Raw genomic sequence first — 115,343 nt, 5'->3', positions numbered from 1 at the left:
AGGTCGGTGCGCAGCCGGCCGCCCCGCCCCAGCCGGTAGGAGTCGGTGACGTCCGTGTAGAAGGCCGGCCACATCAGGTACAGACCCGTGCCCATGGCGCCGGGGGTGGCACCGCCGCGACGGGCGGCGGCGGCGTGGCCGAACTCATGGAAACCGGCCGAGAGCACCGTGACCACCAGGATCAGGAGGACCAATCCGGGGTTGGCGAAGGCTTCATGGGTGGCCGATGCCAGCCCCTTGACCATCAGCACCCACCAGCACGTGGCCAGGAAGGCAGCGGTAACGGCCACCACGATCAAGGGGTTGAACAGTGTGGCGAACGGCGCCGTGATCTTCCGGGTGCGGTCCGGATCGGTCACCGAATACCGGAAGCGCATGCCCAGCAGCGGGTCCGATTTCTTCACTTCGGGCTCGGACCCGTCCGCCAGCCGGAGGAGTCCGAGGGGGAGGAGCTGGGAGGTGATCAGGGTGCGGACGTTCTCGGCACTGACGAGCCGTCCGAAACTGCGGCTGGCGTGCCCGGCGATTTCTTCCGGGCCCCGCTGGCCGTCGATCGCCTCGAGCACCAGGTACAGCAGACGCGTGAGCTGTATGGTCTGGCCGTCGGAGCGGCGCACCAAGGACGGGGCTTCCTTGTAGCCGGACCCCTTCGCCTCGCCGATCAGCTGGACGCCGGCGGCCCGCACCGGCACCGGCTGCAGGCTGACGGCCACGGACGACGCCGGGCCGGCAGTACCGGCGCCGGAGGCACCGGCGCCGGCAGCACCGACGCCGGATCCGGCGTCGGACGCGGCGCTGCCGGTCGCGGCAGAGCCGACGCTGCCGGTGGCAGGCAGGACCGGAGGGCCGTCCTGCCCGGACGGCCCTCCGTGCACATTGCTCATCTAGGTGCTACTGCTTCAGGTCGGACTGCTGGTCAGCCGACGCCGTGGCGTCGCCATGGATGTCCTGGTTGATGATGGCGTCCTGCTGGGCGACGGCGAACGCGTTGCTGTCGATTGAGCCGATGTTGGCGCCGACGGCCGCGTCGATCGGCGCGGCGACGTTGGCGTTGGCGGCCACTGCCCCATTGATGGGTGCTGCGATGCCCGCGTTGGCGTCCAGGTTCACGTCGACGTTGAGCAGGTTGCCGCTGAGGGCACCCGCGGCGCCGGCGGCTCCGGCCACATCCGTCGGCAGCGCGCCGCCCAGGTCCGGGGTCGTGCCATCCGGCAGGACGCCCGTGCCGTCGGCAGGTACAGCACCGGCAGGTACGGCACCGGCGAGATCGGCTGTGGCCGGATCCGTGCCGGCAGGCGCTGCGGCAGAACCTGCTGTGGTCCCGGCATCCGTGCCGGCGCCCTGATCGATGACGCTGTCCTGGGTGGAGTCTGCCGTGGCGTCGCCCGTGACTCCCTGGTTGATGATGGTGCCCTGGTCGGCGAGGGCCTGGGACTCAGACCCGAAGGAGAGCACGTTTGCCGAGGCAGCCGCATCAATCGGCGCGGCAACGTTGGCGTTGGCCGCGATGCCGAGGTCGATCGGCGCCGCCGCGCTGATCCCCAGGTTCAGGTCGGCGTTCAGGTCCAGGACGGAGGCGACCTCCTTGTCCGGAAGGGCCGTGCCGCCCTGCGCCATCAGCTCATCATCAGTCAACGGGGTCATTCCCTGCTCAACGCTCATAACAAACTCCATCTCCGGCACGTCTCTGCCTGCCCCCAGTGAGCAGTTTCTCCATCGATGTGCCTAACAAGCGTCAATAGTAAGCATGATGATCATTAATTGTGTACCGGACATCCCGCCGATTCGACGAAAATGGCCGCTATGAGAGCTCTCATAGCGGCCATCTTTGGCGAATGGGCGCGTTAGTGCGGAACCCGCCAGCGAAACCGCGCCCGGATGTCCCGCCCCGGGGCTACTTCACTCCGGCTCCCGGCAGCAGTTCGGTGGCGCCAAGGGAATCGGCCACGAACGCGTAGTCCCAGGCCCGTTCGCGCCACTGCACGTACCGGCCCGAGGCGCCGCCATGGCCGCCTTCCATCTCGATCTTCAGGACGATCGGCTCGCTGCCGGTGTTCACTTCGCGCAGCCGCTGCACCCATTTGGCCGGCTCCACGTAAAGCACGCGGGTGTCGTTGAAGCTGGTGACCGCGGCGATCTTCGGGTACGCCAAGGCCTGGACGTTCTCGTAGGGAGTGTACGACTTCATGTACGCGTACACGTCCGGGTCGGTGATCGGGTTGCCCCATTCCTCCCATTCCAGGGCCGAGAGCGGCAGTTCGGGGTCCAGGATAGTGGTCAGCGCGTCCACGAACGGGACGGCGGCAACAATCGCCGCATACTTTTCCGGCGCCAGGTTGGCGACGGCGCCCATCAGCAGGCCGCCGGCGGAGCCGCCCATCGCGGCGATCCGGCCCGGGTCCACCCAGCCGGACCCGGCGAGCCAGTCCGTGGCCGCGATGAAGTCGGTGAACGTGTTCTTCTTGCGCAGCTTCTTGCCGTCGTCGTACCAGTGCCGGCCCAGCTCGCCGCCGCCGCGGATGTGGGCGATCACGAACACGACGCCCCGGTCCAGCAGGGACAGCCGGGGGATCCCGAAGCCCGGATCCATGCTCATTTCGTAGGAGCCGTAGCCGTACACCAGGCCGGCCGCGGTCGAATCCTGCCGGACGGAGGTGTGGCGGAGCACCGAGAGCGGAATCTTCGTCCCGTCCGCGGCGGTGGCCCACTCCCGGGTGGCGACGTAGTCCGACCTCGAGTAGCCGCCCAGCACCGGGCTCTCCTTGCGCAGCAGGAGTTCACCGGCCGGATGCTCCGGAGTGGGCAGCACGAAGTCGTAGACCCGCGACGGGGTGAAGTACGAGGTGTAGCCCATCCGGATCACGGGGGCCTCGTAGTCGGAGCCCGCGACGCCGGCCGTGTACAGCTCCTCGTCGAACGCGGGTTCCACCGCGGCGCCCTGCTCCGGGGTGCCCAGGCCGGCCAGGGGCAGGACCTGGACCCGTTCGATGGTGTCCTTTCGGACGGAGACCACCGCGTGAGTCGAGGTGACCCCGGCGCCGTTGACGCGGACGTGGTCGGAATGGGCGACGACGGTGTCCCAGTGCTGCTCGGCGAGCGGCTTTGCGAGCTCGGCCGGGTCCACGAGGGAGACCATGGAATTGATGGCGTCCTTGTTGTGGGTGAGCAGGATCCGCTCCTGGCTCCGGCCTGAGGCATCCGCCAGCAGGAACGGCTCGGCCTCGTAGAGGATTCGCTCGTCGCGGGAGATCACGGTGCGCAGTCCGGCGTCGAGGTCATCAAAGCGCAGCAGGCGGGTCTCGCTGAACTCGGAGCAGCCGATGCTGAGCACCAGGTGGCGCCGGTCGGCCGAAAGCTCGAAGCCGAGCCACATGGCGACGTCGTCCTCCTGGTAAATGACCGCATCCTCGCTGACGGGTGTGCCGAGCACATGGGACTTCACCTGGTACGGCCGCCAGGAATCGTCCACCACGGTGTAGAAGATCCGGCTGCCGTCGGGGGAGAAGGAGATGCCGTAGAAGACGTTCTCGATCACGTCCGGCAGCAGCGCACCGGTGCGCAGGTCCTTGATGCGCAGCGTGAAGCGCTCGTCGCCCGCGTTGTCCACGGCGTAGGCATAGAGGGTGCCATCGATGGTCGTGGCGGCCCCGCCCACGGCGAAGAACGGCTTGCCCTCGGCCTCGAGGTTGCCATCGAGCAGGACTTCCTCGCCGGGGATGACGACGCCGGCCTCCACGGCCGGGGGAGTCCAGTCCGCGACGCGGTCCCCGGTTTCCTGGCCGCGCACGCGGCAGTGGATGCCGTACTCCTTGCCCTCGACCGAGCGGGTGTAGTACCACCAGCCGTCCTTGCGGTTCGGGACGGAGAGGTCTGTTTCCTGGGTGCGGCCCTTGATCTCCTGGAAGATGGCCTCGCGCAGCGGCTCCTGGTGCGCGGTCACGGCCTCCTGGTAGGCGTTTTCGGCCTTGAGCAGGTCCACCACCTCGGCGGATTCCTTGTCCCGCAGCCACTCGTAGTTGTCCTCGAACGCGTCGCCGTGGTGGGTGCGCACCGCGGGAACTTTCCGGGCGACGGGAGGCTGCGGGGACGGCTGGGCGGGAGTCTGGGTCATGGACCCAATCTACCGAAGAGCGGCGCCTCAATTGCCGTTCTGCAAATTGTTGGCCGCCACGTAGCGGGCGAGCGTTCCCGAGCCCAGCGCGGCGGAGACCGCGGCGGTCGCGGCAGGGTTCTGCAGGACAATCGACTGGCCGTCGCGGCTGAACCCTGTGCCGGCGGTCGGCAGCGTGAAGAACACGCCACGGCCCGGCGCTGTGCTGCGGAGGCTGAAGGCGAGGTTTTCCAGCGACTTCAGGGTGAAGCTTGCATCCAAGGTCACGTGCGGCAGCACAGTGGCGATGAGTTTGCGGACGGTGGCGCGGTCCGCCAGCCTGCCTTCGGATGCCATCTTGGCCATCACGGCTTTCAAGAAAGTCTGCTGGTTCCGGACCCGCTGGTAGTCGCCGTCGGCGAAGGCATGGCGCTCGCGGACGAAGGCCAGGGCCTGCAGCCCGTTGAGTCGGTTCACGCCCGCCGGAAAATACACCTTGTCATCTGCAGTGCTGGTGAATGCCCGCTTGACGTTGACGTCAACCCCGCCGAGCGCGTCTGTCATGGCCGCGAACCCCTGAAAATCCAGCATTACCGTGTGGTCGATGTGCTGGCCCAGCAGCGCTTCCACGGTCTTCGTCATCAGCGGCAGCCCGCCCAGTTCAAGTCCGGCGTTCACTTTCGCGAATCCGTAGCCGGGGATGTTCACCCACAGGTCACGCATGATCGAGATGCCGTAGACGCCCTGCCGGTCCGCCGGGAGGTGGATCAGCACGAGGGCGTCCCCGCGCTGGTCGGAGGCGGTGCCGCCGGCCGCCGCCGCCCGCTCATTGACCCGGCTGTCGCTCCCGATCAGCAAGATGTTGAGGGCGACGGCGGGCGGTTCCGGCGTGGGCGTGGGGCTGGGCGGCGGCGTGGGAACGGGGCTGGGAGTGGGTGCGGGGCCGGGTGCCGTCGCGGGCGCGGCTGCCGGTGCGGCGGTTCCCGCCGGCGCCGGGTCCGCGGATCGCGGCCGGGAGAAAACGTACGCCGAAGCCGCAACGGCCACGGCGAGCGCGACCAGCGCCCCCAGGAGCAGGATGATCCGACGACGACGGCCTGCCGCGGGGGACGGGGGAGGGGACGCCGCGGAAGCCGCGGCTGCTGGCTCCGGAGCATTCCCCATGAACGGACGCTACCACTGCGGCCCGCCGCGGACTATGGGTCCAAGGGCCTCCCCTGGCGCCTCACCCGGCGGGGCTCAGTTCCCGTTCTCGAACTCGTTCGCCGCAACGTACTCGCCCAGGGTGCCCGAGCCCATGGCCCCGGAGATGTCGTTGATGGCGTTCGGGTCGGCCAGCACGATCGACTGGCCATCCGTTGACGTTCCCACGCCGCCGGTTGGCAGCGTGAACATCACGGTATTCTGCGCCCGGATGTCCTTGAGTTCGAGCCCCAGCCCGGCTACGGCTCCAGAATCAAAGGACTTGTCCACCGTGACGAACGGCGAGACGGCGCCCACCATGTTGTTGATCGTGATCGGGTTGCTCAGCGTCTGGCCGGCGGTCGACTTCTTGATAATGGCCCGCAGGAACTCCTGCTGGTTGCGGACCCGCTGGTAGTCGCCGTCGGCGTAGGCGTGGCGTTCGCGCACGAAGGCCAGGGCTTCGGTTCCATTGAAGGTGTGCTGGCCGGGGGCGAAGGACTGGCCCTTCAGATCGTTCGAGGTGAACGGCAGGTTGAGGTTCACGCTCACCCCGCCCAGCGCGTCCGTGAGGCCCTTGAAGCCCTCGAAGTCGATCATCGCCACGTGATCGACGCGCTGCTGGAAGATCGACTCGACGGTCTGCACCATCAGGGGCGTACCGCCAAGGGCCAGGGCCGAGTTGATCTTCGCTTCGCCGTGCCCGGGGATGTCCACCCAGAGGTCGCGCATGATGGACATGGTGTAGATGTTCTTGCGGTCCGCCGGGATATGCATGAGCATCAGCGTGTCCGCGCGCTGGTCCGTGGGCGTGGCGCCCGCGTTATCAGACTCGGCGGCGCCGCGGCTGTCGCTGCCCATCACCAGGATGTTCATCGAGGTGTCCGTCTTCTTCGGGCGCGTGGACTCGTCCGGGAAGGCCTGCTCAATCTTGCTGCTGCCGGAGTCGAAGGTCCGTGCGAGGTTAAAGAGGTAGCCGCCAGCCACCACCGCGACGAGCGCCAGCACCACGCCGACGGCGATCAGCACCTTCCGGCCTCGGCGTTTCTTCACGGGGCGCCGCCGCTCGCGGAAATCCGCCCCGCGTACGTCGTCTGGGCTGTCGAAGGGGTGTGTCATGTGTTCCTCTAAGTCGGCCGGGCCCGGTGCCCGGATTCTGGCTGCCAGTACTCTGGCGGGCCACGCCGGAGTACTGAGGGGCGCGAAACGCAGAGTGGACTGGCTGGCCGGCGCTGGCTCGTCCTGCATCCGGTGATGCAGTTCCTCGCCGCGGCGGTAAGGGGGCCACGATGTCGCTCTCCGGTGCGTTCTGGGCTAGTGCCAAGTGCCGGATGGTCTCCGTGGGGCCTCCTCTACAGTACACCGTGCCCGCAGATCAACACTTTTTCGCCAACAACCCGGCACATAACGCGCGGTTTCCCCGATATGAAGCGCACTGTTGCCTACATCACACTCCCTGCCTAGGCTGGGTTGCGGTCGCAGCGTCGCGGCCAAACCGGTCGCAGCGTCGCGGCCAAGCGGTACATGCACGAACAGGGGAATCGTTTTGAACCACAAACTCCGGGTCCTTGTCAGGCTCGACCTCGATTGCGGTCAGGCAGAAGTAGCAGCGCAGGGACATGTGACGGCGAGGAGCCTCCAGGCCCTGTACGTGGTGGTCAAGCGGGCAAACCACCTGAGGGAAGGACTCCACTTGGTGGTGGATGTCAGCCACGCCGTGGTGGAACCGGCGGCCCTCGAACAGCTCCGGGAGTGCTCAGCCTCCCACCACCTGCCGGCCACCATTGACCCGCTGCAGTCAGAATGCCAGCTCAGCATCGTAGCGCCGGCGGAAAGGGCCGCGGTTCCCCGGGTCCGAAGGCTGGCGGCGGCCTAGTATCCAGCTGCGCCGGGTCCGCCTATGGAACAGGTTCTTCTACACGCTCCTGCTACCCCGCGGCTGAATAATGGCTGGAGGGCACTACTCGGCGGACGGCCGCTGTCGTTGCCGTTTCGTCGCCGCCCGCTGCTCCTTTGCGGCGAGGCGCCGACGGTTCGAGCCCCGGGTCGGTTTGGTTGCCCGGCGGCGAGCAGCTTCAGGTGCAAGACCCTCTGCGACGAGGTCGGAGAGCTTGGCCAGCGCGATCTCGCGGTTGCGCAGCTGAGAGCGCCGCTCGGAGGCGGTCACGGTGATCACCCCGGCGATGAGACGTTGTCCGAGGCGGCTGAGGAGCATCAGCCGTTGGCCGTCCGAGAGCGCCGCCGAGCCGGCGACGTTCCACGAGAGTTCGACGCGGCTGTCCGAGGTGTTGACATGTTGGCCGCCTGGCCCGGACGAACGCGAGAACCGCCAGCCGAGTTCCGACGCGGGAATCGTGAGCGCGGGCGACACCTCCAGATCCATGCAACTAGCGTTGCACGAAATGGGCGCCGGCGCGGAGACGGCCGCGGTTCCCCGGGCTCGAATGCTGGCGGCCTAGCTGCAGGTACTGGCCTGGCTCAGCTGTGGTGGCGTGCGAACCGCAGAATGGCGAGGATGGCCGGGGCGAGCTCGTCCTCCATCTGGTCGTAGAACTCCTGCCCGCGCCGGTAGGGATCCACGACGTCGTTGTCGGAGGCGTCCGGGGCAAGCGCCAGGTGACGCACTGACGCCGCCCGGCCCGGGAGCTCCCGCCAAAAGGCAGGGATGTCGCCGGCAGAAGAGGGCGCGGGAGCGTCCGCGTCGCGCTGCTCAAGGACCTTCAGCATCCGGGCAAACTCGCGGATAGTAAAGGTCCGCTTCAGCAATGAGGCATCCATCTGCATCACCTCGCCGCGGTGTTTGGCGGTCATCGCCAGCACCAGATCGGACTCCCTGAGGATCTTTTGCGTCAGCTGGCGGGCCGCGAAGCCGTCCGGTGTTCCGCCAAACGTCCTGATGACGTCCGCAGAGCTTGGCTGGATCGGATCGCCCACCATGGCCCGCGTGCCTGCGCTTCGCACCACAAAGGCGCCAGGTTGCACCTGGTCCAGGCCCGCCTGAAGCAGGCGCTCGGCCACCGGTGAGCGGCAGATGTTGCCGGTGCAGACCGTGAGGATCCGAACGGGGCGAGGAGTATCCAAGGTTTGTCCAACTTCCGTTAGCGAGACTCTTACCGGCGGCATGGTTTCCGAGTCTAGCCGCGACGGGCCATTCAGATCTCCGGGAAGAGATAGCGGCGAATTCTGTCGTTCTTGAAAATAAAGCATCTTGATATTGAAGATTCATGCTTTTCTGCGTACAGTCGACCAAGGATGCCGAAACTTTCGGCAGGAGCTGGCCCGACTGGGTTCTCCGCCGCACTAGAACTTGGGGTAGTAGATGTCGGAGATCAAGAGCCTGGCCGCACCGAAGGCGAGTTTCGACCGCCGTTCCGTTGTGAAGGGCGCCGCATGGAGCGTGCCTGTCATCGCGGCAGCAATTGCCGCCCCGGCCGCTGCGGCGTCGGTGAACGTGACTGTGGCCTTTGCCGTGGCAACCCGCCGTGTCAACCTAAATCCACGCAATGTCGTGGCGCCCGAGTCCTTCACCGTCGAAAATTCTAGGGCCACCATCGTGGGCCCGCAGTTGTTCTCGATCAGTGTCACGCCTACGCCTGGTACCGGTTTTTTGGCGAATAAGATGGCCAGAATCGGTGTCAGTACGGTTGCAGGTGTGGCGGTTGTAGGCGGAAAGTTCGATAACAAGAACGCCTTCACTGGTACGGTCTCAGTTCCTGGCAGTGTGGCAACCAGCCGGGTCTTCGACCTGGCCTATACCTACGCGCGGAGTAATAACGAGACGCACTTCGGCAGCTACGCCGTTGTGGTAAGCCTTACGTCAGTGACACCCGCAGTGTCAGGTTCCTCGACGCTCACTGACTCCTAAGTGGATTAGCGGCAACTCCATCTGACGTAGCCCGAGTCGCGGTTCGCGGGGCACACCGTTAGTGATCTAATGGCCAGAAGTGAAATGCCAGGATCGAGTAGTACGAGTGTCACATCGAAAAGGTTTTGCAGCGAGGGCGACTCCTGGTATGGAGCATCAAGCTACGAAAACATTGTCGGATTGGTGAAGCTAATTGAAGGCCTTAGGCGATCTGAACCTTGACGTGCTGGGCACAAGATTCATTGTTAAATGGGGTGCTGCCGTCACGGTTTCTCATAGACAAACAATGGCTAAGGCCTGGAGTCGCTGCCTAGGGAAGACGGGCGCGACCACATCGGTGACGGATCCGTGTGCTTCAATGCTGGCCTTCACGGCAACCCTGTTCTTCGATTCGAAGCTCCCGGGCGACGGCGTTAGGCACCTTGGCTCGGACACGTTTGAGGGCTTGGCCGAAGCAGTGACGTCGGAAGTCACCATCGCAGCCATCCTGGAACGGGCCGGCGAGCTGACCATGCTCCACGCGTGCGGGGTTGCGGATTCCGGTGGCGCTGTTATCGCCCTGGTGGCGAAATCGGGCACGGGCAAGACAACGGCTTCATCGGAGCTCGCCCGGACCTTTGGGTATATAACCGACGAAACCGTCGCCATCCGGGTGGATGGGACTGTTGTTCCTTACCCGAAGCCGCTATCGGTCAAGCAGGGAAGGCCCGATGACGCCAAACTGCAGGTTGGCCCGGATGAGTTGGGCCTGCAAGGTGCACCGGACAACCCCCGCATCGCGGCCATCGCTTTGCTCGACAGGATTGCCGGTGGGGACTATCAGCTCCCCGCCATCGAGCCGGTCCCTCTGGTGGATGCAGTGCTTGCACTCATTCCGGACACTTCCTCCCAAGCTGCTGTTTTCCAGCCGCTTCAATCACTCTGTCGGCTGATTGACAGCGTGGGCGGCGTGTTCCGCGTCAGCTATTCGGAAGCGGCTGATCTGACGGACAGCTTGGCGCCGCTCTTCCTCACGCCGCTTGTCGAGCCGGAGGAAGTCACCGTGGCATGGATTCCAGCCTTGATGGAGCCGGAAGCGGAGCCAGCAGCTCACCAGGCAGGCGACAAGACGGCAGAACCAATTCCCGCGGGTTGGCTGCAGGCGGCCGCCGCCGTTGACGCGGTCGAGATCGGCGAGGACTTGCTCGTCCTGACGGAAGCCGAACTCACCCGCCTCAGCGGCATCGGACCGATCATCTGGAAGTCCGCCCGGCGTCCCATCTCGATGCAGACTTTGGTGAGTCGGATCGAAGCCCTGCACGGGCTACCCGAGGGCTATGAAGCGCTACTGGATGAGGCTGTTGACGGACTCGTCGACCGGGGATTAATCCTGCGCGGTTAACGCAGTTAAATGCGCGGTTAACGCAGTTAAATATGCACACCAACGCGGTCACCGTACCGTAAAGTAACTTTTCGTGTGGGTCGTTGGGGCCAGGCACGGGGGAGAGGACCAACGCGTGACTGGTTTTGATACGGCCGAGAACAACGGGACACCGGCGGGGCTTGCGCTGGAGGACTACCTGCGCATCGCCCGGGCCCGGTGGAAGGGCGTCTTGGCTTTCACTCTGGCCTTCACCGTGCTCGCTTTTTGCTGGACCCTCCTGCAGCCGAAGATCTACTCGGCACAGTCCAGCGGGATTGTCGTGGCAGGCGGCTCGGACAATCTCAGCCTTTCGCTCATGAGCGAGAACCTGGCCCAGACTAAGGCAGCCAAGTACGAGTCTGTGGCCAAGTCCCGGCTTGTGGCCGAGCGCGTCGTCACGTCTCTTGGCCTCAACACCTCGCCGGACGCCTTGCTGGGGTCCGTCTCGGTTACTGTGCCGAAGGAAAGCGCCCAGCTCGCCGTCACTGCCACGTCCACGGACCCCGCGATGGCCCAACGGGTTGCGGATGCCTGGGTTAAGGGCCTTGCCGAGCAAGTCAAGGAGATGGAAAGCATCCCCGCCGTCGAAGGCTCGGACGTCGTCCCCGTTCCCGTCATCCGCGTGGTTCCACTGGGCGAAGCCGTCCTGCCGACCGCCCCGACATCCCCCAACGTGAAGCTGGCTCTGGGAATCGGAGCTCTGGCCGGGCTGGCCCTCGGAGTCCTCTACGCGCTCATTCGCCACCGTCTGGACCGCAGGCTCCGGAGCGCCACGGCCATCGAACGTCGGTTCGGCGTGCCAGTGCTGGGCACGCTCCCGGTGGATCACCGCCTGGACGGGAAAAGTACCGTGCTGGACGACGGGTTCAGCCCCGTCGCATCGGGCGAAGGTTCGCATGCCATCACCGAGGCCCTGAGAGAACTTCGGACGAATCTCCAGTACGTCGATGTCGACAATCCCCCGCGGATTATTGTCGTGACGAGTTCTGTGCCGGCCGAGGGGAAATCGACGGTGACGGCCAACTTGGCGGTCACCATGGCGGCCGCCGGCGAGAACGTTGTGGTGGTCGACGGCGACTTGCGCCGGCCCACCTTGGTCGATGTCTTCAATCTCATCCCCGGAGTCGGTGTAACCGACGTCCTGAGCGGCCACGCCGAGCTGGAAGACGTACTGCAGGAATGGAGCGCGATGCCAAACCTGCGGGTGCTCGGTTCAGGCCGAATCCCGCCGAACCCGAGCGAGCTGCTGGGATCGCTGGCCATGAAGACGTTGCTCAAGACCCTCGCCCAGGACGCCATTGTGCTGGTTGACGCACCACCGTTGCTCCCCGTGACGGACGCCGCCGTCCTCACTCGCATTGCAGACGGAGCAATCGTCGTCGTCAGGTCCGGAAAGACCACCGATGAAGAGCTTGGCAAATCCCTCGGCAACCTCGGGCGCGTGAACGGCACCGTCTTCGGCACCATTCTCAACCGCGTGCCCACCACAGGCGCGGGCTCTTACAGGTACTACACCGCGTATCAGTCCGTTGAGCCGGTGGCGGCGCGGTAGACGCGAGCTAGCACTGAAGATATCCCCTTGGAGCAACCCGCTCCGAGGGGATTTTCACTTTCCCGCTGAGTCAGCTCACTCCGCCGGCGCGGTCCAGAGGCCAGAATCTCGCCGCCACCTGACCGACGACCGCCGAGGACTTGATCGTCCTCATGCAGTCGCCAGCCACAGCGGTCAGGCTCCGGCAGGCGATGGCGGAATCAACCGAGACTGAACGGTGGTCACCCAGCACCACGAGCTCGCCCTCGGGGACTGTGAACACGGGAACACACCTGAGCGAACGGGGAGTGGTCTGGCAGTCGATCCTGCCTGCCTCAAAGGGCAGATCTTCGAAAATGTAGGGCTCGTCGAGGGGCTGGCCGTCGATGCGCAGTTTGCCATCCTGTCCGCAGCAGCTGATGGTTTGGCCGCCGGTCGCAATCACCCGCTTTACCAGGAATTGCTCGTTGGAGGGCCCGATCCCTGTCACGTCTCCGAATGAACGGGCCAGCCCGGCGATCCCGGCGCCGCGTGCCACCGCCGATTCGGCCTGCCAGCTGTCCGGCCGGGTGAACACCACGATGTCGCCGGGGAGCGGTTCTGAGCCGGCGTAGGCAAGCCGGTTGACCAGGATTCTGTCGCCGTCGCCCGCGGAGCCCTGCAGCGTCGGCTCCATTGACCCGGACGGTATCCGGTAGGCCTTCACCAGGAACCCCTGAACCAGGGCGACTGCCACCAGGGCAATCAGCATGTTCAGGGCCACAGAGGCCCAGAGGGGGAGCTTTTTGCCGGCAGCGATCTTCACGAGTTCAAGCTATCACCGGCGATCCGGGCTCATGACGCCGGCGCTTGAGCGCGGTCCGGGCATTCTTTAGGAACCCCCGTCCTTGACGCATCTCGAGCCTTCCGCATATCCTGAACGAACGGTCGGTAATTATTTATCGGAAATTCACGAGGAGCAACCATGGCATCGCAGACCCTGCAGTCAGTGCCCGCCGAGCCATCGTCGGTACGGCATGAACAGAGCCCCGAGGACGCGGCCCGGCTCGACGCCGAGGGCCAGGCCTACTTCGACAAGGTCATGGCCGAAGATTCCCGGATCGAGCCGCGGGACTGGATGCCGCCGGCCTACCGGAAAACGCTCCTGCGCCAGATCTCCCAGCATGCCCACTCGGAGATCATCGGCATGCAGCCGGAGGCCAACTGGATCTCCCGCGCCCCGAGCCTGAAGCGCAAGGCCATCCTCATGGCCAAGGTCCAGGACGAGGCCGGCCACGGACTCTACCTCTACTCCGCCGCCGAAACCCTCGGCCAGCCGCGTGATCAGATGATGCAGGACCTGATGGACGGCAAGGCCAAGTACTCCTCCATCTTCAATTACCCGGCCCGCACGTGGGCCGACATGGGTGCCATCGGCTGGATGGTCGACGGCGCCGCGATCGCCAACCAGGTGCCGCTCTGCCGCGCATCCTTCGGCCCCTATGGCCGGGCCATGGTGCGGGTCTGCAAGGAAGAGTCCTTCCACCAGCGCCAGGGCTTCGAGATCCTGCTGGAACTCTCCCACGGCACCCCCGAACAGAAGCAGATGGCGCAAGAAGCGGTGAACCGCTGGTACGCCCCGGCCCTGATGATGTTTGGCCCGCCGGATGACGACTCGCCCAACTCCAAGCAGTCCATGGCCTGGAACATCAAGCGATTCAGCAATGACGAACTCCGCAACCGGTTTGTCGGCATGATGATGGAGCAGGTCAAGGTCCTCGGGCTGACGCTGCCGGACAAGGACATCCGGTTCAACGAGGAAACCAAGAAGTGGGAGCACGGGCCGCTGGACTGGGCCGAATTCCACGAAGTCCTGGCCGGCCGCGGCCCCTGCAACGCCCAGCGCCTGGAACGGCGCCGCGAGGCACACCAGAACGGCGCGTGGGTGCGCGAAGCCGCGGCGGCTTATGCCGACAAACAGCGCCGTAAGCAAGCAGAAAAGGTATCAGCAGCATGACAACCGAACCCCAAGCAGGAAACGTCTGGCCCATCTGGGAAGTATTCGTCCGCTCCAGCCGCGGCCTGTCCCACGTCCACGCAGGATCCCTGCACGCACCCGACGCGGCCATGGCCCTGCGCAACGCCCGTGACCTCTACACCCGCCGCAACGAAGGGGTGTCCATCTGGGTGGTCCCGGCCGAGGCCATCGCCTCGAGCGATCCGGACGCCAAGGGCTCGTTCTTCGAGTCGCCCCAGGGCAAGGATTACCGGCACGCAACGTACTACACCAAGAGCGAGGGCGTGAAGCACCTGTGAGCACCACACCTGAAACGGCGGCAGAAACCGGTGGCCACGGCGACATCTCCGTCGGCGTCCAGGGCGCCAGCGGCAGCGGCGAGGCCACGGCCAGCGCCACCCGCATCACTCCCGGCAACGCCCTCCGCCCGGAGGACATCGCCCTGGCCGTGAGCCGCGGCACCGCCAAGCCGAGCGAGGACGTTGCCGAGTTCGCCCTGCGCCTGGGCGATGACGCTCTGGTCCTCGCCCAGCGCCTGGGCCACTGGATTTCCCGCGCCCCGGAGCTCGAAGAAGACATCGCCCTCGGCAACATCGCCCTGGACCAGTTAGGCCACGCCCGCTCCTTCCTCAGCTACGCCGGCGGCGCTCTCGGAGAGGACGGAACAGCCCGCAGCGAGGACGACCTCGCCTATTTCCGCAGCGAGCCCGAGTTCCGTTCCGTCGAGATCTTCGAACTACCGAATGGCGACTTTGCCGTCACCATCGCCCGCCAGTTCGTCGTCAGCTACTACCAGTTCGAGCTGTACAGCCGGCTGACGCAGTCCACCGACGCAACCCTCGCCGGCATCGCCGCCAAGGCCGTCAAGGAAGTGGACTACCACCGCGACCACAGCGCCCAGTGGGTGCTGCGCCTGGCCCAGGGCACGGACGAGTCCCGCGAAAAGATGATCCACGGCTTCAAGGTCATCTGGCCCTACGTGGACGAGCTGTTCCGCGACGACGAGCTCACCGCCCGCCTCAGCGCGGGCGGCGCCGCCGTCGAACCCTCCAGCCTCCGCGCCAACTTCGACCGCCTCACCGGCGAGGTCCTGGCCGAAGCGGAGCTCGAGGTCCCCAACGTGCAGCCCACACCCGGCGGCGGCCGCAAGGGTCTGCACTCCGAACACCTCGGCTACCTCCTCGCCGAAATGCAGGTGCTCGCCCGCGAGTACCCCGGGGCCAGCTGGTAACCACCATGGATATGTACGTCAGCCACCCCACGGCCGCAGACGGCCGCCCGGCGGAGCAGAAGACCCCCGAGCAAAAGGCCTGGGACCTCGCTGCCACCGTCTGCGACCCGGAAATCCCGGTCCTCACCATCGAGGACCTCGGGATCCTGCGCAACGTCCAGCTCTACGACGACGGCGGCATGGTCCCGGCCGTGCAGGTCACCATCACGCCGACGTACTCCGGCTGCCCGGCCATGGACGCCATCCGCGACGACCTTAAGGCGGCCTTCAACCGCGAAGGCTACCCCAGCGTCAACGTGGAACTTGTCCTTTCCCCGGCCTGGACCACCGATTGGATGAGCGAGGACGGCAAGGCGAAGCTGGAGCAGTACGGGATCGCCCCGCCGTCGGGCCACTCGGCGGCCGTCCGGCACGCCGGCCCGGTCCGGCTCGCGCTCGCCGTTAAGTGTCCCCAGTGCTCATCGCTCAACACCAAAGAACTCACCCGCTTCGGTTCCACCTCCTGCAAGGCGCTCTACGTGTGCCAGGACTGCAAGGAACCGTTCGACTACTTCAAAGTCTTGTAAGGAACAGGTGCCTCCATGAAGGTTGTCCGCCAGAGCGCCGCGGAGTCGGCCACAGCCACCGGCCGCCGTCGTGCGTCCTTCCACACCCTGACGGTGGACGAGGTCCGCCGGCTCACCGACGACGCCATCGAAGTGACGTTCGGGGTCCCGGCTGAGCTCGCCGGTGCGTTCGACTACCTGCCGGGCCAGTACGTCGCGCTGCGCACCACCCTGCCCGACGCCGACGGCCAGCCGCACGAGATCCGCCGCAGCTACTCGATCTGCGCCGAGCCGCGCAGTTTCGCGGACGGCAGCAGCGAAATCCGGGTGGCCATCAAGAAAGACCTCGGGGGCCTGTTCTCCACGTGGGCCAACGCCGAACTCAAGGCTGGCGACGTCCTGGACGTCATGAGCCCCATGGGTGCCTTTATCTCCAAGCACGGCCGCGACGGCAAGTCCGTGGAGCAGAACGTCATGAACTCCATGAACCACCCGGAGGAGCTGGCGGGGGAGCCCGGCTCGTTCGTCGCGATCGCCGCAGGCTCCGGCATCACTCCCGTGATCGCCATTGCCCGCACCTTGCTGGCGGCCCATCCGGAGACCCGCTTCGACCTCATCTACGCCAACAAGGCCGCCATGGACGTGATGTTCCTCGAAGAACTCGCGGACCTGAAGGACAAATACCCGTCCCGGCTGGCGCTGCACCACGTGCTCTCGCGTGAACAGCGGATCGCGCCGCTGCTCAGCGGCAGGATCGACGCCGAGAAGCTGCAGGCGCTGCTGGGCACCGCCATCCATGCGGACGACGTCGACGAATGGTTCCTCTGCGGCCCGTTCGAACTCGTCCAGCTGTGCCGGGACACTCTCGCCGCGCGCGGCGTCACCCCGGAGCACGTCCGCTTCGAACTGTTCACCTCCGGCAAGCCGGACCGCCCCGAGGGCAACATTGGCCGGCCGGTGATCGCGGACGAATCCAAGGAGACCTACAAGATCACGTTCAAGCTGGACGGCCTGCAGGGCGAAGTGGCGAGCCCCACCCACGCCCGCGAATCCATCCTCAACGCCGCCCTCCGGGTCCGCCCCGACGTGCCGTTCGCCTGCGCCGGCGGCGTCTGCGGCACCTGCCGGGCCAAGGTGGTCAGCGGCAATGTCACCATGGACGAGAACTACGCCCTGGAGCAGGACGAGCTCGACAAGGGCTACGTCCTGACCTGCCAGTCCCACCCCACCACCCCGGAAGTCACGGTCGACTTCGACGTCTAGGGTTTCTTCGACTACTAGGCCTTTACGAATCCAAGGAGCCCCATGATTTCCCTGTCCATCGCTCGCGGCGTCGCCGAGGTCGTACTCGATGCCCCGCACAAACTGAACTCCCTCGACGAGCAGGCACTCGCGGATTTGTCCCAGGCGTACGATCGCGCCGCCGACGCCGCCGCCCGCGGCGAGGTCCGGGCACTGCTGCTCCGCGGCGAGGGCCGCGCTTTCTGCGCCGGCCGTGACATTGCCGGCGTCACCCCGGAGAGCGACGACGCGCAGGCCTACCTGGGCGGGCTCGTCCAGCCGTTGCTCAAGAAAATGAGCGCCTTCCCCGCCCCCACGTTCGCCGCGGCCCAGGGCGCCTGCCTCGGCGTGGGGCTGGGCCTGCTGCTGGCCACGGACGTGGTCTACGTGGCGGAGAATGCCAAGTTCGGCTCACCGTTCGCGAAGCTCGGCGCCACCCTCGACTCCGGCGGGCACTGGTATTTCACCGAGCGCCTTGGCATGCACCGGACCCTGGACCTGATCTACACCGCCGAGCTCATGAGCGGCGCCGACGCCGTGGCGCAGGGCCTGTTCAGCCGGGCCATGCCCGCAACGGAACTGCTGGAGACTACCCGGGCCATCGTGGCCGGCGTCGCCACCGGCGCCACGGGCGCGTTTAGGGCCAGCAAGGAGCTCGTGGCGCACATCCGGGACCAGCGGCTGGGGCTGTGGGAGGCCATGGAAGAGGAAAACGCAGAGCAGGCACGGCTGTGCAAGAGCGAGGACTACGCCGAGGGCTTCCGCGCCTTCCAGGAGAAGCGCAGCCCGGTTTTCAAGGGCTGACAGGCGGCCCGGCGGGTCCGATTGCCACTTTGCTCCATTGATTTGTAAGGTGCAGCTATGACTTTGGGGAAATCAATAAGAAAAGCCGTCTTTCCTGCTGCCGGATTGGGCACACGCTTCCTGCCAGCCACCAAGGCAATGCCGAAGGAAATGCTGCCAGTGGTTGACCAGCCGGCCATCCAGTATGTGGTGGAAGAGGCCGTCAAAGCGGGCCTGACCGACTTGTTGATGATCACCGGCCGGCAGAAGCGGGCACTGGAAGACCACTTTGACCGGGCCCCGGCCCTGGAACGGACCCTGGAGCTCAAGGGCGATCTGGACCGCTTGGAGGCCATACAGCACGCCTCCAACCTGGGGCCCCTGCACTACGTCCGCCAGGGCGATCCGAAGGGCCTGGGCCACGCCGTCCTGTGTGCCCGCCAGCACGTGGGAAACGAGCCCTTTGCAGTCCTTCTGGGCGATGACCTGATCGACGAGCGCGACGAGCTGCTCAGCACCATGATCGACGTCCAGGCCAGGACCGGCGGTTCGGTGATCGCCCTGATCGAAGTGGATCCCTCCGAGATCAGCGCCTACGGCTGTGCCGATATCTCCGCCGTGGAAGGCGAAGACTACTTCCGCGTGAACCGGCTCGTGGAAAAGCCTGCCGTGGAGGACGCTCCGTCCAACCTTGCCGTGATCGGGAGGTACGTGCTTCACCCCGAGGTCTTCGACGTTCTGGAGGAAACGGAGCCGGGCCGCGGCGGGGAGATCCAGCTGACGGATGCCCTCCAGACCCTGGCCGTTTCCGACTGCGAGGGCGGCGGTGTTTACGGCGTGGTGTTCCGCGGCCGCCGGTACGACACCGGGGACAAGCTCAGCTATTTGAAGGCGGTAATTTCCATCGCCTCAGAGCGTGTGGAATTCGGTGAAGAGCTGAAGATCTGGTTGAAGGAATTCGTTAACTAGGCGGCACGCCTAAACGCGAGACTTCGGCAGGCCCGGCGCTGACAGGCGCTGGGCCTGTTGGTTTCTTAAGGCTTTGACCGCGGCAGCTGCCATCAAGGTGCCTGCCGCGCATCCGGCAGTGTTGGTAATAACGTCCAGCGGGCTTGCGAAGCGGCTGCTGAGGAACAACAACTGGCCGAGTTCCATACACGCGGAAACCAGTAGCCCCAGGGCCGCGTTCTGCCACCATTTCCTGCCCGGAAATGCAAAATTGGCCGCGATACCCACAGGGACGAAAAGCACCACGTTTGCAGAGGCCTCCACGAACGCGTAGTTGATCCAGCCAGGAATTCCATACGCATGGAGCAAAAGCAGGGCCCCGGCAATTTCGCCCTGGACGGGCCGGTCCACGGGGCTGGGCCAAAACCCGATAAGTGCCAGCAGGATAAATGCGCCGCCCAGGACTCCTTGCCAGAGCCGGGGGCGCAGCGGCGTCCTCAAGCGCGCCCTAGGAGGTCTTGAGGACGGCCAAAGCGGCTGTTCCCAAGGCGGCTGCCGCCAGGAGCGTTAGGAGGATATAAGGGAGTGCCTGCGGCGTTGGCAACGGCAGGGAAAAGTGCGGCCGCCATCGCCTTGTTCTTGTGCGCCAATGTCTCCCCGTAAAGTCAGGACTCCCCATAGCCTTAGTAAATACCACAATGGGTCCATGACAGACCGTGTGACGTGCTTAACGCAAAATGATGGTGTGGTTCATCGGTTTCCCAATGAACCACACCACCATCTTTAGTGCGTGTTGTCCTGAAGCCTAGGCTGCAAACTCTGCCTTGGCGCGGCGGCGAACCACCACAACAGAGGTCACGCCGGCTGCCAGGGCGCCTGCACCAACCAAGGACCAGACCATGAGGTTGGAGTCAGCGCCGGTGTTGGCCAGTCCGCTTGTCGAGGTCGAGGTCGAGGTCGTGGTGGTCGTGGAGGCGGGCGCCACTGCGGCGCCTTCCACTGTGATGCTCGAGGTAGCGGTGACGCCAGACTCCAAACCTGTCGCGGTGATGGTGTATACGCCCGGCTCGCTGATGCTGAGCGAGAGGGCGAAGGCGCCACTGGTATCTGCCTTAGCGGAGAACTGCTGCGGTGCCAGCGGCAGCGTGATCTTGCCGGTAACGCTCATTCCGCGGCCGTTGACGCTGGCGCCCGTCGATGCAGGCTTGGTCCCGGGCGTGACCCTGATGACGAGGCCTTCGCCGGCTTTAAAGCCCTTGCCGCGGAAGACGAAGTCAGCGCCCGGGCCAACCACGCCGTCAGAAACGGCGGCGTTTGCGGGAGGTGCCGGGTACTTATCCGCTGCGACTGCCGGAAATGCGCCGATGAGGGCGATGGAGCCCGCGAGCGCGATTGTTGCAAGTGTTTTTTTCATGTGTCCCCCTGAGACCGTAAGTTCGTGTGTCACGCGATGTGGAGACTTCCGGCCCCCCGAGCGGCCGCGGATTGAAATCTCATTTGATAAGCCCATGCAGAGACTAGCATCTAAAACGAGTGTGACCAAAGTGAATCAAGTCGCTTTACTTACTGTTAACTTGGCCTTTACGTCCCCGCACCGCAGGCGGAATTCTCGGTAGCCAGGATGACGTCCTTGACAGGCTGGACGGTGGGCGTGACAACCACAGTCGGTTCCGCATGCTGGACGATTTTGCCGAAGGTCAGGTCTACCGTGCTGCTCTGGCCGGGGGCCAGAGTGACGGTGACGGTTCCCACGGGTCTATCGGCGTGGCGGTGGGCGGCGAAGTCGGTCTTCGTGCCGTCCACGGTGGCTGTTTCCACGTTGGCCTGGACCGGACCGTAGGCAATCACATTGGTCTGGACTGTCCCGGCCGGCACACCGAAGATGCCCCCTCCAGTGACATAGGCAGGGAGTGACGATGCTGCGTTGGCAGGGGCCGTGTTGGTGCTCGTGATGCGGACCTTGACCTGCGCGTACCCGTCACGGGTACATTCTTTTACGAGCTGAACAGTCCGTTTGACGTAGTAGTCCATTTTGGCCCCGGTGCCATCGTTGAAGTAGGCGCCGAACTGTGCCGGAGCGACGCTCTTGCCTGCGATTGATCCGCTGAGCGGATAATTCGCGATGATGGCTTGTTCGTTGGCCGTGCCGGACCAGACAAGGACCCGGCCTTCCGCCGCACCGCGCGTGATGCCCTTGATCAGGCCCTTGGCTTCACCTTTGCCGCTAGCGAGGGCTCCAAAGATTTCCTTGGCAACACCCGCGAAATATGCATCCTGCAGGTCAGGGCGTTCGATCTTCGCGTAGACGTCGGAAACAAGCGTTTGAACAACGTTTTTCTCTGTCAGTTCCGTCGGGAGCCCGCTCTTGGCTGCAGCAGGCAGCCCGGGGTCCGTGATCCGGACAGGGCCGGTGGCATCCAGGACGTAGCTCAGCGCCACGGGGTCCAGGGAGACAACGCCGTCCACGGGCTGCCCCGTCTTCTTCTCCCACATGGCCTCAGCTGTGGCGGCGGCAGTGGGGAAGTCGGGCGTGAGGTTGACGTCGTGCATGTATTCGCCTAGGCGCGCCGAGTAGATTTGCGTCTGCTCAGGGTCAGCAGGGATAACGGGGGCGAAGGCGCCGAGCCCCGAGGCACTACCTTGGTTCCCGAGCGTCAGCTTGGCGTGATCGAACGTCAGGACCGCCAAGGCCCCGGGAATCCCTCCGGAGGCGCGGGCTTCTGCGTTGTTCTGGATCATCAGCAAGTAGCTGCGCTGGCCGTCAGACCCCAGCATCCCGGGTGCGATCGCAGCAGCATTGGCCGCTGCATCCAGTGCGCCAGTCACGGTATCCAGCTGTTCGCGGGCACGTGCAAGGGGTTCAGCCACTTGCGGGAGCAAACCGCTGGAGTCAATGCGCTTAAGTCGCTCCGACGAAGACCGCACGGCGTGGGCGGCCGCCGAAACGCTGGGAGCGGCCTGCTTTAGAGGTTCGAGGTTTGTTCCTACACCGCCCGGCAGCAAGCTGACCCAGTCCAGGGACTCGAAAACGTTCACGAGTGGGTCCACGCCTAGTGTGGCCACATCGTCAGCTGATCGTGCTACTTCTGTAATGGCGCTGAAGTTGGCACCGAGCCAGGGGACTGCGGAGGCCAGGGTCCAGAGCGGGTCTCCTGCGGCGTCGCGGGCTGTCGCCGTGTGGGTGCGGAGCTGATCCGCAATCGCATTTGCCTCTTGCGGCTTGTCGTCAGCAATACTCTCCTTGAGAACCGGGATGAGCTGCGTCGTGGCCTCAAGTTCGTTATTGATGATGGTGGCTCGGGAGCCAAGCCAAGCTGCCGCAGCCAGAGCCAGGACCGCGAAAGAAGCCAGGCAGCACGCAGCAACTACTAGCCGACGGCGACGCACGCGCGGGTCGTCTGCTCCGGTCCTGACCGATTCGGCGCGGCCTCCGTCGCCGGCTTCCGGGGCCTGGTCTGTACGCATTTCGTTTTCCTTGCCTATAAAAGGGCGTTTGCCGATGGTTAGTAAGCCCCTGCGCCGCGAAATACTGCGCGAAAGGTCTTCAGTAAGATCATGAGGTCCCCGGCAAGCGACCAATTTTCAACGTAGTAAAGGTCCAGCCTGATTGAGTCCTGCCAAGATAGGTTGGAACGACCGCTGACCTGCCACAACCCGGTGAGGCCCGGTTTGACGAGGAGACGACGACGTACGTCGTGCTCATATGCTGCTACTTCAGAGGGCAATGGGGGGCGCGGTCCGACCAAGCTCATGGATCCCCTGAAAATGTTGAATAGTTGCGGGAGTTCGTCCAAACTGAATTTCCTGATGATCTTCCCTATGCGAGTTACGCGTGGATCATTCTTCATCTTGAACAGAATCCCGTTCCCGTCACTATGTTGCGCAAGTTCAGCCAGACGTTGCTCAGCGTCGATCACCATGGATCGGAACTTCAGCATCTCGAAATGCTGCCCCTCCATCCCAACCCGGTCTTGCTTGAAGAGTGCGGGACCTCGGCTCTCCATCTTTACCAGTACCGCTACCATCAACATGACAGGTGAGGCAACGATGATCAGAAGCGCTGACACCAGAATGTCAAACAGCCGCTTTGCGACACCCTGACCGCCATCAAGAGTGGGCGTCGTCACATGAATCAGGGGTAGCCCCGCGACTTGTTGGGTATGAATCCGAGGTCCCGCGATGTCAGTCAGCGCTGGGGCCATGATTAGTCCGATATTTCGGGCGGCCAGTTGCCAACCGAGCTGCCGCAGTATCTGAGGGTGTAGTTGGACTCCAGCCGAGACTGCGACTGCATCGGCTCTGCAGGCTTCTATCGCTTCGACAATCGAGCGTGCATCGGGCCTAAAGCCCAATATCGGAAGCCCTGACTCGGGTTCAATGTCTGGTCCCGCGTGGGTTCCCGGCGTATAGCCTGCGACGGGAAGGTAACCAGCGTGCTTGGCGCCTACAAGGGAGGCCGCGAGATGTGCGACCGCGCCAGGACCTCCTAGAAGCAGAAGACGTGACATGCTGTGACCTTGTTGCCGCTTCACGTTCAAATGTTGACGCAGTAGCCAGCGAGCCAGTAGCAGTCCGAGTAACCCGACCGGCAGAGCAACGCCAACGTATCCTCTGGCAGTGTCAACGCGGAGTACGTAAGAGAATATGGCCACAATGCCAAACAGCCACAACGATGCCGCAGTAACTCGCTTGTACTCGTCGGGACCAGCACCCAGCACCCTGCTTTGACGGCTGTTCCATGCCCCGAGCATGATCCACCAAGCAATTGCCAGCACGACGGACAGAAATCCATAAGCGATTTCCTGCCCTGAGCCTACGAAGTCGGGTTCGATTCCGAACCTCACGACGAAAGCTCCGATGACCGCCCAAGATACGACAAATGCGTCTACAACTTGCAGTCGGCGGGGAACCATCACCCGCCAATTCGACACCGTCCCCAATGTGCTCCCCCATGATGTTGTTCGTTCTACGAATAAAGAAATCCCCAGTGGCTAGGATACAGGCGGCACGGCTGTCGATTTTCAAGCCCTGGGCGTCCTTGAAACCGGTTGCTCCCCAACTCATGCGTTCGTGCCGGTATTGAGTCGTCACCGGAGCATGTTGCGGCACCGCGTTGGGGCTGAGCGTCCACTTGCCAACGCAAATGGCTGATATGTAGGTCCGGCTGTCAAGAGCCATAGGTGAGCGGCTCCTGGCTTATGGTTCGGGGGACGCTCATCGTGTGCCGGCCCGGCGGGCCGCAAGCCCTGGGTTGCTGACGTTCGCGGGTTGGTTACCGCTTGACGATGTGTTCGGCGGGGAGCGTATCGGTGTCTAGCGTCGAGCGTCGAGCGTCGGCGGTTGGACCCGCCTGCTCATAGTCCAGCCTCGAGTTGGCTCCGGATGCTTGCCAGCGCATTTCCGACGTGGTCCCGGAGCCGGCCGGTGGAACGGGCACGGCGCGGGACCTGGGCGGTGGATTCAAAGAACGAGAGCCGTGGACACTTGGGTTCCACGCAGTACCAGCGGTACTTGGACCAGAGCACCTCCACGGCGCCGGCGACAGGGATGTCCCGGATCCGCTGGAAGCGCCGTTCCTTCCGCCGCGTCGCCACTACACCGCAGCTCGGGCAGCCCGGTGGCTGGTCTGTTTCAACGATGATCTGGCGCCGGCCATCAGCCAGCACGGTGGCGGAGATGACGCGGTAGCCGGGCAGGTTGAAGATGCTGGTGGCAGCGTCGAACGCCACAACGGTAGGCTCAGTCAAGGCTCGTGGTCCTGTTCCTGGTTGAATGCTAGACACACTCATCCCAGCAGGGCCACGGGCCCCTTTTTTAGCTACGACACGGACTCAATTCCCCACCAACCTTGAAGAGCCCGTAAACGACGACCACCCCACCTCAACAGGGGGTACTTAAGAGATACAAGCCATTTACCCACCAACCGCGGAGAGCCCGTAAATCGCCTGCACGCAGCGCATCTGGAGTCGGTAGCGCGTTGGTCCGAAGCTAGGAATGCCGGCGCATCAAACCCACCGCATGGGCTAACCCAACAACTACAAACCGGTTGATCTCCTAATAAGTGCTACCGGATAGTGGCATGACACTCATGAGGGAATACCGTTCCCAACAAACGGAGAAGAGCCTATTTTTCGCGCGGGTACTCCCGCCCAGATTTCCCAAGCAGGCACTGAGCACAGCACGACTGCGTTGGCGCCGATTATGGAGCCTTCCCCGATGCTGAGCGTTTGCCCTGTTTTGAAGAGTACTTTTGCCCCTGCACTCAGAATCGCCCGGTCTCCAACGACCACGCCGCCGGCTCTATCTCCCTTGGGGGACTCTGGGGTCACCGGACGGTATTGATCTGCCCGGCCGATGGTTACTCCCTGGAAGAGAGTGACGGAATCGCCCAACGAAGTTGTTTCGTGGACTACGAGGCCAACGGCTCCGTGAGGCAGGAATAGGCGACCTTGCAACTTCGCAGTTATTGGAAGTTCTATACCCAGCACCTTGAGCAAAAAATAAGCGGCTCTGCCAATAAGCTTCTTTCTCGAAAGACGTACGAGTCGTTCCTGAAGATTCATCTAGGGCCTCTTCCTAACTGGTCTAATCGGTGTCTTCCCCGCTTGGGTTGTGCAAACCAAACTAGTATGCAGACCGAGACAAGAGATACGGATTGAGCCACTAACGCGATGAGAGAAGATTGCACTGCGGAAATCCCGTGGCCGAGAAAGCTGAACCCAGCGACAACGACAATGACCGCGACAAGCTGAGGTACCGATGCCAGCAGCGGGTGATTCCAGCCGGTCAATATCGCGCAGAACGACAACGTCACGACCGAGAAGCATGTAGCAGCCAAGAGAACGTAGATGGGTGAAATGCTACCGCTAAAGCTTTCCCCGAAAAAAATGGGAATGAGCCAGGATGAGAGGAGCCCAATCGCAGAACTACCCAAGACTGCGACAGCCAAGCCGAAGAGAACCTGGCGCACCATCTTCGTAACGTGGTGGCCGGCGGACGCCTCTGCTATAAGGTTTCTCGCCAACACTGTGCCTACCAGAAGGGGAACCTCCGCAACCGTTACTGCAACGGCGTATAGCCCCAACTGCTCGCTCGTTGTGAGCCCCGGCATGATTGCTTGGTCCAACCGCGCACTTGCGGACGCTGAGACTGTGCCCATGGCGGCATACACGCTAAAGCGAAAGAAATCGCTCCGTCGAGGCACACTAGATTCAACCGAGGCTCTGGGCAGCCTGAGCTTAGCAACCAATACAATTGTTGATATCAACAGCCCAACCACAATCGGGCCCGCCGCAAATAGCAAGACATTGGACAGGCCTAATGCTGCTAACCCCACGATTATTGCCAGGCGTGATCCGGCGAACAACGCTCTCTCAATATCGACGCGCTTAAACAGCTGCAATCCCGTCCAAGCTGATCTCCTGACAGCCAAGAGCGCACCCGGGACGATTGACAGCCAGATCAATACCAGCAGAACTTGAGGGATTCCCTGACTGCGAGCAACGCCGGCACTGTAAACCGCCAAAACAGAGAAAGCTATCAAGGCTGTTATCGCGGCAGCTAAGTATGCCCGCTTTTGTATCCTCCGCACATCCGCCCCGCGTGCGATGAAAAATGCTGTGGCTGTTGGAATGCCCAACGCAGCGATCGAATCGGCCACGGTTAGCGGTTGCATGAGAGCGGCCAGTTGGCCTCGACCCTCTACCCCTAGGCTATGAGCCAAAATTGGCGCCGTAAGCAGCCCTACTCCAGGAGCGAAGCTATAGGCAGCGAAGCTGCGGATGACATCCCACTTGATTCGTTTACGAATAGGTTGTGAGCCTTCGATAGACCTTGTCCCAAGTGCGGTCTGCAACTTCTTCACACCCTTTCTCCGCAACCAAAAGTCGCATAGTTTCATTCTCTAGCAACTCATCAACCGCTTGTCTGAGCGCTCGCGGATCACCGGGATTGACAAAAATTACGCCCCCGGCCGAGCTCATTTCCGGCAATCCGCCGACACGGCTTGAAACAACAGCGGCGGGACTCGCCATTGATTCGAGGAGCGTCAGCCCACCTGGTTCTTCCCAGATGGAAGTAACCACAGCTACACGGGCTCTACTTAAATAATCGAGAACTGCGGAGGGAGGCACGGGCCCACTGAAGTTGATATCCAGACCATGTTCCTCAGCGTAACGATGGAGCCCCAATACGTAGGGGTCCTCTTCCGCTCCGGGCGAAAAGTACTTTCCACCGACCACTGCAACGCGCCATCTGGGGCCGGGGAGCGCCGCGGCTTCGGCCAGGATGTGAACCCCTTTTTCCTTGACCAGTCTACCGACATAGACAACGTCATATTTCGGTACACTATTTGGGAAGGATCGCTCGGTCCTGAGGGCATTATGAATGGTTCTAAACTTGGGAGCCCCACTCTCACTGAATTGGCTACGACGCTCTAAGTCGAGGCGAGTTGAATCCGAAACGCAGATGATCTCATCAAAATTACGAAGAACTCGCCTTATGGACCAAGCAGGAAGTCCATTGAGAAGTCTGTTGTGGACGTAAAGGACAATTCGCGCGTCCCCGAATCGCTTCCGCATTTCCGCACCAGCCCAGGGCAGATTGTGCAGAACGATCAATTTGGGAGTAGGGCCATACTCTTGCGAAAAGTTGAGCGTTGCCTGAAGGCTAGAGCCAGTAACAAAACGATACGACCGTTCGATAAATCGACGGAAACCTCGATGGGTTTTTGGACCTCCCAGGATTGGTAGAGCCTCGGGGAGGTCTACATACCCACGGTTTCCACCAACGATTCGTGAAGTAATTCCAACATCTGTCGCCGCTGAGGCGAGCTCGCGTGCGATGCCCAGGATGGCTGCGCCGTTGCTGGAGACGAGCTCTTGACTGGGATCTAGAACGTGCCACTCAATCACGTGAGGCTCCAGTCATCTCTCGGGGGAAAGTCTTCGGCACATGCAGCCGCTTTTCAACACCAGATATGAATGCTGCTGCAGCCAACGAAGTCGCAGAAATGCCGACAAGGGTCAGGCCTTGATAAAAGTCGAAGGCATCACCGCCCATGACAAATCGAATGAGTGTATAAGTCGCAATCAACCATGCAGCACCGGCTGCACGACGCGTTACGATAAGGCGATATGTAACCCCGCCCAAGCCAAACAATAATATCGCAGCCAACCAACTACCGCCAATCAGAATAAGATAGCCGGGCCCCGACATGAACATCCCAGCTGTTCCAAATCCCAAAAGTTCGCGGCTAATTATGTTGCTGATGAATTCAGGTTTATCAGGGTAGAACTGGCTAGGTATCATCGTCTGCAGTACCTTAAATAAGTCCAGGAGGTTAGCATCGATGATAGTCGGAGGCAATGAATAGACAAGCAGTAAGCCGTCGACGGTGTCGAGCCCGGACGAGGTCAGGGTCCTCAGGGGATCGCCTGCCGCATGGAGGAGAGCTTGACCTAAGGGGATCGGAGTTCCGTATCGGATTGAGCCGCGCCAAGCCGAAATCGCACCGCCTAGAGTGATGAGCAGATAGCCTCCTGCTATCGCGATTGACCACACTTGAATAGGACTATTGCTCCTGGCTATCCGCTGTAACAGAAGAGGAATGCACGCCACCGCAATAAGGAGTAGAGGACTGCGAACTCCTGAATTGACGATGAGAGCTATCCCGAGAATGCTCATTGCCAAGCGCAGCTTTGAATTCCAGTGTCTAAAAAGAAAGCCGAGAGCAATACCCAAGGGCAAGCACCACCAAGCGAGTACAAGAACTCCTTGACCAACTTGAGTGCCGCGTTCTGAAAATTCAATTGCTCGATCACCCCCGATTTTACTTAGGGAAATTGTCAAGCCGATAAGCATTAGAATAACTTGTGCCTGTCGCCATTTAGAGTCAGTATAGCTTTGTGCGCTAGACCGCATAGACATAACTCTTGATGATTTGAATAGACCCTCGCCTATCCAGAATGAGACTAGGCATGCGGAGAATAATAGGAGTGAAAARGAAAGGGCATCTGGGGTAGCGAGCTCAGTCCCGGTGAGCTTTTCGACGTTGGCTGTACGCGTTCGCCAAACCAAGGAAATCGATGGCAGAGTGACAGCCATAAGCACCAGCGGTGCAAATATTGCGGAGCCCATTCGCGGCGGGATAGCGCCCAACTTCTGTGCGCCGATATTCTCGTACCACGAGGCGACAGCAATAGAGCTGGTCACACTGAGGTTTACTAGCCAAGCGAAGACAGGGGCCGTGGCGGTGAACGAAGATTCCTGCAGCACCGTTCCAGCAATAGCACACATTGTAAGTACGACAAGACTGAACATGAACAATAACGAAAGACCTTTCGGGCTCGTCTTGTTCTTGGTTTCAGAACTATGTGAGCTACGCGCGGGTGCTTGATTGTAAGTCACCATTTTAGTTCAAGCTGTCTAGAAGATTTGCCGCCTGTTTGATGCGGCTTTCCCAAGATTTCGAGCTGGCAAAATTTGAACGGTCCTGTGCCGAAATCTCGTCGAAGACCTCCAGGGCAGCGGTCACCGACCCGACAAATCGCCGCGAATCTACGACATTGAGCCCCGGAACTGATGTCCCTTCTAAGCTTTCGATGTCAGTTGAAATAACACTTAGTCCGCCAGACAAGTATTCAAAAACCTTCATCGGGAAGACGCCCCGAGTGTAATCATTGGTTAGGTAAGGAATGAGTCCAACTTGCGATCGACCGATTTCCCTCGCGAGATCAGTAAGGGAAAGATTGCCGAGATAGTCCACACCTGGAGTTTTCAAGAACTCCTCAAGTTCCTTCTCCTGGGCTGAACCATCGATGCCAATTGGGCCGGCAATTGCAACTGAARCACCCGCATTGGCAACGCCTCTCAGCAACCCAAAATCAATTTTGGTTGGAGTCAGATTACCAGCAAATATGGCACGAGGAATTCTCTTTGTGATTGCCGCAGCGAACAGTTCAGTAGATGCGACGTTTTCCCAAAGATCAACGTTCTCGCCTCCCATATTGCCTAGGTGACTTGCAACTCCCGTACTACTCGAAATGACCCTGTCTGACCTTTTGATGAGCTCGCGCTCAGCGACTAGCAAGGCCCGGCTCGGAACGCCGGGAATTGTATGCAGCAAGTCAACCGAATGATAAACAACGGCCCGACATTGCTCTTCGAGATTGTATGTGAGCGGTGAAAATGTCCAAAGCACATAGTCTTTTGGTTTTGGGATACGACTGCTGACGGTTTGTCTGACTAGCAGTCTGTTTATCCACCGGATGAGTGGTGAGCCATGAAATGGTAGAACTCGGGGCGAAATAATATGCAGATTTTCAGGTAAGACAGTCGAATTAGCTCTCGGTTTGTTCCCACGTAGCAGCGTTTCGACTCGGGCGAATATTCTTGCCAGGTCTTTTCGAGAAAAAGTAGGACGTCGCAAACCGAGGGACTCTACATAGTAGACTTGAAAGCCGGCCCCAGCTAAACCTGCGGCTAAGTGCTGTTTATTAGTCCAGACGGGACTATTGAAGTCAGCAGTTGAGAGAATCACAATGCTCGGAGAAGTCTCAGTTTCCAAACTGAAAGCTTTAGATTTGCTTTTGACACCCATAATTTTGACCTGCATTCTGCCACTTGGAATATCTAATTCTGCGAGGATTGGCTAGGAGCGAAGAGAGCCAGTGAGCGAATCGGTCGCCCTTTTCCAATTGAGATCCAAAGGTCTAAATTTCTTGACACCGTACACAGCATCAACAATCTCCTTCGGGTTCTCGGGACGAACGGGAACAATTGCGAGTGTCCCCAGCTCTAAAATTAGACTACTAATGGCCTCGGAACGGGCATTCGCAATCAATGGCACACCTACTGACGCGCACTCCAGCGCGAACAAGGGGCGTCCCTCGCCGGAATCGCTAGTTAATAGAATTCCAAAGTCGGCAGCGGCAGCGTATTTTGCTGGATTCTCGATCTGACCAAGTAAAACAATATTCGAATGTTTTGCTGCTAATTCCGCGAGACGTTCGAAGGATGGGCCGATTCCGGCAATGACTAATCCGACATCAGGTAACGCCGAAATGATTTCGGCGGCCTGAATTATTCCCTTTTCCTCCGTAATGCGTCCGGCATAGAATCCTATTTTCTTGCATCCTGGCAAAGTATCCTCCAGGTCCATGCGAGTTTCTTCGGAGCTTTGTACCGCTGCGGCGGATCGATGCATATCGACGCCGGCCTGCAGTTCTGAGGACGTATGACCCCAAGAGGCGATGGCATCCGACGCCGGTTTTGAGGCCGCATACCTCACATGAGCTGCAGACAACGCGGACTGATACCGACGACGAAAGAAGGGAACCTGAGCGATTACGCTGGGAACAGGTCCATGTTCCAGTATGACCACTGTTCGACCAGTAGGAGTCCCGGCCCACAGCATCTGCTCCAACTTGTATTGGAAAAGGACTAGGCTGGGTGATTCGGCTTCAATCAAGCTCAGCAACCGACGTCTGTTTCTTTTCCATCTCAGAAGCACAGAGATCACTGATCGCTTACCGAGCTTGGGTCCGATTTTTGTCGGTATAAACCGTATGTCGTATCCAGCGCATGTTGATTCGAGCGGAGAATTATGGCTGCCAACTATTGCCACCTTCCAGCCCGAGTTTTTGAGAGCGTGGACGAGTTGAACAGTGTACAACTCTCCGCCACTTACTTTAGGCGAGATGCAAAACACAAGGGCTGACTTCACTGTTTTACTCCGGAAAAAAGGGCTTCTAGTTGTTGTAGCTCCTGGGGGGTGCAGAGCAGGGGCATCGGAACTGTGCGATTTGGATCGTGCTTAGCGTGGCGCTTGAGCGCATGAGCCCAGTCCAGACGCGATAACGTATTCAGACTGATGTCTGCTTGTTCCTTCAACCCACCGACCCCATACGCGATTACCTTGGCTCCGTAGGCCTTAGCCAACACTGCAACCCCAGATTGGCTGGCTATGCTGTACGGCAACGCAACCGTGCCGGTAATAGCAATGACTGCTGCAAGGTCTTCGAGTGGGAAGAACCCTTCATAGAAAGCTATGGAGGACCCAGGATGATTGGCAATGCAGGCTTCCACATCTTTCGCCGATCCAGTATCGGGGCCCATGATCAAAAGGGGGACATTCGCCTCGGCAGCCGCTTCGACGAGCATAGGCAGGTTCTTGTCCGCACGAATTTGACCTACTGCACATACTCCCGCGCCGATTTGATTAATCTTTTCGCGCCACTGAGAAATGACGGGTTCTGTGACAATCGGCGTGTACATCATGAGAGTCACACGAGACTGATCTATGCCCATGCTAGCGAGTTTCGCAGCATCTTCTACGTTATAAGTGATCACTCGTTTGGCGAGGCGAAAACAGCCTCCTACGAGTAAGAGTTCGAGCCTTCCGCCATATCGAGGAAATAAATTATGAGGACTGAAAAGTGCCGGGCGGTGGAGAAGGCGCAGAACCGCGAGCAGTAGAAAGGTGAGGGGCGACTTGAAGAGGCCTTGCACCCAAAAGATTCCATGCTGACGCAGCAAGTGAGGTACGGTCGCGAATAGGAAGCTGAGGGCAATAGCTGCACCTCTGAAGTGGGCTTGGTCGCGGCGCCAAGTGAAGCAGTGGCAAAGAATGACGCGGTCATCTTCTATTTCGGGATCCGTGGCCGTGTGCAACGTAACTTCGTGCCCTGCTTCAGCAAGAGCGATGCACACGGCCAAACTGTGCTGGAATACGCCGCCACGGCCCCCAACTTCGAGAATCTGGATCTTCTTCTTAGGCTTGGTAGGCAAGTGAACCCTCTGTAGTTTGCAGAGCGTTCGGCTTGCTGGACGGAACTATCCAATCGTGAAGTTCGGTGATGAATCGTTCACGAGAAAACTCCCGCGCGCGATGCATAATATCTTCTTTTTTCAGTGAATGAATTTTCTCCAGCACGGAACGGATTGATGCACGAGAGAAATCTGCCAGGTGAAATCCGGTAATTCCATCCACAACCGACTCTGCAGCCCCCCCTGTTRCATTGACCAAAACGGGTGCACCCGCTGCCATTGCCTCGACTGGCATTATTCCGAAGTCTTCTACCGACGGAAATACGTAGACCAACGTCCGCTGGTAAAGGGCAAACAGCATTTCGTCAGAAGGGTCRATGACGAACCAGACGGGAACTGGCGATTCCTTAGCCAGTTCTCTTAGTCTCTGTTCTTCTGGTCCGCTACCGGCGATTACCACAGGAATGCCAGCCTGCGATCCTATCTCGATTACTAAGTCCAAACGCTTGTACGGCACGAAGCGCGAAGCACCCAATAAGAATTCACTTGGCAATAAATCAAGCTGTTCTTGCTCGGGACCCGACAGGACATCGGCCCAGGATTGAATCGACTGGACCCGTGTCACATCGACCGGAGGATAGATGACTTGCGCGTCCACCTCCCAAGTTGATGCAATGCGTTCGCGGACGAAGAGGCTGTTTGCCGCTATTGAGGTGTTTTGATGTGCGGCCCTCTTATCTATTGGCTTTAGAAGAGCGGCTCCCATTCTCGGAAACAGGCCGGCGCCGCGAGCGTCCAATTCCGGAGCCCACAGATAGCGGGCCGGAGTATGGGCGTAGACGTATCTCCTGTAAGGAGGGTTGGATACTTTTAATCTCGCATGGTGCGCAAACAAGTGAGAGCTAGCAAGAGTCCACTCATAGTCATCCGAGAATTTTAGGTTCCTCCAAATTGACGGCATCACCGGAACGGCAAGAGCTTTCCTCCTGCGGAGGTGGGTTCGAGCTAGGAACGACTCGGAAATTACACGGTTTGGGTGCTTGCCAGGGTTGTCGTTCCATAGACAGTGGACATCCGCCAAGGGGAATGAGTCAAGCATTGCGTCCAGAACTTTCTCAGCTCCGCCCGAAGGTTCAATCCACTCATGGACTATTAATCCGGCCACATCGACTCCTGTAGAATTAATCCGGTTTGAGGATGACATCGATCATTCTACATCCGGAGATAAGCGTTAATGATTTGAGAAGGACTGGTCACGCGAGCTGGAGGAATTGAAGCCCTAGCTCTAGCCTTAGCGCTACTAGTTCGCTTCAACGAGAATGTTAGTTTAACTAGAAGTTCGGGATGCGATCGGCCGGAAACCTTGTTTCTCGGGTCGATTCATTACTGTTCATTTCTTCGTAAGACTCGATTTTAGTTTCCATCGGCACTGCTGCAGTATCGCGACGAGACCAGCCGCTTCGGCCTTTTCCTGTCGCACTGCTGTGGGACTCATAGGATGCGTAGGAGTACGAATACGAATCGGCACCCTTCGCCGGTACTCGATTTAGCACGACGCCGAGCAACCTTGCCTCGACCATATCAAGTGCGGACAATGATCGGTTCAATTCTTGTTTGCGGATAGTGTGCGTGCCTACCACCAGCACTACTCCGTCAACGTGCTGGGAGAGAACTGTTGCGTCGGTGACAGGGAGCAGTGGAGGGGCGYCGACAATTACCATGTCGAAGCTGAGCTGCAGATCTTTGAGCAACGTCTGCATCTCGGTTGAACCGAGCAGTTCGCTGGGGTTTGGCGGGATCTGACCCGAAGTGAGGACGAAAAGGTGGTCGTCTCCCCACTGCTGCAGGAGATTCTCGAAGGGACTTTCGCCAACTAGTGCCGTCGTGAGTCCAGCATTTCTTTCCAGACCTAGATAGTCGTTTATCATCGGCCGCCGAAGATCCGCGTCTATTAGGCAAACCGACAGCCCCGACTGAGCTATGGATATAGCCAGATTTGTCGCGGTCGTGCTCTTTCCCTCACCCGGCAAAGAGGATGTTACCAAGATAGTCCGGGCATGATTTGCGACGTTCGCGAACTGTAGATTGGTTCGGAGTTGGCGGAACGATTCTGCTCGGGGGCCCTGCGGAGAGGTCTGCGTCAGTAGGGGTTGCTTGGTGGCATCGGGGTCGAAGGAAATGCCTCCAAGCACGGGGATCTGAGTAACGGTTCGCAGATCTGCCTCGCCGCGTATTCTATTGTCAAGTGCAGCACGAAGCACCGCGATACCGATGCCCAGCCCAAGCCCAAGCAGTAAGCCCAGAACCAGGTTGAGTCTTGTGTTCGGCGAGGAGGGAGATGCGGGAGGCACCGCGGGTGTCACTACGGACAGGCTCACCGGAGAGGAGCCTCCAGTCTTAGGCTTCTCCAAATTCTCTATTGTCTCAATAAGGCTGTCCGCCACGGCTTGAGCCGTGGCGGCTGCTTGGACGGGAGATGCCTCTGAAACTGCAATGGTTATTAGCACAGTGTTAAGATCGGTGCTAGCCCTTACGCGAGATGCAAGGGAATCGGCTGTCGTCTCCAGACCCAAGCTATTGATTGCGGGTTGTAGTACAGCTGGAGTCGTCACCGTCTTCACGTAAGACTGAATGCGAGCCTGGCTGAAGGTGTTCCCCTGTTGCAATTCAGTAACCGAGCCTGAATTTTGTATTGCCACGAACAGCTGAGTCTCAGCAATGTAGGTTGGCTTTACAATCACGGAGGTCAAGCCGCCGCCGAGTACGCCAAGGAGAGCGGCCGCGACAATCAATATCCAGCTGCGCCTTAGGATGCGCACGTAGTCGCTTAGATCCAAGTCTGGGTCCCCCCGGTTGATTCAGGGGGCCGTTCGTTGCCTACCCCCAATACGGCTGCTTCGCGCGTTTCGTCAATTGTACCCGTTGCTGGCGATGTGGATTTTACGCGACAGCCTAGCCGCTGGCCCAGTCGTATGGCCGCCGCCATGTAGCCTGAAAGCAGGTGAGTCTCTTGGCCCTCTAGTAACAACCCCGTGCTGACGGGGAATGTTTGATAGTTGCGGCTGAATTTTGGATGGGCGAGATCCTCATTTGTTGATAGGTGTCCAGTTCAAGCATTAGTCCGTGGTGGACTGGTCGACATCCGCCTACTACCGCGTATCAACATCCTCAAACACCAGAAACGTTTGGGTATCAAGCACTCCCGGCATGGACTGCAGCTGGTCGAAGATCACCCGGCGCAGGTCAATGTTGTCCACAGCGCGCACCAGGAGGATGACATCGAAGTCCCCGCCCACCAGCGCGATGTGATGCACCTCGGGGATGGCGCGCAGGAGTTCCCGCAGCTCGCGCCAGGAATGCTGGCGCACCTTCAGCGTGACGTAGGCCGAGGACTTCAGGCCGGCCTTGATGGGATCCACCAGGGCGGTGAACTTGGTCAGGACGCCTTCGCCGGTGAGCCGGGCAATCCGGGTGTAGGCGTGGGCGCGGGAAATATGGACGTTCTCGGCTACCTGGGTCACGGACATCCGGCCGTCCCGGGTCAGCTCCGCAATGATGTTCCGGTCCACATCGTCCAGCGGCACCGCCGCCTGATCCGCCTCAAGCTCTGCCATTCGTCTACAACTCCCGCCGGTAATCCAGCTCACACTTACGATTTGTCTTCCAGAATAGGGCAAATTTGTGGACTTCTCCACGATTTGCCGTGGAGGTGGATACGAAATAGCGGCTGGCGCCATACTGGGAAAGATTAGTGGCTACAGAAGGACGGACCAATGACGATCTCCGCAGACCACGCTGCGCAGCAACATGCGCAGCAGGCCGCGCAGCAAAATCCAGCCAGTGACGCCGTGAGCAAGTTCGGCATCACGGTTGAGGACTACATGCTTCCGGCCCGTCACCAGATCCAGATGGTCGGCCCCGACGGCACCCTGAATCCCCACACGGAACAGGGCACCCAGCCCGGGCACGAATACAGCCTGCCCAGCGAGGCCGAACTGCTTGCCGCCTACGAGCAGCTCGTCGTCGGCCGCCGTGTCAATGACCAGAACTCCGCGCTGGTCCGGCAGGGCCGCATGGCCGTCTACCCCTCCAGCCACGGCCAGGAGGCGTGCCAGGTTGCCGCCGCACTGTGCCTTGCCGAGGGTGACTGGCTGTTCCCCACCTACCGCGACTCCGTGGCCGTGATGGCCCGCGGCGTGGACCCAGTCCAGACGATGACGCTCTTCCGCGGCGACTGGCACGGCGGCTACGACCCCGCCAAGAGCAAGGTCGGCATCCAGTGCACCCCGCTGACCACCCAGCTGCTGCACGGCGTCGGCGTTGCCCACGCCGCCAAGCTGCGCGGTGAGGACACCGTGGTCCTGGCCATGTGCGGCGACGGCGCCACAAGCGAAGGCGACTTCCACGAGGCCCTGAACTTCGCCGCCGTCTTCCACCTGCCCGTGGTCTTCTTCGTCCAGAACAACCAGTACGCAATCTCCGTGCCGCTCGCGCACCAGTCCGTGGCGCCCTCGCTCGCCCACAAGGCCGTGGGCTACGGCATGGCCGGCGAACGCGTGGACGGCAACGACGTCGTGGCCCTGCTCGCCGTCCTGGGCCGGGCCGTCAAGCTCGCCCGGGAAGGTTCCGGCCCGCTGCTCGTGGAGGCGCACACCTACCGGATGCAGGCGCACACCAACGCCGACGACGCCACCCGCTACCGGCAGGACAGCGAAGTCGCCGAATGGGTGGCCAAGGACCCGCTGAGCCGGATGCAGACATACCTGACGGACCGCGGCCTGCTGGACGATGACCGTGCCGCCAGGATCGCCGACAAGGCAGAAGCAGTGGCCACGCAGCTGCGCGAAGGCCTCAGCGAAGAGGTCCCGGTGGAACCGCAGGACCTCTTCAAGTACGTCTTCTCCACCCCCACCCCACAGCTGAAGGAACAGTCAGCCATGCTCGCCGACGAACTGGCCCGCGACGCCGCATCCGCAACGGAGGCCGGCAAATGAGCCCCACCATCACCACGTCCTCCGAGGCGAACGGCAACGTCAGCGCCGCGACCGCCCGCGCGGCCGCCAAGGCTGCAGCCACCGCAGAGATGACCGGCCCGCAGACCATCACGCTGGCCAAGGCCCTCAATACCGCGATGGCCGACGCCATGCACGCGGACCCCTCGGTCCTGGTCTTCGGCGAGGATGTCGGCATGCTCGGTGGCGTCTTCCGCATCACGGACGGGCTCACCAAGACCTTCGGCACCAGCCGCTGCTTCGACACTCCGCTGGCCGAATCCGGGATCGTGGGGATGGCCGTGGGCATGGCCATGAACGGCATGCGCCCGGTCATCGAGATGCAGTTCGACGCGTTCGCGTACCCGGCCTTCGAACAGATCGTCAGCCACGTCGCCAAGATGCACAACCGCACCAAGGGCGCCGTGAAGCTGCCCATGGTCATCCGGGTCCCGTACGCCGGCGGCATCGGGGGAGTGGAGCACCACTGCGACTCCTCCGAGGCCTACTACGCGCACACCGCCGGCCTGAAGGTCTTCACCCCCGCCACCGTGGCCGACGGCTACCGGATGCTCCGCGAAGCCATTGACTCCGACGACCCCGTCATGTTCATGGAGCCCAAAAAGCTGTACTGGTCCAAGGACCAGGTGGACCTGGACGCGCTGCGCGCCGAGCACACCGCGAACACCGAGCGCGGCACCTCCTCCGAGGGCAGGGCCGCCGTCGCCCGTCCCGGCACCGACGCCACGCTGATCGCCTACGGACCGTCCGTCCCGACGGCGCTCGCCGCCGCGGCCGCCGCCGCCGAGGAAGGCCGCTCGCTGGAAGTGATCGACGTCCGCTCGATCGTCCCCTTCGACGACGAGACCGTCTGCGCCTCGGTCCGCAAGACCGGCCGCGCCGTGGTGATCGCCGAGGCCCACGGCTTCGCGTCCGTCGCCTCGGAAATCGTCGCCCGGGTCCAGGAACGCTGCTTCCACCACCTGGCCGCACCGATCCGCCGCGTCACCGGCTTCGACGTCCCCTACCCGGCGCCGAAGCTCGAGCACTACTACCTGCCCGGCGTGGACCGCATCCTCGACGCCGTAGACGACCTCCAGTGGGAAGACTGACCATGAGCGAACCGAAAGTATTCCTCCTCCCGGACTTGGGCGAAGGCCTCACCGAAGCCGAGCTGGTGAACTGGCTCGTGGCCGTGGGCGACGAGATCCGCGTCGACCAGCCGATCGCCGAGGTGGAGACCGCCAAGTCCATGGTGGAAGTGCCCTCCCCGTACGCCGGCACCGTGGCCGTGCTGCACGGCGAGCCCGGCCAGACGCTCGACGTCGGCAAGCCGCTGATCTCGGTGATGCCGGTTGGGGCTGCTGCTCCTTCGGGTGGCGCCGCCGCAGGCAATGCCGCCGCCGCCCCTTCGCCGGACAGCATTCGTCCTGCGGACGATRCTGCCGGCTCCGGAAGGCCCGATGCCACTCCCGGGGCGGCACCATCCGTGCCGGCTGGTGTCGCTGCCGGCTCACCGTCCGCTTCCGCTGTTGCCGCTGAGACTTACCGTGAAGAAGAAAAAGCTGGKTCCGGGAATGTCCTGATCGGTTACGGCACTCCCGGCGGGCATGGGGTTGCCCGGCGGACTCGGGCTCCTAAGCGCGCCGCAATGGCTGAGTCTGTCAGCGGGGTGTCTGCTGCTGAGAAGGCTGCCGATGACCTCGTGCTGCTGCGGACCCGGGTGCCCGGGAAACTGGGGGCGGTTATTTCTCCGCTGGTTCGCCGGATGGCGCGCGATCATGGGGTTGATTTGGGGGAACTCCAAGGGTCGGGGGCCAGCGGGCTCATCATGCGGCGCGATGTCGAGGCCGTCATCAAGCCGGCACCGGTGGTTGAGCGCCCGGCCCCGGAGCCGGCCGCGCCAGCCTCGGCGACCGGCACCGACGCACGCACCGGGCTGGGCATTTCCGGACGCACAGCGGTCCGCGGAGTGCGCAAGGCGGTCGCGGCGAACATGACGCGCAGCCGCTCCGAGATCCCGGAAGCCACGGTGTGGGTGGACGTGGACGCCACCGCGCTCGTGGAGATGCGGGCCGCGCTGAAGAAGGCCGACCCGCACAACACGCCGGGCCTGCTGGCGTTCATCGCCCGGTTCGTCGTCGCGGGGCTGAAGAAGTACCCGGAGCTGAACACCAGGATCGTGACCACCGAGGACGTGGCCGGCGGCGCCATGCAGGAGATCGTGGCCTTCGACGGCGTCAACCTCGGTTTCGCGGCACAGACTGACCGCGGACTGATGGTGCCGTCGGTGCGGAACGCGGACAAGCTCAGCGCCCGCGGACTGGACGCGGAGATCCGCCGCCTCACCGCCGTCGTGCGCGAGGGCAAGGCGACCCCGGCGGAGCTGGGCAGCGGCACGTTCACGCTGAACAACTACGGCGTGTTCGGTGTGGACGGGTCCGCCGCGATCATCAACCATCCCGAGGTTGGAATCCTCGGCGTCGGGCGGATCATCGACAAGCCCTGGGTGGTCAACGGCGATCTCGCGGTCCGCAAGGTCACCGAACTGACGCTCACGTTCGACCACCGGGTGTGCGACGGCGGCGCGGCCGGCGGTTTCCTGCGCTACGTGGCCGACGCGATCGAGAACCCGGGGTCGGTGCTCGCGGACATGTGAGGTGGGCGGGGCCGTCCGAACCGATCCAACCTAGCCTCCCGATGACTGAACGGGAAGCCAAGGTTGCTTGGATGCAACGGGTGGTTGAAGCCACCCTTGCGAACTGTCGGTCGTTGTGTCATGCGGACAGGGCGGGAGTTCTGTCACAGCCGGCCGGGGCACTTAACTGGTCTTATCGAGCCCTTTTCAGCCTAAACCGGCCTGTCCCGTTAGATAGAGCCATGGGACATGAACATCACCAGTGGCTGGAGGACGCCAGCGCAGACATCCAGCGTGATTACGAGCGGCTATACAAGAAGGCGGCTGACTCAAAGAACACCCAGTTGGTCGGGCACGAGAACGAGGGGATATGGGACGAGTTTCTGAGGAATTGGCTGCCCCCGCAGTATGAGGTCGCGACTCGCAAGTACATCGTCGGCGCGGCGGACGCGGACATACAGCCGTTCGAAACGGATCTCATAGTCTTTCACCCCGGTTATCCCAGGAAGCTCCGGCAGAAGACCCGCGTCCTGGCCGCTGGCGTGGCAGCGGCGTTTTCGACAAAGCTAACCATCCGAGCTTCCGGACTGGAGGAGGCCGCACAACAGAGCGCCGCCCTTCAGAGGGCGCTTATCCCGACGAGAGGTCGCGCCCGCTTGGAGCTGTGGAAGCCGTACGTTTTCGGTATCCTCGCGGCTTCGCATCCGTGGAAAAAGGACGCGTCGACCCCTTCGGAAAATGTGCTGAACGCCATCGTGAGCAATGACAAAAAGTATGCGAACCACCCCGCCGAATGCCTTGACCTAGTTTGCATAGCCGATCTTGGAACGTGGGCCAAGTCCACAAGCTACGACGAATCTTTCAGAGAGATTCCAGAGAGTCTGCGAACGACTCACTTTGAGGTGAGAGCTGACCCGGGCAACACGCTTAGCGTATTTCTGTCGGCGCTGTACGAGCACCTGTCCTGGGCAAATGAGGACATGAAGGGCATGGCGAATAGCTTCGTCGTAACGAACGAGCAGATCACAGGTCAGGGCATGTCCCGAGGGTGGGACCCATCCGAGGCGCTAACTAAGGATGCGCACGCCAGGCTCCGCCGTGGCGAACCTTTCTCGCGTAATGGTCTTGACTCTTGGCGGCAAGGAGTGATGTGAACCCAAGCGGTTGAGGAGGTAGCTCTGTACTTGCGGGCATGCGGATTATCGAGAAGATCAAGCAGGGATGTGCCGATATGCAGCACGCTCGCATCCTCGACACCCCGGTAAAGCTTGGTCAGGAACCGCTGCGTGTTCGCCGCCGTGGCAGCGGTTGCGGAGACGCTGGCGAACGCATCTTTCATCGGAGCGGCGGCAGGGCCATAGGTGGCATTAAGTTCACTTGGCAACGGGGTAGTCAACGGGAGCCCGTGGTCCGCAAGGTCACCGAACTGAGGCTCACCTGGACGAGACAGGATATCGGATGATAAGGCGGGGACCGCGCGGTCATTTCTGTGCGCTCCCCGCGATCTTCTCCGCCCATGAGGAAAGCCACCGCGCCAGCCAGGACGCCGGCAGGAGCAGCAGCCAGAAAAACGGGGTGTAGGAGTTGAGGGCGAACGCCGCTGGAATCGAGAGCAGGAAGACCAGCGCCACTGCCACGCGCGCGTAGAATATGCGGCGGTGGACGTGGGCGGCCATCTCGCGGTCCATGAGCCCGGCGTGCTTCGCGTAGCCCCAGATGGCCGCCAGCATCAGATAGACCGCGGCAATGTTGGCCGCGTACAGAACGCTCGGCCATGGTGTGGGGTCGTCCCCGTAGTCGCTGAGGATCGACGTCGGAGCGGGCAGCATGGCAATGAAGAACAAAAGGGCCAGATTCAGCCAGGCCAGGTTCGCGTTGAAGCGGCGGATGAGGGCAAAGTCGGAGTGATGGGACATCCAGGTCTTGGCGATGATGACGAAGGACAGGGCGTACGCCAGCAACTGCGGAATGGCCTCAACCAAGGCGCTGTTCAGCTGCTCCGCGGGGATGCCCTCGGGCAGTTTCAGGTCCAAGGCCAGGAGGGTCAGGGCGATGGCGAAGACGGCATCGCTGAAGAACACCATCCGCTCCACGGAAGTGCCAGAATTCAACGGAGCCACCCCCAATCGTTCGGTGGAGCAACTGGCTCATCGACGGAAGTAGCCCACAGGCTACACCGCGGCGGGAGCCAAGACGAGGGGCCTCCGGGCACACCCGCCGCCCGGGCCGGACGGGCACGTCCTGAAGGGAATTGCCAGCCGGCACGGGTAGAATCGAGGCCTGTACAACACCAACAACACCGCACCAACAACGCCGAAAAAGCGTCGGAAATACGGAGATTCAATGTCACGATGGCTCGAGGTCGGTCCGGACAACTACGTACTGACAACTCAAGGTTCCCTGCTCAACACAGGCCTGGTGGTCGGCACCGAGCGCGCCATGGTGATCGACACCGGCGGCGGCCCCCGGCAGGGCCGCGAGATCCTGGCCGCCGTGCGGGAAAAGACCGGGCTGCCGCTGGTGGTAGTCAACACGCACGCCCACTACGACCACTTCTTCGGCAATGCCATCTTCGCCGACGACGGCGTCACGGAGTTCTGGGCGCACGAGAACTGCGCCGCGGAAATCGAGGAGAACGGTGACGAACAGCGCCGGCTCGTGGCCTCGGATGAGCCCGAGATGGCGGCAGGGCAGGGCGCCGACGCTGAGTTGGTGGTTCCGAACGCGATCGTAAAGGATCAGCCGGTCCTGGTGGACCTTGGCGGACAGACCGTCACCTTGTTTTATCTGGGCCGCGGGCACACCGACGGCGACCTCCTGGTCGGCACGGCAAGCACCCTCTACGCCGGCGACCTCGTGGAACAGGGTGCCCACCCCTCCTTCGAGGACTCATTCCCGGAAGACTGGGCCGACGCCCTCCGGCACCTGTCCGCGCTGCGGCACCGCTACGAATACCTGATTCCCGGCCACGGCGAACCGTGCAGCGATCAGTTCGTCAAGACCATGGCCAACACCATGACCACTGCGGTCCGGCAGGCCATCCAGGCCACCCGCGAAACCCCGGACTACGCAACCAAGGCCATCCCGATCCTGCCGTACGGGCCCGAGCAGTCGCGCTGGTTCATCAAGCGCCTGCAGGACACGCAGGCCAACCGCTAGGACGGCGGGCTCAGGGCGCGCCGGATGGACAACGCCGGTAGCCTGTGAGTAATCTCATTCGGGGTCCCTTTCCGTGGACCCGCACTCGCCCAGCGACCAGCTTGCCCAAGGATGGGGATCCAAGGGGCCCGCGTCAATGATGTCGCTGCTCCCAGGAGGTCTCACCTGTGACTTTGCCCGGCTACGTCCTCGTGCTGTGCATTTTGCTGGGGAGTCTCGTGTTTCTCTCCGCCGTGTTCTACGGGTTGCTTCGCCTCAGGCGCCGCAGACACAGGCCCGCCTCCGTTCCTCAGCGCCAGGAGTCATAACAGTGCCGTACATCGACATCAACCCCCACCGCAGCCGGCCGAAACGGTGGGCTTACATGGGCCTGGTGCTCTTGGCGGCAGCAACGATCGCCGTTGTTGTGCTCGCCCTGCACCGCTGAATAAGTGCACTTTCCCGCCACGTCTGCGGGCCCCCGTCAGCTGACCACCGTGCCTGCGCCTAGACTTGCTGTTTGGACCAATTCAAACAAGCAACGCAGCGGGCCTGCGCTGTGATCCCTGGGGGGAACAAACATGTCCGAACCGGTGGACACCAAAACTGCCAACGACACTGTGGACGCAGAGCAGCCGGATCTCCGGCGCCGGCGTGACCGCCGCGCCGACGGCTCCGATGCCTGGACGGGAACCATGCCCATTATTTCGAGCAGCCAGGCAGAACAGCGTCCGACGGCCTCCAGCACTTCCTGGGCCGAGGCCGCCGCTGCAGCCGACGCTCCCGCGCAGACCCAGCCCGCGAAACCGTCCCAGAATCCCGTCCGGAAGCCGCCGGCCCCCGAGGCCGCCCCTGCCGTGCCGGCCCAACCGACCCGTTCCACACGCTCGGCCAGCCGTACAGCGGCCCTGGCCGACGGCCCGCTGCCTGACTTCATCAGTTCCCCCGGCCTCTTCGTCCGCGAGCAGAAACCCCGGCCCGTCGGCGGGTTCCGCGGCGCCCTCTACAAGCTGACGGGGGGCGGGCTGAACCTGGGCCCGAGCGCCCGGCAGCGTGAAGAAGACGAGCTCGCCCGGCGCATCTCCCGTCAGCTCCAGGGCAGCTACAACACGGCCGTCCTGAGCCTCAAGGGCGGCATCGGCAAGACCTCCACCACGGTGGGCGTCGGACTGACCCTGGCTGAGTTCCGGGGCGATCCGCCGTGCGCGATCGACGCCAACCCCGATTCCGGCGACCTCGTGGAGCGCGCCCTTGGTGAGGGCATCTACCAGAAGCAGAGCCCGCGGACCATCACGGACCTGCTCAAGAACATCGAGTCTGTCGATTCCCTCACCGCATTGGCCCGCTACATGCACCACGCCGGCAGGCTCCACCTCATTGCCGGTGAGCAGGACCCCGAGGTGTCGGATTCCCTGACGGCCGAGGAATACCTGCGGATCCGCAAGCTCATCTCCGCCTACTACTCGGTGGCGCTAATCGACTGCGGCACGGGCGTGACGCACAATGCCATGAGCGGCATCCTGCAGTCGGCGGACAACCTGATCATCGCGGCCGGCTACGCCGTCAGCGGCGCCAAACGGGCCCGCAGCACCCTGCACTGGCTGGCCAGCCACGGCTACGAGGACCTGGCCCGTAACGCGATCGTGGTCATCACGGACAAGGACGAGGTCTCCACGCGGGTGGACAAGGATGCGATCGAGGAGCACCTGTCCGGCATCTGCCGCCAGCTGATCGCGGTCCCGCACGACCGCGGAGTGGCCGACGGCGACCTGGTCACCCTAGATGTGCTGCGCCCGGAAACGCGCCGCGCGTACCGGGAGATTGCCGCCGCCATTGTGGACGGGTACGTCTAGGGGCGGACTGCTACCGGCGGCGGGATGCCCGGATCTTCCGGACTGCTGCCGGAAGGCCGGCCAGCCCGCGGCGCCAGCGTGCAACGTGGGCACTGAGGAGCCCGACGAAACTGTCGTCCAGATGAAGGTCGCGCTCCCGCAATGTTTGCCGTGGGGGGAAGACCGCACGGGCGAGCACCAGAGGCTTGACCCGCCAGGGGCTTTCGATGAATGAGACCAGGTAGGCCGTTCCGGGGCCCTGTGCGGAAGTGCGGTGGCGCCACTCCTCGCTGACAGTTTCCTGTAGGGCCGGCAGATCTCCAATGCCCAGATCGGCAAGGAGCGGTTTCAGCGCCGCCGTCGCCTGTAGCTCGTCGCTGAGATCCACGATGTCCTGGTGCATGCTGGGGTCCACCCGCTGGAGCAGCCCTGAGTACTCGCGTTGATGGCGGGGATTATCCATGGAGCGCAGGCTGTGCAGCGCCTGAAAGATCACCGCCGCAGGGATGGAAGGAACTGGCACGGGCCTGGCCGCCATGACCAGGTAGTCCCTGTCGCGCCAGAGCGTGTCGAAGGCACTGCCGGGTGAGGCCTCCATCCCGGGAAACCTGTCATGCACGTCGATATCGCAGTTCCACTGCGGGTGATACAGCGTGCGGGAGTGCGAGTACGGGCGAACCACTGTCACACCGGATGGCCGTTCGAGCCAGCCCCTGCCGCCCAAGGCGCCGACGATTCCGTTCAGGTCTTCCGGGCGGACCAGGGCGTCCACGTCCGCCGAGACGTGATGTCCGCGCAGTCCCATCATGGTTGCCGCGGGACCCTTGATGAACAAAACCTGAAGTCCGGCTGATGCTGCCACGTGGTCCACGAGGGCCGTGGCCAGGAGGACGGCTTCATCTTGGTGCAGGGTCTCTGCGCTGCCCATCAGCTGGCACCTTCGTCTCGAGGAGACGAAGTGATCGTTCCGGTGCTGCTCAGGGTGCGGATCAGGCCCATCACATCCCCGTGGATGGCCCCTGCCTCGGTGGCGTAGTCGCGGGCAAGGCACTCGATGAGTTCCGCCTCGGTTCGGACGCCGTCCAGCGCGTTCCAGACGGACGCGGCCGTCCCAACCAAGATGGACGGCACGTGTTGCTCGAAGTGCAGGACGGCGACGCGATCGCCGTCGGCACTTTGGACGCAGGCGACATCGGAACTGACGCGCCATACCTGTTCTGTCATGAGACCTCCGCCGACACTAGAGAGGCCATAAAGCATCACGCGGGCCTTCGCAAGGCTTCATGCTACCGCGCAGCTGGCAAGTTGTTTCGCGCCGGTGACCGACTTAGATTTAGGCATGACCAACAACGCCGGGGACGAAGCCGCCCTGCAACTGCAGGACCTCCTGATGGGAACAGAGAACGTCGAGGACTTCCTCGGCCGCCTCGCTGAATTCTCGGCCGCCACACTCAGCCAGGCCGCCGGCGCGGAGATCGAATGCGGCGTGACGCTGCAGCGCCGGAAGAGGACCATGACGGTGGCGGGGAGCAGCCCCCGGGCCGTCATCCTGGACCGCATCGAGCAAAGCCTCGGGGACGGCCCGTGCATCGCGGCGCTGCGGACCAAGTCCGTGGTCCTGCTGGCCGACGTCGATACCGATCAACGCTGGCCGGAGTACCAGCGGCAGCTCGCGGCCCATGGCTGCCGCAGCACTCTTGGCGTACCCCTGGAAATCGGCGAGGACGCGGCCGCGGCCCTGAACTTCTTCGGCTCTGACACCGGTATTTTCACCGAGGCAATCATCACCGAGGCCTTCGGCTTTGCCGACCTCGCCGGCCGGTCCCTCCGCCTGGCCGTCCGGATCGGCACCGCGCAGTCACGGGCCGAGGACCTGCAGGCCGCCATGGAGCACCGCACGTCCATCGACCTGGCCTGCGGCGTCGTCATGGCCCAGAACCGCTGCTCCCAGGACGAGGCCATGGGCATCCTGACCAGGGTGTCCAGCAACCGGAACCAGAAGCTCCGCGACGTCGCTGCCGAAGTCCTGCGGAATCTCACCAGCGGGGAAGTCCACACGCACTTCGACGCCTGAGCTCCCCGGCGCCCCGCCCGCCCTAGGATGAAGGGGATGACCACCACACAGACCGCACCCTTCAGCCTCCGCAGCATCGCCGTCCCGGCCTTCGGCCCGGCCCTGCTGTTCTGCATCGGCGAGGGCGCCATCCTGCCCGTGGTGGCACTGTCCGCCCGTGACCTCGGCGCCTCGGTGGCCGTCGCCGCGCTGGTGGTCACCCTGATCGGTCTGGGCTCCTGGTTCTTCAACCTCCCCGCCTCGCTCATCACGCTGAAGTTCGGCGAACGCTGGGCCATCGTCGGGGCCGCGGCGGCCAGCGCCGTCGCCCTGGCCGCCGCGGCACTAGCTCCGCTGGTTCCTGACGGCCTCTGGCTGCTCGCGGCGGCCATGGTCGTCGTCGGCATGGCCGCGAGCGTCTTCAGCCTGGCCCGGCAGAAGTACCTGACCGAGGCCGTGCCCGTGATCCTCCGGGCACGGGCCCTCTCCACGCTCGGCGGCGTCAACCGGATCGGCATCTTCATCGGACCCTTCATCGGCGCAGCCGTGATGCAGTTCGCCGGCATCACCGGCGCCTACTGGGTAGGCGTCGTCGCCATGACCGCGGCCGCCCTCCTGTCGGTGACCATCCCGGACCTCGTGGCCACGCCCGCAGCGGACGACGGCGTCCCCGTCCAGCAGGCGACGCTGCGCAGCGTCGCCGTGTCCCACGCCGGGGTTTTCCTGACCGTCGGCCTGGGGGTGCTGCTGCTCAGCGCGCTGCGCGCGTCCCGGCAGGTGGTGATCCCGCTCTGGGCCGAGCACCTCGGGATGGACGCCACGCAGGCATCCCTGATCTACGGGCTATCCGGCGCCATCGACATGCTGGTCTTTTATCCGGCCGGCAAGCTGATGGACCGCAAGGGCCGGCAATGGGTGGCCATTCCATCGACCCTCATCATGGGCACGGCGATGCTGCTGATCCCGCTCAGCACCGGCTTCGCGGGCCTGCAGCTCGCGGCGCTCCTGATCGGCTTCGGCAACGGCATCAGTTCGGGCCTGAACATGACGCTGGGGGCCGACTTCTCACCCAACAACGGCCGCGGCCAGTTCCTGGGCATCTGGCGGTTCATGGCCGACGCCGGGGCCACCGGAGGCCCGGTGCTGCTTTCCGGCGTGACCGCCGTGGCCTCGCTCGGGGCGGGCGTGGCCGCCACCGGCGTGATTGGCTTCGCAGCCGCCGCGGTCTTCGCCGTGACCATTCCCCGGCTCAAACACCGCCGGAACTACTGAGCGCTGCCGACGCAAAAAGCGACAAGCAGGTAGCGACTACTCGGGTGATTGCTAAGTGGACTTAGTAAGGTCGGGCCTGTGCGCCGGTGCATCGAGACCGGCCATGCGTGGGGCGGCACGAGCGCCCCGTCAGGGTTCGCCCGTGATCTTTTTGCAGCGCATGGTCTCCGCCCGGATGGGTGATGCGTTTCGACGCAAAGTATGAGGAGATACACATGTTAGGAAAACAGTCCCGCTGTTCGCGCCCCTGGCTGCAACAGCAGCCCTGCTTCTGGCCGCTTCGCCCGCAAGTGCAGTCACCGAGCCGGATGTGACCATTCCCGCCTCGGAATCGTGTGTCGGCTTTGATCTTGGCCTTACGGCCACGGGCGGCGAGATCAAGGAAATCCACTTCAGCAACGGCAACCTCTACAGGGTGGGCACAGGAGTCGTCCTCACCTGGTCCAACCAGGGCCTCAACGGTTCTGGGAGCAACGGGAAGACGTACACGGTGAAGACGTCCGGTTCCGTGGCCAGGTATGTCAAGAACCCGGGCGGACTGTCCTATACGCTCACCCTCACCGGCCACAACGGGTTTATCTTCTTCTCGACGGACGCCACAGGTCCCGGGGCCTTCCAGTACACCGGACGGGTGGTGCTCACCGTTGACAACCCGGTTGGCAATAACGTGACATCCGTGGACGCCAGGGCGGGCAAAGCCGTGGACATCTGCGCACGCCTCAGGTAGCCATCCCAGGATCCCCCGTAGGCCCGGGCGCGCCGCCCGGGCCTACGTGCGCCGCGCCACCGTTCCTGGCGCAGGGGGCACGCGCCGGCGTCGTACCGCATGACCAAACAGCCAAATGCCGGCCACGGTGGCGAGGTAGCCGGCGATCACGATCAGCGAGGTCCCGGCCCAGAAGTAGGTGGTGGTGCTGCCTTCCTGGCCCGCGCCTGAGGTGACGATCAGCAGCGAAAAGGCGGCCACAGCAGCGGCGGCGAGTGCTGCCAGCAGCGGCAGCGTCAGCCACAGCCGGGCGGAGGCCCAGTGCCCGTCGTAACCGTCCCAGACGTTCCAGCGCGCCCCCTTGCGGATGATCAGCCAGCCGGCCGGGAGCATAAACACGGCCACCACGAGGAACGCCGCAACGACGTCGGCCGGACGGTGCCACTGGTTGATCAGGGTGGACACCCCGGTGGCGACGGCGAAGCTGCCGCCCAGGAAGCCTGCCAGCGGCCGCCAGCGCGGCGAGACCATGAGGAACACGGCGGCCGCGGCCGAGGCGGCCATGGTGGTGTGGCCGGACGGCAGCGAGTTCAGCTCCAGCGTCTCGACCCCGCGGTACGGCCGGACGGGCACGAGGTCCTTGAGGATCTGCGTGGCCACGTTGGCGCCCACGCAGGCCGCGACGGCAATCCCGGCCGTGGCCCAGCGCCGCCGCAGGATGGTGACAAAAACGACCACGATCGACGCGATCACCACAGAGAGCGCCGGCAGCCAGTCAAGGAGCTTTGTCGCGGCTTTGCCCGCCGTGCCGCTGAGCTCCACGGCTTCAACCAGCGCCGATTCGTCGATGAACTGTCCCGTGGTGGTGCGGACAAAGAAGAAGTAGGTGGCGGCCAGCGCAGCGGCACAGGCAACCGTGGCCAGCACGAACAAAGCGGCCGTGCCCTTGCCAGGGGACCACTCCGCCTGCGGATCACGCGTTCTGCCGGCCTGCGTCTTTGGCTCCCGGGTGGGTGGCGCCTGAGTTTTTAGCACCTGCGTTTCCGGGATCTGCGCCTCAGGGACTCGGGCAGACGGGTCCCATGGGGTGCGTTCCTGCCGAAAAGTCATGCCATTAAGGCTCCCACAGAACCCTGCACGTCACCTGATTGGCCCGGCGCGCGGCGTGGGGAGTAGTGACCGGACAAGAAGCCGAGTACCCGCTACTCGTGCCGCGCAGGAATAGGCTTCATAGAGTCGACAGTGCCGGCGCGGCACGTCCCCGGCAATACGCTCCTTGAGCGGGGCCGGCTGAGACGAGTTTCCTGGTCCAGGAAACTCACCCCCAGTCGACGCCGGCCCAATCAAGGACCCCAGAGACGCGCAGCCGCATCCCTGCCCGGGGCCGATGAACAACTCCTTGCCGGTGCCCAGCCCGCGGCCGCGGTCGCGTCGGTCGCTTGGAGGCAGACCCGGTATGGGAGGATGTTCCGGTGACTTCCCGCGACCCCTCCCAGCTCCGCCGCCCACGCGGCCGCCGGTACGTGGGGCTGGCTGTGGCGGTTTTGCCGCTGCTGATGGGTATGTCTGCGTGCTCTGCCCCTTCTCCGAGCATGTCCTCCGGCTCGGTGAGCGAGGCGCCGGCATCGGCTGAGAAGGTATCGGCTGTCCCGTCCCAGGCAACGGCGGCGACGTCGCCGTCCGGTTCCGCAACTGCTGCTGCCTCCGGTGTTCCCCGTGCTGTGGAAGCGGCCCTGCAGACCCTGCTCGCGTCATCGCCGCAGCCGAGCCGGGAGCAAATCCGCAAGAGCCTTTCCGCGGCCGGCTTTGCCCCGGCCGCGGTGGAGGTTTCAGCATCCCGCACGCCCACGGGACTGGCAGCCGACGCCGTCGAGGTTGGCGTGTTGAGCGGTACCGACTGTGTGATGGCGCAGCTCCGGTCCGGAACTGTGGAATCGTCAGTCTTGCCGGTTCTTCCGAACGGGCGATGCTTCATTGGCAGCGTCCAGCGGTAGTCACCAGGAGGGGCATGTCAAAGGTACTGAACCGCCGCGCTACGGTTGCGCAAGAAACTAAACGCACCCGCCGGCGTCGTTCCCTGCTGGCCGTCCAGGTCGCGGGCGAGCTGCTGATCACCCTCGGCGTGATTGCCGTGCTCTTCGTCGCCTGGCAATTGTGGTGGACCAACGTTGAAGCCGACGCGGCCCAAGGGGCTGCCGTGAAGCAGTTCGTGCAGGAGCACCAGGCACCCGCAACGAATGACCCGGCCGCCACGGCACCGGCGGACACCACGGCAGCCGCCGCCGTGCCGGTCGGCAAATCGCCGGGTCACGGACAGCCGATCGGGGTCATCTACATTCCCCGTTTCGGAGCCGACTACAGCAGGCCGATCATCGAGGGCACCAGCCAGGACGTCCTGGACACGCTCGGTCTGGGCCGCTATCCGGGCACGGCCATGCCGGGGGCCCTGGGGAACTTTGCGGTCGCAGGCCACCGCCAGACGCACGGTGCGGTGCTCGACAACATCCACACGCTGGTGCCCGGGGACAAAATCTATGTCCAGACCGCCGACGGGTTCTACACCTATGTCTTCCGGAACCAGGAAATAGTCCTGCCGGACCGGACCGATGTGCTGGCACCGGTGCCGACCCAGCCCGGCGCAGAGCCGCAGCAACGGATTTTGACCATGACAAGCTGCAACCCGCGCTTTGGTGCCCAGGAGCGCATCATCGCGTACTCCGTTTTCGATTCATGGCAGCCGCTCAGCGCGGGGCCTCCGGCGCCCATCGCTAAGCAGCTCGCCGCGCTGCAGGGGAAGGGCTAGACCGTGTACCTTTGGCTTTTTCGGCAACTGCCCGGGCCTCTTTGGCTGAAGATCATTCTGTCCGTGGTGATCCTTGCGGGAGTCCTGGTTGTCCTGGACCAGTTCGTGTTTCCCTGGATGGCTGAAGTGACGCATCTGACCGACGCAACCGTCGGGCAGAGCTGAGCGCGGCACAACCATGAGCACAAACCCGTTTCCCCCGCCGCCGGCCCGGCGCCGTCCGGAGGAACCCCGCGATCGGCTCCCCGCGCTGGAGGAACTGCTCGCCGGCGCCCACGTGGTGAGCCTGCCGATGCGGGTGAAGTTCCGCGGCATCCTCCAGCGCGAAGCCCTGCTGCTGAACGGCCCGCTGGGCTGGGGCGAATTCTGCCCCTTCCCGGAGTACGGCGACCAGGAAGCGTCCCGCTGGCTCGCCGCCGCGATCGAGGCCGGCTGGCAGGGCTTTCCCGAGCCCCTGCGGACCAGCATCCGCGTCAACGCGACGGTTCCCGCCGTCGCCGCGGACCGGGTCCCGGAAATCCTGGCCCGCTTCGGCCGGGTGGACGCCGTCAAAATCAAAGTGGCCGAGCCCGGGCAGAACCTGGACGACGACGCCGCACGGGTAGCCGCGGTCCGCGAGGCACTCCCGGACGCCGCGATCAGGGTGGATGCGAACGGCGGCTGGGACATCCCGGCCGCCGTCGAGGCGCTGACCCGGCTCGCCGGCGTCGGGCTGGAATACGCCGAACAGCCCGTGCCGGACATCGCCGGCCTCGCCGAGGTCCGCCGCCGGCTGCAGGCCGCCGGGATCCCGGTGCTGATCGCCGCGGACGAAAGCGTGCGCAAGGAGGACGATCCCCTCAAAGTGGCCCGCGCCGGCGCAGCGGACCTGATCGTCGTGAAAGTGGCGCCGCTCGGGGGAGTGCGCCGGGCACTGGACATCGTGGCGCAAGCCGGGCTCCCCGCCGTCGTCAGCTCGGCGCTGGACACCTCCGTGGGAATCCGCGCCGGACTGGCGCTCGCCGCGGCGCTGCCCGAACTGCCGTACGCCTGCGGGCTGGGTACCGTGTCCCTGCTGGCCGCCGATGTCACCCGGGACCCGCTGGTTCCCGACGACGGCGCCATCCGGGTCCGCGAGGTCGCCGCCGATCCGGAGCTGCTGGCGGAGTACGCGGCCGCGCCGGAGCGCCGCGACTGGTGGCTGGAGCGCCTGCGCCGGGTCCACGCGGAGCTGGCTGCAAGCCAGTGACGCCAATGGTTGAGAGTAAAGTGGAGGCGGACGCGGCGAAGTAGCCGCCGAAGATAGCTTTGGAGCGGAAGATTCGTGATGACCACCTCGGTACCCCGGCAAGTTGACGCGCTGGCTACGGCAAAGCGCGCGGAGGGCCAGATGGTTGCCCAAAAGGACGGGCTGCTCCGGATCGTGCAAGGCCTGCGGCGGGTCGATACGGGGACCTATGCCCTCCGCATCCGGCTGGCCGAGAATCTGGGGATCGGGACGATCGACATCAACGCGATGGCCTTTGTGGGCGAGGTGGACGGCCTCACTCCCAAGGATCTCGGTAAAGCGCTGAACATCACCACCGGGTCCGTAACGGCCATGGTGGACCGCCTGGAATCCAAGGGCTTCATGGTGCGGAAACCCAACCCCACGGACCGGCGTAGTGTGCTGTTGCACCTGAGCCCGGAGGGGACCGGCGCGATGCAGTGGGCCAACGACCACTTCGCCGCAGCGGCCGCGGCCCTTCTCCAGGAATCCTCCGAAGGCAGCATTGTGAACATCGCCGAATTCCTCGAGGGCATTGGCCAGCGGCTGATGGCTGCCGCCAGCGCCCCGGAAGAGACGGACAGCTAGCCTCCAGGCAGGGGTTCGCCGGTGACGCTTCCTCAGTTTGTCCCGTGAGTTCACCTGGACTTCATTTGGGAGACGTCTCTCGGTAGACCGCGGCTGGAAGGGTGGGCGCGACCGCAACTCACCCCATGGAAGGTCTCTCCATGTCTGTCTCCTCCGGACGCACATTCTCCCTGCTCCCCATGCTTGGCCGCACCAAAGGCAAGCGAAGCCCCGTGACCTGCGCGCTGAAGTGCGACAACGCCTGCTCGGGCGAGGTCTGCAACACCAGCACCAACAGCTACTTCCGTGACATCGCCTCCGCCACGATGTCCCGCCGCGCCGCCCTGGGCTTCGGCGCCGCCGGCGCGCTCGCCGTCGCCTTCGGCAACGCGGTGACATCTGCCGGATCCGCAGCCGCCGACGGCGGCCCCGGCCTCGCCGCTGCCGCCAAGGAAGGGTTTGGCAAATCCAAGCTGCAGTTCACCGCCATCGCTCCGGTGGACGCCGCCGTGGACCAGTTCACCGTCCCGGCCGGGTACACCTGGCAGCCGGTCATCCGCTGGGGCGACCCGCTCTTCAAGGACTCGCCGGCCTTCGACCTGGACCGCCAGAGCGCCGGGGCGCAGGCCCGCCAGTTCGGCTACAACAACGACTACACGGACATCCTGCCGATCGCTGGCTCCAAGGACCGCCGGGCCGTGCTCTTCACCAACCACGAATACACCAACGAGTCCATCATGCTGCCGGCCGGATTCGACGCCGCCGAGACCCGCGCGATCGGCCGTGCAGCCCACGGCCTCACGGTGGTCGAGCTGGAGCGCGCGGACACGAACCAGCCCTGGCGCTACGTCCAGGGCGCCGGACTGAACCGCCGCTTCCTGACCGACACCACTTACGAGCTCGACGGTCCGGCCGCCGGATCCGCGCTGCTGAAGACCGCCGCCGATCCCTCCGGCCGGGCCATCAAGGGCACGCTGGGCAACTGCTCCGGCGGCACCACCCCGTGGGGCACCATCCTCTCCGGCGAGGAAAACTTCAACGGCTACTTCGCCGCGCCCGGAACCTCTGACGCCGACAAGCGCTACGGCCTGACCAGCAAGCCCACCGCCCGCCAGTGGGAACTGGATGACCCGCGCTTCGACACGCGCAACCCCGGCTACGCGAACGAGGCCAACCGCTTCGGCTGGATCGTGGAAGTGGACCCGTTCGATCCCTCCTCCACGCCCCGCAAGCACTCCGCGATGGGCCGCTTCAAGCACGAGGGCGCCAACGTGATCGTCGCCAAGTCCGGCCACGTGGTGGCCTACATGGGCGACGACGAGCGCTTCGACTACCTGTACAAGTTCGTCTCCAGGGATCAGTACCGGGAAGGCGACCGCGCGCACAACCTGACCCTCCTTTCGGAGGGTGACCTGTACGTCGCCAAGTTCACGGGCAATTCCCCGGCCGCCGGGTTCGACGGCGCGGGCAAGCTTCCGGCCGACGGAGCCTTCGACGGCGCAGGTGTTTGGCTGCCCCTCGTGGTCGGCGGACAGTCCAAGGTGGCCGGGATGTCCGTGGAAGAGGTGCTCGTGTACACCCGCCTCGCCGCCGACAAGGTGGGCCCCACCAAGATGGACCGCTGCGAAGACGTCCAGCCCAGCCTGCACACCGGCAAGGTCTATGTGGTCTGCACGAACAACGCGGACCGCGGCAAGCCCGGCAAGGAAGGGGCCACCGAGGTCAACCCCCGCACCCTCAACCGCGACGGCCACATCGTCGAAATCACCGAGACCGGGGACCAGACTTCCACCACGTTTGGCTGGAACCTGCTGATGGTCTGCGGCGATCCGGCCAAGAACTCCACCGCCTACTTCGCCGGGTTCCCCGCCAGCCAGGTCTCACCCATCTCCTGCCCGGACAACGTGGCCTTCGATTCCGTGGGCAACCTGTGGATTTCCACGGACGGCGCGCCCTCCAGCATCGGCTACGCCGACGGGCTCTTCAAGGTGACCCTAGACGGTGCAGAACGGGGCAAGGTGGAGCAGTTCCTCGCCGTCCCGCGCGACGCCGAGACCTGCGGCCCGGTCATCCACGACGACGAACGCACCGTATTCGTTGCCGTTCAGCACCCGGGCGAGGAAGGCACGTTCGCCGAACAGCACTCCTACTTCCCGGACTACGTCGCCGCCGGCGCGACGCCGAAGCCCGGCCAGGCGCGCGCCCCGCGTCCGTCCGTGGTCCAGGTGTTCCGCACCGACGCCTAGGGTCTCTGAGGCTGCAGAGCTTTCGACGCTACAACACAGCAACGGCACAACGCTACGCACGTTTGGCGCGTTCCGGGCCGACGCTCCCTCACGTTCCGCAGTTCGACGGCGGGATGTGAGGGAGCGTCTGTTTGCTTTAAGCCACCTGGCAGCGAGTGGTTCCGAAGGCGAACCAAGTGTGGGTCCGTCCAAACTCGGGTGCACGCCACTGCTGTGGTGCAACGATTCTGTCCGTAGTCTACGACTTGTTCGGTAGATGGACTAGGTGGGGAGCGTTTCTGACATGGAGATCACAAGAAGAACCCTGTTTGAGGCCGGCGCTGCGGCGGGCGCAGGTCTGCTACTGGCGCCGGTCATCACATCGGCAGCCTCTGCGGCCGTTCCGCCGGGGGTCACGCCTTTCACCGAGCAACTCCCAACGCTGGCGAACCTGGGCGTGATCGATGCTACCGGCGGTGGCAGCGCAACCGTCGAGATGGTCAATGCAACTCATCAGTTCCACAGTGCGATGGCCGCGACACCGACGTTTGCCTACCGGGGCGGTACCGTCTCGCAGAACTACCTTGGCCCCGTCATCGTGGCGAAGCAGGGTGTTCCGTTCGACCTGACAGTGGTAAATAGTCTCGGCGCTCACCCGCTGGCTTCCGCCATCGACTACGACCTGGCTGGCGTCGTCGTCGCCGACGCCACCGGCCCACGGGCCTCCGTGCACCTGCATGGTGGGAACACCAGCCCGGGCAACGACGGCGACCCAACCGACACCTTCGCCACTGGCGCATCGAAGACCTACCATTACGGGAACACGCAGGAGGCCGCCGGCCTCTGGTATCACGACCATGCCCTGGGCATCACCAGGCTAAACGTGTTCGCGGGACTTGCCAGCGGCTATCTTGTTCGCAACGGCGATGACCCCGGCGACGGCACCACCGGTCTGCCACCTGCGCCGTTCGAGGAGCCGCTGGTAATCCAGGATCGTATGTTCAACGCCGACGGCACCTTCCTCTACCCGCCAAACGTCAATCCCGGGACAGCCGGCCGGCCGTGGGCGCCCGAATTCTTTGGCGACGTAGCTACGGTCAACGGCAAGGCTTGGCCAAACCTTAACGTCGCCCGGGGCAAGTACCGGTTCCGCGTCTACAACGGGTCGAATGCCCGTTTCTACAATCTCAATCTCAAGTCCGCAGGCCGGGCCAGCACGTTCTTCCAGATCGGCTCGGATGGTGGCCTGCTCAACGCGCCCGTTAGCCTAAAAACGCTATTGCTCGGCCCCGGTGAACGGGCCGACATCGTGATCGACTTCGCCGGGCTGAAGCCGGGCGCCACGGTCGTTCTCACCAACGACGCCCGCGCGCCGTTCCCGGGAGGGCCGCGCGCACCTAAGCGAGGCGGGTTGCCCCTTTCTCAGATCATGCAGTTCTCCGTGACAAGTGCACCCGGGTGGACAGCACCGCTGCCCCCAACTCTGCGCGCCGTGCCCATCGCACCTTTGGCCACCGCGGCCCGGCCGGTTGCAGCCATCCGGACCATGACGCTGGTCGAAAACCTCAACAGTTTGGGTTCTCCACTCATGGTGGTGCTGAACAACAGGACCTTTGAGGCCCCGGGTGCAACCACAACGGTCGGCACAAACACCCTCGAACAGTGGGATCTGGTCAACACCACCGTCGACGCTCACCCGATCCACCTGCACTTCACCCAGTTCCAGGTGCTCAATAGGCAGAAATTCGACTCTGCGGGCTACCTGGCCGCCAATTACGGGCCCCAACCGGTGGCTGTCAACTCCGGTTCGTTTCCGCCACCACCAGTTGCCGCGTTCCTGAGAGGCGGACCGACGGCGCCCCCCGCCAACGAACGGGGGTGGAAGGACACCGTCATCGCCATGCCGGGGGAGGTCACCCGAATCGTTGTACCCTTCGGCGCGAACGCTGGCGGCTCCGTAACCGCTTTCCAGACCTCGTTCACCGGGCCTTACGTATGGCACTGCCACATCCTGGAGCACGAGGATAACGACATGATGCAGCGCTACGTCATCGCCTAGGCACCCCGCCTGTCCGTAGTCCACACACAGCAACGCGGGGTCAGATCCGGGATATCTGACCCCGCGTTGCTTCTGGGGCGGGGCGTCGGGGGAGGGGCGGAACTGATAATTTGAACAGTGTGAATAATCCCGCCGAATTGGTTGTCCCCAGAGTCCAGGCTGCAATTGCCACCGCGTTTGGCGAAGAGTTCCGGCACACGGACCCGGTGGTCAGGCCCTCCCAGTTCGCCGACATCCAGATCAACGCCGCCATGGCCCTGGCTAAGAAGGCCGGCCTGCCGCCACGCGACGCCGCCGCGAAGATCGTGGAAGCCCTGAACCTGGACGGCATCTGCACCAGCGTGGAAATCTCCGGGCCCGGCTTCATCAACCTGAGCTTCGACGGCACGTGGATCGAGGAACTGCTCAATGCAGAGTCGGTCCAAGCCGCGTCCAAGGCCACCGCGGTCACGCCGGCTGCGACGCCCCAGCGCGTCGTCGTCGACTATTCCTCCCCGAACGTCGCCAAGGAAATGCACGTCGGCCACCTGCGCACCACCGTGGTGGGGGACAGCCTCGTCAAGGTGCTCGAAGCCCTCGGCGACACCGTGATCCGGCAGAACCACATCGGCGACTGGGGCACCCCCTTCGGCATGCTGATCGAACACTGGCTGGAGATCGGCGAGGACTCCCCGGAGGCGGCGCTGCTGGTGGAGGACCCCAGCGCGTTCTACCAGGCCGCCCGGGCCAAGTTCGACGCCTCCGCCACCGACGAGGACGGCTTCGCCACCCGGGCCCGGCTCCGCGTCGTCGCCCTGCAAGGCGGCGACGCCGAGACCTTCGCCGTCTGGCAGCGGCTGGTCGCCCAGTCCAAGCGTTACTTCAACGCCATCTACTCCACCCTGGGCATCAGCCTCACCGATGACCACATCGCCGGTGAAAGCTCCTACGACGCGCATCTAGCACAGCTGTGCCAGGAACTCGAGGAACGCGGCCTCGCCCGGATCAGCGACGGCGCCCTGTGCACCTTCCCCGCAGGCTTTACCGGCCGCGACGGGCAGCCGCTGCCGCTGATCATCCGCAAGTCCGACGGCGGCTACGGCTACGGCACCACGGACCTCGCCACCATCCGCTACCGGGTCCGCGACCTGGAAGCCAACCGGATCCTCTACGTCGTCGGCGCCCCGCAGAACGTCCACCTGCGCATGGTCATGGCCACCGCCCGCGACGCCGGCTGGCTGCCGGACGCAGTCCAGGCCGTGCATGTGCAGATCGGCAACGTGCTCGGCGAAGACGGGAAGATCCTCAAATCCCGCTCCGGTGCCCCGGTGAAGCTCATGGCCCTGCTCGAGGAGGCCGTGGACCGCGCCCGCGCCGTCATTGACGCCAGCCGGCCCGAGCTCAGCGAGGACGAACGTGCCGTGACCGCACGGCAGGTGGGCATCGGCGCCGTCAAGTACGCCGACCTCTCCACCGGCCACGACACCGAGTACGTCTTTGACTTCGACCGCATGCTCGCCCTCAGCGGCAACACCGGACCCTACGTGCAGTACGCCGCCGCACGGATCCGCTCCATCCTGCGCAAGGCCGGGGTGCTGGAGCAGATGACCGGCGGCCCCGACGCCCTGGCAACTGGCATCACGCCAGCCGGCACCCAGGCAACTGGCCTCGCGGCAGCCGGGGAGGGCGGGCCCGCCACGGCGATCGCCGTCGTCGAACCCGCAGAACGCGCGCTGGCCCTGCACCTGCTGGAGTTCGACGCGACGCTGAACAAGGTCCGGGACGCGCTCGAGCCGCACCGGCTCTGCGGCTACCTCTTTGAGCTCGCGCAGCTGTTCACGACCTTCTACGACCAGTGCCCGGTGCTCAAGGCCGAGGAATCCGTCCGGGACTCGCGGCTGGCCCTGTGCGCGCTGGTGCTGCGCCGCCTCTCCGGCGGCCTGGAGCTGCTGGGCATCGAAACGCCGGAGAACATGTGAGTCCGGGGGATGCCGCTGCCGCCTCGTCCACCCCCGGCGGACTGACGGCGGTGGAGGCGGCGCGCATCGCCGTCGACACGTTGCTCGCCGCCGGTGTGCGCCAGATGGTGGTGTCCCCGGGGTCACGCTCGGCGCCCATGGCCTACGCCCTGGCCGAGGCCGAGGCCGCCGGACGCGTGGAGCTGCTGGTCCGGATCGACGAGCGCTCGGCCGGCTTCACGGCCCTCGGCCTCGCCCTGTCCGCCGGAGCCCCCGCCGCCGTCCTCACCACGTCCGGGACCGCCGTCGGCAACCTCCTGCCGGCCGTCATGGAGGCCAACCACGCCGCGGTGCCGCTCGTGGTCATCTCCGCCGACCGGCCCGAGGAACTGCGGGGGACCGGTGCCAAYCAGACCACCGTGCAGCTGGACCTTTTTGGCGAACACGTCCGCTTCGCCGTCGACGTGCCCGCGGGCAGCGATCCGCAGCGCGCCGTGGACACGGCCCTCAGCGCCGCCACCGGAGCCTTCGAGGACGCGCCTCCCGGGCCGGTGCAGGTGAACCTTGCCTTCCGCGACCCGCTGGTCCCGGCCGCGGACGACCGACTGCCCGCGGCGGCCGGACGCGGCATGTACCGTGCCGTGCGGAACCCCCTGGCACTGGACTTTCCGGCCGCGTCAACGGCCCTGCCGGAGCGGCGCACCGTGGTGCTGGCCGGGCACGACGCCGGTCCGGTCGCCGAGGCCTTTGCCCGCGCTCACGGCCTGCCGCTGCTGGCCGAGCCGTCCTCCAACGCCCGCTTCGGCCCGAATGCCGTGGGGCCCTACCGGCTGCTGATCGAGCACTTCGGCCCGGACTCGGCACAGCCGATCGAACGTGTGGTGCTCTTCGGCCGGCCAACGCTCTCCCGGCCGGTGAGCGCGCTGCTGGAGCGGGCCGACGTCCCCTCCGCGCTGTACCAGCCGGTTCCGGTGGCCTGGTACGAACCGGGCCGCCGCACCGAACTGCCGCTGGAAACCCTGGCGGACCTGGCGGAGTTCGCCGGGCGCGGGGCTGCCGCGTGGCTCGATGCCTGGCTGCTGGCTGGAGCCGCCGCCCAGCATGCCGTGGACCTGATCCTGGCCGCGTCCCCCGCAGCGACCGGCCCGTCGGCGGGCGCAGAAGTCTGGAAGCACGCCCGCGGGCAGCTGGTACTGGGCTCCTCGAACGGGATCCGCGACGTCGACCTCGCCGGGGCGCCGCCCGCGGAACCGCAGGCCACCATGTTCGCCAACCGCGGTCTGGCCGGGATCGACGGCACCACGTCCACCGCCACGGGGATCGCGCTGGGCGGGGGCCATGAAACCACCGTGCTCATGGGGGACGTGACGTTCCTGCACGACGCCGGGGGACTCCTGCTCGGCGCCGGGGAGGCCGAGCCGCAGCTGCGGATCGTGGTGCTCAACGACGCCGGCGGTGCCATTTTCGGGCTCCTGGAGCACGGGGCAGTCGCCGCGGCGGGGCGCTACGGCACCGCCGTCGAACGCCTGTTCGCCACCCCGCACCGGGTGGACCTCTCCGCGCTGGCCGCGGCATACGGCGTCACGCACCGCCGGGTCGGCACGACGGCGGAACTCGCCGAGGCGCTGTCCGGGCCGCTGGAGGGCCGCAGCATCATCGAAGTACGCACGGACCGGCACCGGCTCGGGGAACTGCACCGCGCCATCCGGGCCGCGGTGGCCACCGCCGTGGAAGGCCTCCCGCAGACCTGACGGCAGTGCGCCGGGCACCACGACGCGCTCCGTGCCCGGCGCTGCGCAAAATACCGGCCGACACCCGAATACCCGCCACGTCAGGTAATGTGCGCGTCGCGGAAGCGAATGCGCGTCGCTGGACGGAATGCGCGTCGCGGGTCGGAAAGCGCGTCGCCGGACGGAAAGCGGGTCGCCGGACGGAAGGCGGGTCGCCGAAGGGAATGTGCGCCGGGTTGTCCACACTCGGGCAACCGGTCATGGCGCCGCCGATCCCAGGCTGGGATCTTCGTTCCATGAACGAGTTACCGAGACTGATCCTGGCCCGCGAGCACGTCCAGCAGGGGCTCACGCCGAAAGAGCTCGCCAAACGCTGCCGATCGAGCGCGCTCGTCCGCGTGCGGCATGGCGTCTACGTCGACGGGGAGGCGTGGCGGGCGCTGCAGCCTTGGGAACAGTACCGGCTCCGGGTTAGCGCTGCCGCGGAGACGTTCACGGCCCCGACAGTTTTTGCCTGGCACTCCGCCGCGTCCGTGTGGGGAGTTCCAACCATTGGCCAGCGTCATCCGGTCCATGCGCTGACGCTTCAGAACGGTGGCGGACGCTCGCGTGCGGGAGTGCGGCGGCACTACGCAGGCCCGGACGGTCTCAAAGTGTTCCGGCGCGAAGGCCTCCTGGTCACGGGGAGGGTCCGTACGGTGCTGGATCTGGCTGCGTTCACGCCGTTTGCTCAAGCAATCGTTCCCTTGGACCATGTGCTCAGGCCGGACGCAGCGCAGGGGTTGCCCGCGCTCTCGAGGGAAATACTGCTGGCGGGTGTCGACGGCAATTACACCGCTGCGGCTGCGCGGCGGATCAGGACTGCCGTGGAGTTCGCGGATCCGCGGTCAGGGTCCCCGGGGGAGTCTTACAGCCGCGGGCTCATGTGCGTCGCCGGATTCCAGCCGCCGGAACTTCAGCACGAGGTCCGGGACGGCGCCGGTCTCGCGGGCTACACCGACTACTACTGGGACACTGCCCGGCTGGTGGGCGAGTTCGACGGCGTCGAGAAATATCTGAAGCCCGAATACCTTCGGGGCAGGACCGCATCGCAGGCCGTCGTGGACGAGAAAGAGCGCGAAAACCGGATCCGGGCCACGGGGCTCCGAGTACTGCGGTGGGTCTGGGCGGATCTCATGGAGCCGGGCCGGCTGGAACAGAAGCTGGCCGCGTTTGGTGTACCCCGCCGTCGAGCCCGTTCCGCAGCGTGGCCATGACACGCAACCCTTCTCACGACGCGCAAATGCCCTGGCGCTACCGGAATAACGGTAGCGACAGGGCATTTGCGCATCGACAGGTAACTTCCGCGTCGGGCTACAGCACCCGGCTCAGGAACTCCTTGGTGCGGGGGTGCTGCGGGTTGGCCAGGACCTCCCGCGGGTCGCCCGACTCCACCACGATGCCGCCGTCCATGAAGGTCAGGCGGTCACCGACCTCCCGGGCGAAGCCGATCTCGTGGGTCACCACGATCATGGTCATGCCGGACTTGGCGAGGTCCTTCATCACGTTCAGGACATCGCCCACGAGCTCCGGGTCGAGCGCGGACGTGGGCTCATCGAACAGCATGAGTTCAGGGTCCATGGCCAGGGCCCGGGCAATCGCAACGCGCTGCTGCTGGCCGCCGGAGAGCTGGGACGGGTAGTGGCCGGCGCGGTCACCGAGCCCCACTCGGTCCAGCAGCTCGAGGGCCCGCTTCCGCGCCACGGTCTTTGACTGGCCCTTGACCTGGATCGGGGCCTCCATGATGTTCTGCATCGCCGTTTTGTGCGGGAACAGGTTGAAGCGCTGGAACACCATGCCGATTTCGCGGCGCTGGGCGGCGATTTCCTTGGTCTTCAGGTCATGGAGCCTGCCCTTGACCTCGCGGTAGCCGATCAGGTCGCCGCCCACCGAAATGCGCCCGGCACTGATGGTTTCCAGCAGGTTCACGCAGCGGAGCATGGTGGACTTGCCCGAACCGGACGGGCCGATCACAACCGACACCTCGCCCTGGTTGACGGTCAGGTCGATGCCGCGCAGCACGTGGTGCGTGCCGTAGTACTTGTGAAGGCCCTCGATCTTGACCAGCGGCTGCTCTGTGGTGATCGTCATTTCGCCTCCTCCTCGGGGAAGTCCATTTTCAGGTCCGGCTCGGCCTCGGCGCTGGGCGCCACGGCGGCGGACGCCTTGGCAGCGGCGGGGTTGATTGCCGCCGGAACCCGGTTGTCCACGCCCTTGCCGTAGTGCGCCTCAATGAAGTGCTGGCCCACCATCAGGATGCTGGTGATGACGAGGTACCAGAATGCGGCGACAATCAGGAGCGGAATGGGAAGGTAAATCCGGTTGGCCAGGGCGTTCGTCGCGAAGGTCAGATCCAGCGTGAACGGCACCGCCAGGACCAGCGACGTGGTCTTCAGCATGCCGATGGTCTCGTTGCCGGTGGGCGGCACGATGACGCGCATGGCCTGCGGCAGGATGATCCGCCGCATGATCTTGCCCTTGGTCATGCCGAGTGCCTCGGCAGCCTCACTCTGACCCTGGTCCACGGATTTCAGGCCAGCCCGGAAGATCTCTGCCAGATACGCCGATTCGTTGAGACCCAGGCCAAGGATGGCAGGGATCAGGCCGTGCGTGGGGTCCGAGGTCACCCAGGTGAAGGTTGCAGGACCAAACGGGATTCCGAGGACGATCGTCGGATAGAGGACAGTGGCCAGTCCCCAGAAGAGCAATTGGGTGTACACCGGGGTGCCGCGGAAGAACCAGACCCACGTCCAGCTGGACCAGCGGAACACAGGGTTGTCAGACTGCCGCATGAAGGCCAGGAGGATGGCCAGGACGATCGCCAGGACCATGGAGGCAAACGTCAGGAACAGGGTCCACATCACGCCCTGGATCACCTTGGTGTCCAGGATGTAGGTGCCCACGACGTCCCAGCGGAAGTTGGGGTTCGTGAACAGGCTCTGCAGGAAGGCGAGAAGGAACCCGACGATGATGACGGCGCTGATCCAGCGGCCGGGGTGCCGCACCGGTACCGCATTGTTCAGTACCGGTGCTGCGTGACTGTCCTGATGGCTGTCCATCTCTGCCCCTGCTGTTGGTGGGGTTGTGGGGAGGCTCAAGATGCGGCCGCCGGGTTGACTTCGGACGTGGTGATGGCACCGTCAGCGGCGCCCCAGCCGTCGAGGATCTTCTTGTAGGAGCCGTTTTCCATCAGTTTGGTGACGGTCTTCTGGATGACGTCCGCCAGGGCCGTGTCGGACTTGGCGACGGCAATGCCCTGCGGTGCGGCGTCATAGACCTCGCCGAGCTTTTCGAGCTGGCCGCCGGTCTGGGTCAGCGCGTAGCCGACGATGGGGGAGTCGGCCGCCATCGCATCGATGCTGCCGTTGACCAGGCGGGTGGTGATATCCGTCTGGGTCTTGAGCGTCACGATGTTGATGGGCTGCTTGCCCTCGGCCAGGCACTTCTTGTTGCGGTCAGAGAGGTCCGGATCCTCCTGGATGGTGCCGGTCTGCACGCCGACGGACTTGCCGCACAGGTCATCGAGGGAGACGTTCTTCGGGTTGCCCTTCTGCACTGCCCAGCCGGTACCGGCCTTGTAGTAGCTGACCATGTTCACCGCGGCAAGCCGCTCCGGGTTGATCGTGAAGGAAGAGATCCCGAGATCGTACTTCGGGCCCAGGGCCGGAAGGATGCCGGTGAATTCGGCAGTCTGGACCTGGACCTTGAGGCCCAGCGCGGCGCCGATCGCCTTGGCGATGTCGACGTCGTAGCCCACGGCGGTCTGGCCGTCGGTACCGAGGAATTCTGCGGGCGCGTAGGTGGTGTCCGAGCCCACGGTCAGAGTGCCTTTGGCCTTGATCGCCTCAGGCACCATGGCCGCCAGGGCATCGTCCTTCTGGACCGTGCTGGGGTCAAAGCTGGCCGCGGCGCTGCCGGAAGGGGTGGCCGCGCCGCCGGTCCCGGTCTCGGAGGCGTTCGTGCAGGCCGTGAGGGCCAATGCGCTCACGGCGAGCACCGTGGCGGCCTTGAGTGCGGGGTTGCTCAGGAGCGAACGGGAGATCTGCATTTTCTTACCTTTTTTTGCAGGAGGGATGCGTATTCAAGTCGATTTAAAAAGTGTATCGCCGACAAAGAGATGTACGTCACAGAAAACTAAGTTTCACTATTGGATAACTAAACCAGACCCAAATGCAATATCTCCACCGCCCGATCTGTCTGTAATCCCGGATTCCTGCCGATTGGCCGGCGTCGTTGGCCTCCCCGTTTCGCCAACATCACCAGCGCCACGAGCATCACCAGCGCCAATAGCCTCACCAGCCTCGCCGGCCTCGCCGGCGCCGCCGGCTAGCTGCTGATGCCGAGCGATTCCAGCATAGGGCGGAACTTCGCCCACGTCTCGGCGAGCTCGGTCTCGGGGACGGAGCCGTCCACCACGCCGCAGCCCGCGTAGAGCCGGACCGTCTGCGGGGACTCGATGACGGCGCCCCGCAGCGCGATGCCCCACTCGCCGTTGCCGGCCGCGTCCAGCCAGCCCACCGGCCCGGCGTACGGGCCGCGGTCCAGGTGTTCGAGCTTGCGGATCAGCGCCCCGGCCACGGTAGTGGGAGTGCCGCAGACGGCGGCGGTCGGATGCAGTGCGTTGATCAGGGCCAAGCAGGTGGGGACGTGGCCTTCCACCTCGGCCAGTTCAGCCTTCACATCGGACGCCAGATGCCAGACGTTGGGCAGTTCCAGGATGAACGGCTCGCTGTGAGCGTTCATGGCCTCGGAAAACGGGGCAAGCTGCGTGGTCAGGGACTGGATCGCGATGTCGTGTTCGTGCCGCTGCTTCTCGGAGCCGGCCAGCACCCGTTCGGCGAATTCCATCGGGGACCCCGCCTTGCCGTCGGCATCTCGGCGGTCCAGCGTGCCGGCCAGGACGCGGGCCTGCGCGGTGCGGCCCTCCACCTGGATCAGCATCTCCGGCGTGGCCCCGACCAGCCCGTCCACCCCGTACGTCCAGCATTCGCGGTACCTGGCCGACAACTCGCGGAGCACCGCGGCGGCGTTGACGCCGGTGGGGACGGTGGCCACGACGTCGCGGGCCAGCACCAGCTTCTCCAACGCACCGGTCCGGATCTCCTCGACGCCCGCGGCAACGGCGGCCATCCAGTCTTCCTCGCTGAGCGAGCCGGTGTGCAGGGTTGCCCCTGCCGCCAACGGCAAAGGCCGTACGACGGCGCCGCCCGCCTGTGCTGCCCCGGGCAGCGGGTCGTCCACCTCGGCGCAGTCTGTATTGGCACCGGTGCTGCCATCGGTGCCGGTATTGACGCTGGTGGTGCCAAGCCAGCGGTCCAGGGCGGCCCGGGCGCCCGCCTCGGTGAGTTCGCCGTCGTCAAGCGTGAGCTGGGTCAGCCAGGCCTGGCCGTCACGGAGCCCCACGACGATTTCGGGGACCAGCAGGCGGGACTCGTGGGCAGAAACTTTGGAGAAGGCGAAGGAGCCAAAGGCCACCGGACCGGTGCCGGGGCAGTCCACGGCGTCCTCGATGTCCGCCTCCAGGACCAGGTGGCGCCACCAGATGTCCGCTTCCAGGAACCGCTCGGGGCCGGTGGCTGTGAACCTGGCGATCTCGCCGAAGCCCACGAGCCCGGCCTCGCGGCGGGTCCAGCAGAGGACATCGTCCCGGACCAGAAACGACGGCAGACCCCCGGGGAAAGTTTCGGCATCGAGGGGGACTGTCAAGGTGCGGAACGTRCTCGTCATGATGGCATAACACTAGCCCGTGATCGCCCATACCGTGGATAAACAGGGTCCGGCACGGCATGAACGGGGCGGCGGCGGCCGTTCCCGCAGGTGAAAGCCGCGTTGATTCGCGCGCCGTTCGTGGGGGAGCCGATCATTTGAGACAATGGCTGGGTGAACCGAGCATCCTTGGATAAGCGTCCGGACGAAGTAGCCACGATGTTTGACGACGTCGCACCCAAATACGACGTCGTCAACGATGTCCTGTCGATGGGGCAGACGCGGCGTTGGCGCAAGGTGGTGGTGGAGGCCGTGGGCGTATCGGCCGGCCAGCGCGTCCTGGACCTCGCCGCCGGCACCGGCACGTCCAGCGAGCCGTACGCCGACGCCGGCATCAACGTCATCGCCTGTGATTTCTCCCTCGGCATGCTCAAGGTCGGCAAGCGCCGCCGCCCGGACATCGACTTCATCGCCGGGGATGCCACCCGCCTGCCGTTCGCGGACAACACCTTTGATGCCAGCACCATCTCCTTTGGCCTCCGCAACGTCAACGAGCCCAAGAAGGCCCTGGCCGAGATGCTGCGGGTCACCAAGCCCGGCGGCCGGCTGGTCATCGCGGAATTCTCCCAGCCCGTGGTGCCGCTCTGGCGCACCATGTACACCGAATACCTCATGCGGGCCCTGCCCGCCATCGCCGTCAAGGTCTCCTCCAACCCAGACGCCTACGTCTACCTCGCCGAATCCATCCGCGCGTGGCCGGACCAGGACCACCTCGCGGCCTGGCTGCAGGAGGCTGGCTGGGAATCCGTCACCTACCGCAACCTCAGCGGCGGCATCGTCGCCGTGCACCGGGCCCAGAAACCGCTGGCCGGCCCCACAAGCGATCCCGCCGCCGGCGCCGCCGCGCTGGCAGCCCACACCGGACCCGTGGCCAAGCTGCGCCGCAACATCACCCGGCCCGGGCGTTAGCCGCTACGCGTCGTGAATGTACTGATTGTCGGAGCGGGCCCGGCCGGATCCACCGCCGCCTACTACCTTGCCAAAGCCGGCATTGACGTGACGGTGCTGGAGAAAACCAGCTTTCCCCGCGAGAAGGTCTGCGGCGACGGCCTGACTCCGCGCGCGGTCCGCGAGATCCAGAAGCTGGGACTCGCGCATCCTGAAACCGAGGGCTGGCGGCGGAACAAGGGCCTGCGCCTGATCGCCGGCGGCCGCACGATCGAACTGCCGTGGCCGGAGGTTGCCGACTTCCCGCAGTACGGGCTGATCCGGACCCGGCTCGGCTTCGACGAACAGCTGGCCCGCCACGCCCAGTCCGCGGGCGCCGTCGTGCTCGAACGCCACAGCGTCACCGAGGCGCTGCACTCCGAAGATGGCCGGGTGACGGGCGTCCGCGCCTCACTGCTGGACAACTCGGGGCGCAAGACCGGCGAAACGCGCGACTTCAGTGCCGACGTCGTGCTCGCGGCGGACGGCAACTCGACGCGCACCGCCGTGTCGCTGGGCATCGGCAAACGCGACGACCGGCCGCTCGGCGTTGCCGTGCGGACCTACTTCACCTCGCCGCGGCACGAGGACGACTGGATGGAAGGCTGGCTGGAGCTGCCCGGCCGCGACGGCAAGCTCCTGCCCGGCTACGGCTGGGTTTTTGGCGTCGGCGACGGCACCTCCAACGTGGGCCTGGGCATCCTGAACTCCTCGAAGGACTTCGGCAAGCTGGACTACAAGCAGGTGCTGCGCGAATGGACCGCCGGCATGCCCGCCGACTGGGGCTTCACCCCGGAAAACCAGGTGGGCGAGATCCGCGGCGCGGCGCTGCCCATGGGCTTCAACCGCACCCCGCACTACTCACCGGGTCTGCTCCTCCTCGGCGACGCCGGCGGCATGGTCTCCCCGTTCAACGGCGAGGGCATCTCCTATGCCATGGAGTCCGCCCGCTTTGCGGCTGAATTCATCATCGACGGCGCTGCCCGGTCCGCGTCGGCAGGCTGGGGCGCTGCCGACGCCGACGCGCACTTGGCCCGGTACGCAGACTACGTGCGCCAGCAGTGGGGCTCCCACTTCACGCTGGGCCGGGCGTTCGCCGCCCTGATCGGCAAGCCGGCCGTCATGAAACTGGCCCTCCGGACGGGCATGCCTGTCCCCGTGCTCATGCGTTTCGTGGTGCGGTTGCTGGCCAACCTCACCGATCCTGCCGCCAAGGGTTTCGAGGACCGGGTCATCCGGGTCCTGGAATCCCTGGTACCTGCCACGTCCAACCAGGCCGCGTCCAACAAGGCCGCGCCCGCCACGGCCGCGCCCACCACGGACAGCGTTCCGCACTCCGGCACCAACTCTGCGGTTTCCGCAACAAAAGTTAGGGTTAACCCGTGACCAACTCTGCAGATCAAAGCTGGACGCACGCCGGACACGGCCTGCCGAGCTCTGAACCCGACCTCAATACCACGGCGATCGCCACCGGCCTCCAACTGCCGGCAGGCTTCGCGGCCATTGCGGGCGACCCCGAACTGGGTCCCGCTCTCACCACCAACCTGGCGCGCGTCGAGAAGCGGCTGCGCGAAGCCATTGCCAATTCCGATCCCCTGGCTGACGCAACGTCGCGTCACCTCGTGGAAGCCGGCGGCAAGCGCATCCGCCCGCTGCTGACCCTGCTGTGCGCCCACCTTGGCGACGCTTCCCTGCCCGCGGTGGTGCAGGCCGCCGTCGTCGTCGAACTGACGCACCTCGCCACCCTGTACCACGACGACGTCATGGACTCCGCGCCGTTCCGCCGCGGGGCGCCCACAGCCCACGAGGTCTGGGGCAACTCCGTTGCCGTCCTGACCGGCGACCTCATCTTCGCGCGCGCCTCCATCCTGGTCTCGGAGCTCGGCTCCCGTGCGCTGGGCATCCAGGCGCGCACCTTTGAACGGCTCTGCCTGGGCCAGCTGCACGAGACCGTGGGACCGCGGCTGGACGAGGACCCCCTGGCGCACTACCTCTCCGTCATCGCGGACAAGACCGGCTCGCTGGTGGCCGCATCCGGGCAGCTAGGCGCAATCTTCTCCGGCGCTGACGAGGCCTACGAGCCGCTCCTGGTCGAGTACGGCGAGAAGGTGGGCGTGGCCTTCCAGCTCGCCGACGACGTCATCGACGTCACCGGGATCAAGGTCAAGTCCGGCAAATCCCCGGGAACCGACCTGCGCGAAGGCATCCCCACCTTGCCCGTGCTGCTGCTGCGCAACGCCGCCCGCGACGGGGACCAGACCGCCGTCGAACTGCTGACGCTGATCGACGGCGACCTCAGCTCGGACGAGGCCCTGGCCGCTGCCGTGGCCGGACTCCGGGAGCACCCCGTCACCGCACAGTCCTGGGTGGTGGCACGCGCCTGGGCCGATGAGGCCATTGCCGCCCTTGCCCCGCTGCCCGAAGGCGTCGTGAAGGCCTCGCTGACCAGCTTCGCCCACGCGGTAGTGGACCGCAGCAGCTAGCCCGGCGGCGCCTGGCGCTCAGCCTTCACTTCCTGGCCCCGGCCGGTCCTTCCGGCTGGGCGCTTCGGGATTGGCGATCCTTAAACGGAATGGCCCCGGTTCCTCACAACGATCGAGTCTTCCGTTGTGCCGAACCGGGGCCATTTCTCCGTTCGCATCAGATCCACCGGAGGCATTTGGTGAACCCAGAAACGAGTCTATGACAGTTGTGTCATAGCGTCCAGCCCTTGATGTAAATTTGTTGTCATAAGATTTCGATCCGATGCCGGGTGTTGTCGCGCTGAGTTTCCCCACGTTTGGCCGGACAGCGGCGGGACACGCCGGCCGGTGGCGGGACACGCCGTCGGACGTCCTCAAAACCGGAGAAAACCAGCGGCGCGGATGGTGCGGACTTGTCCACATAGCCGGCATGGTGGCTGCCCGGGGGTGTCATGCCACGTGTGTGATTGCCCTATGGACCTCGCGGGATACCTGGGATACGCCGGCTCGGTTGCCCGCACGGCCACGTTGCTGCAGGCCGGTTTTACGTCGAACGGGATCCGCACTTCCGTGGCTGCCGGGGAAATTCGTCGCCTGCGCCATGGGGTGGTGGCGCTGCCCGGGGCGCGGGCGGACTTCGTGGCTGCCGTGCTCGCGAATGGCACGCTCACCTGCGCCTCCGCCGCGCCGTTCCACGGCATATGGCGGCTCCATGAGCCCGAACGGCTGCACCTGCTGTGCGCACACGGATCAGCGCCCGGGGCTGTCGTCCACCGCGCAAGCCCGGTCCCGCCGGAATTTCCGCAGCCCGTGGCCAGCCTGACGGACACCCTGCTCCATGCGCTGCGCTGCCTGCCCCCGGTGGATGCCGCCGTCATGGTGGAAAGTGCCTTGTTGCAGGGCCGCACCGCGCTCGATTACCTCAGGCAGCGGCTGCCGGGAAACCGGAACGGGGCCGCCCGGGCAGTCCTGGACCTGGTCGACGGCACGGCTGACTCGGCGATCGAGGTCGTTGCCAGGCTGCTCTTCAGGAGCCAGGGAATCTACACCCAGACGCAGGTGCAGCTCCCGGGGATCGGGATTGTCGACTTCCTGCTTGAAGGCTTCCTTATCGTGGAGATCGACGGGAGCACCCACCTTGAGCGAGCGCAGGTCAGAAAGGACCGGGGGCGCAACAACGCCAGCACCTTGGCCGGCTATGCGGTCCTCCGATACGGCTACCAGGACGTCGTCTACAACCCGCAGAAGGTGATCGATGAGGTGCGGCAGGTGCTGCGCGGCAGGGTTATCCGCTGAAATTCCCCAGGTATGAATCTCCAGCGCTGCAGAATATCGGCGGTTCGGCCGGACACCCCGGCGGGGGACGCCAAACATGGGGAGAATCGGCGGCGGAGGGGATGAAGGCGGGGGAGGGGTGGCCGCAGTGGCCGCCTAGTCCTCGTCTTCGTCGTTGAAGGCCCACTCGAACATGTCGAAGACGAATTCGGAGAAAGTCCCCTCCTCGCTCTTCCACTGGCCGCGGGCGTTGTTCCGGCGGTACACGATGGGATCCGGGATGCTGAGGTCCCCGACGCGGAAGCCCCAGGTGAACTGCTCTTCCTCGTCCTCGAGGAACATGAGGAAGCCCTCGTCATCGACTTCGAGCTCTTCGGGGTCCCAGAAGTAGTGGTAGGCCTCCATGATGTCCTCGCAGCCGCCGACGGCCAGGTAGAACTCGCGCAGGACCAGCGGGACCTGGAACTGGTGTTCGGCCAAGGCGGCGTCAAGCTCGTCGGCCGGGAGGCCATCTTCTTCCTGCCATTCGTCTTCGAGATACTTCGGGACAAGCGCGCGGAATTTCTCGAGGAACATGTCAGTCATGGTCTTATCCTAGCTAATCCCTAGCGGTCGTTTTCCGCAGTGTCCAGGCCCAGCCGATGCCAGCCGCGCACTGCCAGCGGAACGTACCAGTGGCGCCGCCAGGCCGTGACCCGGAACGCGAAGACGAGGGCGGCGACGGCGCAGGCCGTCAATGCGGTGAAGGTCCCGGTGAGGGACAGGATCACGGTCGACAATGCCCCGGCGAACGCCGGCAGCGCGTAGAGATCCTTGGGGTCGAAGAGCTGCGGCACCTCGTTGGCGGTGATATCCCGCAGAAGGCCGCCGCCCACCGCCGTCGTGACGCCCAGCAGGACTGCGGCTACGGGGTTCATCCCGGCGGCCAGGGCCTTGAGCGTGCCGGTGATGCAGAACAGGGCCAGCCCGCCGGCGTCGAACAGGACCAGCAGCGAAGTGAAGCGCTGGACGCTGGAGAACAGGAAATACACCAGCACAGTGGCGAGCAGCGGCGGCGCCAAATACGCCGGGTTGGTGAACGCGGCGGGCGGGCCCGCGCTGATGATGATGTCGCGGATGACACCGCCGCCAAGGCTCACCACAGAGGCCAGGAGGAGCGAGCCGATGATGTCGAACTGCTTCCGCGCCGCGAGCAGCGAGCCGGAGACCGCAAAGAAGAAGACACCCGCCAGGTCAAGCCAGATCAGGACGAGGCTAAAGGAGAAGGTCATGAAGCGTCCCGGTCGATAACAAGGGGGCGGATAGGGCGGCTCCAAGGTTACGCTAACGGCTATGAATAGCCCCATCCTGATCGCCTGCGCCCACGGCACGTCAAGCCCGCACGGAGCCGCGGAGGTCAACGCGCTCCGGGACGGCATCGCCGGGCTCCGTCCAGGGCTTGATGTCCGCGAGGCGTACGTCGACGTCCAGGACCCGGACCTGCCGGCCGTCGTGGCGGGCCTTCCGGAGGGGGAGACCGCCGTCGTGGTTCCCCTGCTGCTCAGCGTCGGATACCACGTCAAAGTGGACATCGCCCGGGCCGTGAAGAGCCGGCCGGACACTCTTGCCGCGGCGCCGCTGGGGCCGGACCCGCGGCTCGCAGCGCTGCTGGACGCGCGGCTGCGCGAGGCAGGAGTGACAGACAACGACGCCGTGGTCCTCGCCGCCGCCGGGTCCTCCGATCCCAGCGCGGCGCAGAATGTCGAGGAACTCACGGACCAGCTCCGTGCCTTGCGTTCCAACCGGATCGTGGCCGGCTACGGCGCCTCCGCCAAGCCCTCGGTTCCCGACGCCGTCGCCATGCTCCGCGAGGAGGCCGCCGGCGGTGCCGGCGCGGGGGAGTCGGCCGGTGCGGTGGACCTGGGCGGCCGCGTGGTCATCGCCTCCTATCTCCTGGCGCCCGGCTTCTTCCATGACCAGTTGGCCAAGGCCGGCGCAGACCTTTTGACGGCGCCGCTGCTGCCCTCGCCGGTCCTCGCCGAAATTGCCCTGGAACGCTACGACGCCGCGCTGGCCGCAGCCCCGCAACCCCGGCCCTGACGGTCCCCGCAGATGCACAGCCGCGTGGCTACTTCAAGGGTTTCCGGCGGTTCGTGACGAAATATTTCCCTAGGTGACTCCCCATTTCTGAACCTTTGTGACGGGATTACAGCCACCCCTACAGTCGATGCATGACTGATACAGCTCTAGCCGGAGCGTCCACGGACGAGGCTGCCGCCGGCCGCACCAAACGCCCCTCCCGTCCGGCCGCAAAGCCGCACGGGCAGTGGAAAGTGGACGGCACCACGCCGCTGAACGCCAACGAAACCTGGAAACAGGAAGACAACGGCCTCAACGTCCGCGAGCGTATCGAGTCCGTCTACTCCAAGAACGGCTTCGACTCGATCGACGGCACCGACCTGCACGGCCGCTTCCGCTGGTGGGGCCTGTACACCCAGCGCAAGCCCGGGATCGACGGCGGCAAGACCGCCACGCTTGAGCCGCACGAACTCGAAGACAAATACTTCATGCTGCGCGTGAGGATCGACGGCGGTGCGCTCACCACCGAGCAGCTGCGCGTCATCGGCCAGATCTCCGTGGATTTCGCCCGCGACTCGGCCGACCTCACGGACCGCCAGAACATCCAGCTGCACTGGATCCGGGTGGAAGACATGCCCGAGATCTGGCGCCGGCTCGAGGGCGTGGGGCTGTCCACTACGGAAGCCTGCGGCGACGTCCCCCGCGTCATCCTTGGCTCCCCGGTTGCGGGCATCGCCAAGGACGAGATCATCGACCCCACGCCGCTGATCCAGGAACTCGCCGAACGGTTCATTGGCGACCCGGAACTGGCCAACCTGCCGCGCAAATTCAAGACCGCCATCACCGGCCACCCCAGCCAGGACGTGGTGCATGAGATCAACGACGTCGCCCTGGTGGGCCTGGTCCACCCCGAGCTCGGCATCGGCTACGACCTCTGGGTAGGCGGCGCGCTCTCCACCAACCCCATGCTGGGCAAACGCCTCGGCGCCTTCGTCCAGCCGGACCAGGCCGCCGACGTGTGGCTCGGCGTCACCAGCATCTTCCGCGACTACGGCTACCGGCGCATGCGCACCAAGGCCCGCCTGAAGTTCCTGCTGGCCGACTGGGGACCGGTGAAGTTCCGCCAGGTCCTCGAGGACGAATACCTCGGCTACAAACTCGACGACGGCCCCGCGGCGCCCAAACCGTCCACGCCCGGTGACCACATCGGCGTGCACGAACAGAAGGACGGCAAGTTCTTCATCGGCGCCACCCCGCTGGCCGGCCGCCTCTCCGGCAGCCAGCTGGTCAAGCTCGCGGACACCCTCGAAGCCCGCGGCTCGCAGCGCCTGCGCACCACCCCGCACCAGAAGCTCGTGGTCCTCGACGTGCCCAAGGACGAGGTGGACCCGCTCGTCGCCGAACTCGACGCCCTGGGCCTGTCCGCCCGGCCGTCCGTGTTCCGGCGCGGCACCATCGCCTGCACCGGCATCGAGTTCTGCAAGCTCGCCATCGTGGAAACGAAGGTCACTGCGGCGACGGCGGTCGCCGAGCTGGAGCGCCGCCTGGCCGACCTCGCCGAGAGCAAGCAGCTGCCCCAGGCACTGTCCCTTCACATCAACGGCTGCCCCAACTCCTGCGCCCGGATCCAGACGGCGGACATCGGCCTCAAGGGCATGATGCTGCCGACGCCCGACGGCGACCCCACCCCGGGCTTCCAGGTCCACCTCGGCGGCGGGCTCGCGTCCGACAGCCGCGAGGAGGCAGGCCTCGGCCGCACCGTCCGCGGCCTCAAGGTCACGGCCGGGGAGCTGCCCGACTACGTGGAACGCGTGGTCCGGAAGTTCGTCGCGGACCGCTCCGAGGGCCAAAGCTTCGCCGAGTGGGCGTTCGCCGCGGAGGAGGGTGATCTCCAGTGACCGTTGCACTCCGCACCCACGACGAGCTCAAGGCCCTTGCCGAGGCCGGCGCCGCCGAGCTCGGCTGGGACGCCCCGGCCCGCGATGTCATCGCCTGGGTGGCCCGCAATTTCGAGCTGCCGATGGTCGCCGTCGCCTGCTCCATGGCGGACGCGGTCCTGCCGGCGCTTGTCGCGGACGAGCTCCCCGGCGTCGACGTCCTGTTCCTGGAGACCGGCTACCACTTCCCGGAGACGCACGCGACCCGCGACGAGGTGGCGGCCAACCTGCGCGTCAACGTCGTGGACGTGCTGCCGGAGAACACCGTGGAGCAGCAGGACCGGCTCCTGGGCAAGGACCTGTTCGCCCGCGACCCCGCGCAGTGCTGCGCCCTGCGCAAGGTGGCGCCCCTGCGCCGCACCCTCGCCGGCTACGAGCTCTGGTTCACCGGAGTCCGCCGCGACGAGGCCCCCACCCGCACCAACACGCCGCTGATCACCTGGGACGAGTCCAATGGCCTGGTCAAGGTCAACCCGGTGGCGGCCTGGACTTTCGACCAGCTGGTGCAGTACTCCGACGACAACCTTCTTCCCGTCAACCCGCTGCTTTCACAGGGCTACCCGTCCATTGGCTGCCAGCCTTGCACCCGCAAGGTGGCGCCCGGCGACGACCCCCGCGCCGGACGCTGGGCAGGAACCGACAAGACAGAATGCGGACTACACGTATGAGCACTTTCCTGACTGAGGAGCCCACACAGGTGACCGACGCTCCCGTTTCCACGCGCCTCTCCAGCCTCGACACGCTCGAATCCGAGGCCATCCACATCATCCGCGAAGTGGTTGCCGAGTTCGAGAAGCCTGCGCTGCTGTTCTCCGGCGGCAAGGATTCCGTGGTGATGCTGCACTTGGCCACCAAGGCCTTCTGGCCCGGCAAGGTGCCCTTCCCGGTGCTGCACGTGGACACCGGCCACAACTTTCCCGAGGTCATCGACTTCCGCGACCGCACCGTGGAACGGCTGGGCCTGAAGCTCGTTGTCGGCTCCGTCCAGGAGTTCATCGACTCCGGCGAACTGGCCGAGCGCGCCGACGGCACCCGCAACCCGCTGCAGACCGTCCCGCTGCTGGATGCGATCCAGCGCAACAAGTTCGACGCCGTCTTCGGCGGCGGCCGCCGGGACGAGGACAAGGCCCGGGCCAAGGAACGGATCCTGAGCCTGCGCGACGAGTTCGGCCAGTGGGACCCCCGCAACCAGCGGCCCGAGCTGTGGAACCTCTACAACGGCCGGCACACCGTGGGCCAGCACGTCCGGGCCTTCCCGATCAGCAACTGGACCGAACTGGATGTGTGGCGCTATATCGAGCGCGAGAACATCGAGCTGCCGGGCCTGTACTACGCCCACGACCGCGAAGTCTTTGCCCGCGACGGCATGTGGCGCGCAGTTGGCGAGGTCTCCCAGCCGCGCGAACACGAGGAAGTCATCACCAAGACCGTCCGCTACCGGACCGTCGGCGACATGTCCTGCACCGGCGCCGTGGAATCGGCTGCCGCCACCGTGCGCGACGTCGTCATTGAAGTTGCCGCCTCCACCATCACCGAACGTGGCGCCACCCGGGCCGATGACCGCATCTCCGAGGCCGCCATGGAAGACCGCAAGAAGGACGGCTATTTCTAATGAGCACGGAAACGTTTCTCCCGGGCCCGGACCTCGTTGCCGCGGCGCTGCCCACCACGCTGTTCCGCTTCGCCACCGCAGGCTCCGTCGATGACGGCAAGTCCACGCTGGTGGGCCGGCTCCTGCACGACTCGAAGGCGATCCTCGCCGACCAGCTCGACGCCGTCGCCCGCACCTCCGCGGACCGCGGGTTCGGCGGCGAAAAGGGCGGGATCGATCTCGCGCTGCTGACTGACGGCCTCCGCGCGGAGCGCGAGCAGGGCATCACCATCGACGTCGCCTACCGCTACTTCGCCACGGACCGCCGCAGCTTCATCCTCGCGGACTGCCCCGGGCACGTGCAGTACACCAAGAACACGGTGACCGGCGCGTCCACCGCGGACGCCGTCGTCGTGCTCATCGACGCCCGCAAGGGTGTCCTGGAGCAGACCCGCCGGCACCTGTCGGTGCTGCAACTGCTGCGCGTGGCCCACGTGATCGTCGCCGTGAACAAGATCGACCTCGTGGATTTCAGCGAGGACGTGTTCCGCGAGATCGAGGCAGACGTCCAGCAGGTCGGGCGCGAGCTCGGGCTCGGTTCCGACGGCGTTGCTGACCTCCGGGTCGTCCCCRTGTCCGCCCTCGACGGCGACAACGTGGTTGATTCCTCGGAGCGCACCCCGTGGTACGACGGCCCCGCGCTGCTGGAAGTCCTGGAGACACTGCCGGCGGCCGACGAACTCGAAAGCCACCTGGAGAGCTTCCGTTTCCCGGTCCAGCTGGTGGTCCGGCCGCAGGGCGCACTGGCTCCCGACGCCGTGGCCGGCGGCCTCGATCCGGAGGCGTACCGCGACTACCGTGCCTACGCCGGCCAAATCACCGAAGGCTCGGTCAAGGTGGGGGACCAGGTCAGTATCCTGACCCCGGGCCAGGCCCCGCGCACCACCACCATCACCGGGATCGACTTCGCCGGCCGCGAGCTCGCCGAGGCGGCCGCCCCGCAGTCCGTGGCCCTGCGCCTGGCCGATGAGTTCGACGTCGCCCGCGGTGACACGATCGCGGCGGCGGGGACGGTACGTGAAGCCTCGGCCGACCTCTACGCTGCCCTTTGCTGGCTCTCGCCCAAGCCGCTCCGTGAAGGGGCCAAAGTGCTGGTCAAGCATGGCACCCGCACGGTCCAGGCCCTGGTCCGGAACGTGACGGGCAAGCTGGACCTCGCCAGCTTCGGTCTGGAGCCGACATCCACCCTGGAGCTGAACGACATCGGGCACGCGCAGCTTCGGCTCGCTGCCCCGCTTCCGCTGGAAAACTACCTGCACCACCGCCGCACCGGGGCGTTCCTGGTGATCGACCCGCTCGACGGCAACACCCTCGCCGCGGGCCTGGTCAACGACCACCCCGGCGACCACGAGGACGAGCGCTACTCGATCTAGGCCTGCTCGAACTGGCTGAAAGCATCCCGACTACTCTCGCGAGTCGCCGGAAGCGTGCGAGGTCGCCGTAAACTTACGGCGTCCTCGCGCGTTTCCCGCGAATTCGCCGCTTTGGCCCTTGCCACCCGGCCGGCGGACCATGATCATCGTCATGGAGGGGTGCCGTGGAAGTCATCAACAGCCGGCTCATCAGCTGGGCGTCGATCCTGGATGACAAGACCCGCGAGCAGGCGCTGGCCACAGCTGAGCTGCCCATCATCTACCCGCATCTGGCGCTGATGCCGGACGCCCACCTGGGCCTGGGCGCCACAGTGGGATCCGTCATACCCACCCTTGGTGCGGTTATCCCGGCCGCCGTGGGCGTCGACATCGGCTGCGGCATGATTGCCGTCCGCACGCAGTACGCCCTCAAAGACCTGCCCAAGGACCGGAAACGCCTGCGGGAGGGTATTGAGCACGCCATTCCGCTGTCCGCCGGCAAATGCAACCGCAGGATCACCGTCACCGCCGAACCGCGGCTGGCTGAGTTGCGGCGAATGGCAACGACAGCGGGCTTCGAACCCGCCCAGTACGCCGCGAACTGGAAACTGCAGCTGGGATCGCTGGGATCGGGCAACCATTTCATCGAGGTGTGCGCGGATGAGACGGACGCCGTGTGGCTGTTCCTGCACTCAGGCTCCCGCGGCGTGGGCAACAAGATCGCGCAACGGCACATTGCCCGGGCCCGGAGCGGGGCCCGGATGAGGAACGCCGTCCTGCCGCATCCTGCCCTGGCCTACCTCGAGGAGGGAACTCCCGAATTCGAGCGCTACATCAGGGAACTCCGCTGGGCCCAGCACTTCGCACTGCTGAATCGTGAGGAGATGATGGACCGCGTGGTCCGGCAGTTTGAATCATGGACAGGCGGCCGTGTCCGGGAGACCGAACGGATCAACTGCCACCACAACTTCACCGCGCAGGAGAAGCATTACGGCAAATCCGTCTGGGTCTCGCGCAAGGGGGCGATCAGGGCCGAAGCGGGGGACGCAGGGCTCATCCCCGGTTCCATGGGCACGGCGTCCTACGTCGTTGTCGGGCTGGGGAACCCCGTGTCCCTGAACTCATCGCCGCACGGCGCCGGGAGGGAATACTCGAGGACCGCCGCGAAGAGAACGTTTTCGCTGGCCGAGCTAAAGGCCGCCATGCGGGGCATCGAGTTCCGCCCCAGCGAGGCATTCGTAGACGAGATCCCGGCGGCGTACAAACCCATCGACCAGGTGATGCGCGACTCCGCCGACCTCGTCAAGATACGGCACAAGCTGCGGCAGCTCGTCAACGTTAAAGGCGATTGATGAGCTCCAGAGCCAGGATGGCGGCCCCCGATCTTTTGGGGCCGAATGTGACGCTGCGTGAACCCGCGTGACCCCCGGTTTCCGGGCCGTTGAACCGCCAATATGACACTCCCTATGGTGAATGAATGAAGACAACGGAACGGTTTCCCGGCCTCCCCCGCAGGGACTTCCAGGGGCGATGTCGCCGGCGCTGACCACCCAGCCCGGCCTTTCCGCACACACCCCAGAACAGGACTTCACCCATGTCACGCACCCCCGAAAACCCCGAGCCCGGTACGCAGCCCGGCACCACCCGGATTGTCGCTGGCGAGACCGGCAAACCCAAACGCAAGCGCACCCTGGAGATCGCCCTCGTCGCGGGGCTTGTGCTCCTGATCGGCGCCGGCGCAGCCGTGGCATCCTCGCTGTCCCGCAGCCCGGAAACCGCCCCGGCCGCGGCCGTGGCGGACGCCGGCCCGGCCGCCGAACTCAGGCTCGGCTACTTCGGCAACATCACCCACGCCCCGGCCCTGGTGGGTGTCAACAAGGGGTTCATCGCCAAGGACCTCGGCCAGACCAAGCTCAGCACCCAGGTCTTCAACGCCGGCCCGGCCGCGATCGAGGCCCTCAACGCCGGCGCCATTGACGCCACCTACATCGGCCCCAACCCGGCCATCAACTCCTATGTCAAGAGCAACGGCGAATCGGTCAGCATCATCGCCGGGGCCACGGCCGGCGGAGCGCAGCTGGTGGTCAAGCCCGGTATCAACTCGGCCGCCGAACTCAAGGGCAAGACGCTCGCGTCCCCGCAGCTCGGCGGCACCCAGGACGTGGCGCTCCGGGCCTGGCTCGGCAAGCAGGGGTTCAAGACCTCCACGGACGGCAGCGGCGACGTCGCGATCAACCCGACCGAGAACGCCCAGACCCTAAAACTGTTCCAGGACGGCAAGCTCGACGGCGCGTGGCTGCCGGAGCCCTGGGCCTCCCGCCTGGTGCTCCAGGCCGGCGCGAAGGTCCTGGTCGATGAGAAGGACCTGTGGGAGAAGGGCGAGTTCGTCACCACCGTCCTGATCGTCAACAAGAAGTTCGCGGCCGAGCACCCGGCCACCGTGCAGGCGCTCCTGAAGGGCCATGTTGAATCCGTGGACTGGCTCAACGCGGCGCCCGCCGCCGAGAAAGCCACGGTCCTCAACGACGGACTCAAGGCAGCCGCCGGCAAGGGGCTGCCGGCCGACGTCATCGACAGGTCCCTGAAGAACATCGTCTTCACCACCGACCCGCTCGCAGGGACGTACAAGAAACTGCTGCAGGACGGCGTCGACGCCGGCACCACCAAGCAGGCCGACATCAACGGCATCTTCGACCTCACAGCGCTCAACAGTGTCTTGGGCGAGAGCGCGGCCGGCACGAAGATCTCTGCCGAAGGGCTCGGCAAGGACTAGCTCCTTGGCCTCCAGCCATCCGCCACAACAGTAAGGACCAGACCATGCCAGTCGTACTGGAAAACCTGGGCAAGCGCTTCGGCGACGGCGCCCCGGTACTGGACGACGTCAACGCCACCATCGAGCAGGGCGAGTTCGTCGCCCTGCTCGGTGCCTCCGGCTGCGGCAAGTCCACCCTGCTCAACATCATGGCGGGACTGGAGGCCCCGACGTCGGGCGCCCTCGAAGTGCCCAGCGACGGCGCCGCCTTCATGTTCCAGGACGCGGCACTGTTTCCCTGGCTGACCGCGCGGGAGAACATCGAGCTGGCCCTGAAGCTGCGCGGTGTCGGGAAAGCCGACCGCAGGGTCCGGGCGGGGGAGCTGCTGGACCTTGTGCACCTGGGCGGGGCGGGGGACAAACGGCCCCACGAACTTTCCGGCGGCATGCGCCAGCGCGTGTCCCTGGCCCGGTCGCTGGCCCAGGACCGGCAGCTGCTCCTCATGGACGAGCCGTTCGCGGCCCTGGACGCGATTACGCGGGACCTCCTCCATGACGAGCTCGAACGCATCTGGAAGGAAACCGGCCGGACCATCGTCTTCGTCACGCACAACGTCCGCGAGGCCGTCCGGCTTGGCCAGCGTGTGCTGCTGCTTTCCTCCCGGCCCGGCCGCGTGGTGCGCGAATGGCACGTCAGCGAAGAACACCGCACCGACGCCGGACTGGCCGGCCAGCTCACCGGCGAAATCACCGCCCGGCTACGCGAGGAGATCCGCCGCCATGCCAAGTAACCAACTTCCCGTAGCGGAAGCCCCGACCGAGACCCGCAAGGTCCACGCCGCCCTGACCCGTTCCTCCAGCGGCAAGGAAGATCTGCGCGAGCTCGAGGCGGGCCTCGATTCCCTGCAGTCCGACTCCATCCGCAAGGCCCGCATCGACTGGAGCCGGATCCTGCTGCCGGTGGCTGCGCTCGCAGTGCTGGTCATCCTCTGGCAGTTGTACGTGTCGCTGGGCTTCAAGCGGCGCGACATCGTGCCCGGCCCGCTGGATGTCATCGGCCAGATCGGCACCCTGTGGGGCGAGGGCAAGCTGCAGGAGGCCGTCTGGACCTCGCTGCAGCGCGGCGTCGTGGGCTTCCTGATCAGCGTGGTCATCGCGACCCCAGTGGGGCTCCTGCTCGCCCAGGTGGCACCGCTGCGCCGCGCGTTCGGGCCACTGATCTCCGGGCTGCAGGTCCTGCCGTCGGTTGCCTGGGTGCCGGCAGCCATCCTCTGGTTCGGCCTCACCGACGCCACGGTGTATTTCGTTGTCTTCATGGGTGCCATTCCCTCGATCATCAACGGCCTGATCTCCGGTGTGGACCAGATTCCGCCGCAGTACCGCAGCGTCGGAAAGGTCCTGGGTGCGTCCCGGCTCCAGCTGGCCCTGCAGATCATCCTGCCGGCGGCCCTGCCCGGGTACCTCGGCGGCCTCAAGCAGGGCTGGGCGTTCTCCTGGCGCTCGCTGATGGCAGCGGAAATCATCGCCGTGGGCGGCACCATCGGCTTTGGCCTGGGCTCCATGCTGGACCAGGGCCGCGTCCTGTCCGACATGACCATCGTCATGTCCGCCATCCTGCTGATCCTCGCGGTGGGCATCCTGATCGAACTGCTTGTGTTCGCCCCGATCGAAAAGCGGCTGCTCCGGCGCCGGGGACTGCTCGCCGGCAGCACCCGCTAACCACCCCTCCACCCGCCTCCGCACCACCACCCTCCGCAGCAACGCGGGGGTCACTTACCGCCGATATTCCTCGGGTCTATCGGTGGTAAGTGACCCCCGCGTTGCTTTTGCGTTGGCTCCTTGCCCGGGCTCAGGCGCGGGCCTACACTCACGCCTATAGGCCGGGTTGCGGCCCATTCCAAGACTGTTCTTACGACTGATTCCAAGGAGGTCGCTGTGGCAGCAAAATTTGGCGTGCTGGCCCTGGTCGAAGCCAAAGCCGGGAAGGAACAGGATGTCTGGGACTTCCTGAACGGGGGCCGCGAGATCGTGCTCAACGAGCCCGGAACGCGTACCTGGTACGCCTTCCGGGTCAATGAGAACACCTTCGGCATTTTCGACACCTTCGATACCGAGGAGGACCGGCAGGCCCACCTGGGCGGTGCCATCCCCGCCGCCCTCGGCGAACACGGTCCCGCCATGCTCGCCAAGGATCCGGACATCAAGCTGATCGAACTCATCGCCGTGAAATAGGGGCGCCGCCGGCCGCCGCAGATCAGGAGCGGCGATTGCCACAATGTGACGCGGCATTACCTTGCGTGAACTGGTGTTTCCGTACCGTTGTTCCGCTCTGTGACGCCGCCCTATCGTCGATGCATGGCAATTCAGGACATTTACCCCACGGCGCTGCGCCTCCTCGGCCGCCCCGTGCTGGTGGTCGGCGCCGGACCGGTGGCCGCCCGGCGCACCAAGGGGCTGCTCGACGCCGGAGCCCGCGTCACCGTCGTGGCACCGGTCGCCTGCCCGGCCCTGGCTGAACTTGCCACCGCCGGCCTCCTGAACTGGGAGCCCCGCCCGTACCGCCCGGCCGACGTCGACGGCGTCTGGTTCGTCCAGACCGCCACCGGCGACGCCGCCGTGGACGCGCAGGTCTCGGCCGACGCCGAGGCGCAGCGCATCTGGTGCGTCAACGCCTCCGACCACGAAGCTTCCGCCGCCTGGACGCCCGCCGTCGCCGTGGTGGACGACGTCAAGATCGCCGTCAACGCCGGCGGAGACCCGCGCCGCGCCATGGCCCTGCGCGACGCCGTCGCCACCGCCCTGGACACCGGGGACCTGCCGCTGCGCCGGCACCGTGTGTCCGGCACAGGTGCAACCGCCGGATCAGTGGCCCTCGTGGGCGGCGGTCCCGGCGACACCGGACTCATCACCGTCCGCGGCCGCCGGCTCCTGGGCCAGGCCGACGTCGTGGTGGCGGACCGGCTCGGCCCGCGTGAACTCCTGGCCGAACTGGCCCCCGATGTCCGCGTGATCGAGGTCGGCAAGACCCCCGGCCACCATCCGGTGCCGCAGTCTGAGATCAACCGGATCCTGGTCGACGAAGCCGTGCAGGGCCACCGTGTGGTCCGGCTCAAGGGCGGCGACCCATACGTCCTGGGCCGCGGCGGAGAGGAAGCCGAATTCTGCCGGCAGCACGGCGTCGAGGTGGAAGTGGTTCCCGGCGTCACCTCGGCCATTTCCGTCCCGGCCGCAGCTGGCATCCCGGTCACACACCGCGGGCTCGCCAAAGGCTTCAGCGTGGTCACTGGCCACGAGGAACTCTCCGAAGTCCCGGCCCGGRCCGACCACACTGTGATCCTGCTCATGGGCGTGGGCCAGCTGCGCGATTCCGCAGCCTCCCTGGCCCGCGCCGGTTTGCCTCAGGGGACGCCTGTTGGCATCGTAGAGAATGGATACCTGCCGAACCAGCGGGTGACCATCGGAACTCTCGGGACCATCGCGGACCAGGCGGAGGCCGCCGGCGTCGCGAACCCCGCCGTGATCGTGATCGGCGACGTGGTCCGCGTCAGCCCGTTCGCGCCGTCGCACTTCAAGACCGCGGACTACAGCACCACCTCCCCGAATGCTCCCCGCACCACCAAGACCCGCGTACTGACCCCCTAACACCCGTCGATTGCTCCACAACTGCCGTTATCAAGCCTCAAAAGGGCAGTTGTGGAGCAACGGATGCAGAAGAAAAAGGAACACAGCCGTGTCAACGAACACCCCTGTAGGAACCGCCGCCCGACCGCTGCGCGTTGCCGTCGTCGGCTCCGGTCCCGCCGGCGTCTACGCCGCGGACATCCTGACCAAGAGCGAGGCCGTCAAGAGCGGCGAGCTCACCGTCAGCATCGACCTCTTCGACCGCTACCCGGCACCCTACGGCTTGATCCGCTACGGCGTGGCCCCCGACCACCCCCGCATCAAGGGCATCGTCAACGCCCTGCACAAGGTCCTGGACCGCGGCGACATCCGTTTCTTCGGCAACGTGGACTACGGCACGGACCTCTCCATCGAAGACCTCCGCACCCACTACGACGCCGTCATCTTCGCCACCGGCGCCATCAAGGACGCGGACCTCAACATCCCCGGCATCGAGCTCGAGGGTTCCTACGGCGGCGCCGACTTCGTGTCCTGGTACGACGGCCACCCCGACGTGTCCCGCGAATGGCCGCTGGAGGCCAAGGAAATCGCCGTGATCGGCAACGGCAACGTGGCCMTGGACGTGGCCCGCATGCTCTCCAAGCACGCCGACGACCTCCTGGTCTCCGAAATCCCGGACAACGTCTACGCCGGGCTGAAGTCCTCGCCCGTCACGGATGTGCACGTGTTCGGCCGCCGCGGCCCGGCCCAGGTCAAGTTCACGCCCCTGGAGCTGCGCGAACTCTCCCACTCCAAGGACGTCGACATCATCCTCTACGCCGAGGACTTCGAGTTCGACGCCGAGTCGGACCGGCAGATCCAGAGCAACAACCAGACCAAAACCATGGTGGGCACGCTCACCAACTGGATCGCCGAACAGCCCGAGGACCTCTCCGAGCTCACCGCGTCCCGCCGGCTGCACCTACACTTCCTGCACAGCCCGGTGGAGGTCTACGACGGCGCCGAGGCTCCCGGCCGCGTCGCCGGGATCAAGTTCGAGCGCACCGAACTGGACGGCACCGGCAACGCCCGGGGCACCGGCGAGTTTGTCGACTACCCGGTCCAGGCCGTGTACCGCGCCATCGGCTACTTCGGTTCCGCCCTCCCGGAGGTCGAGTTCGACCACAGCAAGGGCGTTGTCCCGAACGACGGCGGCCGCGTCCTGGACGCCGCCGGCACCCACGTCCCGGGGATCTACGCGACCGGCTGGATCAAGCGCGGACCGGTGGGACTGATCGGCCACACCAAGGGTGACGCCCTCGAAACGGTGACCTACCTGCTCGAGGACCGCGAAAACCTGCCCCTGGCCGCCACACCCGCCCCCGAGGCGATCGTGGAACTGCTGGCGGGCCGCGGCGTCGAGTACACCAGCTGGGAAGGCTGGCTGGCCCTGGACGAGCACGAGCGCGCCCTGGGCGAGAAGGCCACCGCAGCCGGCGAGTCGCACGGCGTCGCCGTCCAGCGCGAGCGCATCAAGGTGGTGCCCCGCGAGGACATGGTGGAGATCTCCCGCGGCGCCGCCGTCGAGGTCTAGCCTCAACGCAGGCCAACGCAGAACAACGCGGGGTCACTTCCCGCCCATCCCCGCCGGCGGGATCATGGGCGCGAGGCGGCCCCGCGTTGTTTGCTTTGCGTGGCAACCCGGGCGGTAGTCAGTAAGCTTACCGTCATGGATGAGCACGATTCGCGCGGGGCCGGCCAATGCGGGGCCGGCCAATGAGGCTCCGTCACAGCAACGCATCCGGCCGCGGATACCGCCGGGTCCCCGCGGGGACCGGGTTCAGCTACAAGGACCTGGACGGGTCCACCCTGCCGCCCGGTCCCGTGCGGGAGCGGCTGGAGGGCATCGGGATCCCGCCGGCCTGGACGGACGTCTGGATTGCCCCGTACGACAACGGGCACATCCAGGCCACGGGGGTCGACGCGGTGGGCCGGCGGCAGTACATCTACCATCCGAGCTGGCGGGAGCGGAAGGACCGGCTGAAGTTCGACCGTTCGCTCCAGCTGGCCGAGACACTGCCGGCCGCCCGCCGCCTGGTGACCATGGATCTGCGCTCCGAAGGGCTGACCCGGGAACGGGTGCTGGCGGCCGCCTTTCGGATGCTCGACAGCGGATCGCTGCGGGTCGGCTCCGAGCGCTACACCAACGAAAACGGCAGCCACGGGCTCGCCACCCTGCTCTGCGCCCACGTCAAGGTGCGCAAGGACGAGCTCCGTCTCAGTTTCCCAGCCAAGAGCGGCAAGACCTGGGAGTCGCGGATCGACGACGCCGACCTCGCCGCCGTCGTCCGCCAGCTCAAGCGGCGCGGCGGCAAGGCCCGGCTGCTGGCGTACAAGGACGGCCGCAGGTGGCATCCGGTGTCCAGCGCGGACATCAACGAGTACGTCAAGGAGCGCACGGGGGAGGACTTCACCGCCAAGGACTTCCGCACCCTGCGGGGGACGGCGGCGGCAGCCGTCAGTCTGGCGCAGAGCGGCCCGCAGGCGAAAGTCTCGTCCCGGAAGAGTGCGGTGAGCCGCGCCATGCAGGACGCGGCCTCGGTCCTGGGCAACACGCCGTCGATCGCCCGGAAAAGCTATGTGGATCCAAGGCTGCTGGACCACTTCGCGGCGGGGGAGACGATCGACCCGAAGCGGCCCGCTTCCGCCGAGTCCGAGATCCGCGCCTTGCTGTACCAGGAAGGCGATGTGGTTCCGCTGCAAAAGGCCGCAGGCTAGAACGCCGGTCCGGCGTGCTGCCCGCCGCCCGCTCTGCTGCTTCCGGCGGCGCCGCTACATCCGGCCGAAGCGCGCCCGGACCAGGGCGAACACGCCGTAGGCGATGAACCCTGCCCCGATCGCCAGAAGCAAGTACGGGCCGAAGGGGTGGTCCCTGAGTGCCTTAAGGCTGCCGTCCAGGCCGGTGGAGGAACTGGGGTTGTTGGTCGCCGCGGCGACGACGAACAACAGCCCGGTCAGGAGCAGTGCCAGCCCTTTCGCGACATGGCCGGTGACTCCGAGCACGCTGATCAGCTTGCCGCGGTGGGACCCTTCGAAGTGGTGCAGTTCCTCCTTGAACTTCCTCCCGAAGCCCTTGACGATGAAGTACACGCCGATCCCGATGATGGTCAGTCCGAGGCCGACCATGGCCGGAACCCCGAACGGGGACTGGACCAGGGCAGTGCTGAAGTCCCGCGTTGAGTCGCCCGAATCGCCGCGCTGGCCGAGCGCGAAGCCCGCGAAACTCAACCCGACGCTCCCGTACGCTATGGCGAGGAAGCCGGAGGAAAGGAGTTTGCCCAGCCGTTCCTTGCGCGGCAGGTGGCGGCCCCGGAGGGTCGCTTCGCTCAGCTGCCAGAGCGAGAGGCCCCCGCAGGCGATGCAGGCCGCCCACATCACGGCCGGACCCCAGGGGTTGGCGGCGAGTTGTTCGATGGCGCCGGTGGGTTCGGCCTGGCCGGGCGCGCCCAGGACCAGGGCGATGGCAATGGCGCCGATCACGATATGCAGCAGGGCCATTACGGCGAATCCCGAACGTGCGACGGCGTCGAGCCAGCTGCTGTTCGACGCCGCCTCGACGGCGTCGGCGGCGCCGCCGACGGCGGCTTGGATCCCGGAATCTTCTTTGGCCATGCCCTCAGCGGTTGCAGATGCCGTCAGGCAGGAACAGCCGCAGCCTGGTGCCTGGCCAGTTCCTTCGGGCGCCTGGCCCGCAGGATCAGCTTGAACAGTTCGCCAAGGAGCAGCAGCACCACGGCCGGCACCAGACAAATCAGCCACTGCGCACCGGTCAGCGGGACGGTGCCGAACAGGTCCTGCAGCACGCGGATCTGAGTGATCAGCATCGAGCCGATCACTGCCCAAGCGAATGCCCAGAGCAGCTTCGGGTTGGAGACGGTGGACGGCCCGAAGGCGCTTTCCTCGGGGAAACGCAGGTTGAGGGCGACGGTGATGTTCATCAGCCCCAGGCCAACCAGGGCCATGCTCTGGCCCACCTCGAGTGAGCCGTAGCTGGTCTTGCCAATCTGCACGATGATCAGCGTCGCGGCCGCCATGAACAGCCCGACGACGAACAGGCGCACCATCATCGACCGGACGATGATCGGCTGGTTGAACGGCCGGGGCTTGCGATCCATGATGCCCGGCGTCGCGAGGTCCAGGCCCATCACGGCCCCAATGGGGGCGACGATAGCCATGTGGATCCACAGCACCTGCGCCGGGCTAAGCAGCGCAGTTCCGGCGATCGCGAACGCCGACGAGCCGATGAAGGCCAGGATGAACATGAACAGGTTGGCGACCTGGATGCGGATGAACTTCTGCAGGTTGTCATACACGAGCCTGCCCTGCTCGACCGCGCTCACGATCGTGGCGAAGTTGTCGTCGGCCAGGATCATCTTCGCCGCTCCCTTGGCGACGTCCGTGCCCGTGATGCCCATCGCGATCCCGATGTCGGCCGCGGCAATGGCTGGTGCGTCGTTCACGCCGTCGCCGGTCATCGCGACAATGTTGCCCTTGCGCTTGAGCACCTCGACCAGCCTGACCTTGTGCTCGGGCGCCACCCGGGCGATCACGCCGATCCCGTCCACCTCGCTGTCGGCTTCCGCGTCGCTCATCGCAGCGAACTCGGCACCGGTCACCGCGCGGCCCCTGATGCCCAGTTCGTCGGCGATCGCCGCCGCGGTGACGGCATGGTCGCCGGTGATCATCCGGACCCGGATGCCGGCGTGCTTGGCTGTGGCAATGGCGGCCACTGCCTCGGCCCGCGGCGGGTCGACCTCGCCAATCAGTGCCGAAATCTCCAGGTCTTGCATGAGCGCCATAAGGTCGCCCGTCGGATCGAACGTCGCGGGGTCGAACTCGCGCTGGGCCAGGGCGAGCACCCGCCTGCCCTGGCCCGCGATGCGGTCGTTCTCGGCGAGCACTTTCGCGCGCATCTCTTCCGTGAGGGGTTCGGCGCGGCCGCCCGGCATCCGGCCGAAGGATGACCTGTCGAGGAGGACGTCGGGAGCCCCCTTCACGTAGGCACGGATCACGAAACGGCCGTGGGCACCGGGCATCAGGTGGAACGTGGCCATAAACTTGTAGTCGGAGTCGAAGGGTACCGACGCCACGCGCGGGTTATTTCGGCGGAACTCCCGGACGTCCACGCCGCCCTTCTGCGCGAGCACGAACAGTGCAGCCTCCGTGGGGTCTCCCACGACCTCGCCGTCCTGGATGTCGGAGTCGTTGCACAAGGCGCAAGAGAACATGACATAGTCCAGGTCCCGCTCGGCGTCGCCGGTGGTCCGTTTGACCTGGCCGTCGAAGCTGTAGCCCTCACCGCTCACGGTGTAATGATGCTGGACGGTGGTGATCTCGCGCACAGTCATCTGGTTCAGGGTCAGGGTGCCCGTCTTGTCCGAGTTGATCGCCGACGTGGATCCCAGTGTCTCGACCGCGGGCAGGACCTTCATGATGGCATTCTTCTTGGCCATGTTGACCGAGCCGACGGACAGGATCGTGGTGACGACGGCTGGCAGCGCATCAGGGATCGAGCCGACCGCCAACGCCACACCGATCCCGAAGAGCACCGCGAAGGATTCGCCCTGGGCCAGGCCCATCACCACGATCGCGACGAAGGCGAAAAGTGCCGCGACGATAATGAAAATGGTGAGCCGGTCCACCTGTTTGGTGAGCGGGGTTTTCTCCGTCTTTTGGCCGGCCAGCATGTGGGCGATGTGGCCGACCTCAGAGCCCATGCCCGTGGTGGTGACAAGGATCTCGCCGTGGCCCCGGGTCACGTTGGTGTTCATGAACGCCATGTTCAGGCGGTCTCCGATGCCGACGTCGTGCCGTCTGATGGCCGGGGTGTCCTTCTCGACCGCGACGCTTTCCCCGGTCAGGGCGCCCTCCTCGATCTGCAGGGTCGCGGCCAGGATCACCCGCCCGTCGGCCGGGACCCGGTCGCCGGCGTCGACCACCACGATGTCCCCGGGCACGATCTGGTCGGCGGGCAGCTCCACGATGTCGCCGTCGCGGCGCACCTTGGCCATCGACTTCATCATTTGCCCCAAGGAAGCGGCGGCCGCCTCGGCCTTTCCTTCCTGGTGATAGCCCAACCAAGCGTTGAACAGCGTCAGCAAGGCGAGGCCGACGGCGGTCCCGTACTCCTCGATCACCAGGCTGACCAGGGCCGCGACCACGAGCACAATCTGCATGTAGTCCTTGTAGTGCTTGAAAAACCGCTTCCACACAGGCTCCGGTTTCGCTGCCGCCAGGGCGTTTAGGCCGTGCTCCTGCAGCCGCTGCTCCGCCTCGGCCGTGCTCAACCCGAGGGACGGATCAACGCCCAGCCGGCCCGCGGCCTCGCCCGGTGAGAGCGCGTACCACGTCGCGTCCGCGTCGGTCGCAGCCAACTCTGCTGCTGCTCCGGGATTGTCGGTCATGACTTTCTCCTCATCGCCGGGACGCTACTCAGAATGGTGTCGGGATTTGCCGGACAGCCAGCGTGGGTTCACGGTAGTCGCCGGCCTTCTGACGCTTGGGGAGTTCGACGTCGAGCCCGGCGTACGGCTCGTAAGGAACCTGGCTGAGCAGGTGGCTGATGATGTTGAGCCGGCCGCGCTTCTTGACGTCGTTGTTCGCGACGTACCAAGGTGCCCATGCGGTGTCGGTCGCCTCGAACATGGCGTCCCTGGCCCGGGAGTAGTCGTACCAGCGGCTGTAGGACTTCAGATCCATGGGCGACAACTTCCACGTCTTGCGCGGATCGTCCATACGGCTCTCAAGCCGCCGGGTCTGCTCGTCTTCGCTGACCTCGAGCCAGTACTTGATCAGGATGATTCCGGAGTCGACCATCGCCTTCTCCACCATCGGAGTCATGTTCAGGAACCGCTCGGTCTGCTCGGGGGTGCAGAAGCCCATCACGGGCTCGACGCCGGCACGGTTGTACCAGCTGCGGTCGAAGATGACCACCTCGCCGGCCGCCGGGAAGTGCGACATGTAGCGCTGGAGGTACATCTGGGATTTCTCCCGCTCCGTCGGTGTGGGGAGCGCCACCACCCGGAAGACCCGGGGGCTCACGCGTTCGACGATGCGCTTGATCGTGCCGCCCTTGCCGGCCGTGTCGCGGCCCTCGAAGACGATGCAGACCTTGGCTCCGGTGGACTTTACCCACTCCTGCATGGCGACCAACTCGCCTTGCAGGACAGCCATCTCCGCTTCGTACTTCTTGCGGCGCATTTTCTTGCCGGCTTGCTCGTCCTGTCCGTCGGCGTTCTTGGTCTTTTTCTTCTTCTTGCCCACCATCGACCTCCTCGCGGCGTACTTGCTGAGGTAAATCAAAGCAGCGGCACTACAAGATTCGATGCGACCGGCACTTAGTCCCGGGGGATGGGGCGGAAGTGCAGACAGCCTTGTCGCGGGCACCCTCGCGCAGCGTGCTACCAACTCTTAGTGTTGACCGAGGTCGGAACGCGGTCTACGGCACTAAGACCCTATTGGGGTGCCCGCGGAACCGTGCGCCACAGTCGAGCCGGCCCCTGCTGCTGGGCGCAGGGGCCGGCCGTCTGGACTCGGCGTTGGCGCCGATGATGACGGGGATCCGCCTGGCCGCGAGCCTGGCCGCGAAGCCGGTGCGCGAGTGGCGGCCGCCACTGAGACAGAGCATCTTCCGGTCACCTTGGGAAAACCCTTAGGAGGCTACTCCTGGAGCCATTCGGCGCAGGAGTTCAGGTTCCGGGTGACGCTCTCGACGGCGGCAGCCTCGTCGCGGGCGGCAATCGCGGCCACGAGTTCGTCGTGGCCCTCGAGCGGCAGGCCGTTGAAGCCTCCCCGCCGCTGCTGGCGGAGCAGATCATTGTGGAAAACACTGCCGAAGCTGACATACAGCTCATGCAGCAGCGGGTTGGCGGACGCCTGCGCCACGCGTACATGGAAATCCCAGTCGGCGCGGGCCCACGAGGGATAGTCCGCGGCCAGCCAGGCGACACGGCGGGCGGTGAGCAGGCCGCGCAGGGCAGTGACGTCCTCGGCCGTCGCGTGACGGGCGGCAAGCCGGGCCGCCTGGGTGTCCAGCCCGACCCGGACCTCGAGGATGTGCTCCTGGGAGTGGTCTTCGTACATCCGCTGTGTGGCGCCTGCGATCTCGCTCGTGGCGCGGACGTACGTGCCGTCCCCGCGGCGGACCTCGAGCATTCCGCTGTGGGCGAGCGCCTTGATGGCCTCGCGCAGGGTTCCGCGGGAGACCCCGAACGCGGCCATCAACTCAGGTTCGGCCGGAATGCGCTGCTGCAGCGGCCACTCGCCCGAGTGGATCAGGGCCCGCAGCTTGGCAGTGATTTCCTCCGCCAGCGGCGTCCGGTGCGAGGCAGTGAGTGTCATCGCCGTGTCCCTTCCGGGGAGTGCGCAGTTCCTTCTGGAGTGTGAGAAGCGGCCCGCAGTTCCTTGGCCCGCTGTTCTTTGGCCCGCAGTTCCTTCGGCCCCGCCGACAGGAGATGGCCTACCGCGATCTGGCCGAGGGCCACTGCCAGCAGGAGGGCCAAGGGCAGCGTCCAGGAGTTGGTGGCGCTGTGCAGCAGGCCCATGCCGAACGGCCCGAGGGTCGCCAGCAGATACCCGGCGGACTGGGCCACGGTGGACAGCGCGGTGGTCTCGGCCGTGGTGCGGCCGCTGCGGCTGATCATCACCATGACCAGGGGGAAGATGCCGAGGCCGAAGCCCAGTAGCACCGCGGTCAGTGGAGCCAATGCAGCCGGCAGGACCAGCATGGCCAGGACGCCGAGGGCCATGGTCACAGTGGCCAGGTAGAACGCTGTCCGAAGCATCCGGGGGCGTGAGCCGATGGCGACCAGCACCATGCCCGCGGGGACGGAGACGAGCTGCATGAGTCCGAACATGAGCCCGCTGTCGGAGGCCGTGAGGCCCATCGTGGCCAGCATGTAGGGGAACCAGCTGAGCACGGCATAGGCCAGCAGCGCCTGCACCGTAAAGCCGAGGGTGATCAGCGCGCCGGTGCGGGTACGCAGCAGGGGCCAAGGGGAAACACGGGCGGCCTTGCCGGCGGATGCGTTGCGGTGGGCGTGCACCGCGATCGGAATGAAGCCGAGGCAGGCGCCCAGGGCCAGGAAGCCGATGGAGCCGACGCCCGCCGAGGGTGAGCCAAGGGCCTGGGCCACGGGAACGATCAGCACGGCGGTGACGGTGGCGCCTGTGGTCATGGTCAAGGTGTAGACGGCGGTCATGAGAGATGTGCGGTCCGCGAAGTGCACCCTGATGAAGGAGGGCATGGCCACGTTGCAGATGGCCAGCCCGGACATCCCCGCCACGGTGCCGGCCAGCAGCATCCCGGTGGACGGAACTCCGCGCAGCAGCAGCCCCGCCGCCAGCATCACGAGGGAGAGCAGGATGGCTTTTTCCAGTCCCAGCTGCCGGGTAAGCCAGGACGTGGCAGCTCCGGCCACCGCGAAACACAGCGTGGGGATCGAGGGGATCAGGGCCGCGATCAGCGGGCCGTAGCCCAGGACGGCCTGCAGGTCGTGAAAGAGCGCGGCGGCGCCGGTGATCCCGGCGCGCAGATTGAGCCCAATGAGCACGAGCGCCACGACGCCGGCCACGATCACGCCGCGCGGGCGGACCGCGCCGGGTGGAGCTGTCTGGGAAAGTGCGGAAACCGCCGTGCTGCTAGCCATACCTAAAGGTTAGACGTTTGATGTTTGAGGTTCAGCCTTTAGTGGCGAATATCTCGGAAAGTGACAGCCCCAGCGCGATGTGACCCCGCCTGCCCGGGGTGTGGCGCGGACGGTGGTCAGCGCGGGTGCCGGGCGCTGAGCCGCTGCACCGAGAGCGCGAGCCAGAGCTGCACCCGGTCCGCTGTCTGCGCGGGGTCGTAGCCGGTGAGTTCGGTGATCTGCGCCAGCCGGTAGCGGACCGTATTGCGGTGCAGGGTGAGTTCCTCGGCGACGGCCGCCACCGAGCCGTTGTTGCCGAGGTAGCTTTCCAGTGTGGCCAGGAGTTCGGCGCCGTGCGCCGCGTCGAAGGCCCGCAGCGGGTTCAATGATTCGTTGGCCATGTCCGCCAGCGGAACGTCCTCGCTGGCCAGCAGCAGCGAGGTCAGGCTCAGCCGCTCGGGCTCGTTGACCGGCAGGCCGTGGCTGGCCGCGTCGCGTGCCTCGAAATAGCTCCAGCGCAGGCCGTTGGGCTTGGTGTAGGCCCCGCCAATGCCGATCGTGGCGTGGATCCCGGCCTCGGCCAGGTGGTCGCTGAGGCTGCGGGCGAGGGCGCTGGCGCCGCTGCCGTCGTCGGGCATCACCACCACGAGGTCCTTCCCGACGACGGCGCTGACCGCCGCCTCGAGCGGCTGGGGCAGGGAAGAACTCCCCAGCTGTTTCTGGTGGGCGGCCGATTCGGCGAGCAGGACCACGTTCTTGCGGGTGCTGTTGATGCCGACCCCGGCCAGGCGCCGGGTGGCTTCGCTGGCCTCCAGCGTCCCGTGGATGACGTCGTCCAGGACCTGGCCGGCCAGCGCCCGCTGGGCCTGCCGCTGCTTGACCATGTTGTTGAGCTCAACGCTGATCAGGTTTTGGGCGTAGCCCACGATGCCCGAGTCCTCGAACGGCTGCTTCACCCACAGGGTGCAGGCGTCGCGGCGGCCTGTGGGGATGGGGTAGGACGCCCAGCCCTCGGCCTTGGGCGCGGGATGGCCGGGCACGCTGTTGTACAGCTGGGCGGTGAACTGGGTCAGGACGATCTCGGTGCGCAGCATCGAGCCCAGGTGTTTCAGGAGTTCGGCGAGGCCGCCGCCGGTCAGCAGGGCGCGGGCCAGGATCTGGTGCCCTGCGATGAGCCGCTCGAGCTTGACCAGGTGGTCCGCGGACTGGGCGTCGGCCACGAGCTTTCCGATCGCGATGAAAGGCGTTTCGTAGGGCACCTCCACCACCGGCAGCCCCCACCGGTTGGCCTCGGCGATCAGGGCAGGCGGCACGGCGTCGTGCGTCAGGCCCACCCCGAACCCGATGCCCACCGCTCCTGCCCGCTGGACCTGACGCACGAACCGGCGCTGCTCCGCGGCGCTCTTGAGCCGCATCCCCGTCGTCAGGATCAGTTCGCCGCCGTTGAGGAAGCGCTGCGGGTCCTCCTGTTCGGTGACGGCCACCCAGTGAATGTCCTGCTGCCAGGTGGTTTCGGCGAGGCCGGCCTTGGTGAGATTCAGGGACGGAACTCCCAGCAGGGCGGCGAGTGAAATGGCCATGGATTCAGGATAGCCGGGTGCTGGTCAAGCGCACTAAAGTGTGCCGAGCATGGTGTGCAGGTGCCTATTCCCTGGCTTGCCCCGCTGGCATAGGCTCGTGACCAGTCACACATCCGTCATTGGCAGTAAGAAAGAGGTTGTACACCGTGGTTCAAACCTTGCAGAACTTCATCAACGGCGAGTTCGTCACCCCCGCCGGCACAGGGTTGCTGCCCATCGTGAACCCCACCAACGGCGACGTGGTGGCGCAGGCGCCGATCTCGGTGCAGGCCGACGTCGACGCCGCCATGACGGCAGCCAACAACGCCTTCAAGAGCTGGAAGCACGCCACGCCCGGGCAGCGGCAGCTCATGTTGCTCAAGCTCGCGGATGCCGTCGAGGCCAACAGCGACGAGCTCGTGGAGGCCCAGCACCGCAACACCGGCCAGGTCCGCTCCCTGATCGCCTCCGAGGAAGTGGCCGCGGGCGCCGACCAGCTGCGCTTCTTCGCCGGCGCGGCCCGCATCATGGAAGGCAAGTCCGCCGGCGAGTACTTCGAAGGCCACACCTCCTACGTGCGGCGGGAACCGATCGGCGTCGTGGCCCAGGTGGCCCCGTGGAACTACCCGTTCCTCATGGCCATCTGGAAGATCGGGCCCGCCCTGGCCGCCGGCAACACCGTGGTCCTCAAGCCCTCGGACACCACCCCGGAATCCACCCTGGTGCTGGCCCGGCTCGCCGGTGAAATCTTCCCGGCCGGCGTCCTGAACGTTGTCCTGGGTACCGGCGAGACCGGCGCCATGATGGTGGAGCACAAGGTCCCGGGCCTGGTCTCCATCACCGGGTCCGTCCGCGCCGGCATCGCCGTCGCCTCGGGCGCCGCCAGGGGACTCAAGCGCGCCCACCTGGAACTCGGCGGCAAGGCCCCGGCCATTGTGTTCGCCGACGCCGACATCAAGAAGAGCGCCGCGGCGATCGCCGAGTTCGCCTTCTTCAACGCCGGCCAGGACTGCACCGCGATCACCCGGGTCCTGGTCCAGGATTCGGTGCACGACGACGTCGTCGCCGCCATGGTGGAGCACACCAAGACCCTGCACACGGGTTCGCAGAACGACGAGGACAACTACTTCGGCCCGCTGAACAACGTCAACCACTTCAACGCTGTCACGTCCGTTGTCGAGCACCTGCCGGCGAACTGCAAGATCGAGACCGGCGGCCACCGCGCGGGCGAGAAGGGCTTCTTCTTCGAACCCACGATTGTCACCGGCGCCAAGCAGAGCGATGACATTGTCCAGAAGGAAACGTTCGGCCCGGTCATCACGGTGCAGAAGTTCAGCACCGAGGACGAGGCAGTGGAGCTGGCCAACGACGTCGACTACGCCCTGGCCTCCAGCGTCTGGACGACCAACCACGGCACCGCGATGCGCCTGAGCCGGGACCTCGACTTCGGCGCCGTCTGGATCAACACGCACATTCTCCTGACCGCCGAAATGCCGCACGGAGGCTTCAAGCAGTCCGGCTACGGCAAGGACCTGTCCATGTACGGCGTCGAGGACTACACCCGTATCAAGCACGTGATGAGTGCGCTCGACGCCTAACGCAGATGCATAACGCCGACGCATGACGCGGCTGCCTAACTGAACCTGACGCATAACTGGCGCGCCTCAACCGCACGCTTAGAAAGGCTTTCCCATGACCACCACCGCACATGACATCACCTACCGGCTCGAGCAGAAGCGCCGCGTCCAGGCCGACTTCCCGGGCCCCAAGTCCGTTGCCCTGACCGAGCGCCGCAAGGCGGTCGTCGCCGCCGGCGTCGCGTCCAGCGTCCCGGTCTTCGTGGCCGACGCCGACGGCGGCATCATCCACGACGTCGACGGCAACTCCTTCATCGACCTCGGCTCCGGCATCGCGGTGACAAGCGTCGGCGCCTCGGACCCCGCCGTCGTCGGGGCCGTGAAGGAAGCCGTGGAGCACTTCACCCACACCTGCTTCATGGTCACCCCGTACGAGGGCTATGTTGCCGTGGCCGAGCAGCTGAACCGCCTGACCCCGGGCGACCACGAAAAGCGCACAGTGCTGTTCAACTCCGGCGCCGAGGCTGTCGAAAACGCCGTCAAGGTGGCCCGCCTGGCCACCGGCCGGGACGCCGTCGTCGCGTTCGACCACGCCTACCACGGCCGCACCAACCTGACCATGGCGCTGACGGCCAAGGCCATGCCGTACAAGACCAACTTCGGCCCGTTCGCGCCCGAGGTCTACCGCATGCCGATGAGCTACCCGTTCCGCGAGGAAAACCCGGAGATCACCGGTGCCGAGGCCGCCAAGCGCGCCATCACCATGATCGAGAAGCAGATTGGCGGCGAGCAGGTGGCCGCGATCATCATCGAACCCATCCAGGGCGAGGGCGGCTTCATTGTCCCCGCCGACGGGTTCCTGCCCGCGCTGGCGGACTGGGCCAAGGACAAGGGCATCGTCTTCATCGCCGATGAGGTCCAGTCCGGCTTCTGCCGCACCGGCGAATGGTTCGCCGTGAACCACGAAGGTGTTGTCCCGGACATCATCACCATGGCCAAGGGCATCGCCGGTGGCATGCCGCTCTCCGCCATCACCGGCCGTGCCGACCTCCTCGACGCCGTCCACCCGGGCGGCCTCGGCGGTACCTACGGCGGCAACCCGGTGGCGTGCGCCGCCGCGCTGGCCTCGATCGGTTCGATGGAGCAGTACGACCTCAACGGCCGCGCCAAGCACATCGAAGAGATCGCCCTCGGCAAGCTGCGCGAACTGGCAACGCAGCAGCCCGTGATCGGTGACGTCCGCGGCCGCGGCGCCATGCTGGCCGTTGAACTCGTCCAGGCCGGTTCCAAGGAGCCGAACCCGGAGCTGACCAAGGCCGTCGCCGCAGCCTGCCTCAAGGAGGGTGTCATCATCCTCACCTGCGGCACCTACGGCAACGTCATCCGGCTGCTGCCGCCGCTGGTGATCAGCGACGAACTGCTGCTGGACGGCCTCGAGGTCCTGGCCGCGGCCATCAAGGCCAACGCCTAGCCCACCGACTAGCACACCGACTAGCCCACGGCCCAATAGGCTGCCGGGACGGCAATCCCTTCCCGGAAACCGGCCTTGCCCGAACAGCGGGGGACACAACGGAGGAGCCGCGGACACATCGTCCGCGGCTCCTCCGTTTTCTGTTGTGCCTGTTGTTCCTGTTGTTTCCGTCCGTCCCGCCGGCTACGTGGTTGCCGTCCCATTTTTTGGCTTTCTGGCTTTCTGGCTTTCTGCTTCTGCCGGCCCTACTTCCAGGCGGTCGCGTCCAGCTGGATTGCCACCACGTAGAGGTGCTGGCCCTGCTCGATCTTCTCCACCTCAGTGACGCGCACCTTGGTCTCCGGGATGGTGCTCATCGGACGGCCGACGCCGATCCCGTAGCTCAGCACGCCCTCGAAGTCCCCGGCCGGCGCGTAGCTGGTGAGCGCCTGGTACCCGATTGCCGGTGCGGGCGCGCTGGTCACGGTGCTGGCCGTGCCGTCCGCGGTGTGCGACTGGGCGCCGCGGAACGTCACTTCGAGGATGGTTCCCGTGCCGGGCATCGGGATGGGCAGCCCGCTGCCGTCATCGACGAGGTCGGGGACCACTTCGACGTCGTAGCTGGGGAAGCCGCCGGAGAACCGGAAGCTCAGCTGGTCATACGGCGGGACGTCGGAGGGGTGCTGGCCTGCGCCGATCGCGTACAGCGTTGGCAGCGGTGCCGCCGGCGGAGGTGCGATGGGCACCGGGTTCTCGTGGTCCGTGTGGAACGGGGTGGTCGGTCCCGGCACCGACCAGTCGTGGGTAACCGTGGAGGAGATCACTTTGTCGCCGGATTGCGGCGGTAACGTCTCGTCGGCGTCGCCGGTTGCTGACGGCGACGGGCTCGCCGTCGCGGTGGCGGACGGGGACTGCGACGGCGGCTGGCTGCTGGGGGAGGGCTGCGGCGCCGGTGGCGTGCAGGCGGTCAGGACCAGCAGGAGCGTCAAAGTTCCCAGTACCGCGGTCTGCGTCCCGGTCCTGCGGTTGCGAATGGCGTTCATGATGCGCTCCCCTCGACCATCCAAGCGTAGGGCCTGAAGATTGTGCTGCTCAGGGCCATAAGTCACCCCCTTTTGGAGGGTCCGCTGGACTAGAGTCGTTCCTATCCACTGCAGGAGCGCAGACCGGCCGACGTCGCCCGGAACCCCCGGGGCGCAGCTGGCGTCTGCCACAGACCCATAAGGGGTTCATACATGCGATACGTAGTCGGCTATACACCCACCGAACGCGGCGCGGATGCCGTTGCCCTGGCATCGGCCATGGCCCGGGCGCAGGGGGCGCAACTCGACCTGGTCTATGTGGTGGACCGGCACACGCCCCATGTGGCGACGAATCCGGAAGGAGACCGGGTCAGCGCCGCGGAGCAGCAGGTCCTCTCCGCGGAACGCCAGGGAATGGAACTGGTCCCTGAGGGGCTGGAGGCGCATTTCCATGTCCGCCAGGCGGAATCGTTCGCAGCTGGCCTGATCGATGCCGCACTCGAGTACAGGGCGGGGCTGATTGTGGTTGGTGCCGCCAGCCATGGCCTGTTTAAGCGGCATACCGTGGGCAACGTGGCCAACGCCCTGCTGCACGCCGCCCCGGTTCCGGTGGCACTGGCGCCGCACGGCTACCGCCGGACCGAAGCCATCACGCGTTTGACCCTCGCCGTGGGCCAGCGCGTCGGAGCGGAGGCGGCGATCGACGTCGCGATCGAATCCGCCGAGCGCCGCGGGGTGCCGCTTCGGCTGGTCTCCCTCGTGGAACTGGACGTCGAGGGGGACGGCGGGGAAAACGTCAACGCTGCCCACATCCACGCCAACACCGTCCTGGCCGCCGCCGCGCACCGTCTGCCGGAGGGCCACCATGTGAGTGTGGAGGTCGCCCACGGCCGCACGATCGAGGAAGCAATCGACGACCTGGAATGGGACGACGGGGAGGTCATGATCGTAGGGTCATCCCGCCTGGCGGAGAAGTACAAGCTGTTCATCGGCAGCACGGCCTTCAAGGTGCTGCGGGCGCTCCCCGTGCCGATGGTCGTGGTTCCGCGCGACTACCAGCAGGTGGATACCTTCCCGGCGGTCTGATTCTCGGAGGCCTGGGGCCGCGGGGCCAGGACCGCCCAGTATGCGGGAATGCTGCTGGGCGGTCCGCCAGCCTCCATCGGCACTGTCATCAGGACGGTGGAACCCTGCGCGATGAGGGTCCAGCGGTCCGCGGGGAACACGCGCGAGCGTTGCCCGGCGCCGAAGTGGCCCGGTTTCGGCAGGGCAGAAATGGCCTGGCGGAGCGGTCCCGGGATCTTCTCGCCCGTGGCGCCCAGGCCGCGCAGGTAGCTGAGTGCGCCGCCCGGGACGTTTGTCTCGACCAGGTAAATCCGTCCCCGAGTGCCAAGGAGGGCTCCGATGGAGCCCGCGAGGCGTGCCTGCCGCCGCCGGCTGAGGACGTGGAAAACGCCGCGGACAAAGACGTTGGCGTCGCCGAATTCCCGCGCCAGCCCGGCTGCCGCAGCCGGCTCGGTGGCATCCAGGCTCCGGAAACTGAGACCCGGTACGTGCGGCTGGGCGCACTGCGCGGCTGCCACGGCCTCGGGTGAGACGTCGACGCCCAGGACCGAGGGGAAGATTTCGGTCAGCCGGCGTGTGATGGCGCCGCTCCCGCAGCCGAGATCGATCACGGGAAGGCCGGTGTCCATCGCGCCCGCCATGGCCTGCAGGTGGTGCCGGATCTCTTCGTTCCCGGCGCCGGGGGCGGCATCCCAGATGATCGGTTCGGTGAAGGAGCCCTGGGACACTCCGCGCCAGAAGGCATCCCAGCGCCGGTCCGGGCGGCTGGGACGGTGCAGTGACAGCGCCGCGACCCTGGCAGCCAGCCGGAACGTGTCCGCCGCCCTATGCATGCCCGCCGTGCTTTTTCCTGTTTTGCGTGTTCCTGTCTTGCGCGTGCCCGCGGGAACGGGTCCGCTCACGCGACGGCGCCGTCTCTGTGTGCGAGCAGATCCGTCATGTCCGGCACCGGCAGCGGACGGCTGAAAAAGTACCCTTGACCGAATTCGCAGTTCAGCTGCCGCAGCTTGTTCGCTTGCTCCCTGTCCTCGATGCCCTCGGCAACGGCGCCCAGTCCGGCCGAATGGATCAGTTGCAGGATGGCCGCGACGAATGCCTCCTGCTGCCGGTCTGTGGTCAGTCCGTCGAGCAGGGACTTGTCGATCTTTGCCTGCGCGGCCGGGAGGGTGCGCAGGTAGCTGATGGAAGAATAGCCCGTGCCGAAGTCGTCGATCTCGATCCGGACGCCGAGATCATTGAGCGACTTCATGGTGGCTGCGACTTCCGGGCCGCCGCGCATGATCGCAGTTTCGGTGATCTCGATTGAGACATGGCTGGGGTCCACGTCGTGGCGGGCCAGCAGGCTTTCCACGTAGGGCGCCAGATCAACGTGGTGCAGGTCCGCAGGGGAGAGATTGATGTGCGTGCTGAAGTCCGCCGGGAGGCCCGGATCGGACTTCCAGCGGCCGGTCTGCGCGATCGCGTTCCGGAGCACCCAGTGGCCGATTTCCACGGTGAGCCCGGCCTCGTCGGCGGCGTCAAGGAAGGTATCCGGCGCCAGCAGGCCCAAGGCGGGGTGGCGCCAGCGGATCAGGGCCTCGGTGCCGGCAATGGCTCCAGTGCGGAGGTCCATGATGGGCTGGTATTCCAGCTCGAGCTGGTCCATTGCCAGTGCCGTCCTCAGCTCTGCCACCTGGTGGACCCGCTGCTTGGCGGCCTCGTGCATGGCGGCGGAAAACACCAGGAGGGTGTCCCGGCCGCGTTTCTTGGCCTCATGCATGGCGATGTCGGCATCGCGGATGAGTTCCTCGCTGCGCAGGCCAGGTTCCCCCAGCCGGACACCGGTTCCGGCCGTGAGGGCGACAGCGACACCGCCGGCGACGATTCTGTCCTTCAGCGATTCGCCGAGCCGGGCCGCGATCTGCAGCACGTCCTCCGTGTCCTGGTCCGCGACGAGTACGGCGAACTCGTCACCGCTCAGACGTGCGATCAGGTGGCCGGCACCGGCCGCCGCGCGAAGCCGCAGGGCCGCCTCGCGCAGGACGGCGTCCCCCGCGGCATGGCCGAGGCTGTCGTTGATGAGCCGGAAGGAATCGAGGTCCAGCAGAATGAGGGCCGGCTGGTGTCCCGCGCCGGCGCCGGCAACGGCTTCGGCCACTTTTTCCTGCAGCAGCGAGCGGCTGGCCAGGCCGGTCAGCTCATCGGTGTTGATGACGCGCCGGAGTTCGGCTTTGGCCGCCTCCAGGAGCGCGGTCCGCTCGGCGACCCGGACTTCCAGGTCCTCGTACATGCTTTGGAGCTCTTCGGCCAGCAGGTTGATGYCGGTCGTGACGGCGTCAATGCCGTCCCTTGCCGGTGAGACCGGCAGGCGGTTCGACAAATCGCCCGAGGACAGTACGACGATGCCGTCCACGAGTTCCTCGAGGCGGCGGTCATCTTCACTCCCCGTCATGGCCCCGTGCGGTCAGCCAGCGGACCGCCTCATCGCTGTTGGTGAAAAAGCGTGTCGGAACCGGCGCCGAATTGACGCCCAGGAAGAAGTTGGCGAGAACCCGGTCCACGGCGGACGAACCGAGGAGCGCGATTGCCGAGGCGTCGCAGCGCTTGGCGAACACGGCCCGGGCGGCCCGGGTGACGGACTCCGTGGTGGCCATGTCGATCAACAGCGGCGTGGGCCGGCCGCCGCACAATTCATTGACGCGATCCATGGCCAGCTGGGCGTTGGGGGCATCAATCACGACGCCCCGGGCCCACTCGAGGCGCAAGATGCCGCTGCTGTCGAAGTCCAGAGACGAGATGTCGCGCCCGCCCGGAGTTTCACGATCCTCTTCTGGCACCAGCAATCCTCAATTTCGCCCCAACGTGTGCATTCATACTGACACTAATGCACAGCGGCCGTGGTGCGCAGGCAGCAGCCCTCAGGTCAGTAACGCAGGGCAGGAGCGCTAGGCGGCGGCGCGGGCCAGTTTCCGGGTCACGGAGTTCTTCCGGGCAGTGTGCAGCATGTCCACGGTCAGCACCAGCAGCGCCAGCCAGACGACACCGAAACCGATCCAGCGGTCCGGTGTCATGGCTTCCTTGAACACGACGAGCGCCACGATGAACTGCAGGACCGGTGCGAAGTACTGCAGCAGGCCGATCGTGGTCATCGGCAGCCGGCGGGCGGAGGCGCCGAAGAACAGCAGCGGCACGGCGGTGATGACGCCGGACGCCACGAGCAGCCAAAAATGCCCCGCACCGTTGGTGGCCAGACTTGCCGCCCCGCTGACCGCCAGGAAGATCATTGTGGCCGCAGCCAGTGGTGCCAGCACGATCGTCTCCACGGTGAGGCTCGTGATCGCGTCCGCCCGCGGGCCAACACGTTTCTTGACGAATCCGTACAGGCCGAAGCTCAGCGCCAGCGTCAGCGCGATCCAGGGGAGCTTGCCGTAGGAGACCGTCAGAACCCCGACAGCAATGAAACCGATGCCGACGGCGGCCCACTGCAGCGGCCGCAACTTCTCCTTCAGGACAAAGACCCCCAGCAATACAGAGACGAGCGGGTTGATGAAGTAGCCCAGGGAGGCTTCGACGGCCTGGCCGGTGGTTACACCGTAGGTATACGTCAGCCAGTTCACCGCGATCAGTCCGGCCGCGATCGAAAGGGGCCCGATCACCGTGCGGTTGCGGAACGCGGATCCGAGCACCCGCCACGAGCGGGTGATGGTAATCAGCAGGACGCAGAAAAGCAGCGACCAGACCACCCGGTTGGCCACGATCTCGACGGCGCCGGCCGGATGCAGGACGTAGAAGTACAGCGGCAGCAGCCCCCAGAGCCCGTAGGCGCCGATCCCGAACAGGATTCCCGCCGTCGTGTCCTTGTCTACCGGTGCCGGTCCAGCCGGCCGGGCCGGCGCCGGCCCGGCTGCAGCGGCTGAGGCGCTCGACGCTGTCAGTGGGGCGGGGGAGAAGGATCCTTCAGGCTTAGGCACAAGATCAATAACACCACCTGCGCGGCGCCTATTCCTGCCAATCGGAGCAGGAGCGAGCCGGCGACATTTAGAATAGGGGCCTGTGCGCTGTATCTACTGGCGCTGTCCTAAGACTCAGAAGGGCTCCCGGTGTCCAACTCGGCCGAATCCACATCCACTCGTCCCCTCCGTGTCGCGATTGTTGGCGCCGGTCCGGCCGGCGTCTACGCCGCGGATATCCTGACGAAGTCCAATGAGGTCAAAGACGGCGACTTCCAGGTCAGCATCGATCTCTTCGAGGCATATCCGGCACCGTACGGCCTCATCCGGTACGGGGTGGCCCCTGACCATCCGCGGATCAAGGGGATCGTCAACGCCCTGCACAAGGTCCTGGACCGCGGCGACATCCGGTTCCTCGGTAACGTCACCTACGGCCGGGACCTGACGCTGCATGACTTCCGGGCCTTCTACGACGCCGTCATCTTCTCCACCGGAGCCATCAAGGACGCGGACCTGGACATTCCAGGGATCGGCCTGGAGGGGTCCTTCGGCGGGGCGGACTTCGTCTCCTGGTACGACGGCCACCCGGATGTGCCCCGGGACTGGCCGCTGGAGGCCAAGGAGATTGCGGTGATCGGCAACGGCAACGTGGCCCTCGATGTGGCCCGCATGCTGGTCAAGCACGCCGATGAACTCCTCGTCACCGAAATCCCGGACAACGTCTACCGGGCACTGAAGGATTCGCCGGTCACCGACGTCCATGTTTTTGGCCGCCGCGGCCCGGCCCAGGTGAAGTTCACGCCGCTGGAGCTGCGCGAACTCAGCCACGCCAAGGACGTGGACATCGTGCTGTATCCGGAGGACTTCGAGTTCGACGAGGCCTCGGACGAGGCCATCCGCAGCAACAACCAGATCCGGACCATGGTCAACACCCTGACGAACTGGCTCGTCGAGGAACATGCCGAGGCCGAGGAACCGTCCTCGCGCCGGCTGCACCTGCACTTCCTGCACAGCCCCGTCGAGATCCATGACGACGCCGCGAACCCCGGCCAGGTCGCCGGCATCAAGTTCGAACGCATGCAGCTGGACGGCACCGGGAACGTCAAGGGCACCGGGGAGTTCCTCGACTACCCCGTCCAGGCCGTCTACCGTGCGATCGGCTACCACGGTTCGCCGCTTGATGAGCTGGAATACGATGCCCGCCGCGGTGTCGTCCCGAACGAGGGCGGCCGCGTGCTCGACGCCGAGGGAAACGCCGTGCCCGGAATCTACGCCACGGGCTGGATCAAGCGCGGGCCCGTCGGGCTGATCGGCCACACCAAGGGCGACGCGCTGGAGACCATCGGCTTCCTGCTGGAGGACCGGCTGACGCTGCCCCCGGCGCAGAACCCGGACCCGCAGGCCATCATCGACCTGCTTCAGGAGCGCGGCATCGAGTACACCACGTGGGAAGGGTGGATCAAGCTTGACGCCCACGAGCTCGCCCTCGGCGCCGAATGGTCCGCGGCGCAGTCCGCCGACGGGATCGAACGGGAGCGCATCAAGGTAGTGCCCCGCGAGGGCATGATCGAGATTTCCCGCGGCTAGGGCAGGTCTTTGGGGGCAGCAGGTCCTTGAGGCAGCAGGGGGGCCAGCGTCCCGTCAGCCCCGGGCGAAAAAAGTGTCGGCTGCGCGGCTGCCTACGTGCCAGAATCCTCACATGACCAAGGAACGCAGTGAACTGAAGAGCACCGGATACGAGATCTTCATCGGTATCCTTTCGATCCTGTCGATCGTGAATCTCGGGCTCTTGTATGTAGTGCAGGACGCGTCGCTCGACACTGTGCTCACCGTGATGAACGGCATTTTCAGCGTGGTCTTCCTCGCCGATTTCCTCTACCGGATCGTCACCGCACCATCGGCCGGCGCCTATTTCTTCAAGCACTTCGGCTGGGCCGACCTGCTTGCCAGCGTGCCTGTCGCCCAATTCAAGATCCTGCGCACCTTCCGGCTGGTCCGGGTGTACCGCCTGCTCCGTGAGCTCGGCATCCGCACCGTCGGCCGCGCGCTGATCAAAGATCGGGCCGGCAGTTCCCTGTACGTACTGCTGCTCATGGGCATTTTCGTGCTGGAATTCGGCAGCCTCACGATACTCCGCGTCGAGCAGTACGCCCCGGGGGCCAACATCACGACCGCCTCGGACGCCATCTGGTACACGATCGTCACGATCTCGACAGTTGGATACGGTGACCAGTATCCGGTCACCGATCCGGGCCGTGTCATCGGGTCAGGCATCATTGTCCTCGGCGTCGGTATCTTCGGCACGTTCACCGGCTACCTGGCCAACTTCTTCCTCTCTCCCAAGAAACCCGCACCGTCCGTCGGAGCGGCCGGCACAGGTACCGTGGCGGTCGAGGCACTCCGCCTGCGCCTGGAAGAGTCCGAAGCCAAGCTCACCGAGATCAGAAAGCTGCTCGCCGAGCCAACTTCGTGAACGCCTGCCCATAGTCGCGGACTTGGTGCAGGCTTCCGCGGGAACCTGATCCGTGTCGACGCGGGTCATTCGTCGTCCTGCTGAGGACTCCGGCGCGTTTCCAAACGCCCCGCTCGGAACTAGACTGGACCGGACGTGGCGGCCTTCGGTACGCCGTCGAGCCCGTCCGGTGGGAGTTCAATGAGGAATCTGGTCCATCCGGCAGCTCCGTTACCGCCAGCTGGCGGGGTCAGTGCGGAGCTGCGCCAGCAGCATGCCAGCGCCGGGCATGAGGAACTGGACTCGCAGGGACTCGTTTTTCCCGGGAACCTGCAACTGCCTGGACTCAGCAGCCTGATCCAGGAGTCGTGGCGGCGTTCCGCACAGCTGCTCGCCAACCCGGACAACCCCGAGGCGCCGCTGGCCATGGACCGCGAGGAACTCGAGGAATACCGCCGCCAGCACCCGCTGGCCGCCATCATGCCCGTGATCCATAAGCTCCTGGTCCTGCCGAGCCATGACAGCGGAATGCTGGTAGCCGTGGGAGACGAGGTGGGCCGGCTGCTCTGGGTCGAAGGCGACGCCGCCCTGCAGCGCCGGGCCGAGGGCATGATGTTCGTCCCCGGTGCCGACTGGTCCGAAGCGACGGTCGGCACCAGCGCCCCCGGAACCGCGCTGGCCCTCGGCCGGGGAATCCAGATCTCCGGTGCCGAACACTACAAGCGCTCGGTTCATCCGTGGAGCTGCACGGCTGTGCCGTTCCACGATCCTGATTCCGGCGCCCTGCTGGGGGTCGTGGACATCACCGGCACAGAGTCGGCCGTGGCCCCGCATACGTTATCGCTCGTTGAGGCGACGGTCGCCGCGGCCCAGGCGCATCTGCGGGTGGAACGGCTGCAGCTGGCCGCAGCCGGGCAGTCCTCGCCGTCCCGGCGGCGGAACTCGGCGCCGAAGACGGCCGGGGCGCCGGCGGCCAACAGCCTCTACCGCAACAGCCTCCAGCTGCTCGGCCGCGACCAGGCCCTGCTCAGCATTGACGGCCGGACCGTGGCCCTGTCCGCCCGGCACAGCGAGATCCTGGCCCTGCTCAGCAGCCACCCCGCAGGGCTGAATGCCGAGGAACTCTGCGCCCTCCTGTACCCCGGGGAGGCCTTCACCATGACCCTGCGCGCGGAGATGGTGCGGCTGCGCAAGGTGCTTCAGCAGCTCCATCCCGGTGCTGTCCCGGAATCACGCCCGTACCGCCTGCCGCTGGACCTCGTCCCCGACGCCGGACAGGTGCTGGACTGCCTGCAGCGCGGCGCCCACCGGATAGCGTTGGAGATCTACCGCGGCGCCGTGCTGCCCCGCTCCGAGGCGCCCGGCGTCGTGGAGCTGCGGGCCAGGGTCTCCGCACTGATGCGCGAGGCCCTGCTGACGGACGGCAGCGCCGAATCGCTCCTGAAGTACGCCGCGCTGCCCGAGGCCAAGGACGACGTCGACGTCCGCATCGCCGCGCTGAAGCTGCTGGCGCCGCGCTCGCCCAAGCGCGCCGCCGTCGTCGCCGATCTGGAACGGCTGGACCGGGAACTGAGCGCCTGACCCGTCGCGGCAGGCAAGGACGGCGGGTGAGTGACCGGGGTCACTTGCTTGCAACCTGACTGCAACCTTTGCGCGCCTACGCTGGGTGCAACGGGGGCCGGAAGCGCCTAGCTGCCCCCCCATCTTGCACAGCAAAGGAGCTAGCAATGACTGTTTACGCCCAGCCCGGTACCGAGGGCTCGAAGGTCACCTTCAAGGACCGCTACGACAACTGGATCGGCGGCGAATGGATTGCCCCGGTCAAGGGCCAGTACTTCGAGAACATCACCCCGGTGACCGGCAAGGTGTTCTGCGAGGTGGCCCGCGGCACCGCCGAGGACATCGAACTGGCGCTGGACGCCGCCCACAAGGTTGCACCGTCCTGGGGCAAGACCTCGGTGGCCGAGCGCGCCGCGATCCTGAACAAGATCGCCGACCGGATCGATGAGAACACCGAGATGCTCGCCGTCGCCGAATCCTGGGACAACGGCAAGCCGATCCGCGAGACCCTCAACGCCGACATTCCGCTGGCCGCGGACCACTTCCGCTACTTTGCCTCTGCTGTCCGCGCCCAGGAGGGCCGGCTTTCCCAGCTCGACGACGACACCACCGCCTACCACTACCATGAGCCGCTCGGCGTCGTCGGCCAGATCATTCCCTGGAACTTCCCGATCCTCATGGCCGTCTGGAAGCTCGCCCCGGCCCTCGCCGCCGGCAACGCCGTGGTGCTGAAGCCCGCCGAGCAGACACCGTCCTCGATCCTGGTGCTGATGGAACTCATCGGCGACATCCTGCCGGCCGGCGTGCTCAACGTGGTCAACGGCTTCGGCGTCGAGGCGGGCAAGCCGCTGGCCTCCAGCCCGCGGATCCGCAAGATCGCCTTTACCGGCGAGACCACCACGGGCCGCCTGATCAGCCAGTACGCCAGCCAGAACCTGATCCCGGTCACCCTGGAACTCGGCGGCAAGAGCCCGAATATCTTCTTCAACGACGTCGCCGACACCAACGATGCCTTCTACGACAAGGCCCAGGAGGGCTTCACGCTCTTCGCCTTCAACCAGGGCGAGGTCTGCACCTGCCCGTCCCGCGCCCTGGTCCAGGACGGCATCTACGACTCGTTCATGGCCGACRCCATCGCCCGGGTGCAGAAAATCATCCAGGGCAACCCGCTGGACACCGAGACGCAGCTCGGCGCCCAGGCCTCCAACGACCAGCTGGAGAAGATCCTCTCCTACATCGACATCGGCAAGCAGGAAGGCGCCAAGCTGCTCACCGGCGGCGCCCGGGCCGAACTGTCCGGCGATCTGGCCGGCGGCTACTACGTGCAGCCCACCATTTTCGAGGGCCACAACAAGATGCGGATCTTCCAGGAGGAGATCTTCGGCCCCGTGGTGTCCGTGACGCGCTTCAGTGATTACAACGACGCCATGGGGATCGCCAACGACACCCTCTACGGCCTCGGTGCCGGTGTCTGGTCCCGCAATGGCAACGTTGCCTACCGTGCCGGCCGCGAGATCCAGGCCGGGCGCGTGTGGGTCAACAACTACCACGCCTACCCGGCCGGTGCGGCGTTTGGCGGGTACAAGTCCTCCGGCATCGGCCGCGAGAACCACTCGATGATGCTGGACCACTACCAGCAGACCAAGAACCTTCTGGTCAGCTACAACGAAAACAAGCTCGGCTTCTTCTAAGCCGCATTGACCCGGGCGGGGCGGATCGGCAGTGATCCGCCCCGCCCGTTCCATGTGCCCGCACTGGCCACCCCGCGGGCATGCAGCACCTCCCGCCACCCCACGGAGTACACCAAACCCTCAATATGCCCAAAAGAACTATGCCTAAAACTACGCAAGGATTTCGCCAATGACGACGACAATGCAAGCTGCTGTGGTAACTGAATTCGGCAAGGACCTCCAGATCCAGGACCTCCCCATTCCCGCCCCGGGCCGGGGCGAGGCGCTGGTCAAGGTCATCACCACGGGTGTCTGCCACACCGACCTCCATGCCGCGGAGGGAGACTGGCCGGTCAAGCCGTCACCGCCGTTCATTCCCGGCCACGAAGGCGTCGGCGAGGTCGTCGCCCTCGGCGAGGGCGTCACCGATCTGGCCGTCGGCGATTTGGTCGGCAACGCGTGGCTCTGGTCAGCCTGCGGCGACTGCCATTACTGCCGCAYGGGCTGGGAAACCCTGTGCGAGGCGCAGCAGAACGCCGGCTACAGCGTCGACGGTTCCTTCGGCGAATACATGCTGGTCGACACCCGCTTCGCGGCCAGGATCCCGGCCGGCTCTGACCCTGCGGAGGTGGCGCCGATTCTCTGTGCGGGAGTCACCGTATACAAAGGCCTGAAGATGACCGAGGCCAGGCCGGGCCAGTGGGTCACCATCTCCGGGATCGGCGGGCTCGGGCACATCGCTGTCCAGTACGCCGTGGCCATGGGGCTGCGGGTCGCGGCGGTGGACATGGCCGACGACAAGCTCGCCCTGGCCAAGAAGCACGGTGCAGAGCTGACCGTCAATGCCCTGCACGAGGATCCCGCCGAAGTTATCCAGCGCGAAACCGGAGGATGCCATGGAGTCCTGGTCACGGCAGTGCACCCCTCGGCGTTCGGCCAGGCCATTGGGATGGCACGGCGCGGCGGAACGATCGTGTTCAACGGGCTGCCGCCGGGGGACTTCCCGGCGCCGATTTTCGAGATTGTGCTCAAGGGGCTGACCGTGCGTGGCTCGATTGTTGGCACCCGGCAGGACCTTGAGGAAGCCCTGGAGTTCTATGCCCAGGGCAAGATCCACCCCACGGTGTCCTCCCGGGAACTCTCCGAGGTCAACGCCGTTCTTGACGAGATGAAGCACGCCAAGATCGACGGCAGAGTGGTCATCAAGTACTAATGAAGGATGGACTCTGATGCCAGCGACAAAGCTCGACGCCGCCGTGACCCTCCCCGGGGAGGACTTCTCCCGGGTGGCTCTCACCCCGGAGGCGGTGGAACTGCTGCTCAAAATGTGGGTGCAGCACGGGCCCTTAATGTTCCACCAGTCCGGCGGCTGCTGTGACGGGTCCGCGCCCATGTGCTATCCGGCGGGGGAGTTCCTGACCGGCGACTCCGACGTCCTGTTGGGCCTCTTCGACATCTCCGACGGATTGCGGCCCCAGCCACTGGAATTTTGGATGTCGCGGGAGCAGTTCAACTACTGGAGCCACACGCACCTGACAGTTGACGTCGTCCCTGGCCGGGGGAGCGGTTTCTCAGTGGAGGCGCCGGAAGGCAAGCGGTTCCTGATCCGCTCTACGCTGATGGAAAACTGGCCGGTCTGAGCCGGAACAGGGCAGCCTAAAGCGAGCGGACAAACGTGCGGGCCGTGCCGGCAACACCGGTACGGCCCGCATCCGCGTCTCACTATGTGGGACAAATCTGGCCGCCCAGTGGATGGACACTACGATGGATAGGTCTGTTTCCAAACCCAGTTACCAAGATTGCGGACTTTTCTATGAACCTTTTCCGGACAAAATCCATCGAGCAGTCCATGTCCGACGCCGATGAACCCGGACGCAGGCTGAAGCGCTCGCTCAGCACGTGGGACCTCATGATCATGGGGGTCGCGGTTGCCGTCGGCGCCGGGATCTTCTCGGTCGGCGCCAAGGCCGCCGCGAATTTCGCCGGGCCCGCCGTGACCATCTCCTTCGCTATCGCTGCCGTCACCTGCGCGCTCGCCATCATGTGCTACGCCGAATTTGCCACGGCCATCCCGGTGGCAGGCTCCGCCTATGTCTTCACGTACGCGACCATGGGGGAGATCCTTGCGTGGATCATCGGCTGGAACCTGATCCTTGAACTGTTCACGGCCGGCGCCGTGATCGCCAAATATTGGGGCATCTACCTCAGCAAGGTCTTCGCGCTCATGGGCGTGGACATCCCGCCGTCGATCTCGCTGGGCGGCGTTGACCTCTACTGGGGCGCCTTCCTGATTGTTGCCGTCTTCACCGTGCTGCTGGTCCTCGGGACCAAGCTCTCTGCCCGCGTCGGCAACATCTTCACGCTCATCAAGATCGCGGTGGTCCTGTTCGTGATCGTGGTCGGCTTCACCTATGTGAAGTTCGAGAACTACGCCCCGTTCGTCCCGGCGTCCGAACCCACCGGAGGCACCGGAACCGCCGATGTCCTCAAGCAGTCCTTCTTCGGCTTCCTGACCGGTGCGGCCCCCGCCCAGTACGGAACCCTTGGCATCTTCGCCGGCGCCGCCCTGGTCTTCTTCGCCTTCATCGGCTTCGACGTCGTCGCCACCTCCGCCGAAGAGGTCAAGAACCCGCAGAAGACGCTGCCCCGCGGCATCTTCGGCGGCCTGGCGATCGTCACGGTGCTGTACATCCTGGTGTCGCTGGCACTGACCGGCATGGTCTCCTACACGAAGCTGGCTGAGGCCAAGAACCCGACGCTCACCACCGCCTTCGAGGCCGTCGGCAATACCGACGCCGCCAAGGTCATCGCCTTCGGCTCCCTGGTGGGCCTCACCACGGTGATCATGGTGCTGCTGATGGGCCTGTCCCGCGTTGTCCTCGCCATGAGCCGCGACGGCCTGCTGCCGCGCTCCCTGTCCAAGACCAGCACCATCCGTGCGACGCCAGCCCGCCTCCAGATCATCTGCGGCGCCGGAGTGGCACTCGTTGCCGGCTTGACCAACGTGGACTTGCTGGAGGAAATGATCAATATCGGGACCCTGTCCGCCTTCGTGATGGTCAGCCTGGGCATCCTGGTGCTCCGCAAGAAGCGTCCCGACCTGAAGCCGGCCTTCCGCGTCCCGTTCGGCAAGGTGCTCCCGATCGTCTCTGCCGTCCTGTGCCTGTACCTCATGACGAACCTCGCCGTGGAAACCTGGATCTTCTTCGCGATCTGGCTGGTGATCGGTATCGCGATCTACTTCGCCTACGGCCAGCGCCATTCCCGGCTGAACGAGAAGTTCGCGGAGGCCCGCGCCTCCGTGAACGGCCCGGGCAAGGAGAGCACGGTCAACGCGGCCGGACCGTCCGCGGCGGACGACGAGGACGCGCTCACCCGCTCCTGACCGGGGAGTACCGGCTCCCGACGCATCGAAGTCGCCGGAGCCGTGCGAATTCGCTGGAAACTTCCGGCGTCTTCGCACGGTTCCGGCGACTTCGGCGTTTGGCCTGCGATCCCTAAGATGGACACATGGCCCGCCCAGCAAGACCGGAACGCAAATCAGAGTTGTTGTCGGCGATTCTCGACTACCTCATGGACAAGACGCTGGCGGAGCTGACGTTCCGCAGCCTCGCCGACGGGCTGGGCGTCAGCAGCTACGTCCTGGTGTACCACTTCGGCCACCGTGAACAGCTGATCAACGAGATCATCCGCGGCATCGAATCCCGGCTGGACAGCATCCGCGCCACCGACGTCA

The 115,343-nt window shown here is 65.3% G+C and carries 101 protein-coding genes (2 of these 101 running past the window's edge); 57 read left to right on the top strand and 44 right to left on the bottom strand.

All coding sequences use genetic code 11. The features are described from left to right. From AC1DR1_RS00795 to AC1DR1_RS00775, 5 genes are all read right to left on the bottom strand, one after another. On the bottom strand, positions 1-884 hold the beginning of the coding sequence (locus AC1DR1_RS00795; protein ID WP_476992041.1) for a hypothetical protein. It extends 1,657 nt beyond the left edge of the window; 884 of the gene's 2,541 nt are visible here — the first part of the coding sequence; the start codon lies at positions 882-884; the stop codon falls past the left edge of the window. A 7-nt stretch (positions 885-891) separates the two neighbouring features. Then, positions 892-1,662 carry a peptidoglycan-binding protein gene (locus AC1DR1_RS00790; protein ID WP_476992040.1) on the bottom strand — a complete coding sequence of 257 codons (771 nt, stop codon included), beginning with the start codon at positions 1,660-1,662 and terminating at the stop codon, positions 892-894. Between the two features lie 232 nt (positions 1,663-1,894). Further along, complete coding sequence (locus tag AC1DR1_RS00785) at positions 1,895-4,111, bottom strand: S9 family peptidase (RefSeq protein WP_476992039.1); 2,217 nt, start codon at positions 4,109-4,111, stop codon at positions 1,895-1,897. Between the two features lie 27 nt (positions 4,112-4,138). Beyond that, positions 4,139-5,254: an LCP family protein gene (locus AC1DR1_RS00780; RefSeq protein WP_476992038.1), complete on the bottom strand. Its 1,116-nt coding sequence runs from the start codon at positions 5,252-5,254 to the stop codon at positions 4,139-4,141. A gap of 75 nt (positions 5,255-5,329) precedes the next feature. Then, entirely contained in the window at positions 5,330-6,391 is a 1,062-nt protein-coding gene (locus tag AC1DR1_RS00775; protein WP_476992037.1) for an LCP family protein, read from the bottom strand. Positions 6,392-6,818: 427 nt separating this feature from the next. Here AC1DR1_RS00775 and AC1DR1_RS00770 point away from each other — a divergent pair, with 427 nt between their 5' ends. Further along, positions 6,819-7,148, top strand: a complete 330-nt coding sequence (locus AC1DR1_RS00770) for a hypothetical protein (protein WP_476966249.1) — start codon at positions 6,819-6,821, stop codon at positions 7,146-7,148. An 84-nt stretch (positions 7,149-7,232) separates the two neighbouring features. On the opposite strand, the gene arfB is transcribed toward AC1DR1_RS00770, so the two are convergent. Further along, positions 7,233-7,655, bottom strand: coding sequence for an alternative ribosome rescue aminoacyl-tRNA hydrolase ArfB (arfB, locus tag AC1DR1_RS00765; RefSeq protein WP_229995215.1), 423 nt, complete (start codon positions 7,653-7,655; stop codon positions 7,233-7,235). A gap of 95 nt (positions 7,656-7,750) precedes the next feature. Continuing rightward, on the bottom strand, positions 7,751-8,353 hold the full coding sequence (locus AC1DR1_RS00760) for an arsenate reductase/protein-tyrosine-phosphatase family protein (protein ID WP_476992036.1): 603 nt from the start codon (positions 8,351-8,353) through the stop codon (positions 7,751-7,753). A 238-nt stretch (positions 8,354-8,591) separates the two neighbouring features. Between AC1DR1_RS00760 and AC1DR1_RS00755 the strand changes: the two genes are divergently transcribed. The 3 genes from AC1DR1_RS00755 (at position 8,592) to AC1DR1_RS00745 (ending at position 12,091) form a co-directional block, all read left to right on the top strand. Continuing rightward, entirely contained in the window at positions 8,592-9,137 is a 546-nt protein-coding gene (locus AC1DR1_RS00755; RefSeq protein ID WP_476992035.1) for a hypothetical protein, read from the top strand. Positions 9,138-9,495: 358 nt separating this feature from the next. Beyond that, complete coding sequence (locus tag AC1DR1_RS00750) at positions 9,496-10,518, top strand: hypothetical protein (protein ID WP_476992034.1); 1,023 nt, start codon at positions 9,496-9,498, stop codon at positions 10,516-10,518. A gap of 115 nt (positions 10,519-10,633) precedes the next feature. Further along, positions 10,634-12,091 carry a tyrosine-protein kinase domain-containing protein gene (locus tag AC1DR1_RS00745; protein ID WP_476992033.1) on the top strand — a complete coding sequence of 486 codons (1,458 nt, stop codon included), beginning with the start codon at positions 10,634-10,636 and terminating at the stop codon, positions 12,089-12,091. Between the two features lie 70 nt (positions 12,092-12,161). On the opposite strand, the gene lepB is transcribed toward AC1DR1_RS00745, so the two are convergent. Further along, entirely contained in the window at positions 12,162-12,875 is a 714-nt protein-coding gene (gene lepB / locus AC1DR1_RS00740; RefSeq protein ID WP_476992032.1) for a signal peptidase I, read from the bottom strand. A gap of 159 nt (positions 12,876-13,034) precedes the next feature. Here lepB and paaA point away from each other — a divergent pair, with 159 nt between their 5' ends. The 7 genes from paaA to galU are packed head-to-tail and all read left to right on the top strand — an operon-like array spanning position 13,035 to position 18,875. After that, on the top strand, positions 13,035-14,066 hold the full coding sequence (paaA, locus tag AC1DR1_RS00735; protein ID WP_476992031.1) for a 1,2-phenylacetyl-CoA epoxidase subunit PaaA: 1,032 nt from the start codon (positions 13,035-13,037) through the stop codon (positions 14,064-14,066). Next, positions 14,063-14,365, top strand: coding sequence for a 1,2-phenylacetyl-CoA epoxidase subunit PaaB (gene paaB / locus AC1DR1_RS00730; RefSeq protein ID WP_229995222.1), 303 nt, complete (start codon positions 14,063-14,065; stop codon positions 14,363-14,365). Before paaA ends, paaB begins: the two co-directional genes overlap by 4 nt. Then, positions 14,362-15,297, top strand: a complete 936-nt coding sequence (paaC, locus tag AC1DR1_RS00725) for a 1,2-phenylacetyl-CoA epoxidase subunit PaaC (protein ID WP_476992030.1) — start codon at positions 14,362-14,364, stop codon at positions 15,295-15,297. Before paaB ends, paaC begins: the two co-directional genes overlap by 4 nt. 11 nt (positions 15,298-15,308) lie before the next feature. Further along, positions 15,309-15,863: a 1,2-phenylacetyl-CoA epoxidase subunit PaaD gene (gene paaD, locus AC1DR1_RS00720; protein WP_229995233.1), complete on the top strand. Its 555-nt coding sequence runs from the start codon at positions 15,309-15,311 to the stop codon at positions 15,861-15,863. Positions 15,864-15,878: 15 nt separating this feature from the next. After that, positions 15,879-17,105, top strand: coding sequence for a 1,2-phenylacetyl-CoA epoxidase subunit PaaE (gene paaE, locus AC1DR1_RS00715; RefSeq protein WP_476992029.1), 1,227 nt, complete (start codon positions 15,879-15,881; stop codon positions 17,103-17,105). Between the two features lie 42 nt (positions 17,106-17,147). After that, on the top strand, positions 17,148-17,927 hold the full coding sequence (locus AC1DR1_RS00710; protein ID WP_476992028.1) for an enoyl-CoA hydratase/isomerase family protein: 780 nt from the start codon (positions 17,148-17,150) through the stop codon (positions 17,925-17,927). Positions 17,928-17,984: 57 nt separating this feature from the next. Beyond that, positions 17,985-18,875 (top strand): UTP--glucose-1-phosphate uridylyltransferase GalU, encoded by an 891-nt coding sequence (galU, locus tag AC1DR1_RS00705; protein ID WP_476992027.1) that lies wholly within the window; start codon positions 17,985-17,987, stop codon positions 18,873-18,875. A gap of 9 nt (positions 18,876-18,884) precedes the next feature. Here galU and AC1DR1_RS00700 read toward each other — a convergent pair whose 3' ends face one another. The 15 genes from AC1DR1_RS00700 to AC1DR1_RS00630 form a co-directional block, all read right to left on the bottom strand. After that, on the bottom strand, positions 18,885-19,355 hold the full coding sequence (locus AC1DR1_RS00700) for a VanZ family protein (protein WP_476992026.1): 471 nt from the start codon (positions 19,353-19,355) through the stop codon (positions 18,885-18,887). Between the two features lie 304 nt (positions 19,356-19,659). Then, entirely contained in the window at positions 19,660-20,268 is a 609-nt protein-coding gene (locus AC1DR1_RS00695) for an LPXTG cell wall anchor domain-containing protein (RefSeq protein ID WP_476992025.1), read from the bottom strand. 167 nt (positions 20,269-20,435) lie between these two features. Continuing rightward, on the bottom strand, positions 20,436-22,319 hold the full coding sequence (locus AC1DR1_RS00690) for a DUF4012 domain-containing protein (protein ID WP_476992024.1): 1,884 nt from the start codon (positions 22,317-22,319) through the stop codon (positions 20,436-20,438). A gap of 38 nt (positions 22,320-22,357) precedes the next feature. Then, the gene (locus AC1DR1_RS00685; protein WP_476992161.1) at positions 22,358-23,767 is read right to left on the bottom strand and encodes a sugar transferase; all 1,410 of its coding nucleotides are present in this window, start codon (positions 23,765-23,767) and stop codon (positions 22,358-22,360) included. A 441-nt stretch (positions 23,768-24,208) separates the two neighbouring features. Then, on the bottom strand, positions 24,209-24,601 hold the full coding sequence (locus AC1DR1_RS00680; RefSeq protein ID WP_476992023.1) for a transposase family protein: 393 nt from the start codon (positions 24,599-24,601) through the stop codon (positions 24,209-24,211). A gap of 339 nt (positions 24,602-24,940) precedes the next feature. Further along, positions 24,941-25,417 carry a serine O-acetyltransferase gene (locus AC1DR1_RS00675; RefSeq protein WP_476992022.1) on the bottom strand — a complete coding sequence of 159 codons (477 nt, stop codon included), beginning with the start codon at positions 25,415-25,417 and terminating at the stop codon, positions 24,941-24,943. Continuing rightward, on the bottom strand, positions 25,414-26,754 hold the full coding sequence (locus tag AC1DR1_RS00670) for an oligosaccharide flippase family protein (protein ID WP_476992021.1): 1,341 nt from the start codon (positions 26,752-26,754) through the stop codon (positions 25,414-25,416). Before AC1DR1_RS00670 ends, AC1DR1_RS00675 begins: the two co-directional genes overlap by 4 nt. Next, on the bottom strand, positions 26,657-27,766 hold the full coding sequence (locus AC1DR1_RS00665; RefSeq protein WP_476992020.1) for a glycosyltransferase family 4 protein: 1,110 nt from the start codon (positions 27,764-27,766) through the stop codon (positions 26,657-26,659). The genes AC1DR1_RS00670 and AC1DR1_RS00665 overlap by 98 nt, the downstream gene beginning before the upstream one ends. After that, positions 27,759-28,715, bottom strand: a complete 957-nt coding sequence (locus AC1DR1_RS00660) for a hypothetical protein (RefSeq protein WP_476992019.1) — start codon at positions 28,713-28,715, stop codon at positions 27,759-27,761. The genes AC1DR1_RS00665 and AC1DR1_RS00660 overlap by 8 nt, the downstream gene beginning before the upstream one ends. A gap of 550 nt (positions 28,716-29,265) precedes the next feature. Beyond that, positions 29,266-30,468: a glycosyltransferase family protein gene (locus tag AC1DR1_RS00655; RefSeq protein ID WP_476992018.1), complete on the bottom strand. Its 1,203-nt coding sequence runs from the start codon at positions 30,466-30,468 to the stop codon at positions 29,266-29,268. A gap of 36 nt (positions 30,469-30,504) precedes the next feature. Further along, positions 30,505-31,014 carry a glycosyltransferase gene (locus AC1DR1_RS00650; protein WP_476992017.1) on the bottom strand — a complete coding sequence of 170 codons (510 nt, stop codon included), beginning with the start codon at positions 31,012-31,014 and terminating at the stop codon, positions 30,505-30,507. A 560-nt stretch (positions 31,015-31,574) separates the two neighbouring features. Further along, positions 31,575-32,642 (bottom strand): glycosyltransferase, encoded by a 1,068-nt coding sequence (locus AC1DR1_RS00645; RefSeq protein WP_476992016.1) that lies wholly within the window; start codon positions 32,640-32,642, stop codon positions 31,575-31,577. Continuing rightward, positions 32,626-33,420, bottom strand: coding sequence for a glycosyltransferase (locus AC1DR1_RS00640; protein ID WP_476992015.1), 795 nt, complete (start codon positions 33,418-33,420; stop codon positions 32,626-32,628). Before AC1DR1_RS00640 ends, AC1DR1_RS00645 begins: the two co-directional genes overlap by 17 nt. Before the next feature lie 532 nt (positions 33,421-33,952). Next, on the bottom strand, positions 33,953-35,458 hold the full coding sequence (locus AC1DR1_RS00635) for a tyrosine-protein kinase domain-containing protein (protein WP_476992014.1): 1,506 nt from the start codon (positions 35,456-35,458) through the stop codon (positions 33,953-33,955). 312 nt (positions 35,459-35,770) lie between these two features. Beyond that, positions 35,771-36,235 (bottom strand): Lrp/AsnC family transcriptional regulator, encoded by a 465-nt coding sequence (locus AC1DR1_RS00630; protein ID WP_090952883.1) that lies wholly within the window; start codon positions 36,233-36,235, stop codon positions 35,771-35,773. A gap of 159 nt (positions 36,236-36,394) precedes the next feature. On the opposite strand from AC1DR1_RS00630, the gene pdhA reads away from it, so the two are divergent. The 4 genes from pdhA (at position 36,395) to AC1DR1_RS00610 (ending at position 41,404) form a co-directional block, all read left to right on the top strand. Further along, the gene (gene pdhA / locus AC1DR1_RS00625; RefSeq protein WP_476992013.1) at positions 36,395-37,615 is read left to right on the top strand and encodes a pyruvate dehydrogenase (acetyl-transferring) E1 component subunit alpha; all 1,221 of its coding nucleotides are present in this window, start codon (positions 36,395-36,397) and stop codon (positions 37,613-37,615) included. Next, the gene (locus AC1DR1_RS00620; protein WP_476992012.1) at positions 37,612-38,724 is read left to right on the top strand and encodes an alpha-ketoacid dehydrogenase subunit beta; all 1,113 of its coding nucleotides are present in this window, start codon (positions 37,612-37,614) and stop codon (positions 38,722-38,724) included. The genes pdhA and AC1DR1_RS00620 overlap by 4 nt, the downstream gene beginning before the upstream one ends. A 2-nt stretch (positions 38,725-38,726) precedes the next feature. After that, positions 38,727-40,271, top strand: a complete 1,545-nt coding sequence (locus AC1DR1_RS00615) for a dihydrolipoamide acetyltransferase family protein (protein WP_476992011.1) — start codon at positions 38,727-38,729, stop codon at positions 40,269-40,271. Between the two features lie 221 nt (positions 40,272-40,492). Beyond that, on the top strand, positions 40,493-41,404 hold the full coding sequence (locus AC1DR1_RS00610) for a DUF6602 domain-containing protein (protein ID WP_476992010.1): 912 nt from the start codon (positions 40,493-40,495) through the stop codon (positions 41,402-41,404). A 327-nt stretch (positions 41,405-41,731) separates the two neighbouring features. Here the strand turns inward: AC1DR1_RS00610 and AC1DR1_RS00605 are convergent, their stop codons facing one another. Continuing rightward, a complete protein-coding gene (locus AC1DR1_RS00605) occupies positions 41,732-42,361 on the bottom strand; it encodes a TMEM175 family protein (protein WP_476992009.1) in 630 nt (209 codons plus the stop codon). A gap of 232 nt (positions 42,362-42,593) precedes the next feature. On the opposite strand from AC1DR1_RS00605, the gene AC1DR1_RS00600 reads away from it, so the two are divergent. Both AC1DR1_RS00600 and AC1DR1_RS00595 read left to right on the top strand, forming a co-directional pair. Then, positions 42,594-43,409 carry an MBL fold metallo-hydrolase gene (locus AC1DR1_RS00600; protein WP_476992008.1) on the top strand — a complete coding sequence of 272 codons (816 nt, stop codon included), beginning with the start codon at positions 42,594-42,596 and terminating at the stop codon, positions 43,407-43,409. Positions 43,410-43,969: 560 nt separating this feature from the next. Continuing rightward, positions 43,970-45,241 carry a MinD/ParA family ATP-binding protein gene (locus AC1DR1_RS00595; protein WP_476992007.1) on the top strand — a complete coding sequence of 424 codons (1,272 nt, stop codon included), beginning with the start codon at positions 43,970-43,972 and terminating at the stop codon, positions 45,239-45,241. 10 nt (positions 45,242-45,251) lie between these two features. Here the strand turns inward: AC1DR1_RS00595 and AC1DR1_RS00590 are convergent, their stop codons facing one another. Further along, positions 45,252-46,148 carry a nucleotidyltransferase family protein gene (locus AC1DR1_RS00590; protein WP_476992006.1) on the bottom strand — a complete coding sequence of 299 codons (897 nt, stop codon included), beginning with the start codon at positions 46,146-46,148 and terminating at the stop codon, positions 45,252-45,254. Continuing rightward, complete coding sequence (locus AC1DR1_RS00585; protein ID WP_476992005.1) at positions 46,148-46,444, bottom strand: PqqD family protein; 297 nt, start codon at positions 46,442-46,444, stop codon at positions 46,148-46,150. Before AC1DR1_RS00585 ends, AC1DR1_RS00590 begins: the two co-directional genes overlap by 1 nt. A 115-nt stretch (positions 46,445-46,559) precedes the next feature. Here AC1DR1_RS00585 and AC1DR1_RS00580 point away from each other — a divergent pair, with 115 nt between their 5' ends. The 3 genes from AC1DR1_RS00580 to AC1DR1_RS00570 all read left to right on the top strand — a co-directional run bounded on the left by AC1DR1_RS00580 (position 46,560) and on the right by AC1DR1_RS00570 (position 49,272). Beyond that, entirely contained in the window at positions 46,560-47,294 is a 735-nt protein-coding gene (locus AC1DR1_RS00580) for a GAF and ANTAR domain-containing protein (protein WP_476992004.1), read from the top strand. Between the two features lie 36 nt (positions 47,295-47,330). After that, positions 47,331-48,545: an MFS transporter gene (locus tag AC1DR1_RS00575; protein ID WP_476992003.1), complete on the top strand. Its 1,215-nt coding sequence runs from the start codon at positions 47,331-47,333 to the stop codon at positions 48,543-48,545. 310 nt (positions 48,546-48,855) lie between these two features. Further along, positions 48,856-49,272, top strand: coding sequence for a hypothetical protein (locus tag AC1DR1_RS00570; protein WP_476992002.1), 417 nt, complete (start codon positions 48,856-48,858; stop codon positions 49,270-49,272). Positions 49,273-49,314: 42 nt separating this feature from the next. Here the strand turns inward: AC1DR1_RS00570 and AC1DR1_RS00565 are convergent, their stop codons facing one another. Continuing rightward, positions 49,315-50,361, bottom strand: coding sequence for a phosphatase PAP2 family protein (locus tag AC1DR1_RS00565; RefSeq protein ID WP_476992001.1), 1,047 nt, complete (start codon positions 50,359-50,361; stop codon positions 49,315-49,317). Positions 50,362-50,723: 362 nt separating this feature from the next. Between AC1DR1_RS00565 and AC1DR1_RS00560 the strand changes: the two genes are divergently transcribed. The 9 genes from AC1DR1_RS00560 to AC1DR1_RS00520 all read left to right on the top strand — a co-directional run bounded on the left by AC1DR1_RS00560 (position 50,724) and on the right by AC1DR1_RS00520 (position 63,074). After that, complete coding sequence (locus AC1DR1_RS00560) at positions 50,724-51,245, top strand: DUF6993 domain-containing protein (RefSeq protein ID WP_476992000.1); 522 nt, start codon at positions 50,724-50,726, stop codon at positions 51,243-51,245. A 14-nt stretch (positions 51,246-51,259) separates the two neighbouring features. Then, positions 51,260-52,054 (top strand): class E sortase, encoded by a 795-nt coding sequence (locus tag AC1DR1_RS00555; RefSeq protein WP_364745262.1) that lies wholly within the window; start codon positions 51,260-51,262, stop codon positions 52,052-52,054. A gap of 178 nt (positions 52,055-52,232) precedes the next feature. Continuing rightward, complete coding sequence (locus AC1DR1_RS00550; protein WP_476991999.1) at positions 52,233-53,282, top strand: o-succinylbenzoate synthase; 1,050 nt, start codon at positions 52,233-52,235, stop codon at positions 53,280-53,282. Between the two features lie 78 nt (positions 53,283-53,360). Then, a complete protein-coding gene (locus AC1DR1_RS00545; RefSeq protein WP_476991998.1) occupies positions 53,361-53,888 on the top strand; it encodes a MarR family winged helix-turn-helix transcriptional regulator in 528 nt (175 codons plus the stop codon). 140 nt (positions 53,889-54,028) lie between these two features. Beyond that, positions 54,029-56,113, top strand: a complete 2,085-nt coding sequence (locus AC1DR1_RS00540; RefSeq protein ID WP_476991997.1) for a PhoX family protein — start codon at positions 54,029-54,031, stop codon at positions 56,111-56,113. 283 nt (positions 56,114-56,396) lie between these two features. Continuing rightward, positions 56,397-58,151 (top strand): multicopper oxidase family protein, encoded by a 1,755-nt coding sequence (locus tag AC1DR1_RS00535; RefSeq protein ID WP_476991996.1) that lies wholly within the window; start codon positions 56,397-56,399, stop codon positions 58,149-58,151. Positions 58,152-58,270: 119 nt separating this feature from the next. After that, positions 58,271-60,109 carry an arginine--tRNA ligase gene (gene argS / locus AC1DR1_RS00530; RefSeq protein WP_476991995.1) on the top strand — a complete coding sequence of 613 codons (1,839 nt, stop codon included), beginning with the start codon at positions 58,271-58,273 and terminating at the stop codon, positions 60,107-60,109. Next, positions 60,106-61,839 carry a 2-succinyl-5-enolpyruvyl-6-hydroxy-3-cyclohexene-1-carboxylic-acid synthase gene (gene menD / locus AC1DR1_RS00525; RefSeq protein WP_476991994.1) on the top strand — a complete coding sequence of 578 codons (1,734 nt, stop codon included), beginning with the start codon at positions 60,106-60,108 and terminating at the stop codon, positions 61,837-61,839. The genes argS and menD overlap by 4 nt, the downstream gene beginning before the upstream one ends. 275 nt (positions 61,840-62,114) lie before the next feature. Next, complete coding sequence (locus AC1DR1_RS00520; RefSeq protein WP_229995329.1) at positions 62,115-63,074, top strand: hypothetical protein; 960 nt, start codon at positions 62,115-62,117, stop codon at positions 63,072-63,074. A gap of 97 nt (positions 63,075-63,171) precedes the next feature. Here AC1DR1_RS00520 and AC1DR1_RS00515 read toward each other — a convergent pair whose 3' ends face one another. The 4 genes from AC1DR1_RS00515 to AC1DR1_RS00500 form a co-directional block, all read right to left on the bottom strand. Next, a complete protein-coding gene (locus tag AC1DR1_RS00515) occupies positions 63,172-63,948 on the bottom strand; it encodes an amino acid ABC transporter ATP-binding protein (protein ID WP_229995330.1) in 777 nt (258 codons plus the stop codon). Beyond that, entirely contained in the window at positions 63,945-64,916 is a 972-nt protein-coding gene (locus AC1DR1_RS00510; protein ID WP_476966204.1) for an amino acid ABC transporter permease, read from the bottom strand. Before AC1DR1_RS00510 ends, AC1DR1_RS00515 begins: the two co-directional genes overlap by 4 nt. Positions 64,917-64,951: 35 nt before the next feature. Beyond that, entirely contained in the window at positions 64,952-65,905 is a 954-nt protein-coding gene (locus AC1DR1_RS00505) for an ABC transporter substrate-binding protein (RefSeq protein ID WP_229995332.1), read from the bottom strand. 278 nt (positions 65,906-66,183) lie between these two features. Beyond that, on the bottom strand, positions 66,184-67,584 hold the full coding sequence (locus AC1DR1_RS00500; RefSeq protein ID WP_364745284.1) for an isochorismate synthase: 1,401 nt from the start codon (positions 67,582-67,584) through the stop codon (positions 66,184-66,186). Between the two features lie 153 nt (positions 67,585-67,737). Between AC1DR1_RS00500 and AC1DR1_RS00495 the strand changes: the two genes are divergently transcribed. From AC1DR1_RS00495 to AC1DR1_RS00480, 4 genes are all read left to right on the top strand, one after another. Continuing rightward, positions 67,738-68,532, top strand: coding sequence for a demethylmenaquinone methyltransferase (locus tag AC1DR1_RS00495; protein ID WP_229995334.1), 795 nt, complete (start codon positions 67,738-67,740; stop codon positions 68,530-68,532). 12 nt (positions 68,533-68,544) lie between these two features. Further along, positions 68,545-69,936, top strand: a complete 1,392-nt coding sequence (locus tag AC1DR1_RS00490; protein ID WP_364745287.1) for a geranylgeranyl reductase family protein — start codon at positions 68,545-68,547, stop codon at positions 69,934-69,936. Then, the gene (locus AC1DR1_RS00485) at positions 69,933-71,033 is read left to right on the top strand and encodes a polyprenyl synthetase family protein (RefSeq protein WP_476991993.1); all 1,101 of its coding nucleotides are present in this window, start codon (positions 69,933-69,935) and stop codon (positions 71,031-71,033) included. Before AC1DR1_RS00490 ends, AC1DR1_RS00485 begins: the two co-directional genes overlap by 4 nt. Before the next feature lie 453 nt (positions 71,034-71,486). After that, the gene (locus tag AC1DR1_RS00480; protein WP_476991992.1) at positions 71,487-72,308 is read left to right on the top strand and encodes an endonuclease domain-containing protein; all 822 of its coding nucleotides are present in this window, start codon (positions 71,487-71,489) and stop codon (positions 72,306-72,308) included. Between the two features lie 135 nt (positions 72,309-72,443). Here AC1DR1_RS00480 and AC1DR1_RS00475 read toward each other — a convergent pair whose 3' ends face one another. Together AC1DR1_RS00475 and AC1DR1_RS00470 are read right to left on the bottom strand one after the other, a co-directional pair. Further along, complete coding sequence (locus AC1DR1_RS00475) at positions 72,444-72,872, bottom strand: hypothetical protein (protein WP_476886275.1); 429 nt, start codon at positions 72,870-72,872, stop codon at positions 72,444-72,446. A gap of 20 nt (positions 72,873-72,892) precedes the next feature. Further along, positions 72,893-73,558, bottom strand: coding sequence for a trimeric intracellular cation channel family protein (locus AC1DR1_RS00470; protein WP_229995873.1), 666 nt, complete (start codon positions 73,556-73,558; stop codon positions 72,893-72,895). 61 nt (positions 73,559-73,619) lie between these two features. On the opposite strand from AC1DR1_RS00470, the gene AC1DR1_RS00465 reads away from it, so the two are divergent. The 13 genes from AC1DR1_RS00465 to AC1DR1_RS00405 all read left to right on the top strand — a co-directional run bounded on the left by AC1DR1_RS00465 (position 73,620) and on the right by AC1DR1_RS00405 (position 88,415). Beyond that, entirely contained in the window at positions 73,620-74,366 is a 747-nt protein-coding gene (locus AC1DR1_RS00465) for a sirohydrochlorin chelatase (protein WP_476991991.1), read from the top strand. Positions 74,367-74,497: 131 nt separating this feature from the next. Then, positions 74,498-76,243: a nitrite/sulfite reductase gene (locus AC1DR1_RS00460; RefSeq protein WP_476991990.1), complete on the top strand. Its 1,746-nt coding sequence runs from the start codon at positions 74,498-74,500 to the stop codon at positions 76,241-76,243. Then, entirely contained in the window at positions 76,240-76,950 is a 711-nt protein-coding gene (locus AC1DR1_RS00455) for a phosphoadenylyl-sulfate reductase (RefSeq protein WP_229995876.1), read from the top strand. Before AC1DR1_RS00460 ends, AC1DR1_RS00455 begins: the two co-directional genes overlap by 4 nt. Then, complete coding sequence (gene cysD / locus AC1DR1_RS00450) at positions 76,947-77,894, top strand: sulfate adenylyltransferase subunit CysD (protein ID WP_229995877.1); 948 nt, start codon at positions 76,947-76,949, stop codon at positions 77,892-77,894. The genes AC1DR1_RS00455 and cysD overlap by 4 nt, the downstream gene beginning before the upstream one ends. Next, positions 77,894-79,306, top strand: coding sequence for a sulfate adenylyltransferase subunit 1 (locus AC1DR1_RS00445; RefSeq protein ID WP_476991989.1), 1,413 nt, complete (start codon positions 77,894-77,896; stop codon positions 79,304-79,306). Before cysD ends, AC1DR1_RS00445 begins: the two co-directional genes overlap by 1 nt. Before the next feature lie 164 nt (positions 79,307-79,470). Beyond that, the gene (locus tag AC1DR1_RS00440) at positions 79,471-80,637 is read left to right on the top strand and encodes an RtcB family protein (protein WP_476991988.1); all 1,167 of its coding nucleotides are present in this window, start codon (positions 79,471-79,473) and stop codon (positions 80,635-80,637) included. Between the two features lie 242 nt (positions 80,638-80,879). Next, complete coding sequence (locus AC1DR1_RS00435; protein WP_476991987.1) at positions 80,880-82,058, top strand: ABC transporter substrate-binding protein; 1,179 nt, start codon at positions 80,880-80,882, stop codon at positions 82,056-82,058. Between the two features lie 44 nt (positions 82,059-82,102). Then, complete coding sequence (locus tag AC1DR1_RS00430) at positions 82,103-82,828, top strand: ABC transporter ATP-binding protein (RefSeq protein WP_364745312.1); 726 nt, start codon at positions 82,103-82,105, stop codon at positions 82,826-82,828. Continuing rightward, positions 82,818-83,756, top strand: coding sequence for an ABC transporter permease (locus AC1DR1_RS00425; RefSeq protein WP_364745315.1), 939 nt, complete (start codon positions 82,818-82,820; stop codon positions 83,754-83,756). Before AC1DR1_RS00430 ends, AC1DR1_RS00425 begins: the two co-directional genes overlap by 11 nt. Before the next feature lie 216 nt (positions 83,757-83,972). Beyond that, complete coding sequence (locus AC1DR1_RS00420; protein ID WP_229992420.1) at positions 83,973-84,269, top strand: putative quinol monooxygenase; 297 nt, start codon at positions 83,973-83,975, stop codon at positions 84,267-84,269. A 123-nt stretch (positions 84,270-84,392) separates the two neighbouring features. Continuing rightward, complete coding sequence (cobA, locus tag AC1DR1_RS00415) at positions 84,393-85,679, top strand: uroporphyrinogen-III C-methyltransferase (protein ID WP_476991986.1); 1,287 nt, start codon at positions 84,393-84,395, stop codon at positions 85,677-85,679. A gap of 88 nt (positions 85,680-85,767) precedes the next feature. Continuing rightward, positions 85,768-87,231, top strand: a complete 1,464-nt coding sequence (locus AC1DR1_RS00410; protein ID WP_476991985.1) for an FAD-dependent oxidoreductase — start codon at positions 85,768-85,770, stop codon at positions 87,229-87,231. Positions 87,232-87,413: 182 nt separating this feature from the next. Next, the gene (locus tag AC1DR1_RS00405; protein ID WP_476991984.1) at positions 87,414-88,415 is read left to right on the top strand and encodes a DNA topoisomerase IB; all 1,002 of its coding nucleotides are present in this window, start codon (positions 87,414-87,416) and stop codon (positions 88,413-88,415) included. A gap of 54 nt (positions 88,416-88,469) precedes the next feature. On the opposite strand, the gene AC1DR1_RS00400 is transcribed toward AC1DR1_RS00405, so the two are convergent. From AC1DR1_RS00400 to AC1DR1_RS00375, 6 genes are all read right to left on the bottom strand, one after another. Beyond that, positions 88,470-89,309, bottom strand: a complete 840-nt coding sequence (locus tag AC1DR1_RS00400) for a DUF1206 domain-containing protein (protein ID WP_476991983.1) — start codon at positions 89,307-89,309, stop codon at positions 88,470-88,472. Positions 89,310-89,332: 23 nt separating this feature from the next. After that, positions 89,333-92,101, bottom strand: a complete 2,769-nt coding sequence (locus AC1DR1_RS00395; RefSeq protein WP_476991982.1) for a cation-translocating P-type ATPase — start codon at positions 92,099-92,101, stop codon at positions 89,333-89,335. A 28-nt stretch (positions 92,102-92,129) separates the two neighbouring features. Then, positions 92,130-92,963 (bottom strand): polyphosphate kinase 2, encoded by an 834-nt coding sequence (gene ppk2, locus AC1DR1_RS00390; RefSeq protein ID WP_364745336.1) that lies wholly within the window; start codon positions 92,961-92,963, stop codon positions 92,130-92,132. Between the two features lie 393 nt (positions 92,964-93,356). Further along, positions 93,357-94,037: a FadR/GntR family transcriptional regulator gene (locus tag AC1DR1_RS00385; RefSeq protein WP_229992427.1), complete on the bottom strand. Its 681-nt coding sequence runs from the start codon at positions 94,035-94,037 to the stop codon at positions 93,357-93,359. Further along, positions 94,034-95,344 carry an MFS transporter gene (locus AC1DR1_RS00380; protein WP_476991981.1) on the bottom strand — a complete coding sequence of 437 codons (1,311 nt, stop codon included), beginning with the start codon at positions 95,342-95,344 and terminating at the stop codon, positions 94,034-94,036. Before AC1DR1_RS00380 ends, AC1DR1_RS00385 begins: the two co-directional genes overlap by 4 nt. A 116-nt stretch (positions 95,345-95,460) precedes the next feature. Beyond that, a complete protein-coding gene (locus AC1DR1_RS00375; RefSeq protein ID WP_476966194.1) occupies positions 95,461-96,903 on the bottom strand; it encodes a PucR family transcriptional regulator in 1,443 nt (480 codons plus the stop codon). Between the two features lie 146 nt (positions 96,904-97,049). Between AC1DR1_RS00375 and AC1DR1_RS00370 the strand changes: the two genes are divergently transcribed. Continuing rightward, on the top strand, positions 97,050-98,480 hold the full coding sequence (locus AC1DR1_RS00370) for a gamma-aminobutyraldehyde dehydrogenase (protein WP_229992430.1): 1,431 nt from the start codon (positions 97,050-97,052) through the stop codon (positions 98,478-98,480). 94 nt (positions 98,481-98,574) lie between these two features. Continuing rightward, positions 98,575-99,930, top strand: a complete 1,356-nt coding sequence (gabT, locus tag AC1DR1_RS00365; RefSeq protein WP_229992431.1) for a 4-aminobutyrate--2-oxoglutarate transaminase — start codon at positions 98,575-98,577, stop codon at positions 99,928-99,930. Between the two features lie 245 nt (positions 99,931-100,175). Here gabT and AC1DR1_RS00360 read toward each other — a convergent pair whose 3' ends face one another. After that, positions 100,176-100,952 (bottom strand): AMIN-like domain-containing (lipo)protein, encoded by a 777-nt coding sequence (locus tag AC1DR1_RS00360; RefSeq protein WP_229992432.1) that lies wholly within the window; start codon positions 100,950-100,952, stop codon positions 100,176-100,178. Between the two features lie 192 nt (positions 100,953-101,144). Here AC1DR1_RS00360 and AC1DR1_RS00355 point away from each other — a divergent pair, with 192 nt between their 5' ends. Continuing rightward, positions 101,145-102,017 carry a universal stress protein gene (locus tag AC1DR1_RS00355; protein ID WP_229992433.1) on the top strand — a complete coding sequence of 291 codons (873 nt, stop codon included), beginning with the start codon at positions 101,145-101,147 and terminating at the stop codon, positions 102,015-102,017. Here the strand turns inward: AC1DR1_RS00355 and AC1DR1_RS00350 are convergent. The 4 genes from AC1DR1_RS00350 to rarD form a co-directional block, all read right to left on the bottom strand. Beyond that, complete coding sequence (locus AC1DR1_RS00350) at positions 101,984-102,829, bottom strand: class I SAM-dependent methyltransferase (protein WP_476991980.1); 846 nt, start codon at positions 102,827-102,829, stop codon at positions 101,984-101,986. The two genes, AC1DR1_RS00355 and AC1DR1_RS00350, sit on opposite strands and share 34 nt — an antisense overlap. 65 nt (positions 102,830-102,894) lie before the next feature. Beyond that, positions 102,895-104,427 (bottom strand): putative bifunctional diguanylate cyclase/phosphodiesterase, encoded by a 1,533-nt coding sequence (locus AC1DR1_RS00345; RefSeq protein WP_476991979.1) that lies wholly within the window; start codon positions 104,425-104,427, stop codon positions 102,895-102,897. Then, positions 104,414-104,818, bottom strand: a complete 405-nt coding sequence (locus tag AC1DR1_RS00340) for a DUF7793 family protein (protein ID WP_229992436.1) — start codon at positions 104,816-104,818, stop codon at positions 104,414-104,416. The genes AC1DR1_RS00345 and AC1DR1_RS00340 overlap by 14 nt, the downstream gene beginning before the upstream one ends. Before the next feature lie 102 nt (positions 104,819-104,920). Next, positions 104,921-105,946 carry an EamA family transporter RarD gene (gene rarD, locus AC1DR1_RS00335; RefSeq protein ID WP_364745358.1) on the bottom strand — a complete coding sequence of 342 codons (1,026 nt, stop codon included), beginning with the start codon at positions 105,944-105,946 and terminating at the stop codon, positions 104,921-104,923. Positions 105,947-106,075: 129 nt separating this feature from the next. Here rarD and AC1DR1_RS00330 point away from each other — a divergent pair, with 129 nt between their 5' ends. The 8 genes from AC1DR1_RS00330 to AC1DR1_RS00295 form a co-directional block, all read left to right on the top strand. Continuing rightward, complete coding sequence (locus AC1DR1_RS00330) at positions 106,076-107,512, top strand: FAD-dependent oxidoreductase (protein WP_364745361.1); 1,437 nt, start codon at positions 106,076-106,078, stop codon at positions 107,510-107,512. Between the two features lie 112 nt (positions 107,513-107,624). Further along, positions 107,625-108,398, top strand: a complete 774-nt coding sequence (locus AC1DR1_RS00325; protein WP_476991978.1) for an ion transporter — start codon at positions 107,625-107,627, stop codon at positions 108,396-108,398. Positions 108,399-108,578: 180 nt separating this feature from the next. Continuing rightward, positions 108,579-109,958 (top strand): GAF domain-containing protein, encoded by a 1,380-nt coding sequence (locus AC1DR1_RS00320; protein WP_476991977.1) that lies wholly within the window; start codon positions 108,579-108,581, stop codon positions 109,956-109,958. Between the two features lie 146 nt (positions 109,959-110,104). Next, a complete protein-coding gene (gene exaC, locus AC1DR1_RS00315; protein WP_476991976.1) occupies positions 110,105-111,628 on the top strand; it encodes an acetaldehyde dehydrogenase ExaC in 1,524 nt (507 codons plus the stop codon). 169 nt (positions 111,629-111,797) lie between these two features. Further along, positions 111,798-112,820, top strand: a complete 1,023-nt coding sequence (gene adhP, locus AC1DR1_RS00310) for an alcohol dehydrogenase AdhP (RefSeq protein ID WP_476991975.1) — start codon at positions 111,798-111,800, stop codon at positions 112,818-112,820. Positions 112,821-112,836: 16 nt separating this feature from the next. Continuing rightward, positions 112,837-113,247 carry a DUF779 domain-containing protein gene (locus AC1DR1_RS00305; RefSeq protein ID WP_476991974.1) on the top strand — a complete coding sequence of 137 codons (411 nt, stop codon included), beginning with the start codon at positions 112,837-112,839 and terminating at the stop codon, positions 113,245-113,247. Between the two features lie 173 nt (positions 113,248-113,420). Continuing rightward, entirely contained in the window at positions 113,421-114,992 is a 1,572-nt protein-coding gene (locus AC1DR1_RS00300; protein ID WP_476991973.1) for an amino acid permease, read from the top strand. Between the two features lie 125 nt (positions 114,993-115,117). Next, a protein-coding gene (locus AC1DR1_RS00295) for a TetR/AcrR family transcriptional regulator (RefSeq protein ID WP_476966188.1) crosses the window boundary here: on the top strand, positions 115,118-115,343 show its start. 380 nt of this gene lie beyond the right edge of the window; only the first 226 of its 606 coding nucleotides appear in the window; it begins with the start codon at positions 115,118-115,120; its stop codon lies beyond the right edge, outside the window.

This window comes from Arthrobacter sp. P4_F10 (assembly GCF_056401435.1).
Note: the sequence above shows the minus strand (reverse complement) of the source record. Positions and strands in the feature narration are given on the sequence as shown.

Bases quoted from the DNA above. Each gene is read 5' to 3' on its own strand.
- AC1DR1_RS00790 (WP_476992040.1), bottom strand. From the start codon at position 1,662: ATGAGCGTTGAGCAGGGAATGACCCCGTTGACTGATGATGAGCTGATG.
- AC1DR1_RS00785 (WP_476992039.1), bottom strand. From the start codon at position 4,111: ATGACCCAGACTCCCGCCCAGCCGTCCCCGCAGCCTCCCGTCGCCCGG.
- AC1DR1_RS00780 (WP_476992038.1), bottom strand. From the start codon at position 5,254: ATGGGGAATGCTCCGGAGCCAGCAGCCGCGGCTTCCGCGGCGTCCCCT.
- AC1DR1_RS00775 (WP_476992037.1), bottom strand. From the start codon at position 6,391: ATGACACACCCCTTCGACAGCCCAGACGACGTACGCGGGGCGGATTTC.
- arfB (WP_229995215.1), bottom strand. From the start codon at position 7,655: ATGGATCTGGAGGTGTCGCCCGCGCTCACGATTCCCGCGTCGGAACTC.
- AC1DR1_RS00755 (WP_476992035.1), top strand. From the start codon at position 8,592: ATGTCGGAGATCAAGAGCCTGGCCGCACCGAAGGCGAGTTTCGACCGC.
- AC1DR1_RS00750 (WP_476992034.1), top strand. From the start codon at position 9,496: ATGCTGGCCTTCACGGCAACCCTGTTCTTCGATTCGAAGCTCCCGGGC.
- paaA (WP_476992031.1), top strand. From the start codon at position 13,035: ATGGCATCGCAGACCCTGCAGTCAGTGCCCGCCGAGCCATCGTCGGTA.
- paaB (WP_229995222.1), top strand. From the start codon at position 14,063: ATGACAACCGAACCCCAAGCAGGAAACGTCTGGCCCATCTGGGAAGTA.
- paaD (WP_229995233.1), top strand. From the start codon at position 15,309: ATGTACGTCAGCCACCCCACGGCCGCAGACGGCCGCCCGGCGGAGCAG.
- paaE (WP_476992029.1), top strand. From the start codon at position 15,879: ATGAAGGTTGTCCGCCAGAGCGCCGCGGAGTCGGCCACAGCCACCGGC.
- AC1DR1_RS00710 (WP_476992028.1), top strand. From the start codon at position 17,148: ATGATTTCCCTGTCCATCGCTCGCGGCGTCGCCGAGGTCGTACTCGAT.
- galU (WP_476992027.1), top strand. From the start codon at position 17,985: ATGACTTTGGGGAAATCAATAAGAAAAGCCGTCTTTCCTGCTGCCGGA.
- AC1DR1_RS00695 (WP_476992025.1), bottom strand. From the start codon at position 20,268: ATGAAAAAAACACTTGCAACAATCGCGCTCGCGGGCTCCATCGCCCTC.
- AC1DR1_RS00690 (WP_476992024.1), bottom strand. From the start codon at position 22,319: ATGCGTACAGACCAGGCCCCGGAAGCCGGCGACGGAGGCCGCGCCGAA.
- AC1DR1_RS00685 (WP_476992161.1), bottom strand. From the start codon at position 23,767: ATGGTTCCCCGCCGACTGCAAGTTGTAGACGCATTTGTCGTATCTTGG.
- AC1DR1_RS00675 (WP_476992022.1), bottom strand. From the start codon at position 25,417: ATGAATCTTCAGGAACGACTCGTACGTCTTTCGAGAAAGAAGCTTATT.
- AC1DR1_RS00670 (WP_476992021.1), bottom strand. From the start codon at position 26,754: ATGAAACTATGCGACTTTTGGTTGCGGAGAAAGGGTGTGAAGAAGTTG.
- AC1DR1_RS00660 (WP_476992019.1), bottom strand. From the start codon at position 28,715: ATGCTTATCGGCTTGACAATTTCCCTAAGTAAAATCGGGGGTGATCGA.
- AC1DR1_RS00650 (WP_476992017.1), bottom strand. From the start codon at position 31,014: ATGGACCTGGAGGATACTTTGCCAGGATGCAAGAAAATAGGATTCTAT.
- AC1DR1_RS00630 (WP_090952883.1), bottom strand. From the start codon at position 36,235: ATGGCAGAGCTTGAGGCGGATCAGGCGGCGGTGCCGCTGGACGATGTG.
- pdhA (WP_476992013.1), top strand. From the start codon at position 36,395: ATGACGATCTCCGCAGACCACGCTGCGCAGCAACATGCGCAGCAGGCC.
- AC1DR1_RS00620 (WP_476992012.1), top strand. From the start codon at position 37,612: ATGAGCCCCACCATCACCACGTCCTCCGAGGCGAACGGCAACGTCAGC.
- AC1DR1_RS00610 (WP_476992010.1), top strand. From the start codon at position 40,493: ATGGGACATGAACATCACCAGTGGCTGGAGGACGCCAGCGCAGACATC.
- AC1DR1_RS00600 (WP_476992008.1), top strand. From the start codon at position 42,594: ATGTCACGATGGCTCGAGGTCGGTCCGGACAACTACGTACTGACAACT.
- AC1DR1_RS00595 (WP_476992007.1), top strand. From the start codon at position 43,970: ATGTCCGAACCGGTGGACACCAAAACTGCCAACGACACTGTGGACGCA.
- AC1DR1_RS00590 (WP_476992006.1), bottom strand. From the start codon at position 46,148: ATGGGCAGCGCAGAGACCCTGCACCAAGATGAAGCCGTCCTCCTGGCC.
- AC1DR1_RS00585 (WP_476992005.1), bottom strand. From the start codon at position 46,444: ATGACAGAACAGGTATGGCGCGTCAGTTCCGATGTCGCCTGCGTCCAA.
- AC1DR1_RS00580 (WP_476992004.1), top strand. From the start codon at position 46,560: ATGACCAACAACGCCGGGGACGAAGCCGCCCTGCAACTGCAGGACCTC.
- AC1DR1_RS00575 (WP_476992003.1), top strand. From the start codon at position 47,331: ATGACCACCACACAGACCGCACCCTTCAGCCTCCGCAGCATCGCCGTC.
- AC1DR1_RS00565 (WP_476992001.1), bottom strand. From the start codon at position 50,361: ATGACTTTTCGGCAGGAACGCACCCCATGGGACCCGTCTGCCCGAGTC.
- AC1DR1_RS00555 (WP_364745262.1), top strand. From the start codon at position 51,260: ATGTCAAAGGTACTGAACCGCCGCGCTACGGTTGCGCAAGAAACTAAA.
- AC1DR1_RS00550 (WP_476991999.1), top strand. From the start codon at position 52,233: ATGAGCACAAACCCGTTTCCCCCGCCGCCGGCCCGGCGCCGTCCGGAG.
- AC1DR1_RS00545 (WP_476991998.1), top strand. From the start codon at position 53,361: ATGACCACCTCGGTACCCCGGCAAGTTGACGCGCTGGCTACGGCAAAG.
- AC1DR1_RS00540 (WP_476991997.1), top strand. From the start codon at position 54,029: ATGTCTGTCTCCTCCGGACGCACATTCTCCCTGCTCCCCATGCTTGGC.
- AC1DR1_RS00535 (WP_476991996.1), top strand. From the start codon at position 56,397: ATGGAGATCACAAGAAGAACCCTGTTTGAGGCCGGCGCTGCGGCGGGC.
- AC1DR1_RS00520 (WP_229995329.1), top strand. From the start codon at position 62,115: ATGAACGAGTTACCGAGACTGATCCTGGCCCGCGAGCACGTCCAGCAG.
- AC1DR1_RS00515 (WP_229995330.1), bottom strand. From the start codon at position 63,948: ATGACGATCACCACAGAGCAGCCGCTGGTCAAGATCGAGGGCCTTCAC.
- AC1DR1_RS00510 (WP_476966204.1), bottom strand. From the start codon at position 64,916: ATGGACAGCCATCAGGACAGTCACGCAGCACCGGTACTGAACAATGCG.
- AC1DR1_RS00505 (WP_229995332.1), bottom strand. From the start codon at position 65,905: ATGCAGATCTCCCGTTCGCTCCTGAGCAACCCCGCACTCAAGGCCGCC.
- AC1DR1_RS00480 (WP_476991992.1), top strand. From the start codon at position 71,487: ATGGACCTCGCGGGATACCTGGGATACGCCGGCTCGGTTGCCCGCACG.
- AC1DR1_RS00475 (WP_476886275.1), bottom strand. From the start codon at position 72,872: ATGACTGACATGTTCCTCGAGAAATTCCGCGCGCTTGTCCCGAAGTAT.
- AC1DR1_RS00470 (WP_229995873.1), bottom strand. From the start codon at position 73,558: ATGACCTTCTCCTTTAGCCTCGTCCTGATCTGGCTTGACCTGGCGGGT.
- AC1DR1_RS00465 (WP_476991991.1), top strand. From the start codon at position 73,620: ATGAATAGCCCCATCCTGATCGCCTGCGCCCACGGCACGTCAAGCCCG.
- AC1DR1_RS00460 (WP_476991990.1), top strand. From the start codon at position 74,498: ATGACTGATACAGCTCTAGCCGGAGCGTCCACGGACGAGGCTGCCGCC.
- cysD (WP_229995877.1), top strand. From the start codon at position 76,947: ATGAGCACTTTCCTGACTGAGGAGCCCACACAGGTGACCGACGCTCCC.
- AC1DR1_RS00435 (WP_476991987.1), top strand. From the start codon at position 80,880: ATGTCACGCACCCCCGAAAACCCCGAGCCCGGTACGCAGCCCGGCACC.
- AC1DR1_RS00430 (WP_364745312.1), top strand. From the start codon at position 82,103: ATGCCAGTCGTACTGGAAAACCTGGGCAAGCGCTTCGGCGACGGCGCC.
- AC1DR1_RS00425 (WP_364745315.1), top strand. From the start codon at position 82,818: ATGCCAAGTAACCAACTTCCCGTAGCGGAAGCCCCGACCGAGACCCGC.
- AC1DR1_RS00405 (WP_476991984.1), top strand. From the start codon at position 87,414: ATGAGGCTCCGTCACAGCAACGCATCCGGCCGCGGATACCGCCGGGTC.
- AC1DR1_RS00400 (WP_476991983.1), bottom strand. From the start codon at position 89,309: ATGGCCAAAGAAGATTCCGGGATCCAAGCCGCCGTCGGCGGCGCCGCC.
- AC1DR1_RS00395 (WP_476991982.1), bottom strand. From the start codon at position 92,101: ATGACCGACAATCCCGGAGCAGCAGCAGAGTTGGCTGCGACCGACGCG.
- ppk2 (WP_364745336.1), bottom strand. From the start codon at position 92,963: ATGGTGGGCAAGAAGAAGAAAAAGACCAAGAACGCCGACGGACAGGAC.
- AC1DR1_RS00385 (WP_229992427.1), bottom strand. From the start codon at position 94,037: ATGACACTCACTGCCTCGCACCGGACGCCGCTGGCGGAGGAAATCACT.
- AC1DR1_RS00380 (WP_476991981.1), bottom strand. From the start codon at position 95,344: ATGGCTAGCAGCACGGCGGTTTCCGCACTTTCCCAGACAGCTCCACCC.
- AC1DR1_RS00375 (WP_476966194.1), bottom strand. From the start codon at position 96,903: ATGGCCATTTCACTCGCCGCCCTGCTGGGAGTTCCGTCCCTGAATCTC.
- gabT (WP_229992431.1), top strand. From the start codon at position 98,575: ATGACCACCACCGCACATGACATCACCTACCGGCTCGAGCAGAAGCGC.
- AC1DR1_RS00360 (WP_229992432.1), bottom strand. From the start codon at position 100,952: ATGAACGCCATTCGCAACCGCAGGACCGGGACGCAGACCGCGGTACTG.
- AC1DR1_RS00355 (WP_229992433.1), top strand. From the start codon at position 101,145: ATGCGATACGTAGTCGGCTATACACCCACCGAACGCGGCGCGGATGCC.
- AC1DR1_RS00350 (WP_476991980.1), bottom strand. From the start codon at position 102,829: ATGCATAGGGCGGCGGACACGTTCCGGCTGGCTGCCAGGGTCGCGGCG.
- AC1DR1_RS00325 (WP_476991978.1), top strand. From the start codon at position 107,625: ATGACCAAGGAACGCAGTGAACTGAAGAGCACCGGATACGAGATCTTC.
- AC1DR1_RS00320 (WP_476991977.1), top strand. From the start codon at position 108,579: ATGAGGAATCTGGTCCATCCGGCAGCTCCGTTACCGCCAGCTGGCGGG.
- AC1DR1_RS00305 (WP_476991974.1), top strand. From the start codon at position 112,837: ATGCCAGCGACAAAGCTCGACGCCGCCGTGACCCTCCCCGGGGAGGAC.
- AC1DR1_RS00300 (WP_476991973.1), top strand. From the start codon at position 113,421: ATGAACCTTTTCCGGACAAAATCCATCGAGCAGTCCATGTCCGACGCC.